Origin of the sequence: Polaribacter septentrionalilitoris, assembly GCF_009832745.1 — a bacterium.
Lineage (GTDB): Bacteria > Bacteroidota > Bacteroidia > Flavobacteriales > Flavobacteriaceae > Polaribacter > Polaribacter septentrionalilitoris.
Genome location: NZ_VRMJ01000036.1, coordinates 1 through 115343, shown reverse-complemented (window position 1 = coordinate 115343; position 115343 = coordinate 1). Strand labels below are relative to the sequence as shown.

At 30.1% G+C, this 115343-nt stretch carries 100 protein-coding genes (1 of these 100 running past the window's edge); 49 read left to right on the top strand and 51 right to left on the bottom strand.

Annotated elements, in window-relative coordinates:
- On the top strand, nucleotides 1–969 hold the 3' portion of the coding sequence (locus tag FP421_RS10085) for a DUF4270 family protein (protein ID WP_236548096.1). Its footprint begins 624 nt before the window's first position; only the last 969 of its 1593 coding nucleotides appear in the window; its start codon lies beyond the left edge, outside the window; it ends in the stop codon at nucleotides 967–969.
- Nucleotides 970–1005: 36 nt separating this feature from the next.
- Nucleotides 1006–2862 carry a glutamine--fructose-6-phosphate transaminase (isomerizing) gene (gene glmS / locus FP421_RS10080; RefSeq protein WP_159950212.1) on the top strand — a complete coding sequence of 619 codons (1857 nt, stop codon included), beginning with the start codon at nucleotides 1006–1008 and terminating at the stop codon, nucleotides 2860–2862.
- 67 nt (nucleotides 2863–2929) lie between these two features.
- Here glmS and FP421_RS10075 read toward each other — a convergent pair whose 3' ends face one another.
- From FP421_RS10075 to FP421_RS10065, 3 genes are all read right to left on the bottom strand, one after another.
- Nucleotides 2930–3676: an energy transducer TonB gene (locus FP421_RS10075; RefSeq protein ID WP_159950209.1), complete on the bottom strand. Its 747-nt coding sequence runs from the start codon at nucleotides 3674–3676 to the stop codon at nucleotides 2930–2932.
- Nucleotides 3677–3809: 133 nt separating this feature from the next.
- Nucleotides 3810–4415, bottom strand: coding sequence for an FAD-dependent oxidoreductase (locus FP421_RS10070; protein WP_159950206.1), 606 nt, complete (start codon nucleotides 4413–4415; stop codon nucleotides 3810–3812).
- Nucleotides 4416–5003, bottom strand: a complete 588-nt coding sequence (locus tag FP421_RS10065) for a MarC family protein (RefSeq protein WP_159950203.1) — start codon at nucleotides 5001–5003, stop codon at nucleotides 4416–4418. It abuts the gene before it with no gap.
- An 85-nt stretch (nucleotides 5004–5088) separates the two neighbouring features.
- On the opposite strand from FP421_RS10065, the gene FP421_RS10060 reads away from it, so the two are divergent.
- Together FP421_RS10060 and FP421_RS10055 are read left to right on the top strand one after the other, a co-directional pair.
- Nucleotides 5089–5661, top strand: a complete 573-nt coding sequence (locus tag FP421_RS10060; protein ID WP_159950258.1) for a DUF3109 family protein — start codon at nucleotides 5089–5091, stop codon at nucleotides 5659–5661.
- Nucleotides 5662–5740: 79 nt separating this feature from the next.
- On the top strand, nucleotides 5741–8440 hold the full coding sequence (locus tag FP421_RS10055) for a CHAT domain-containing protein (RefSeq protein ID WP_159950200.1): 2700 nt from the start codon (nucleotides 5741–5743) through the stop codon (nucleotides 8438–8440).
- Here FP421_RS10055 and FP421_RS10050 read toward each other — a convergent pair.
- Both FP421_RS10050 and FP421_RS10045 read right to left on the bottom strand, forming a co-directional pair.
- Nucleotides 8411–9049 (bottom strand): tetratricopeptide repeat protein, encoded by a 639-nt coding sequence (locus FP421_RS10050; protein WP_159950197.1) that lies wholly within the window; start codon nucleotides 9047–9049, stop codon nucleotides 8411–8413. The two genes, FP421_RS10055 and FP421_RS10050, sit on opposite strands and share 30 nt — an antisense overlap.
- The gene (locus FP421_RS10045) at nucleotides 9016–9561 is read right to left on the bottom strand and encodes an RNA polymerase sigma factor (protein WP_159950194.1); all 546 of its coding nucleotides are present in this window, start codon (nucleotides 9559–9561) and stop codon (nucleotides 9016–9018) included. The genes FP421_RS10050 and FP421_RS10045 overlap by 34 nt, the downstream gene beginning before the upstream one ends.
- Nucleotides 9562–9680: 119 nt before the next feature.
- Between FP421_RS10045 and FP421_RS10040 the strand changes: the two genes are divergently transcribed.
- Together FP421_RS10040 and FP421_RS10035 are read left to right on the top strand one after the other, a co-directional pair.
- Nucleotides 9681–10436 carry a hypothetical protein gene (locus FP421_RS10040; RefSeq protein WP_159950192.1) on the top strand — a complete coding sequence of 252 codons (756 nt, stop codon included), beginning with the start codon at nucleotides 9681–9683 and terminating at the stop codon, nucleotides 10434–10436.
- 40 nt (nucleotides 10437–10476) lie between these two features.
- Complete coding sequence (locus FP421_RS10035; protein ID WP_159950190.1) at nucleotides 10477–12654, top strand: T9SS type A sorting domain-containing protein; 2178 nt, start codon at nucleotides 10477–10479, stop codon at nucleotides 12652–12654.
- A gap of 3 nt (nucleotides 12655–12657) precedes the next feature.
- Here FP421_RS10035 and FP421_RS10030 read toward each other — a convergent pair whose 3' ends face one another.
- Genes FP421_RS10030 through FP421_RS10020 form a run of 3 tightly spaced genes read right to left on the bottom strand, consistent with a single transcriptional unit; the run spans nucleotide 12658 to nucleotide 16642 of the window.
- Nucleotides 12658–15450 carry a CHAT domain-containing protein gene (locus FP421_RS10030; RefSeq protein WP_159950188.1) on the bottom strand — a complete coding sequence of 931 codons (2793 nt, stop codon included), beginning with the start codon at nucleotides 15448–15450 and terminating at the stop codon, nucleotides 12658–12660.
- A gap of 28 nt (nucleotides 15451–15478) precedes the next feature.
- Nucleotides 15479–16093 (bottom strand): tetratricopeptide repeat protein, encoded by a 615-nt coding sequence (locus FP421_RS10025; protein ID WP_159950186.1) that lies wholly within the window; start codon nucleotides 16091–16093, stop codon nucleotides 15479–15481.
- A gap of 3 nt (nucleotides 16094–16096) precedes the next feature.
- Nucleotides 16097–16642, bottom strand: coding sequence for an RNA polymerase sigma factor (locus tag FP421_RS10020; RefSeq protein WP_159950184.1), 546 nt, complete (start codon nucleotides 16640–16642; stop codon nucleotides 16097–16099).
- 98 nt (nucleotides 16643–16740) lie between these two features.
- Here FP421_RS10020 and FP421_RS10015 point away from each other — a divergent pair, with 98 nt between their 5' ends.
- From FP421_RS10015 to tsaB, 17 genes are all read left to right on the top strand, one after another.
- Nucleotides 16741–18135, top strand: coding sequence for a hypothetical protein (locus tag FP421_RS10015; RefSeq protein WP_159950182.1), 1395 nt, complete (start codon nucleotides 16741–16743; stop codon nucleotides 18133–18135).
- A gap of 15 nt (nucleotides 18136–18150) precedes the next feature.
- Nucleotides 18151–21129, top strand: coding sequence for a BspA family leucine-rich repeat surface protein (locus tag FP421_RS10010; protein ID WP_159950180.1), 2979 nt, complete (start codon nucleotides 18151–18153; stop codon nucleotides 21127–21129).
- 10 nt (nucleotides 21130–21139) lie between these two features.
- Nucleotides 21140–21874: a hypothetical protein gene (locus tag FP421_RS10005; protein WP_159950178.1), complete on the top strand. Its 735-nt coding sequence runs from the start codon at nucleotides 21140–21142 to the stop codon at nucleotides 21872–21874.
- Between the two features lie 137 nt (nucleotides 21875–22011).
- Nucleotides 22012–22752 (top strand): energy transducer TonB, encoded by a 741-nt coding sequence (locus tag FP421_RS10000; protein WP_159950176.1) that lies wholly within the window; start codon nucleotides 22012–22014, stop codon nucleotides 22750–22752.
- 67 nt (nucleotides 22753–22819) lie between these two features.
- Nucleotides 22820–23566, top strand: coding sequence for a deoxyribose-phosphate aldolase (gene deoC, locus FP421_RS09995; protein ID WP_159950166.1), 747 nt, complete (start codon nucleotides 22820–22822; stop codon nucleotides 23564–23566).
- A gap of 2 nt (nucleotides 23567–23568) precedes the next feature.
- Nucleotides 23569–24141: an acyltransferase gene (locus tag FP421_RS09990; protein ID WP_159950164.1), complete on the top strand. Its 573-nt coding sequence runs from the start codon at nucleotides 23569–23571 to the stop codon at nucleotides 24139–24141.
- Between the two features lies 1 nt (nucleotide 24142).
- Nucleotides 24143–26209: a gliding motility protein RemB gene (locus tag FP421_RS09985; protein WP_159950162.1), complete on the top strand. Its 2067-nt coding sequence runs from the start codon at nucleotides 24143–24145 to the stop codon at nucleotides 26207–26209.
- Between the two features lie 196 nt (nucleotides 26210–26405).
- Nucleotides 26406–27308 carry a heme o synthase gene (cyoE, locus tag FP421_RS09980; protein WP_159950160.1) on the top strand — a complete coding sequence of 301 codons (903 nt, stop codon included), beginning with the start codon at nucleotides 26406–26408 and terminating at the stop codon, nucleotides 27306–27308.
- A 3-nt stretch (nucleotides 27309–27311) separates the two neighbouring features.
- Entirely contained in the window at nucleotides 27312–27899 is a 588-nt protein-coding gene (locus FP421_RS09975) for a cytochrome c oxidase subunit 3 (protein WP_159950158.1), read from the top strand.
- Nucleotides 27900–27956: 57 nt separating this feature from the next.
- Nucleotides 27957–28937 (top strand): cytochrome c oxidase subunit 3, encoded by a 981-nt coding sequence (locus FP421_RS09970; RefSeq protein WP_159950156.1) that lies wholly within the window; start codon nucleotides 27957–27959, stop codon nucleotides 28935–28937.
- A 21-nt stretch (nucleotides 28938–28958) separates the two neighbouring features.
- Nucleotides 28959–29297, top strand: a complete 339-nt coding sequence (locus tag FP421_RS09965; protein ID WP_159950154.1) for a cytochrome C oxidase subunit IV family protein — start codon at nucleotides 28959–28961, stop codon at nucleotides 29295–29297.
- Nucleotides 29298–29375: 78 nt separating this feature from the next.
- On the top strand, nucleotides 29376–30029 hold the full coding sequence (locus FP421_RS09960) for a hypothetical protein (protein WP_159950152.1): 654 nt from the start codon (nucleotides 29376–29378) through the stop codon (nucleotides 30027–30029).
- Between the two features lie 5 nt (nucleotides 30030–30034).
- Nucleotides 30035–30679 carry an SCO family protein gene (locus FP421_RS09955; RefSeq protein WP_159950150.1) on the top strand — a complete coding sequence of 215 codons (645 nt, stop codon included), beginning with the start codon at nucleotides 30035–30037 and terminating at the stop codon, nucleotides 30677–30679.
- Nucleotides 30672–31211, top strand: a complete 540-nt coding sequence (locus tag FP421_RS09950; RefSeq protein WP_159950148.1) for a DUF420 domain-containing protein — start codon at nucleotides 30672–30674, stop codon at nucleotides 31209–31211. Before FP421_RS09955 ends, FP421_RS09950 begins: the two co-directional genes overlap by 8 nt.
- A complete protein-coding gene (locus FP421_RS09945; RefSeq protein ID WP_159950146.1) occupies nucleotides 31204–31422 on the top strand; it encodes a hypothetical protein in 219 nt (72 codons plus the stop codon). Before FP421_RS09950 ends, FP421_RS09945 begins: the two co-directional genes overlap by 8 nt.
- 115 nt (nucleotides 31423–31537) lie before the next feature.
- Nucleotides 31538–32866 (top strand): TolC family protein, encoded by a 1329-nt coding sequence (locus tag FP421_RS09940; protein WP_159950144.1) that lies wholly within the window; start codon nucleotides 31538–31540, stop codon nucleotides 32864–32866.
- Between the two features lie 88 nt (nucleotides 32867–32954).
- The gene (gene tsaB / locus FP421_RS09935) at nucleotides 32955–33641 is read left to right on the top strand and encodes a tRNA (adenosine(37)-N6)-threonylcarbamoyltransferase complex dimerization subunit type 1 TsaB (RefSeq protein ID WP_159950142.1); all 687 of its coding nucleotides are present in this window, start codon (nucleotides 32955–32957) and stop codon (nucleotides 33639–33641) included.
- Between the two features lie 4 nt (nucleotides 33642–33645).
- On the opposite strand, the gene FP421_RS09930 is transcribed toward tsaB, so the two are convergent.
- Nucleotides 33646–34452 (bottom strand): mechanosensitive ion channel family protein, encoded by an 807-nt coding sequence (locus FP421_RS09930; protein ID WP_159950140.1) that lies wholly within the window; start codon nucleotides 34450–34452, stop codon nucleotides 33646–33648.
- A 62-nt stretch (nucleotides 34453–34514) separates the two neighbouring features.
- Nucleotides 34515–34871, bottom strand: coding sequence for a DUF1304 domain-containing protein (locus tag FP421_RS09925; RefSeq protein ID WP_159950138.1), 357 nt, complete (start codon nucleotides 34869–34871; stop codon nucleotides 34515–34517).
- Nucleotides 34872–35154: 283 nt separating this feature from the next.
- Between FP421_RS09925 and FP421_RS09920 the strand changes: the two genes are divergently transcribed.
- Nucleotides 35155–35505: a toxin-antitoxin system YwqK family antitoxin gene (locus FP421_RS09920; RefSeq protein WP_159950136.1), complete on the top strand. Its 351-nt coding sequence runs from the start codon at nucleotides 35155–35157 to the stop codon at nucleotides 35503–35505.
- A gap of 332 nt (nucleotides 35506–35837) precedes the next feature.
- Here the strand turns inward: FP421_RS09920 and FP421_RS09915 are convergent, their stop codons facing one another.
- The 11 genes from FP421_RS09915 to FP421_RS09865 form a co-directional block, all read right to left on the bottom strand.
- Nucleotides 35838–36557 carry an energy transducer TonB gene (locus FP421_RS09915; RefSeq protein ID WP_159950134.1) on the bottom strand — a complete coding sequence of 240 codons (720 nt, stop codon included), beginning with the start codon at nucleotides 36555–36557 and terminating at the stop codon, nucleotides 35838–35840.
- Between the two features lie 58 nt (nucleotides 36558–36615).
- On the bottom strand, nucleotides 36616–36921 hold the full coding sequence (locus FP421_RS09910; RefSeq protein ID WP_236548095.1) for a VanZ family protein: 306 nt from the start codon (nucleotides 36919–36921) through the stop codon (nucleotides 36616–36618).
- Nucleotides 36922–36973: 52 nt separating this feature from the next.
- Nucleotides 36974–37354 (bottom strand): glycine cleavage system protein GcvH, encoded by a 381-nt coding sequence (gene gcvH, locus FP421_RS09905; RefSeq protein WP_159950130.1) that lies wholly within the window; start codon nucleotides 37352–37354, stop codon nucleotides 36974–36976.
- 19 nt (nucleotides 37355–37373) lie between these two features.
- On the bottom strand, nucleotides 37374–44519 hold the full coding sequence (gene sov, locus FP421_RS09900; protein WP_159950128.1) for a T9SS outer membrane translocon Sov/SprA: 7146 nt from the start codon (nucleotides 44517–44519) through the stop codon (nucleotides 37374–37376).
- Nucleotides 44520–44523: 4 nt separating this feature from the next.
- Nucleotides 44524–45105: a Holliday junction branch migration protein RuvA gene (gene ruvA / locus FP421_RS09895; RefSeq protein WP_159950126.1), complete on the bottom strand. Its 582-nt coding sequence runs from the start codon at nucleotides 45103–45105 to the stop codon at nucleotides 44524–44526.
- 32 nt (nucleotides 45106–45137) lie between these two features.
- Nucleotides 45138–47417 carry an NADP-dependent malic enzyme gene (locus FP421_RS09890; protein WP_159950124.1) on the bottom strand — a complete coding sequence of 760 codons (2280 nt, stop codon included), beginning with the start codon at nucleotides 47415–47417 and terminating at the stop codon, nucleotides 45138–45140.
- Between the two features lie 95 nt (nucleotides 47418–47512).
- Complete coding sequence (locus tag FP421_RS09885) at nucleotides 47513–49237, bottom strand: alpha-amylase family glycosyl hydrolase (protein ID WP_236548094.1); 1725 nt, start codon at nucleotides 49235–49237, stop codon at nucleotides 47513–47515.
- Nucleotides 49238–49268: 31 nt separating this feature from the next.
- Entirely contained in the window at nucleotides 49269–50207 is a 939-nt protein-coding gene (locus FP421_RS09880) for a carbohydrate kinase family protein (protein ID WP_236548093.1), read from the bottom strand.
- A 52-nt stretch (nucleotides 50208–50259) separates the two neighbouring features.
- Nucleotides 50260–51576, bottom strand: a complete 1317-nt coding sequence (locus FP421_RS09875; RefSeq protein WP_159950120.1) for an MFS transporter — start codon at nucleotides 51574–51576, stop codon at nucleotides 50260–50262.
- The gene (locus FP421_RS09870) at nucleotides 51566–51931 is read right to left on the bottom strand and encodes a glutaredoxin family protein (RefSeq protein ID WP_159950118.1); all 366 of its coding nucleotides are present in this window, start codon (nucleotides 51929–51931) and stop codon (nucleotides 51566–51568) included. The genes FP421_RS09875 and FP421_RS09870 overlap by 11 nt, the downstream gene beginning before the upstream one ends.
- Nucleotides 51932–52047: 116 nt before the next feature.
- Nucleotides 52048–54672: a TonB-dependent receptor gene (locus tag FP421_RS09865; RefSeq protein WP_159950116.1), complete on the bottom strand. Its 2625-nt coding sequence runs from the start codon at nucleotides 54670–54672 to the stop codon at nucleotides 52048–52050.
- 182 nt (nucleotides 54673–54854) lie between these two features.
- Here FP421_RS09865 and FP421_RS09860 point away from each other — a divergent pair, with 182 nt between their 5' ends.
- The 3 genes from FP421_RS09860 (at nucleotide 54855) to FP421_RS09850 (ending at nucleotide 58696) form a co-directional block, all read left to right on the top strand.
- Nucleotides 54855–55874 carry a LacI family DNA-binding transcriptional regulator gene (locus FP421_RS09860; RefSeq protein WP_159950114.1) on the top strand — a complete coding sequence of 340 codons (1020 nt, stop codon included), beginning with the start codon at nucleotides 54855–54857 and terminating at the stop codon, nucleotides 55872–55874.
- Between the two features lie 94 nt (nucleotides 55875–55968).
- On the top strand, nucleotides 55969–58440 hold the full coding sequence (locus FP421_RS09855; protein WP_159950112.1) for a DUF5686 and carboxypeptidase regulatory-like domain-containing protein: 2472 nt from the start codon (nucleotides 55969–55971) through the stop codon (nucleotides 58438–58440).
- 13 nt (nucleotides 58441–58453) lie between these two features.
- Nucleotides 58454–58696, top strand: a complete 243-nt coding sequence (locus FP421_RS09850; RefSeq protein WP_159950110.1) for a MoaD/ThiS family protein — start codon at nucleotides 58454–58456, stop codon at nucleotides 58694–58696.
- Here FP421_RS09850 and FP421_RS09845 read toward each other — a convergent pair whose 3' ends face one another.
- Entirely contained in the window at nucleotides 58697–58969 is a 273-nt protein-coding gene (locus tag FP421_RS09845) for a DUF3817 domain-containing protein (protein WP_159950108.1), read from the bottom strand.
- 169 nt (nucleotides 58970–59138) lie between these two features.
- On the opposite strand from FP421_RS09845, the gene FP421_RS09840 reads away from it, so the two are divergent.
- The gene (locus FP421_RS09840; RefSeq protein ID WP_159950106.1) at nucleotides 59139–59561 is read left to right on the top strand and encodes a molybdenum cofactor biosynthesis protein MoaE; all 423 of its coding nucleotides are present in this window, start codon (nucleotides 59139–59141) and stop codon (nucleotides 59559–59561) included.
- 148 nt (nucleotides 59562–59709) lie between these two features.
- On the opposite strand, the gene FP421_RS09835 is transcribed toward FP421_RS09840, so the two are convergent.
- The 3 genes from FP421_RS09835 to FP421_RS09825 form a co-directional block, all read right to left on the bottom strand.
- Nucleotides 59710–61446, bottom strand: a complete 1737-nt coding sequence (locus FP421_RS09835; protein ID WP_159950104.1) for a DMP19 family protein — start codon at nucleotides 61444–61446, stop codon at nucleotides 59710–59712.
- Nucleotides 61447–61682: 236 nt separating this feature from the next.
- Nucleotides 61683–62702, bottom strand: coding sequence for a COX15/CtaA family protein (locus FP421_RS09830; RefSeq protein ID WP_159950102.1), 1020 nt, complete (start codon nucleotides 62700–62702; stop codon nucleotides 61683–61685).
- Nucleotides 62703–62799: 97 nt separating this feature from the next.
- Nucleotides 62800–62991, bottom strand: a complete 192-nt coding sequence (locus FP421_RS09825; RefSeq protein ID WP_159950100.1) for a cold-shock protein — start codon at nucleotides 62989–62991, stop codon at nucleotides 62800–62802.
- Nucleotides 62992–63384: 393 nt separating this feature from the next.
- On the opposite strand from FP421_RS09825, the gene FP421_RS09820 reads away from it, so the two are divergent.
- The 4 genes from FP421_RS09820 to FP421_RS09805 all read left to right on the top strand — a co-directional run bounded on the left by FP421_RS09820 (nucleotide 63385) and on the right by FP421_RS09805 (nucleotide 69683).
- Entirely contained in the window at nucleotides 63385–64659 is a 1275-nt protein-coding gene (locus FP421_RS09820) for a ribonucleotide-diphosphate reductase subunit beta (protein WP_159950098.1), read from the top strand.
- Nucleotides 64660–64662: 3 nt separating this feature from the next.
- Nucleotides 64663–66447, top strand: coding sequence for a ribonucleoside-diphosphate reductase subunit alpha (locus FP421_RS09815; protein ID WP_159950096.1), 1785 nt, complete (start codon nucleotides 64663–64665; stop codon nucleotides 66445–66447).
- Between the two features lie 132 nt (nucleotides 66448–66579).
- Nucleotides 66580–68340 (top strand): Na/Pi cotransporter family protein, encoded by a 1761-nt coding sequence (locus FP421_RS09810; RefSeq protein WP_159950094.1) that lies wholly within the window; start codon nucleotides 66580–66582, stop codon nucleotides 68338–68340.
- A 5-nt stretch (nucleotides 68341–68345) separates the two neighbouring features.
- Nucleotides 68346–69683 carry a deoxyguanosinetriphosphate triphosphohydrolase gene (locus tag FP421_RS09805; RefSeq protein ID WP_159950092.1) on the top strand — a complete coding sequence of 446 codons (1338 nt, stop codon included), beginning with the start codon at nucleotides 68346–68348 and terminating at the stop codon, nucleotides 69681–69683.
- 27 nt (nucleotides 69684–69710) lie between these two features.
- Here FP421_RS09805 and FP421_RS09800 read toward each other — a convergent pair whose 3' ends face one another.
- From FP421_RS09800 to dxs, 3 genes are all read right to left on the bottom strand, one after another.
- The gene (locus FP421_RS09800; RefSeq protein WP_159950090.1) at nucleotides 69711–70175 is read right to left on the bottom strand and encodes a hypothetical protein; all 465 of its coding nucleotides are present in this window, start codon (nucleotides 70173–70175) and stop codon (nucleotides 69711–69713) included.
- Between the two features lie 61 nt (nucleotides 70176–70236).
- The gene (locus FP421_RS09795; RefSeq protein WP_159950088.1) at nucleotides 70237–74952 is read right to left on the bottom strand and encodes an Ig-like domain-containing protein; all 4716 of its coding nucleotides are present in this window, start codon (nucleotides 74950–74952) and stop codon (nucleotides 70237–70239) included.
- A gap of 109 nt (nucleotides 74953–75061) precedes the next feature.
- Nucleotides 75062–76834, bottom strand: coding sequence for a 1-deoxy-D-xylulose-5-phosphate synthase (dxs, locus tag FP421_RS09790; RefSeq protein ID WP_159950086.1), 1773 nt, complete (start codon nucleotides 76832–76834; stop codon nucleotides 75062–75064).
- Between the two features lie 56 nt (nucleotides 76835–76890).
- Here dxs and FP421_RS09785 point away from each other — a divergent pair, with 56 nt between their 5' ends.
- The gene (locus FP421_RS09785; protein WP_159950084.1) at nucleotides 76891–77340 is read left to right on the top strand and encodes a nucleoside deaminase; all 450 of its coding nucleotides are present in this window, start codon (nucleotides 76891–76893) and stop codon (nucleotides 77338–77340) included.
- On the opposite strand, the gene FP421_RS09780 is transcribed toward FP421_RS09785, so the two are convergent.
- From FP421_RS09780 to FP421_RS09755, 6 genes are all read right to left on the bottom strand, one after another.
- Nucleotides 77337–77543 carry a helix-turn-helix domain-containing protein gene (locus FP421_RS09780; RefSeq protein ID WP_159950082.1) on the bottom strand — a complete coding sequence of 69 codons (207 nt, stop codon included), beginning with the start codon at nucleotides 77541–77543 and terminating at the stop codon, nucleotides 77337–77339. The two genes, FP421_RS09785 and FP421_RS09780, sit on opposite strands and share 4 nt — an antisense overlap.
- A gap of 2 nt (nucleotides 77544–77545) precedes the next feature.
- Nucleotides 77546–78157 carry a DUF2975 domain-containing protein gene (locus FP421_RS09775; protein WP_159950080.1) on the bottom strand — a complete coding sequence of 204 codons (612 nt, stop codon included), beginning with the start codon at nucleotides 78155–78157 and terminating at the stop codon, nucleotides 77546–77548.
- An 83-nt stretch (nucleotides 78158–78240) separates the two neighbouring features.
- Complete coding sequence (locus FP421_RS09770) at nucleotides 78241–79341, bottom strand: aspartyl protease family protein (protein ID WP_159950078.1); 1101 nt, start codon at nucleotides 79339–79341, stop codon at nucleotides 78241–78243.
- A 56-nt stretch (nucleotides 79342–79397) separates the two neighbouring features.
- Complete coding sequence (locus tag FP421_RS09765) at nucleotides 79398–79826, bottom strand: LexA family protein (RefSeq protein WP_159950076.1); 429 nt, start codon at nucleotides 79824–79826, stop codon at nucleotides 79398–79400.
- Nucleotides 79826–81085, bottom strand: coding sequence for a Y-family DNA polymerase (locus FP421_RS09760; protein WP_159950074.1), 1260 nt, complete (start codon nucleotides 81083–81085; stop codon nucleotides 79826–79828). The genes FP421_RS09765 and FP421_RS09760 overlap by 1 nt, the downstream gene beginning before the upstream one ends.
- A 71-nt stretch (nucleotides 81086–81156) precedes the next feature.
- Complete coding sequence (locus tag FP421_RS09755) at nucleotides 81157–82650, bottom strand: aminotransferase-like domain-containing protein (protein ID WP_159950072.1); 1494 nt, start codon at nucleotides 82648–82650, stop codon at nucleotides 81157–81159.
- 67 nt (nucleotides 82651–82717) lie between these two features.
- Between FP421_RS09755 and FP421_RS09750 the strand changes: the two genes are divergently transcribed.
- Nucleotides 82718–84538 carry a TonB-dependent receptor plug domain-containing protein gene (locus FP421_RS09750; RefSeq protein ID WP_159950070.1) on the top strand — a complete coding sequence of 607 codons (1821 nt, stop codon included), beginning with the start codon at nucleotides 82718–82720 and terminating at the stop codon, nucleotides 84536–84538.
- 344 nt (nucleotides 84539–84882) lie between these two features.
- Nucleotides 84883–85749 (top strand): cupin-like domain-containing protein, encoded by an 867-nt coding sequence (locus FP421_RS09745; RefSeq protein WP_159950068.1) that lies wholly within the window; start codon nucleotides 84883–84885, stop codon nucleotides 85747–85749.
- 642 nt (nucleotides 85750–86391) lie between these two features.
- Here FP421_RS09745 and lpdA read toward each other — a convergent pair.
- Nucleotides 86392–87792 (bottom strand): dihydrolipoyl dehydrogenase, encoded by a 1401-nt coding sequence (gene lpdA / locus FP421_RS09740; protein ID WP_159950066.1) that lies wholly within the window; start codon nucleotides 87790–87792, stop codon nucleotides 86392–86394.
- 135 nt (nucleotides 87793–87927) lie between these two features.
- On the opposite strand from lpdA, the gene FP421_RS09735 reads away from it, so the two are divergent.
- On the top strand, nucleotides 87928–88401 hold the full coding sequence (locus FP421_RS09735) for a heme-binding domain-containing protein (protein WP_159950064.1): 474 nt from the start codon (nucleotides 87928–87930) through the stop codon (nucleotides 88399–88401).
- Complete coding sequence (locus FP421_RS09730; protein WP_159950062.1) at nucleotides 88402–89643, top strand: glycosyltransferase; 1242 nt, start codon at nucleotides 88402–88404, stop codon at nucleotides 89641–89643.
- Here the strand turns inward: FP421_RS09730 and FP421_RS09725 are convergent.
- Both FP421_RS09725 and FP421_RS09720 read right to left on the bottom strand, forming a co-directional pair.
- Complete coding sequence (locus tag FP421_RS09725) at nucleotides 89640–90161, bottom strand: hypothetical protein (RefSeq protein ID WP_159950060.1); 522 nt, start codon at nucleotides 90159–90161, stop codon at nucleotides 89640–89642. The genes FP421_RS09730 and FP421_RS09725 overlap by 4 nt on opposite strands.
- Before the next feature lie 132 nt (nucleotides 90162–90293).
- Nucleotides 90294–92309 (bottom strand): M3 family metallopeptidase, encoded by a 2016-nt coding sequence (locus tag FP421_RS09720; RefSeq protein ID WP_159950058.1) that lies wholly within the window; start codon nucleotides 92307–92309, stop codon nucleotides 90294–90296.
- Nucleotides 92310–92491: 182 nt separating this feature from the next.
- Between FP421_RS09720 and FP421_RS09715 the strand changes: the two genes are divergently transcribed.
- Complete coding sequence (locus FP421_RS09715; RefSeq protein WP_159950056.1) at nucleotides 92492–95011, top strand: T9SS type A sorting domain-containing protein; 2520 nt, start codon at nucleotides 92492–92494, stop codon at nucleotides 95009–95011.
- Nucleotides 95012–95089: 78 nt separating this feature from the next.
- Here the strand turns inward: FP421_RS09715 and purE are convergent, their stop codons facing one another.
- The 3 genes from purE to FP421_RS09700 are packed head-to-tail and all read right to left on the bottom strand — an operon-like array spanning nucleotide 95090 to nucleotide 97211.
- The gene (gene purE, locus FP421_RS09710) at nucleotides 95090–95569 is read right to left on the bottom strand and encodes a 5-(carboxyamino)imidazole ribonucleotide mutase (RefSeq protein WP_159950054.1); all 480 of its coding nucleotides are present in this window, start codon (nucleotides 95567–95569) and stop codon (nucleotides 95090–95092) included.
- Between the two features lie 2 nt (nucleotides 95570–95571).
- Nucleotides 95572–96729 carry a 5-(carboxyamino)imidazole ribonucleotide synthase gene (locus FP421_RS09705; protein WP_159950052.1) on the bottom strand — a complete coding sequence of 386 codons (1158 nt, stop codon included), beginning with the start codon at nucleotides 96727–96729 and terminating at the stop codon, nucleotides 95572–95574.
- A gap of 53 nt (nucleotides 96730–96782) precedes the next feature.
- The gene (locus FP421_RS09700; protein WP_159950050.1) at nucleotides 96783–97211 is read right to left on the bottom strand and encodes a Rieske (2Fe-2S) protein; all 429 of its coding nucleotides are present in this window, start codon (nucleotides 97209–97211) and stop codon (nucleotides 96783–96785) included.
- A 113-nt stretch (nucleotides 97212–97324) separates the two neighbouring features.
- Here FP421_RS09700 and greA point away from each other — a divergent pair, with 113 nt between their 5' ends.
- From greA to FP421_RS09685, 3 genes are all read left to right on the top strand, one after another.
- Complete coding sequence (gene greA / locus FP421_RS09695; protein ID WP_159950048.1) at nucleotides 97325–97798, top strand: transcription elongation factor GreA; 474 nt, start codon at nucleotides 97325–97327, stop codon at nucleotides 97796–97798.
- Nucleotides 97799–97924: 126 nt separating this feature from the next.
- On the top strand, nucleotides 97925–98314 hold the full coding sequence (locus FP421_RS09690) for an HIT family protein (RefSeq protein ID WP_159950046.1): 390 nt from the start codon (nucleotides 97925–97927) through the stop codon (nucleotides 98312–98314).
- 1 nt (nucleotide 98315) lies between these two features.
- Nucleotides 98316–98525, top strand: coding sequence for a hypothetical protein (locus FP421_RS09685; RefSeq protein WP_159950044.1), 210 nt, complete (start codon nucleotides 98316–98318; stop codon nucleotides 98523–98525).
- Between the two features lie 212 nt (nucleotides 98526–98737).
- Here FP421_RS09685 and FP421_RS09680 read toward each other — a convergent pair whose 3' ends face one another.
- On the bottom strand, nucleotides 98738–99889 hold the full coding sequence (locus FP421_RS09680) for a sensor histidine kinase (RefSeq protein WP_159950042.1): 1152 nt from the start codon (nucleotides 99887–99889) through the stop codon (nucleotides 98738–98740).
- 78 nt (nucleotides 99890–99967) lie between these two features.
- Between FP421_RS09680 and FP421_RS09675 the strand changes: the two genes are divergently transcribed.
- Complete coding sequence (locus FP421_RS09675; protein ID WP_159950040.1) at nucleotides 99968–100828, top strand: flavin reductase family protein; 861 nt, start codon at nucleotides 99968–99970, stop codon at nucleotides 100826–100828.
- A 14-nt stretch (nucleotides 100829–100842) separates the two neighbouring features.
- Nucleotides 100843–101211 carry a DUF3127 domain-containing protein gene (locus tag FP421_RS09670; RefSeq protein WP_159950038.1) on the top strand — a complete coding sequence of 123 codons (369 nt, stop codon included), beginning with the start codon at nucleotides 100843–100845 and terminating at the stop codon, nucleotides 101209–101211.
- Nucleotides 101212–101331: 120 nt separating this feature from the next.
- Here the strand turns inward: FP421_RS09670 and FP421_RS09665 are convergent, their stop codons facing one another.
- On the bottom strand, nucleotides 101332–101565 hold the full coding sequence (locus FP421_RS09665) for a DUF1456 family protein (protein ID WP_159950036.1): 234 nt from the start codon (nucleotides 101563–101565) through the stop codon (nucleotides 101332–101334).
- 19 nt (nucleotides 101566–101584) lie between these two features.
- Nucleotides 101585–102208: a YqaA family protein gene (locus FP421_RS09660; RefSeq protein WP_159950034.1), complete on the bottom strand. Its 624-nt coding sequence runs from the start codon at nucleotides 102206–102208 to the stop codon at nucleotides 101585–101587.
- A gap of 123 nt (nucleotides 102209–102331) precedes the next feature.
- On the opposite strand from FP421_RS09660, the gene aat reads away from it, so the two are divergent.
- Entirely contained in the window at nucleotides 102332–102958 is a 627-nt protein-coding gene (gene aat / locus FP421_RS09655; RefSeq protein WP_159950032.1) for a leucyl/phenylalanyl-tRNA--protein transferase, read from the top strand.
- Nucleotides 102959–103016: 58 nt separating this feature from the next.
- Here the strand turns inward: aat and FP421_RS09650 are convergent, their stop codons facing one another.
- The 4 genes from FP421_RS09650 to FP421_RS09635 all read right to left on the bottom strand — a co-directional run bounded on the left by FP421_RS09650 (nucleotide 103017) and on the right by FP421_RS09635 (nucleotide 106496).
- Entirely contained in the window at nucleotides 103017–104003 is a 987-nt protein-coding gene (locus tag FP421_RS09650) for a PliI family lysozyme inhibitor of I-type lysozyme (protein ID WP_159950030.1), read from the bottom strand.
- 231 nt (nucleotides 104004–104234) lie between these two features.
- Complete coding sequence (mscL, locus tag FP421_RS09645; protein ID WP_159950254.1) at nucleotides 104235–104642, bottom strand: large conductance mechanosensitive channel protein MscL; 408 nt, start codon at nucleotides 104640–104642, stop codon at nucleotides 104235–104237.
- A 137-nt stretch (nucleotides 104643–104779) separates the two neighbouring features.
- Nucleotides 104780–105880 (bottom strand): alanine racemase, encoded by a 1101-nt coding sequence (gene alr / locus FP421_RS09640; RefSeq protein ID WP_159950027.1) that lies wholly within the window; start codon nucleotides 105878–105880, stop codon nucleotides 104780–104782.
- On the bottom strand, nucleotides 105873–106496 hold the full coding sequence (locus FP421_RS09635; RefSeq protein ID WP_159950025.1) for a thymidine kinase: 624 nt from the start codon (nucleotides 106494–106496) through the stop codon (nucleotides 105873–105875). The genes alr and FP421_RS09635 overlap by 8 nt, the downstream gene beginning before the upstream one ends.
- 100 nt (nucleotides 106497–106596) lie before the next feature.
- On the opposite strand from FP421_RS09635, the gene FP421_RS09630 reads away from it, so the two are divergent.
- The 3 genes from FP421_RS09630 (at nucleotide 106597) to FP421_RS09620 (ending at nucleotide 108958) form a co-directional block, all read left to right on the top strand.
- Nucleotides 106597–107412 carry a hypothetical protein gene (locus FP421_RS09630; RefSeq protein ID WP_159950023.1) on the top strand — a complete coding sequence of 272 codons (816 nt, stop codon included), beginning with the start codon at nucleotides 106597–106599 and terminating at the stop codon, nucleotides 107410–107412.
- 3 nt (nucleotides 107413–107415) lie between these two features.
- Complete coding sequence (locus tag FP421_RS09625) at nucleotides 107416–108396, top strand: glycosyltransferase family 4 protein (protein WP_159950021.1); 981 nt, start codon at nucleotides 107416–107418, stop codon at nucleotides 108394–108396.
- Between the two features lie 85 nt (nucleotides 108397–108481).
- The gene (locus FP421_RS09620) at nucleotides 108482–108958 is read left to right on the top strand and encodes a DUF4252 domain-containing protein (protein WP_159950019.1); all 477 of its coding nucleotides are present in this window, start codon (nucleotides 108482–108484) and stop codon (nucleotides 108956–108958) included.
- A 19-nt stretch (nucleotides 108959–108977) separates the two neighbouring features.
- Here the strand turns inward: FP421_RS09620 and FP421_RS09615 are convergent, their stop codons facing one another.
- Nucleotides 108978–109325 carry an arsenate reductase family protein gene (locus FP421_RS09615; protein ID WP_159950017.1) on the bottom strand — a complete coding sequence of 116 codons (348 nt, stop codon included), beginning with the start codon at nucleotides 109323–109325 and terminating at the stop codon, nucleotides 108978–108980.
- 41 nt (nucleotides 109326–109366) lie between these two features.
- Between FP421_RS09615 and FP421_RS09610 the strand changes: the two genes are divergently transcribed.
- Complete coding sequence (locus FP421_RS09610; protein ID WP_159950015.1) at nucleotides 109367–109822, top strand: DinB family protein; 456 nt, start codon at nucleotides 109367–109369, stop codon at nucleotides 109820–109822.
- A 328-nt stretch (nucleotides 109823–110150) separates the two neighbouring features.
- Here FP421_RS09610 and FP421_RS09605 read toward each other — a convergent pair whose 3' ends face one another.
- The 3 genes from FP421_RS09605 to FP421_RS09595 form a co-directional block, all read right to left on the bottom strand.
- Nucleotides 110151–110942: a THC0290_0291 family protein gene (locus FP421_RS09605; protein WP_159950013.1), complete on the bottom strand. Its 792-nt coding sequence runs from the start codon at nucleotides 110940–110942 to the stop codon at nucleotides 110151–110153.
- A 64-nt stretch (nucleotides 110943–111006) separates the two neighbouring features.
- Nucleotides 111007–112626, bottom strand: a complete 1620-nt coding sequence (locus tag FP421_RS09600) for an Ig-like domain-containing protein (protein ID WP_159950011.1) — start codon at nucleotides 112624–112626, stop codon at nucleotides 111007–111009.
- 57 nt (nucleotides 112627–112683) lie between these two features.
- Nucleotides 112684–113370 carry a ComF family protein gene (locus tag FP421_RS09595; protein WP_159950009.1) on the bottom strand — a complete coding sequence of 229 codons (687 nt, stop codon included), beginning with the start codon at nucleotides 113368–113370 and terminating at the stop codon, nucleotides 112684–112686.
- Between the two features lie 124 nt (nucleotides 113371–113494).
- Here FP421_RS09595 and FP421_RS09590 point away from each other — a divergent pair, with 124 nt between their 5' ends.
- Nucleotides 113495–115036 carry a glycine--tRNA ligase gene (locus FP421_RS09590; protein WP_159950007.1) on the top strand — a complete coding sequence of 514 codons (1542 nt, stop codon included), beginning with the start codon at nucleotides 113495–113497 and terminating at the stop codon, nucleotides 115034–115036.
- Nucleotides 115037–115343 lie beyond the last annotated feature (307 nt).

The window sequence follows — 115343 nt, the reverse complement described above, 5'->3', positions numbered from 1 at the left end:
ACTTTAATTATTGTTAAAAGAAAAGCGAGTGATGGTTCTTTATTTGATACAGATACCATTAGATACTCTACATCACCAACATCTGAGATAGCATATCCTATGGCTATTATACCTTTAAAAAAGAGTTTTGCTAAAGATGTTTTTATTGATAACTTTAACAATTCTAATTTCGATTCTCAAGCAAACTTTAATGATTATTTTAGAGGAATATTAATCGAAGCAAAAGAGAAAACAAACAATCCAACAAGAGGAGGGTCTTTAATATCATTTGATATGTCTAGTCCAACACAAAATTTAAATCCTTTTATAGATGTGTTTTATACCAATACATATTTTAAAGAGAATTCATCAGAGATAGATACTGTTATAAAACAAAACTATTCTTTTCAATTAGGAGGTATTGTTAATAATAAGTTTAAAATGTCAGATAGAACCTATCCTTCAAATAACGAGGTGAAAATTCAAGGTCTTGCAGGAAGTGAAGCTAAAGTAGAAATATTAAAGGGTACTCAATTAGATGACTTAAGAGCTAAGAATTGGTTGATAAACGATGCTTCTCTTACTTTTTACATTAATCAATCTGCAGATACAACTTTAGCTCCAAATAGGCTACACCTTTATAAACGAGGCTTAAATGCAAGTTCAAATGTAGTTATAAGTCAGATAAAAGATAAAAATACAGAGCCTAGTTTTTTTGGGGGTTTTTTACAAAATGATAATAACAAAAAAGATAGTTATACATTTAGGATTACAGATTACGTTTCTGATCTCTTAAGTGGAAATACATCTTATAATCCAGACTTAAGACTTAAAGTATATAATCCAACAGATGGAGCAGTTTCGGTTTCAGATACAATCTTTAGACCATATAATTGGAGTTTAAAAGCAATTACTATTCTAAATCATGATAAGAATGCGAATGGTGTGAGAAGGGCCAGATTAAAGATATCTTATACTGAGAAAAATTAAATTTATAGAATATTAAACACCTTAAAAATAATTGTTATGTGCGGTATTACAGGATATATAGGTAATAGAGAAGCTTACCCAATAGTTATCAATGGGTTAAAAAGATTAGAATATAGAGGATATGACAGTGCTGGAATTATGCTATATGATGGAAATGATATTCAGCTTTCTAAAACAAAAGGAAAAGTTGCCGATTTAGAAGAGATTACTGCTAATTCATCAGGTAAAAGAGTTGGAAAAATAGGAATTGGCCATACAAGATGGGCTACTCATGGTGTTCCTAATGATGTAAATTCTCATCCTCATTTTTCACAATCAGGAGATTTAGTTATTGTTCATAATGGGATTATAGAAAACTATGATTCGATAAGAAAAGAACTTATTTCAAGAGGATATTCTTTTAAAAGTGATACAGATACAGAAGTATTAGTTAACTTAATAGAAGAGGTTAAAAAACAAGAAGGTTGTAAGTTAGGAAAAGCAGTTCAATTGGCTTTAAATAATGTAATAGGTGCTTATGCTATTGCTGTTTTTGATAAAACCAAACCAAATGAAGTTGTTGTAGCTCGTTTAGGAAGTCCAATAGCTATTGGAGTTGGAAAAGACAACAGTGAGTTTTTTGTTGCATCTGATGCCTCACCTTTCTTAGAGTATACTAAAAATGTAGTTTATTTAGAAGATGAAGAGCTTGCTATTATAAAGTTAGGTAGAGATATAAAAGTTAGAAAAATTAAAGATGATTCTCTAGTAGACCCAACAATTCAAAAACTTAAATTAAATTTAGAAGAGATAGAAAAAGGAGGGTATGAGCATTTTATGCTTAAAGAAATTTATGAGCAACCTAAGGCTATAATAGACACCTATAGAGGTAGAATGCTACCTAAAGATGGTATTATTAAAATGTCTGGAATAGATGACAATTTAAATAAATTTCTTAATGCTGACAGAATTATCATAGTAGCATGTGGTACTTCTTGGCATGCAGGTTTAGTAGGTGAGTATTTGATAGAGGATATGACTAGAATTCCTGTTGAAGTAGAATATGCATCAGAATTTAGATATAGAAATCCTATAATTACCAATAAAGATGTTGTTATTGCAATTTCTCAATCTGGTGAAACAGCAGATACTTTAGCAGCTATTAAATTAGCAAAATCTAAAGGAGCATTTGTGTTTGGTATATGCAATGTAGTTGGTTCTTCTATTGCTAGAGAAACTCATGCAGGTGCTTATACACATGCTGGTCCAGAGATTGGGGTAGCATCAACAAAAGCGTTTACGACACAAATTACAGTGCTTTCTTTAATTGCTTTAAAATTAGCTAACGTAAAAGGAACAATGTCTGATTCTGCTTTTAGAATGTACCTCCAAAAACTTGAATTAGTACCCAAAAGTGTTGAAGATCTATTGAAGATTGATGAAAAGGTAAAAGAGATTGCCAACGTATATAAAAACGCAACAAACTGTTTATACTTAGGTAGAGGTTATAACTTTCCAGTAGCGTTAGAAGGAGCTTTAAAACTTAAAGAAATTTCCTATATTCATGCAGAAGGTTATCCTGCTGCAGAAATGAAACATGGACCAATTGCCTTAATTGATGAAAATATGCCAGTTTTTGTAATTGCTACAAACAAAGGGTACTATGAGAAAGTTGTAAGTAATATTCAAGAAATAAAATCTAGAGCAGGTAAAATTATTGCTGTTGTAACAGAAGGAGATGTAACAGTTAAAGAAATTGCAGATCATGTAATAGAAATACCTGAGACAGAAGAAGCGTTAACACCTTTGTTAACAACAATTCCTTTTCAGTTATTATCTTATCATATTGCTGTTCTTTTGGGTAAAAATGTAGATCAGCCAAGAAATTTAGCAAAATCGGTTACAGTTGAGTAATTCAACTTTTAAAATAAAAAAAATCCAGCTAAAAGCTGGATTTTTTTATTGAATAGGTTTACTTTATTTACTCTCTTACTTCAAATGTAATTGGTAAACCATAACTAACGCCTACAGGTATTCCTCTTTGTTTTCCTGGTGTCATTTTAGGTAAAGATTTAATTATTTTTGAAACTTCTTTTTCTAATAAAGGATGAGGTCCTCTTGCCTTAACATTGGTAATTTTTCCAGTTTTATCTATTCTAAAAATAACAAATAACCTTTTTTTACCTGCATTTAATCCTAATTCATTAGCCAAGTTAGTGTTAAATCTTTCTCCAAAGTATTTTGTTACACTAGCTGTAAAACAATCTTTTAATTGTTTGTTATTTCCTTTACAACCAGGATAAATAGGAACATCTTCAATTAATACAAAAGGTATATCTTCTACTACTTCTTCTGCTTCTTGTACTTCTATAATATCATCTGTAGTGATAACAACATCAGTAATTGCTTCTTTCTCATCTGTTTCTGTAGTTTCTACAATAGTTTCTTCAATTACTTGTTTATCGTCTACAATTTCTATTTTTTCTATAGAAGGAGGTGGGGGAGCAACTGTTTGAGTAGGTTCTATTTTTTGAATTTTAATGATAGGGATATCTTCTTTCATATCATCGGTCATATTTACCTCACCTAAGCTTTTTAACTCACCTCTATCATAAGTTTTATGCTCTATTAATGCGTAGGTTACAAATAAAGAAAGTACCAAACCTATTTGCATGAAAATTTTACTGAAATTTTCTAATTGTTGTCTTGGTTTTTTTTTAGTTTCCATTTTACGTGCCTTTTTAGTTTTATAATTTAATCAAGTTATTTACTATAAACTCTTATGAAATTATTAAATTAATAATATATCTCGTTTATATTGTAAAATTATAAATTAATAGGGCTTTAAAATATGATTTCTATCATATTTTATCATGGACCTTAGTTGGGTTATTTTGGTTCCAAAGCGTAAGAATATCTGTAGCTACACTTGCACCACTTCCTGCTGCAATAGAAAATTGACTTCGCCAACCCGCAATTGTACCACAACAATACAATCCTTTTTTAATAAAATGATGATTATTTTTAAGTTGTATTCTATCTTTTGTTGGATTAGCTCTTTGATGCGGAATAACAAACTCTTCGAGTCCTTTTATAGTAAGAGGTTTGGAGTAGTTGAGTGCAATAATGACAGTTTTAGAAAAGTAAGTATTTATATTTGTCTTTATTTCGTAACCTGTTTCATGAGCTAAAACAGCTAAAACTCTTTCTTTGTCAATTTGATGAATATGAGGATACAAGCTAGAAAGTTGCTCTTTACCTTCTGTAAGAATATTTTTTCCTAATGTTTTTGGTTGAAGACCTAATACATTATTAAATAAGGCATTTTGTAAGTGAGATGCCCTTTGATGTAAAACAATTCCAATTTTTTTGTTTTGTGCATAAGCTTTATGTTGAGCAGAACCTAGAACAAGTGCACATTGCATTCCAGAAACCCCTCCACCAATAATTAATACATCAAAATTCATTTAGACAAAAAGCATTTTAATATTTGCAGCAAACAACTTTACGGCAATTGCTAATAATATCACACCAAAAACTTTACGAATAATTTGAATACCATTAGGACCAATAATGCGTTCTATTTTCGATGATGTTTTGAGTACAATATAAATAAAAACTACGTTTAATAAGACAGCTACAATAATATTTTCTATATGAAACTCTGCTCTTAAAGATAATAACGTAGTTAAGCTACCAGGACCCGCAATTAAAGGAAAGGCTAGTGGAAAAACAGAAGCAGTAATAGCGTTAATATCTTCATCGCTATCTTTATAAAGCGTAATGCCTAAAATCATTTCTAGTGCAATAAAGAATAAAATAAATGCACCAGCTACTGCAAAAGAGTTTACATCAATACCTATTAATTTTAGTAAACTTTGTCCTAAGAATAAGAACAGAATCATGATAAAACCAGCTATTAAAGAAGCTTTTTCAGATTGAATATGACCAGCTTTCTTTCTCAAATCAATAATTATTGGAATATTACCAATGATATCTATTACTGCAAACAGAACCATAAATGCAGTAAAAATCTCTTTAAAGTTAAAATTCATTACCGTTTTTAATTTTTTGCAAAATTAGATAACTAATTTTATGAAAATAGAAAAAAAACAAAAAATATTGAGTTATTTTTGTGTAATGTTTCAGTTAGGAAAAACAATCGTTTCAGAAGATATTATAGAAAAAGATTTTGTGTGTAATTTATCTGCATGTAAAGGAGCTTGCTGTGTAGATGGTGAAGCTGGTGCGCCTTTAGATAAAGAGGAAACCAAAATTTTAGAAAAAATATATCCGAAGGTAAAACCCTTTTTGAGAAAAGAAGGTATTGCTGTAATAGAAAAAGAAGGTACTTGGGTAACCAGTGAATGGGGAGAGTTAGAAACCCCTTTAATAAAAGGTGCAGATTGTGCTTATGTTATTTTTGATGAAAAAAATACGGCACTTTGTGCTATTGAAGAAGCTTATAATCAAGGAGAGATTGATTGGAAAAAACCAGTTTCTTGTCATTTGTATCCTTTAAGAGTTAAAGAATATAGCGAGTTTGCTGCTGTAAATTACCACAAGTGGGAAATTTGTGATGATGCTTGTTCTTTAGGGAAAGAGCTACAAATACCCGTTTATAAGTTTGTAAAACAAGCTTTAATTAGAAAATTTGGAGAAAATTGGTATGCTGAATTAGAAAAAGTAGCAGAAAAGTATTTAGAAAAATAATTTTCTTGTAAATTTAAGAGCTACAATATCAAACATTTTGCTACAAAAAAGCTTTTTAATTTTACTGCTTTGTACTTCTATGGCAACTTTTTCTTTTCAAAAAGAAGAAAGTAAACTCGATTCTATACTACAAAAATTTGAGCATAGTTTTAAAAATCAACAATTTAAAGAACTCATTTCCTATCCGTTAGATTCACTCTCTCTAAAAAACACAAATGATAGTTTATTAGTATCAAAAATATACCATACAAAAGCAAATGCTTTTTACAACCTAGAAAACTACTTAAAAGCAGTTACTTACTATAATTTAGTAACAAAAATTGCACCTAATAATTCATCAGGAAAAAATATTTTAGGAACTGCATTATATGATAAGGCTTTTGCAGAATACGAGTTAAAAGAATATGTACTTTCTTATAAAACCGTAAAAAAAGCAGAAGAGGTATTAAGTAAAATTTCCAACCCAAATTATGATTATTTACTCTCAATTTATGCAGACTTAGGTAGTGAAGCCTCTTATTTAGGTTTTTATGAAGAAGCAGAATTTTACTTAAACAAAGGCTATGCAATTTTTAAAAATAAGTTGAATTTTAAGGATATTATCAACCCAAATCAAGCTTCTAAAAAAGTACTTTTTCAATACAAATACATTTATTTATATCACCTAAAAGGTGATGAAAAAAAGATGTTGCATCATTTTAAAAATTTAGAGAAACTAAAAAAAGCAATACCATTTAATACTACTGAAAAATTAATGTATGCTGCTTCCTTAAATTGTATTGGCGATTTTTATTTGAACTTTAGAGAAAATGTTTCAGATACCAACCCTTTACAAAAAGGTAACTATTATATCAATTTAGCACTTAAAAATATTGATAAGAAAGAGTATTTTGACAATTATCTTCAGTTTGAATTTAACAAAGCAAAACAATTACGTTATAGTAAAAAATATGCTGAAGCATTAAAACTCAATCAAAAAATAATAAACCTATCAGGAGAAAAAGACAGTCGTTTTCCTTTTTTTATTGCACAAAAAGGATTGATTTTTTTAGATCAAGGTAATCCACAAAAAGCTCTAATTGAATTCAACAAAATGGTTGCTTTCATACATTCAGATTCTTTAAAATTAGCTACAAATTATCAAAATTTTGGACCTAGTACAGTGTTAAATCATACTGGTTTGTTGGCAGAAATTGCTGATGAAATTTTGGAAAAGTATCCAAAGGACACCCTTGTTTTAAAAAATGTTGCGCAGTTTTATAAAATGGGTTTGCTGCAATTACAAAACTGTTATAAAGAAGCCAATTTTAATACAAAAATTAAAAATTACTATCATAAAACCATAGAAGGTATTATTAAAACCAAAAAATTAGGTTTTGGTAATTTAGAAAACAAAAAACTAATTAATGCTATAGAAAATTTAGAAAATAGATTTTCTTGGAAAGAATTTTTACAAAATAGAAAATTATTAACGTCTTCTATTCCTGATGCAGTTTTTTACAAAGAAGCCTATTTAAGAACTCAATTGGTTGCTGCCAGAAAGGATCATGACAAAAATTTAATTGCAGAATTAAACAATAAAATTGAAAAACATTTGAGTTTTCTTGAAGAGGAATACCCTTCTATCTCTAATTATATTTATAAAGATTTTAAGGTTGAAGATTTACAAAAACAGCTAAAAAATAATGCAACCGTATTTAGATTTAAAAGAATAGGTAACAATTTTCATGTATTTAAAATCGATAAAAAATCGGTTACTTTAAAATCAATATCCTATTCTAAAGAATTAAAAAATAACATTTATACTTATATAAAGCTTCTTAAAAATTCAACAGAAAATAAGCAATTGGCAAAAAGTATTTTAGGTGAAATTTTACCATTCAACATTCAAAATTATGAACACTTAATTATTATTCCAGATGATATTTTGCATCACCTTCCTTTTGAAACCTTAGTTACAAAAGATGATACTTACTTAGTAGAGAGTAAAACCATTAGTTACGCATCTTATCTTGTTTTTGTGAATAGCCAGAACACAGCTAAAAAACAATTTGATAAAATTCAAGTTTTTTCGCCAACATATACATCTGTAAAAAAAGAGAGTTTAAGAAATGAAAAAGAAACCTTAGAAGGTGCTTTAAAAGAAGCAGAATTTATTTCTACTATTTTTGATGTTACGCATTTTAGTGGACAAAAAGCAAGCAAGCAAAACTTTATGCAAAATGCTTTTAAAGCAGATATTATCCATTTGGCTTCACATGCAAAAATCAATCATAAAACACCAGAATTAAGTTATTTTTCTTTTTCTAATGATGATTCTGCAAACATGTATTTAGAAGAATTGTATGGGCTGAAATTAAACGCAAACTTAGCAGTTTTGAGTGCCTGTAATACAGGTACAGCCAAATTAAATGAAAATATTGGAGCAGTTTCTTTACAAAGAGCTTTTCGATTAGCAGGCGTTAATGCCACTATTTCTAGCCTGTGGGAAGTACCAGATGTTACCACAAAAGAAATTATGATTTCTTTTTATAAAAACCTAAAACTGGGAATGACCAAAGCAAAAGCTTTACAAAAAGCCAAACAAGAATATCTTGCAAACACTAATGATGTAGCGCTTTTAGCACCTTATTATTGGGCAGGTTTTGTGGTTTCTGGAGATACATCTGCCATTATAGAACCCCAAAATCATTCCTTGTTTAAAGTGATTGTTCCTGCAATATCAATAATACTGATTTTTGGAATTTGGTTATTCTTTAAGAAGTTTCAACAGCGTTAAGGTTGCTTTTTTCTTAAAGTTATATTCTTCTTTAGATAAATTTTCTAGTGTTTTATTCGCTTTTTCTGGTTGATTATTTTTTAAATAAGCTAAAGATAAATACCATAAATATTTGTCTTTCCATTTCTTATTAGCCTCTTTATTTTTTGCTAAAATACTGATTGCTTCTGAAGTATTATCAATACTTAAAAGGCTAATTGCTTTGTATAATTTTACAGCAGTTGTATCTGTATTTTTTAATGCTAAAAGTGTATTAAAACCATTAATAGCCTCTTTATAATTTTTAATTTCGTAATTATTAAATGCTATTTCTTTTAGCGTATTTGTGTTTTCGCTACGTGTTTTTGGGGTGATAAGATTTGGATAAACTTCAAAATTTTGTGCAAACAATTCTTTTGGAGTAACATCTTTTTGTAGAAGCCAAAAACTAAGCAAGCTAACAAACACAATAAAAGACGCAGCAACCAACCATTTTTTCTGAATAGAAAAACGGTTAGTTTCTAATTTTTGTAATTGCTTTTTTCCTTTTGTGTATTCTTCTTTAGCAATTACCGTTTTTAAATCATCATCATTTATCATTTTATTTTTTGTTTCAAGGTTTTTAGACATCTTGATTTTTGACTTTTTACAACATCTTTACTAGTGTAATCTAGTTCTTCTAAAACATCATCAAAACTATAATTATTGTAAAACAAAAGCGTTAACAACTGTTGGCATTTTTTACCCAATTTTTTAAAAGCAATTTGTAGTTTTTTTTGATTTTGTGTGAGCTCTTTTGCGAATAAAAAATCGTAATCTTGGTTAATTTCTGTATTTGTAAACTCATTAAACTCTTGCAAATGAACGTTGTTCTTCTTTCTCAGCTTGCTGTATATCATGTATTTTCCAATACTAAAAATATAGGTTTTTAAAGAGCTGTTTAAAGCTGTTAATTTTCCAGACACTACATTTTCTCTTAAAGCTAAAATGACATCTTGATATACATCAATAATATCATCTTTAGACAAATCGAACTTTTTTGCGTAAGCAATAAAATCAGACTTATAGATCAGATACACCTTAGAAAGCGTCTTTTCATTCCCGTTTTTTAATCCCTCTAATAAAAAGGTGTCTTTATGCATATTAATGATGAAAAATGTAAAGTGTAAACATTTTTAGTAAAAATAAAAAAAACAATGTTTACATGTTTACTTTTTTTAAAAGGAGGCATTAATTAGTAAACAACAAACTTAAAATTACCATGAAAAGCATTAAAAAAACCTTATTTCTTTTCTTTTTTATCACATTTTGTTTTCCTACTAACGCTCAGTTTTGGAAAAAAATAAAAGATAAAGCAGTTAAAAAAGTAGAGCAAAAAATAGAATCTACCATAGATAAACAAACAGATAAATTAATTGATAGCACTTTAAATACAAAAAACAAGACCTCTAAGACTAAAGAGATTTATCATTTTAAAGGAAAAATTACAGTTGAAATTTTATCTGAACAAGGAGACAAAGCTTCCTTTAATATTTTGTTTGATAAAACAAATAAAGAAACCATTTGCATGCAAATGAGTGCTGGTGATAATGATAATATTTACAATGTTATATCACCCAAAAAAGCGGTATCTTTTATTAATGCATCTGGTATGAAAATTAAAAGAGAATTAACCGAAGATGAATTTTCTGGCTTTGATAATACTGATAAAGTGCCTACAAAAGAACAGTTACAAAAAACTGGAAAAACGAAAACTATTTTAGGCTATTTGTGTTATGAGTATCAATACAAAAATGGTGGAGGTACAATTTCTACATGGATAACTACTCAAAATTTCCCTATAAAAGCAACCTATGCACCTTTATTAGGTATGACTAACAAAACGAATATTGAAGGTTTTGTTTTAGAACTAGATTCCACATCTAAAAACGGTGAAAAAGCCACTATTAAAGTAGTAAAAATAGAAAAAGACAAAACAGTTATTATCAATACTTCTAAATATAAATCGATGTTTTAAAACATCAGGTTACTCAATAAAAATATTAAACTAAAAAATTATGAAAACAAAATTACTTTTATTTACATTTTTTCTAACTTTTGTTACTACAAAAGCACAATTGGTTTTGCTTGATGAACCACAAAGTGAAGGTATAGGCACAGTTTATTCTTTGGCTGTTTATGATAATGATATTTTGTATACAATGGTAAAAAACAATACTACGTTATTACCAGGTGTTTTTCTTAGTAATGGGGTTCCTGGTGAAAAAATAGAATTATTACCAGGATCTACTGCAAGAGCTTATTTTAGCACAAATGTTTCTGGAGATGCTGTTAGATTGTATAAAGATGGAAACTACACAACAACAAAAGCTATTTATGCTGGGGTTGTAAATACTGGTGCTCTAAACCAAGTTTATAAATTAAACAATTCAAGAAGTTTATTAATACCAGAAAATACGTTTAAACCTACTGTTTCAAACTTTAATATGCAGTTAGTGACTAATGATGGTTTGGTTACAATAGACACAATTCAAGAAAATTTAATTAATAAATTGGTTGTTCGTCATTTTAAAAAAGATGGAAATCAAGTAAATTTTACATTACCAGAAAGTTTTTATGGAGAAAACTCGCCAAATTCTTTTTTTAAATGGAATGATAAACTCTTTTTTAGAGCTCAAGTATCTGGAGAATTAGACTTATATGAAGTTGATGCTTTAGGTACAAGGAGAGTAACTCAAAATAAGGTTTCTAAACCAACATCTTTTAAAGGTGTAAGTCCAAAAAGTTTTTTGCTTGACGATTATATTTATTTTATCGGGCGAGATGGTTTCTATACCAATGTTGTTCCTGGTCCAGTAGAGAGAAATTATCCTGTAAATATTTGTTTTTCTAATGGAGATATAGATTTTGGAAGTACTGAAACAGCCATTAATAATGGCGATGATGGTTCTTTAGGATATAAATCTTTTTCTGATGCTGATAGTCCAGATAATATTTTAGGAAAAATTAATGAAAAAATTATATACTTTAAACAAGATGGTTTTTCTAAAAAGTTTTATAGTATCCCTAATTTAGAAGATTTAGAGATAGATGCTCCTCAAATAGATGTATTTCAATATGTGCAATATCAAAAAAAACTGTATGTTTTTCCAAAAGTTGGTTTTGGTTTTTACGAAGATTTGTTTATTTCTGATGGTACAAAATCTGGAACTAGAAAAATGTTTATTCCTAGATACATTGCTACATCTACACCTGCTAAAAATATAGGAAAAATAGTACCAGTAGGAGATAGATTATATTTTTTAGCAGAATATAGCTTATCTGAAAAAAAACATTTATTATTAGCTTATGATATCAATGAAGACTCTATAAAGTTAGTATATCAGTTTCCTAACGATGTAAAACCAAATGTAAATTTTTTATATCCTTACAATAATGGGTTTATTGTTAGATCACGTGAAACTATAAATTCTGAAGAAAAAATTTATACATTAAATGCAGAAATTAGAGCAAAAATATTTAACAATTCAGGGTCAAAAACAACCCGTAAAAACAACACAACATTTACATACAACTCTAAAACTTATCATGTAGATGCAAACTCAATAACTTTTAACGAAAACGATCAATTAAAAGTTCAACTATTAGACACACTTTCCAATCAATTTAAAGGTAATATAATTAATTTACCTAATAACGAGAATAAAGCAAGAATATCTAGTTTATTTTATGCTGTAAATACCTTAAAAGAAAACAATACTTTTTCTGCAAGTTTAACTTTAGGGTTTGATGATGATATGATTGAAAACATAAATTTAACAGGAGATAATATAACGATTTTGGCTTATGACAATAATAATTGGACAGAGATTACTCCACAAAGTTTTAATAATAACAGTAAAACTGTAACCATAAACGTTTCTGATTTTACAAGTGAAGTATTCTTTTTTGTAAAATATAATGGAGTATTATCAACAGGAATTAGTGCAATTATTAAAGATAATTTTTCAATCTACCCAAACCCAGCAACATCTTTTATCAATATAAAATCAAAATCTATAGATCAAGAAATACAATCTGTAGAAGTTTTTAACTTATTAGGTAAGAAAGTTATACATCAAAAAAACAAGACATTTAATACTATTTTAAATACCAGTTCTCTTTCAAAAGGTATCTATTTTATCAAATTAAAAACTAAAAGTCAGCAGTTTACAAAAAAGATTATTATTGAATAATATTTATTTTTTTAATAACCCTTTTTGGTTGAGGTAAAAAACTATCAGAATCAAAACAAATACAAAACCTATAATGATGTAATAATTATATGAGGTTTCAAATACAGGCGCATCATTACCATACACCACAAAACCTGCCCAAAAATACGGAGCAGAAAGCTTGCTGTCTGCATATTTATTTTTATAGCTTAATTTAGCATTTCTTAAAGCTTCAGATTTGGTTTGTCCATTTTTTAAATTCTGATAAAAGAATAGCATTATTTGTTCTGTAGCCAAATCAGGAACTTGCCATAAACTTACTACAGTAGTAGGCACACCTGCAAAGGTAAATGCTCTTTGAAAAGATTCTAAATTTCCATTTTTCTCTAAGCCTGATCCAGTATTACAAGCACTTAAAATTGCCAATTCTGCATTTAAACTTAGACCATACAATTCTTCTAAGTACAAATGATCGTCTTCTTTTTCTAAGTTGTTGCTAAATAATAAACGACTTAGTTCTGGGTAATCTTCATTTACTTCAGCATGCATTGCCAAATGTAAAATTCTCCCTTTTGCTGCTGTTTTAATGAATGCTGATTTTGTCAAGTTCTCATCATTATAAAGTTTAGATGGAAACAATTTGTTAATATTTTTAGCTTCACTATTGGCGCCTTTTAAAAAAGAAGGTTTATTTCTACTGTTAGATGAGTATGTTGTGTTAGCATAAAGAGGCGCATAAATATGAATATCTTTTGAAGTAGCAGTATTGTTAACAGTATGGTTTATAAAACCTAAATTAGACGTATAGCTTATATGATAAGTTTCAGTTGTAAATTTTCCTTGGGTTTGTAAAACTTCAAATGGTAATTTAAACAATGCACCATCTGGATTTATAATTAAATGATGTATTTGATTGTCTAACTCAGGAATTAAAAGTTCTCCTAATTGATTCCCCAAGTCAATGTTATTTTTTCTGTTACGAGTTTTGTAGATAAAATCATTTAATATTTGTTTTTCAGTATTTGTCCACGGAACTAAATGAACTTTAAAATTAGATTTAGAAATTTGATAAATAGCAATTTCATTTTCTAACAAAATGTATTTTAAGATAACATCTTTATCGGTTAGTTCTTTCTGAAGGTTTTCGATAGAAAACTCAAAATTACTCAACAATTCTAATTGAGGAAACTGCTTTTTCTTATAAGTATTATGTTTTTGAATAAGCCTTTGTAAAGAGTCTTTTTGCGGAACATTCTTTGCAATTTTTGCTTTACTAAGCAAAGAAGCTAATGCTGCATTTCTTTGTTTTACAGAATCTAATTCTGGCAATACATTTGTATAACGACTCTCGTAAAACTTTTTCCAAGCCAATTGATTTTTAAAAATTTCAAACTTGTTTAAAATTGTTTTTTGAAGAATATTATCATCAATAGAACCTGTTTTTTTTGCATTTAAAATCCCTTTAATAATTTTTCGAAGTTGTTTGTTTTGTTTTTTATTAAAGTTGATGTTTAAATAACTATTTTCAAATTGATGTAGGGCTAAATAATAAAGTTTACCAATTTTCTTTTGAACAATTGTATCTGCAGAATAATAGTTGTTTAATTCTTCATTAATTCTAAGGAGTAAACGAGTATGGTTATAACTTTTACTAGGTTTAAAGTTGGAGTATTGGCTTACTAAAGAATCATTTCCACTATGAATCTTTTGAATAGACTTGTCAAAATATAGTAGGGCACTATCTTTTTGATTTTTTTTTGCTTTTATTAATGCCTTTTGAGCATAGAAAAAAGGACGTCTGCCATCGGTTTTAGAAATGCCTTTAAACAAAGCTAACATAGTACTATCTGCTTTTTCTAACAAATTTCCTTTGGTATACCCCTTTGCAATATTGTATTTTACAGCCCAAAGTGTACCTGGGTATTTTTTGTTTTTAATTAAATTATGAGACTTTAATAAAAACCTTAATCCTAATTCTATATCTTTTTTTGTTGTTAAAGAATCGGATTTATGAGAAACAAACCAATCACCTACATGATTCAAAGCAGTACTATAATAAATTCTTTCTTCTTTATGAAAATCAGCTTGGTTATGCATTTTTTCTAAATCATTCATCGTTTTTAGAATCAATAAACTATCCTTAGAGGTTTTAGACATTTTCCAAAGCATATATATTTTTCGGTACTTTAAAATAACTCCCATTCTATGGTGATTTCCATTCAGTTGCCAAGTATTGTTATCTATATAAGTTTTGTTTTTTTTATAAACTTCTTCAGCCAAACGTATATAATATTTAGCTTTTTGAAAATTACCATAATATGCATTTTCGGTTGATAATAACAAATAAGCACCCATTAGAGAACCTGAATTTGGGTTGGGTAGTTTATCTAAAAGTTTAAGTGATTTTAAAATATTTTTATAGGCTTTCATACTTGTGCCTATTTCACTTTCTAGATATGCTTTTGTATTATAAAAACTTGCTTTTAGGCTATCTCCAGTATGTGTATTGGGGCAATAAGATATTGCTTTATTTAATGAAGATAAATTATTAAGGCTTTTCTTTTTTTCATGAAGACCACTATATTTATTGAGGTATATTTTGGCAAACAGTAAACTATCTGAGGTTGTTTTTGCTTTTAAATTTTCTAACAATTTATTAGATAAAGAAATAATACTATCATATTTTTTTAAGAGATAGAATTTTTTTACTTGTTTATTGTAATTGTCTGTTTTTTCTGATTGAGCAAATAAAGAGTAAGAGTTAAAACCTAAATAAATGAATAGAATGCAAAAAAGTATTTTTGATTTTAAGTTCATTTCATTTGTTTTTATTTTCAAGTAAAAATTAGTTAAGCCAATTAATTAGCTCTTTAACTTCTTTATTTTTAAAGGTTTTTGTGCTTAGTATATGTAAGTTCTTTAAAGCAGCATCTGAATCATTTAATTTAATAGAAATTAATGCTAAATACCAAAGGCTTTCTTGATTCCATTCTTTATTATTTTTAGTTTCAGAAAAAATAGTTTTTGCTTTTTCAAACTGTTTTAACTGTAAATAGGTATTTGCTTTATAAAAATTTAGGGTACCAACATCAATAGCATCTTGAGGTGTTAATTTATTAAATTTTTCAAGTGCTTTTTCATATTTGCCTTTCTCATATAAACTAAAAACTTCAGCTATTTTAGTCAGTTTTACTTTATCGCGAACAATAGGCTTAACAACATTTTCATAAGGAGAAAAATAGTTCGCATACAATTCATCATTACTTAAAGATTGATTGAATAGTGCAAAATAACTAACTAAACCTAAAAGCATAATAATAGAGACTGCAATACGCCAATTAAACTTCTTTTTAGAAGTTTTTAAAGAATTTTCAACAGAATGTAGGTATGCTTTCTGAAGTTTACGTTCTTCAGCAGTAATTGCTTTTTTTAGATGTTTATCAAACTCTTGATTTTCCATGAGTTACTTATTAATCTTTTCTTTTAATTGTTTAATACATCTTGATTTTTGACTTTTTACCACATTTTTATCCTTGTAGCCTAATCTTTCAGAAATCTCATTAATGGTAAAACCTCTGTAATAAAAAAGTCTTAAAACTTCTTTACATTTTTTGCCAAGAGAAGCAAATCCCTTTTGTAATAAAGCTTCTAATTGGTTAGGTGTTTCTTCCAAAAAACCTTCAGCAATATTTTTGTAATTATAATCTTCTTTTTCTAACGGAAAATCTAACACTCTTTTTTGATTTTTTCTTGCTTTTTCAAACAACATATATTTGCCAATACCAAATAAATAAGTTTTAATAGAACATTTTAAATTGTCTAATTCTCCTTGTAAAGCTTTTTCAGACAAAGCTATAATTGCATCTTGATAAGCATCTACGATATCATTTTCAGAAACTTTAAAGTTCCTTGCAAAATTGATAAAATGATATCTGTTTTTTGTGTACAACATTTTAAGCGCTTTTTTATCTGCTTGTTTTAAAAGTAAGATAAGTTGATGTTCACTCATTAATGTTTTGAAAATGGTAAGGTTAACAAAAAATTAAAAATAAATAAAAAATGTTAACCTTTTGGTTTTAGAATCACTAAAAAGAAAAAACTTTAAAAATGAAGCTAAAAACTAACTACAAAACGCTAACCGCATTTCTTATTCTATCAATATGTTTTGCAAATACCTCTAATGCTCAATTTTGGAAAAAACTAAAGAAAAAAGTACAACAAAAAATTGAAAACAAAGTAGAAAAAGAAACCGATAAAAAAATAGATAGTTTATTAAAAGGTAAAAAGAAAACTAAGAAAAAAGAAAAGAAAACGTTTGTTCCTAAAAAATCTTATGGTAATGCTACTATAAATCATTCCAAATTATATGGTACAACTTCTATAAATCAACTAACTCAAACTAATGTAGAAAAAATAGGGGATAAAGTAAAAATTGTTGGTTACTGGGATACTTTTGGAGTGGATGTTCATGATGGTTATATTCTTAATTTAAAGAATATTACAGATATTAAAAACCTTAAAAATAAAACGTTTAAAATTCCAGAAGAAGCAACATTACAATTAGATTATGATGCTTTGGTAAAAGGAAAATATGATTTTGATCAAAAAGTAAGAGCAGGTCAGCAAGAAGTTAAATTTAGTAGTGGAACAGTAACTGTAATGTTTAATAAAGATCAAAATATTATGATTTCATTTAATGGAAAAGCTAATATAGACGATCATTCAACAACAACTGATAATTTAGGTATAGGAGGAACAACGATTGCTAATTTAACAGGTAGTATTTCTACAACATCTCCAAAATATAGTGTTACAAGAGAGTTTAAACAAGTAGAAAATAAAAACACTCAAAAAACAGAACTCACAGATGCAGATAAAAAATATATGAAAGAAAAACTTTCACCTACTGTAAATATACCTTCTACATTTGCTTTTAACAAAGCTATAGCAGTTGAGATTACTGATGAAAGAGGAGATAAATACCCTATAGAGTTTCTTTTAGGGAATTATCCTGATATCTGGGGAATGTCTGTAGCACCAAAAGAAATGCAAGGTCAAGGAACTATGCTTATGGTAATGACTCCAAAAGCATCTATAGGTTTTATGGATGTTGCAGGTATGAAAATGAAAAAAGCAACTTCATTAGAACAAATGGGAGGTCAATATGATATGGATGACAAAATACCTGATGGAGCAGATTTCGAATATAAAAAAACAGGAAATACAAAAACCATTTTAGGCTACACTTGCCAAGAGTATAAAGTAGATTACGATTATACCAATTCTAAAGGTTCTGTAAGTTTTTGGGTTTCTAAAGAATTCCCAATTCAAAATATAGAATTACCAATGTTAGGTATGAAAATGAATAACCCATATTTAAATGGATTTGTTTTAGAGTTAAATTCTACACATCAAGGTAAAAATTTTAAAATAAAAGTTACCAATGTTACTGATAAAAATGTAAAAATCAACAGTAATGAATACAGAAAAATGGGATTTTAAAAAAAAACAAAAACTATGAAAACAAAACTACAAACACTACTCTTTATTTTTTTTGTTCAAATTTCATTTGGACAATTTATCACAACTTGGGAAACTACTAAAGATAATCAAGAAATTACCATTCCTACAAATTGGGGTGAATATACTTACAACTACTCTGTAAATTGGGGAGATGGAACCACATCTAGTGGTCTAACACAAGACGCAAAACACACTTACGCAACAAAAGATACTTATACAGTAACAATTACAGGAACTTTCCCAGCTATTTATTTTGGTATAGGTGGTTCTAGACTTAGAATAAAAACGATAGAGCAATGGGGGAACAACCCGTGGTTAACTATGGCTCATGCTTTTGTACAATGCGACAATTTAAGTATTAATGCCACAGATAGCCCAAATTTAAGTAACGCAACCAACATGACCTATATGTTTTTTACTGCCGGTATTAACCAAAGCTTAGACAATTGGGACGTTAGCAACATTACAGATATGAGTTATATGTTTTCTAACTCAGACTTTAATCAAGATATTAGTAGTTGGGATGTAAGCAATGTTAGGAATATGGAGGGTATGTTTTTTGGAACGTATTTTAATCAAGATATTGGTGGTTGGGATGTTAGTAATGTTACTAATATGAAATCTATGTTTGGTGGTACAGATTACTTTGATCAGGATATTGGTAATTGGAATGTGAGTAAAGTTACCTCTATGAGCAGAATATTTTCAGGTTCTTTAAGATTTAACCAAGATATTGGCGGTTGGAATGTGATTAGTGTTACAGACATGGAAGAAATGTTTTATAATGCAGTTCTTTTTAATCAAAATATTGGTAGTTGGAATGTGATTAATGTAACCAATATGAGCACTATGTTTAGAAATGCAATAAGCTTTAACCAAGATATTGGCAATTGGAATGTAAGTAGTGTTACTAATATGAGAGGTATGTTTAACAGTGCAGATATTTTTAACCAAAATATTGGTGGTTGGAATGTGAGCAATGTTACAGATATGGAAGAAATGTTTAAAGATACAAATGCATTTAACCAAGATATTGGCAACTGGAATGTTAGTAATGTTACAACTATGGAGTCTATGTTTGATGGAGATAGAGTCGTTTTTAATCAAGATATTGGAAGTTGGGATGTAAGTAGCGTTACTGATATGGAAGATATGTTTCGAGATGCAAATTCTTTTAATCAAGATATAGGAAATTGGAATGTATCTAGTGTTACAAATATGGAGGGTATGTTTTATGGCGCAAGAGATTTTAATAAAGATATTAGTGGTTGGAATGTTTCTAATGTAACTGATATGGAAGGGGTGTTTGCTAACACGGGCAATTTTAACCAAGATATTAGTGATTGGGATGTAGGCAATGTTACCACAATGTCTGGTATGTTTTCTAATGCGCTTGCTTTTAATCAAAACTTGAGTAATTGGAATGTTAGTAAAGTTAAAAGAATGACAGGTATGTTAAATAACTCAGACTTATCAAGAAGTAATTACGATGCTTTATTAAAAGGTTGGGCAACACAAACGTTAAAATCAAATGTTTCATTAGGGGCATCAGGTTTACAATATTGTGTGGGAGAAACTGCTAGAACCATACTAACTTCTGCTCCAAATAACTGGAACATTTCAGGAGATACTAAAGATTGTATTGATATCACTGTGATTCCAGATGCAAATTTCGAGCAGTATTTAATTGACGAAAATATCGATTCTGATGGAACCATAAATGGACAAGTATTAACTACTGATATCGAAAATATTACTAAAGTTGTTGTCAAAGATAAAAACATTACAGATTTAACTGGAATAGAAGATTTTATAAATCTGATAGAATTAGATGCAGCAAACAATCAAATTTCATCCATATATTTAAGTAAAAATGTATTGTTAGAAAAACTGTTTCTAGCAAATAATCAGCTTACCTCTATAGATTTATCAAAAAATACAAAACTTAAAAATGTTGACGTAGGTGAGAATAATCTAACCAGTTTAGAAATTCATTTTTTAACAGATTTAGAGACTTTATCATGTTATAAAAATCAACTTACCTTAATCAACACAAATTCTAATACAAAGTTAACATCTCTTATTTCTAATGAGAATCAACTTAAACAAGTTGATCTAAGACAAAATACAAATTTATTTTGGTTAGATGTTGATGATAATAATTTAGAGAGTTTAGGAATAAAAAACGGAAACAATTCAATTATTACAATATTTAGTGCAACAGGAAATCCAAATTTAACATGTATTGAAGTTGATAATGCTTCTTACAGCAATGCAAATTGGCCAAACAAAGATGGTACAGCCTTTTATGCGACAGATTGTGCCCCTGCAAATGATGATTGTGCAAATGCAATTCCATTAGTTTTTGGTCAGCAAGTTTTAGGAGATGTAAATAGTGGTACAGCAAATAATAATCCTAGTTGTGCTACAGTTACTGTACTTACAGATGTTTGGTATTCTGTAACTGTGCCAGCAACTGGCGAGTTTAGTGTTCAAGGAACTCCAGGAGAAGGCGTACTTAAATTTGCCATTTATGCATCTTGTACAAGTATATCACCAATAGCTTGTGGTACAAGTATTTCTTTAAATAACTTAACAGTTGGCACAAAATTTTATTTAAAAATTTGGATAGAATCAGCTTCATCTAAAGGAACAAGTTCTAAATTAGAAGCAGGTACTTTTACCCTAAAAGTTGAAGATTCTAGTGTGTTGTCTGTAGATAACTTCTATGAATTAAAGAATAACTTGCTTCTTTATCCAAACCCAGCTTCATCAAGTTTTTCAGTTAAATTAGAGAATGAGAATACTATTGATAAAATTCAGATATTTAATAGCATTGGAGTAAAAATGTTTGAAGAAAAAAACATAAATTCCAAGCAAAAAATAAATACATCTAAATTTGCAAAAGGAATTTATATCGTAAAAGCAACCTCAGGAAATAGGTCAGTTTCCAAAAAACTAATTATTAAGTAAAAATTAAACTATGAAAATCACAAAAACTATGAAAATTACAAACAAATTATTTACAGTATTAGCCTTAGTAGCCGTATTAGTAGCAACTTCATGTAGCAGTAATGATAATGATGCTCTAGAAGGAGAACCGCTTTCAGAAAAAGTGATGCAAGATTTTGTAAAAGATATTCAAGCATTGTCTGTACCTGCAGCATTATCAGCCTCAAATAATCAGTATGCGCAACAAGCTAATGCTCAATTTGAAACATTAAAGCTTTTAGGATCGTCTTTTGCAACTTTATTTACTGTACCTGCAAATGCAACATCAGTTCCATCAGGTGCTAAATCAGCTTCAAAAGAAAGTATTTTGAATACACAAACATATACTTGGTCTGCAGACGGAGTTTCTGTAACTTATGTTATTTCTGAAACATCAAACAGATATAATTTTGAATATAGTATTGTTTCACTAGATTTTACAGGTAAATTTATGGACGGTTATCAATTAAAAGATGGTAGTTATGCAGAAGCAAGTTTATATATAGATAATGTAGCGTATACAACCATAAAATGGTGGGTAGAAACTGATACAACTAAAATTGAATTAGATACTGATGGTTATAAATTAGTTTTAGAATCTAACAGCAATAATTCTGGAAACATGAAAGTTTATGAAGGTACATTTTTAGCAAGCCTTTATGAGTGGACAGCTTCAGGTTCAGGATTGTATACAGACTATAATACAAATATGACTTACAGTTGGTAAGATCTATAGAAGAAGAGAAAGAAAAAAATTAAAACTTAATATTTTTAATTCTGTAACAGCATCGATATTTCGATGCTGTTTTTTTATGGCATGCTATTTGTTTTTAACAAGTCTTTAACATTTAAAACTTTCTAATTATGAAAAACTCAAAAAAACTACCAACCAAACAATTAGAAAAGTTCTCTAACATTTTTACCCAGTTAGGACTTGTATTAGTGCTCTTTATCGTTTATATCTCTTTAGAGCACCAAACCGAACAAAAATCAATACCTATCAGTAACGTTTATGAACCTAAGATTCTCTATCTAGAACCAGATAGAGTTGTCAAATTTGTAAAAGAAGTAAAACCTGAACCTAAGTTAGAGTTTCCTAAAAAGGTTCAAAAATTAATTCCTGATGAAATTAAAAAAGGAAACAATGATTTACCAGAAGTCAAAATATTTAATACTACAGATATTGACCCAGAATTAATTGATATTGATAAAGTAGATGAGGTAAAAATAAAAGAAGATATAAAAGAAGATGTTCCTTATGATTTTGTACAATATACACCCATTTTTAAAGGATGTGAAGACCTCTCAAAAGAAGCAAGCAAGGTTTGTTTTGATAAAAAGATGAAACAGTTTGTAACCCGTAATTTTAATGTAGAATTGGCAAATGAAATTGGTTTGCGCTCAGGCAAACATAAAATATTTACACAATTTGTTATTGATGATAAAGGTGAAGTTGTAAACATTAAAATAAGGGCTACTCACAAAGCATTAGAAAAAGAAGCCAATAGAATTATTAGAAAACTCCCCAAGTTTAAACCGGGAAAACAAAATATGCGAACAGTAAAGGTTAGATACAATTTACCAATTGCATTCAGTGTTGAATAAAATTAAAACCCAACCAAAAGGTTGGGTTTTTTAATGGCTGAGTTTTATTATTTCTTACTTTTGTAAAATGAAAATTAGTCAATATTTAGACGCAACATATTTAAAAACAGCAGATCAAGCTAATCTCTCTGAAGAAGAAAATCAGCAAAAAGTAGTTGATTTAGTAAATGAAGCAATTTTGTATGACTATAAATTGGTGATGATTCGTGCAAAATATATTCCGCTGGCAAAAAAAATGTTGCAAGAATCAAATAATAAGATTCTTATCGGAACTGTGATTGGTTTTTATGAAGGTACTTATACAACAGCACAAAAACTAGAAGAAGCTCAAAATGCAATTAATTTAGGGGCTGATGAGTTAGATTTTGTAGTGAATTATGAAGCTTTTAAAAAAGGAGAAATAGAATTTGTAAAAAACGAGATTATCAAATGCACAAAACTTTGTTTAGAAAACCAAAAAGTAGTCAAATGGATAATTGAGGTTGCTGCCCTTACAAACAAAGAAATAATTGTAATTTCGCAACTCATTAAAAGCATTGTTTTTAATGAATTTGGTGCAGAAAAAGCAGATTGGGTTTTTGTAAAATCATCTACCGGATTTTTCAAAACTAAAGACAATTTACCAAATGGAGCAACATTTGAAACCATGCAATTAATTGCAGAAAATGCAAAACCATTAAAAATAAAAGCTGCTGGTGGTGTAAGAGATTATGAAACTGCAGTAAAAATGATTAATTTAGGAGTTGATAGAATTGGTACATCATCTTCTAAACAAATTGTAAATAAAGAAGATAACTCGAGTATAGGATATTAATTTTGGAAGATTATTTTGCACATGAAACTGCTGTCATAGATAAAGGCTGCAGTATAGGTAAAGACACAAAAATATGGCATTTTAGCCATATTATGTCTAATGCCGTAATTGGTGCGCAATGTAATATCGGTCAAAATGTGGTGGTTTCTCCGCAAGTGGTTCTAGGTAAAAATGTAAAGGTTCAAAACAACGTTTCTATTTATACAGGAGTTATTTGTGAGGATGATGTTTTTCTTGGACCCTCAATGGTGTTTACAAACATCATAAATCCAAGAAGTGCTGTTGTAAGAAAAAATCAGTATCAAAAAACCCTAGTCAAAAAAGGAGCAAGTATTGGTGCCAATGCCACCATTATTTGTGGAAACACTATTGGAGAATTTGCCTTAATTGGTGCAGGAGCAGTGGTAACCAAAGAAGTATTGCCTTATGCTTTGGTGGTTGGTAATCCATCTAAACAGATAGGATGGGTAAGTGAATACGGACACAAATTAAATTTTGATGAAAATGGTGAAGCAGTTTGTAAAGAAAGTCATCAAAAATATCAATTAAAAAATAATACAGTTTTAAAAGTATAGAATGGTAAGAAAATATTTATTTCTAGTTTTATTATTTCCATCAGTATTTTTTTCACAGCAAGAAAGATATCCAATTTTTGATGTATGTAAAGGTGAAGAAATTCAATCAATACAAAAATGCTTTTTAGCAACCACCAAGAAACATTTCTTTTCAGAATTCAAAACACCCGCAATTGTAGAAAATGAAAAGTTTACAGGAACAGCCAATAGTATATTTGTTGTTACAGCCCAAGGTGATTTTAAATTGATTTATGTAAATACACCCTATGAGTCTATTAAAAAAGAAGTAAAAAGAGTTTTTGATAATTTTCCAAAGATTACTCCTGGTTGGTATAATAATCATGCAATAGAAATGCAGTTCGAATTACCAATCGCGTTTCCTATCAATAGAACACAAAGCAATGAAATAATTAGTCCTACAGAAAAGACAAAAAAAATAGATATTTTAGAGGTTGTAGAAAAAAACAGAATTGCAGATTCTACGTTTTTAGAACACAGTAGTAAATTAAATATACCGTTTACACACCGTAGATATGTAGAATTTGAATATGCAATGCATAAAGCAAAAGGAACGCATACTGCTTCAAAACCCTACACTTATTCAGAAGTTAGTGAGTATTATGATTTAACCAAAGAGAAAAAAGAGTTTTTAAAACCAAACAAAAAAACTTGGGTTGGTAATAAAATTTGGAATGAACATTTACTACAAATAAAAAAGAAAGACTATTGGTTTACAGTTGATTTTCTTTTAGATACACAATTAGGAAAAGACAATTCTAACTTAGCATATACTTTTAACAACTCAAGAATTGTACAAGTTAATGGTGAAATTTTAGATAAGATTTCGTTTTCTACAACATATTATGAAAGTCAAGGAAGATTTGCAGAATACATTAATAGGTTTATAGAAAATCCTGCTTTAAATGTCAGACCAAAAAATTCTGAAGGACTAGTTCCTGGAAGAGGAAAAACAAAAAGACATCGAACAGATTCTCACGATTATCCAGTAGCAGAAGCTTACTTAGCCTATACACCAAATAAATATTTACAATTTCAATTTGGTAACGGAAAGAATTTTCTAGGTGATGGGTATCGTTCTTTTATTTTGTCTGATGTTTCTGCACCAACAACTTATTTAAAACTAAAAGCCAACCTTTGGAAGTTTCAATATACAAACATCTGGATGTGGAATACAGAGCCTTCATTGTCGTCTGCTTTAGATCCAAAAGAACATGCAAGAAAATATATTGCTGCTCATTATTTATCCTTTAATGTAAATGATAGATTGAACTTAGGTTTCTTTGAAACAGCAATTTCTAGAGGCGGAAATGGTATTGATGCAGGTTTTTTAAATCCGATAATTTTTTACCGATCTTTAGAATTTAACAGAGGTGAAGATGCAGGTAATGCTATTTTAGGTTTAGCGGGTAAGTATAAATTAAGCAATCAAATTTCTCTGTATTCTCAGTTAGTAGTTGACGAGTTTTCTTTTAATAAACTAAATTCTCTTGGAAGATGGGAAAATAAATTTGCGTACCAAATAGGAGCAAAATATTTTGATGCTTTTCAAGTTGATAATCTTTTCTTGCAATTAGAATATAACTATGCAAGACCTTATACTTTTGCACACCAAACATCAGCTTTAAATTATGGTAATTATAGCCAACCCATGGGGCATCTATGGGGAGCTAATTTCTGGGAAGCAATCGCAATTGCACGTTATAAAAAAGATAGATGGAGTGGAAGTGCAAAGTTAATTTTAGGTAAAAAAGGATTTGATTTTGTAGATCAAGCAGTAAGTTATGGTGGTGATATTTATCAATCTTATGAAGATAGATTTGCTGATACAGGTAATGTTTTAGGGCAAGGAAATACCGCAAACATATTTATTGCAGACATACAAGCCAATTATTTAATTAACCCATCAAACAGAACCAATCTTTTTGCAGGTTTTTCATACAGAAATTTTGATATTGATACTGCTTTACCTGGTTTTCCATCAGGTACAACAGTTTGGTTTACTGCAGGAATACGATCAGATCTTTTTAATTGGTATTTCGACTTTTAAAATTTTACAAAATTTTGGGAAAAAATGTTATAAATAGTTTTATATTTGCAATGTGATTTTAATTAATCACACTTTTTCTTTTTCATAGCAATTTTCCCACTCATTTTTTTGAGTGGGTTTTTTTATCTTAAAATAGTACTAAAATTATGGTAAAGTCATAATTATCAAATATCTTTGCAAACCATTTTGCAGAAAGATGAATTCAGTGGTTATAACAGATACAAACCCTTCTATGAAGACTATTTTTTCCGACTTTAAGCAACTTACTAAAGTTGGTTTGTCTTTAAGTGTTGTTTTTTCTTCTGTAGCAGGATATTTACTTGCTGTAGAGGTAGTGAGTTATTTTACGTTGTTTTTACTTTCTTTAGGAGGTTTTTTTATGGTTGGTGCGTCTAATGCTTTTAATCAAGTAATTGAAAGAGATACAGATGCTATGATGAAAAGAACTCAGAATAGGCCATTACCAACTGGTAGAATGTCTAAGAACACAGCATTAACCATTGCAATTTTATTTACCATTTTAGGCATTGTAATTTTATATACCATCAACCCAAAAACTGCATTATTTGGTGCAATATCAATTTTTATTTATACAAGTGTCTATACACCTTTAAAGCCAGTTACACCATTATCTGTATTTGTAGGAGCAATTCCAGGAGCAATTCCGTTTATGTTAGGTTGGGTTGCTGCTACTAATCAATTTGGTATTGAAGCTGGTTTTTTATTCATGATTCAGTTTTTTTGGCAATTTCCACACTTTTGGGCTATTGGTTGGTTGCAGTTTGAAGAATACAAAAAAGCAGGATTTAATATGTTACCAATGAACACAAAGGATAAAGGAGCAGTTAAACAAATCATTTTTTACACTGTAATTATGATCTTGGTTTCCATTTCTCCTGTCTTAAAATTATCAGGTGCTTTTTATATTCATCCAATTACAGCAGTAATTGTAGCCATTTTAGGGTTGTATATGCTTTATTTTGGCATAAAACTTCATAAAAGCGAAGACAACATAGATGCAAGAAAATTAATGCTTTCTAGCGTTTTATATATCACAGTAGTACAAATTGTATATGTAGTAGATAAATTTTTACATTAAAATATGACACAAGAACAACTAGTACAAGAAGAATTAAATAAAGGTAAAAAGAAATCAGCAAAACCAATGTTGTGGGTTTCTATGATTAGTATGGTCATGTTTTTTGCAGGCTTAACTAGTGCTTATGTAATTAGTATGAAAAGAGAAGATTGGGTTTCTTTTGATTTACCTGAGGCATTCCATATCAGTACTTTTTTAATTATTGCGAGCAGTATTGCACTTATTTTATCACAAAGATTTTTAAAAAAAGACAAAAGACAAGCGTCAATTTTGTTGATTGTGATTACATTTTTTTTAGGAATTGCATTTATTTGGCAACAATATGTTGGTTTTAATCAACTAAAAAGTGTTGGATTATTTTTTACAGGGCCAGAGAGTACTGTATCAACATCTTTCATTATTGGCATCACTTTTATGCACGTTTTGCACCTAATAGCGGGGGTTGTCGTGCTTTTAGTTGTTATTTATAATCATTTTAAATACAAGTACAAATCAGACAATATGCTAGGGTTTGAACTAGGTGCAATCTTTTGGCATTTTGTAGATATACTATGGATTTATCTATTTTTCTTTTTCTATTTTATCAAGTGATAGAAAATGTTTAATTTTGGCAAACTATTTTAAGACTAAACAACAGAAATAACATTTATGGAAGCAAACATTGCTATACCTTCAGAAAGTAAAGAAACCTGGAATGGTGGTGGCGTAAAACCATTTGGTGCCAGTTATGGTAAAATGATGATGTGGTTTTTTATCGTCTCTGATGCATTAACCTTTTCAGGATTTTTAGCAGCTTACGGTTTAACACGATTTAAATTTATAGATTCTTGGCCAATTGCGGATGAAGTGTTTACACACATCCCATTTATACATGGAGAATACCCAATGTATTATGTGGCATTTATGACTTTTATCCTTATTTTCTCTTCTGTAACCATGGTATTGGCAGTTGATGCTGGTCACAAGATGCAAAAAAGTAAAGTAGCTTGGTATATGTTTGCTACAATTATTGGGGGTTTAATTTTCGTAGGTTCTCAAGCATGGGAGTGGAATACTTTCATTAAAGGTTCTTATGGAGCTGTAAAAACTACAGATGGTAAAATTTTACAATTTGTAAAAGATGGAAAACAAATTGCTTTATCAGATTTTGTTGTTGACGCAAGAGTGGATGGCAGAGAGCAGCATACAAGAAAAAACGGATTATGGTTTGAGAAAGAAGGCACAATTTCTGAATATTCTGTTGCACAAGTTGTAAATGCTTACAAAGCAAATTCTGATGTTCAAGTGAGAACAGAATTAATAGATTTAGATAAAAAACAAAAAACAATTTTATCAAGAGAAGAAGGCTTGGATCGTTTATTAAAAGGTAAAATGGTTGTAGAAGGAGCTAACTTAAAGGTTAATGAGTATGGTAATACCATTTTTGCAGATTTCTTTTTCTTTATTACTGGTTTTCACGGTTTCCACGTATTCTCTGGAATTGTAATTAATATCATCATTTTCTTTAATGTAATCTTAGGAACGTATGAAAAAAGAGGACATTATGAAATGGTAGAAAAAGTTGGTTTATATTGGCACTTTGTAGATTTAGTTTGGGTATTTGTATTTACTTTCTTCTACTTAGTTTAATTTAAAAAGAGAAAACAAAAGATGGCACACGCACACGAATCTAATGTGAAAAGAATATGGATGGTATTTGGTTTACTATCTGTAATAACAATCATAGAAGTTGCTTTGGGTATTATTAAACCAGAAGCATTACATTTACATGGACCTGGAACGAGTTGGTTAAATTGGATTTTTATCATTTTAACTTTAGCAAAAGCATACTATATTACTTGGACTTTCATGCACATGGAGGGAGAAAAAAAATGGTTTAGAAGATCTGTGGTTTGGACAGCAGTTTTCTTGATTGTATATTTAGTTACTCTATTACTAATAGAAGGAGGTTATTTATATGAAACCTTATCGCCACTAGTAAAATGGTAATTTAAGAAAATATTAAGGTGGTTTTAACCACCTTTTTTTTGCTCATAAAGTATCTTTGTAATCTAGATTTTATAAAAAATGACAAATAGAAATAAAAAAAGAATTGTTCTTTTTCTGTTATTTATTCTTCCGCTTTTTCTGTATTTATTTCTATCATCTGGAATAAACAACTTTGCGAAATTACCCATACTAACAAAAAATATAATTGATGTTTCTAATATAGATGATACTAAATCATCAACTTTAAAAAATAAAATTTCGGTGATATGTTTTTTAGGTAATGATATTGATAAGGCAAAAGGAGGACTTTTTAATTTGAATGAAAAGATATACAAACCTTTTTATGATTTTAAAGATTTCCAAATCTTAGCAATCTATCCAAAGACAAAAAAAGAAGAAGTTGCTAAACTAAAAGAAGAAATAGGTGCCTTTACTAATATGGTAAAATGGAAGTTTATAGAAAGTTCTGAAGCAGAAATTAATGCTTTTTATGAGAGTTTTAAAACCAACTCCACTTTAACTGATGGATATATTACTGAAGCATATTTAATAGATAAAGAAGCTGCATTAAGAGGTAGAACAGATGATGATGATGCAAAAGATGGAAAATTGTTTGGTTACAACATGACATCTGTTGCAGAATTAAATAATAAAATGAAAGATGATGTTAAGGTGGTGTTGGCAGAATACAGATTGGCATTAAAAAAGAACAACGCAGATAGAGAAATCTAAGATAAATGAACAAGAAGTATTCTTATATTGGTATCACTTTCATTATTTTATTATTTGGTATTTATACAGTACCTAAAGTGGTTCATCATTTTAGTACATCGAAACTACACACTTTTCATAAGATCCCTAACTTTGAGTTTACCAATCAAGATGGTAAAACCATATCAAATAAAGATTACTTAGGTAAAGTTTATGTGGTAGAGTTCTTCTTTACAACTTGCCCAACAATCTGTCCTTTAATGAATCAAAAAATGTTGACCATTCAGAAAGAGTTTTATGGAAATCCAGACTTTGGAATTGCCTCTTTTTCAATTACACCAGATATAGATACTCCAAAGATTTTAAAAGATTATGCTACTAACCAAGGAATAACCCATAAAAATTGGCATCTATTAACAGGTAAATCAGATAGTTATGTGTATGATTTATCTAATCAAGGATTCAAATTACCTTCTGGAAAAGGAGGAACAGATCATGGAGGTTTTTATCATTCAGGTAATTTTGCTTTAATTGATAAAAATGGAAATATTAGGTCTAGGTATGACGAATTTGGAAACCCAATTTTTGTTTACAGAGCTTTAGATGAGCAGGATTTAAAACATCAAATTCAAGAACTTAAAGAAGACATTAAAATTTTGTTAGATGAGTAATTTAGTACAAGAAAAAAAATACAAAAAGTTAATCACTGCATTATCAATTATTATACCAATTGCAGTAGCAGCATTATTTGGTGTAAACCTCAGAGAATTAGGTTTCGATGTAGCACCGCTAACTTTTTTGCCACCAATCTATGCTTTTATAAATGGACTAACAGCTGTTGTTTTAATTGCTGCAGTAGTTGCTATTAAACAAGGTAATAGAAAATTACACGAACAATTAAATACTTTTGCGATAGCTTGTTCTTTACTCTTTTTATTGATGTATATCGCTTATCATATGACATCAGATTCTACTAAATTTGGTGGAGAAGGAGTAATTAAATACATTTATTATTTTATTTTAATCACTCATATTGTATTATCAGTAATTGTAATTCCTTTTGTTTTGTTAACTTACATGAGAGCAAAGTTAGGTCAGTTTCCACAACATAAAAAAATAGCAAAAAAGACTTTTCCACTTTGGTTGTATGTGGCAATTACAGGTGTTGTAGTTTATATAATGATAGCTCCTTATTATGCTTAAAAAAATAATTTTATCTTCTCTTTTGCTATTATTTGGTATTAATCTTTTATCAGCTCAATGTGCTATGTGTAAGGCTGTAGTTGAAAATGGAGATGTTTCTATGGCAGAAGGAGTTAACAACGGAATTACATATTTAATGGTTTTTCCATACCTCTTAATAGCAGTTTTACTGTACGCTATTTACTCATATAAAAAGAAAGCCAAAAATTAACATTACTATAAGAGTGAAATGTTGTAACATATTTTACTTTTAGTCGTCTTATGAATACAATTACAAAAGTAATTTTAAAATTTATTAGGACTAAATCAACCAAAAGTTAAATATTTTGAAAACCAAACTTATTCTATCAGTTGCATTATTTACTTGTATTGCTACTTTTTCTCAGAAACAATGGACTTTAAAAGAATGTGTAGATCAAGCATTAGAAAAGAACATTACGATACAACAAAATAAATTAAGCTTAGAGTTAGCCAAAAAGGATGTAGATATTGCCAAAGGTAATTTTTTACCAAACTTAAATGGTAGTTCATCAGGAAGATTTGGTTTTGGTTCTATCATTGATAATATTAGTAACGCAAGAATCTCAACAAATAACTTTAATGCTTCATTTGATTTGAGTTCTAATGTTACTATTTTTAATGGTTTTAGAAATACAAATACATATAAACAAGCTCAATTAGGAGTTGAGTCTAGTTTAGAAGATTTAAAAGTTATTGAAAACGATATCTCTTTAAGAATTGTAAATGGGTATTTAAATATTTTATTTGCGAAAGAAAATTTAAACGCAGCCAAAGTTCAATATGAAATTAGTAAAAAACAGATTGATGCAGCTGAGAGCAGGTTTAAATCAGGAGTAATTCCAAAAGGAGATTTGTTAAATACGCAATCTACAGCAGCTACAGATCAACAAAACGTTATTGCACAAGAAAATGCTTTAGACTTAGCATTATTAAATTTATCTCAATTATTACAAGTACCATTAGAAGGTTTTGATGTAGCACCTATAGATGTTGGTACACCTTCTGCAAATTTGTTGTATAGAAATTCAAACACTGTTTACAGCAAATCTTTAGATAGAATGCCAGAAATTGCAAGAGCAAAATTAGGAGTTGAAAATGCAGACATTAATATAGAGTTATCTAGAGGATTTTTTCTTCCAACAGTATCGCTCTTTGCAGGAATGGGGACAGGTTATAGTCATAGATTTAACACAGCGATTTTCCAAAATGATTATTTCTTTCAACAGTTAAATGACAATCTTGGATATAATATTGGAGTATCTCTAAACATTCCAATTTTTAATCGTTTTCAAACAAAAAATAGACTCACTAAATCTATTATTAGCAAAGAGATTTCAGAGCTTAGACTCGAAAACGAAAAACTAACTTTAAAACAAACCATAGAACAAGCATTTTTAGATGTTAAAACTGCTTTAAAAACATTTGAAGCTGCAAAAGTATCTTTAGAGGCGCAACAAGAAGCATTTAAAAATGCACAAGAAAGATATAATTTTGGAGCAATGACGTTGTTTGATTTTGATTTGGTAAGAACAAGACTAGTAAATGCTCAAGCTGCTATGATTAGAGCAAAATACGATTATGTTTTTAAAACAAAAGTGTTGCAATTCTATTCTGGTGATTTAGTTTTAGAATAAGATTCAATAAAAAAAATATAAATTGAACCTCGCATTTATGTGAGGTTTTTCTTTTTTCAATCTCTTATCTTTGTAAAAAAAAACAGCATTGGCATTATTACTAAACATAGAAACAGCAACTAAAAATTGCTCTGTAAGTATTGCACGAGATGGAGTAGTCTTGGGTTGTAAAGAATTGAATAACGGACAATACTCACATGCAGAAGTATTGCACCCTTTTATTGATGCATTATTAAAGGATTTAAAGATAGATAAATCACAAATTGATGCAATTGCTGTAAGTAAAGGTCCTGGTTCATATACAGGTCTAAGAATTGGTGTGTCTGCAGCAAAAGGTTTATGTTTTGCACTGAATAAACCTTTAATTTCTATTGATACATTAACATCACTTTCTCATTCAATTCAAGTCGATGAAGGCATTATCATTCCTATGATTGATGCCAGAAGAATGGAAGTTTATGCATCTGTTTTTGATGATAAACATCAACAAATAAGAGAAATTAAAGCAGAAGTTATTGATCAGAATTCCTTTTCTAAATACTTAAATGATACTAAAGTCTTTTTTTTAGGTGATGGAGCTCAAAAGTGTAAAGACATTATAACACATAAAAATGCTGTTTTTATAGATGATAAGCATCCATCAGCAAAAGAAATGGCAGAATTATCATATATAAAGTACAAAAAAAACGACATCGAAGATGTCGCTTATTTTGAGCCTTTTTATTTAAAGGATTTTATTGTAATTCCAGAAAAGAAAAAGAAATCTATTTTTTAATTCTTTATTCAGACTTATTTATGTTTACTCTATGTGGGTAAGGAATTTCTATTCCTGCTTTGTCTAGAGCTAATTTTGCTGCTTCAGTTACATCAAAATAAACAGTCCAATAATCTGCTGTTTTACACCATGGTCTTACTGCAAAGTTTACAGAACTATCTGCTAACTCTAAAACAGTTACACTTGGAGCTGGGTCTTTTAATACTTTAGCATGCGAAGTTAAAACATCTGTAAGTACTTTTTTGGTTTCTTTAATATCGGCATCATAAGAAACACCAATTACTAAATCTACACGTCTTGTACCTTCTGTTGAATAGTTTACAATATTACCATTAGATAAGGTTCCATTAGGAATAATAATTTCTTTATTTGACAAACCTGTTAGCTTGGTTGTAAAGATTTCAATTTCTTTTACTGCTCCAATTTCACCTTGCGCTTCAATTACATCACCTATTTTAAAAGGTTTAAAAATCATGATTAAAACACCGCCTGCAAAGTTACCTAAAGAACCTTGAAGTGCTAAACCAACAGCTAAACCAGCTGCTGCTATTATTGCTGCAAATGAAGCAGTTTCAATCCCTAATTTTGCAATTACAGTAATAAACAATAATAACTTAAGAGCCCAACTAATTAGATCACCTAAAAACTTTTGTAAAGTAACATCTACATTACGTTTTTTCAAAATATTCTTTGTTGTTTTTACAACAATGTTTATAGCAAATAAACCGATAACTAAGATTGCTAGAGCGACCAAAATTTTTGGTGTATATTCTACCAATAAATTTTCTAATTTTTCAATGTATTCTCCCATTTTTTGTTTTTTAGTAATTAAATGTAAAAGTAATAGTTTCTATCTAGGAATAAAAAAGTTATCTAAAATATTAAAAAAGTTAATATTCCAACCAAAGCAGGTATAGTTTGAATGTATAAAATTTTAATTTTCTTGGTAGAATAAGCTCCATAAATACCAGCAATGCATATACACGCAAAGAAGAAAAGTGCAATATCTGATGATTTACTAATTAAAGCCCAAATAAGACCTGCTGCTAAAAAACCGTTATAAAGCCCTTGATTAGCTGCTAAAACTTTTGTTTCTTCAGCAAATTCTTTACTTTTTAAACCAAATGCTTTTATTCCTTTTTTGCTTGACCATAATACCATTTCTAAATACATGATGTAGATATGTATTAATGTAACAAGTAGAACGAGTATAATTTGTGGATAGTTCATAAATGTAAACGTTAAAATTAATTTGACAACAGTAATTGTTAAATACAATAGCGCCTTGTGAATCTAAAAAACAGATTTGATATTTTTATTAATTTTTCTACTTTTTGTAGCATTTCCTTAACCTATATTAGAATTTACTAAAAATTTCGACTCGATTTACAATAAATATACTCAAAATATCTTAACACACTTCAATGTTAATTTAATGTTACTAAAATGTTGTTTAAATGTAATTTATATATTATATTTGTAATGTAAATGTTAACTTATAAATGTAAGAGAGATGAAAAAATTAGCAATACTTATTATCCTTTGTGTAGCAACAATAGGGTATGCACAGAAAAAAGAACCAACTTATACAGCTGAAGGAGATTTAGTTAAAGCTACATATTATTATGAAGACGGAAGTGTTAAAACTCAAGGATATTTTAAAGAGAAAAAATTAACTGGGAAATGGGTTCGTTTTGACAAAGAAGGTAATAAAACACAAATGGCTTTTTATAAAGATGGTAAAAAAGTAGGAAGATGGTTTGTATGGACAGATTCTTCTTTAAAAGAAATAAATTATAGCAACAATGCAATTGTTGATGTTAATTTATGGAAACATGAAGCTAAAATAGCAGCAAACAAATAAAGTATCTTATTAGTTAACAAAAAACGCATTGAATTTTATTCAATGCGTTTTTTGTTGTTTTACATTTTAAAGATTACTCTATAAGTAGACAGAATGATCTATATTTTCTTTAATAATTTTATCATTGTTTGGAGAGTATTGTAAAAAAGGCCCCTAATTAAATAGTTATAATCCTTTTATAGGTTCTTTTTTTTATACTAAGAAAAAGAGTTTAGTGGTATTGCACTTAATATAGAAGAAGGTTATGTAATCCTATACTTAAGTGTTAAGTGTATAAAAAAAACTCAGAAGTATAACTTCTGAGTTTTTTTGAATTGTAAGTATTATAAAACCTATTCAACAATAAGTGTAAAAGGAATACTATATTTTACACCAACTGGTTTACCTCTTTGTCTACCAGGTTTCATTTTTGGTAATAGTTTCATTACCTTAATTACCTCACTCTTAATTTTTGGGTGTGGAGCTCTTGCATTTACATTTACAATGTTACCATTTTTGTCGATCTTAAATCCAATAAATACTCTTTTTCTACCAGCTGTTAAACCAAGTTCGTTTGGTAAATCCGCATCAAACTTTCTAGAAAAATGTTTTTGTACTTTTTTACTAAAACAAGCTTTTAATTGTGCTTTGTTTCCTTTACAACCAGGAAATACAGGAACGTCTTCAATAATCATAAAACTTACGTCTTCTACAACTTCTTCAACTTCTTCTACCTCTACGATTTCTTCTACCTCTACTGCTTCTGTTTCATCTGTTTCTGTAGATTCAATTACAGTTTCTTCAACTTCTTTCTCATCTTCTACAACTTCAATTTTTTCTGGAGTTGGTGGTGGTGGAGTTTTAGGTTTAACTGGTTCTACTCTTTCAGTAATTGGAATTTCCTCTTCCATTTCTGCGTTCATATTAACAGTTCCTAAATCACCAATAACTTTGTCATAAGTCTTCTTTTCGATTGCTGCATAAGTAACAAAAAGAGCTAAGACCAAACCTATTTGCATAAAGATTTTACTGTAATTCTCTAAGTTTGATTTTGGGTTTTTCTTGATTTCCATTGTAAAGAGTTTTTAATAGTTTGCTAATTTAATTAAATTATTGGTTTATATACAAGTCTTATAGAGAATTAACTTTAATTTTTTTTAAAATTTGATTAAAAACAATTAAAGCAAGCAGAATTCCTAACGAATTTGCCAAGATATCCATATAATCACCTGTTCTATAATCAGTTAATTTACTTTGTAGAACTTCAATAACTATGCCATAAATTACACAGCCTAAAACTATGTAATATTTTAAGTGCTTCTGTTTTTTCTTATAAAAAGAGAACAGCCAACATATTGTTAGTGTAAAATATGCAAATAAATGATATAGTTTATCTACATTGGTTGTAAAGTCGATATCTACTTTTGGCATCTTCATTAAACTAAGATATCCTATAAAAATAGTAATACCAATAGCAATAATGAAAAGATTATCCTTGAATAAGCTCTTTATAAGCCTCAGCATCTAATAAATCGTCTATTTGAGAAGCATCAGAAATTTCTAATTTTATCATCCAGCCTTTTCCATAAGGATCTGAATTTACTAATTCTGGGTCATCTTCTAATTCTTCGTTAAATTCAATAACTTCTCCTGTTAATGGCATAAACAGATCAGAAACTGTTTTTACAGCTTCAACAGATCCAAATACTTCACCTTCTTCTACAGTATCGTCCAAAGTATCTACATCTACATAAACAATATCACCCAATTCGCCTTGTGCAAAATCAGTAATACCTACAGTAGCTATATTGTCTTCAATTTTAATCCACTCGTGGTCTTTAGTGTATTTTAATTCTGATGGTAAGTTCATTTATATATTTTTTAAATTTTTAATTTCCTCCTAAGTTATAGATAATGTTAAATCCGCCATTAATAGCCTGTCTTGGGAACGTGGTAGAAATTGCATATCTTGATGTTTGATGATTGTAATAGAATGATGCTGTTAAACTATTGCTCAATCTATAATCGGCTGTAAATTTAATAGAAAATAATCTTTGTCCGCCGCTAATTTGGTTATTATCTTCATCTACTGCTCTAATTTGTGTTAAATTATCTCTTAAAGAAACATCTGCTCTTAAATTAATATCTCCTTTTAAGGTTTGTTTTTTTCCTGTAAACCTTGTATTAAATTTTACATTTTTAAACACATAACCTAATCCAAAAATATATTCAGTTCCTTTAATATCAGTTAGTGTGCTGTTATTAAAGTTCATGGTTAAGGTTCTGTCTCTTTTAACCTCACCTCTTAATGAGAATGAATTTCTCATTTTCATATCAACCTTCAATAAAGGAGAAAACTCATCAACTAAAGTTGCAGAAGAAACCAACAGCGCTGGTTCAAAATTATTAGCACTATTTAATTCTGGTGCGTTACCAGGCCCAATAGTATTTTGAGAATTCACTGAACCTACATAATTTAAATTATTGGTATATCCAGAAATAGTGTAAGATGACCTGTAACCATGGGAAACTACAAAATTGCTAAAGTTCTTTTTAAAGAATTTTAATTTCATTAACCCATTATATCTTAAAGTCCAGTTAGGTATAGGGATATTTCTAAATAATCCTGTATTTACTTTTTCTGGATCTTTACCAGAGTAAGCAGCCAAAAATGCAGGAAGTAATACTTGTTGGCCATTTTCATTAAAGTTGTTATTAGCAAAACCACTTTCTGTAAATAGTCTATTAGAAATGACACTTCTATAATCTCTTAGTTTTTGAAATAATACATCTCCATTGGTAAAAACAGTAGATATCATAGAATGACTTGTACTAAAGTTACCTGTTTCAAAAGTAGAAATATTTGTGTCTAAAGCTCCGAAAGTAGAACCATCATCAATAACATCTATTTGTTGAGAAATATCTCTTGTTTGAATTTTATTTCCTCTAATGTCAATATTTAAATCTTTTACTGGTTTTAATGTAAAGTTGTAATCTAATTTGTTATAATGAGTTCTACTATAGGTTTTATTATAGTATTCACTATTATTAGGATCTCTTGGAGCAACCAACCAACCGTTTAAAAGTGCTTGGTTTCTAATATCAACTTGACTACCAAAAGCAAAAGATGTAGAAGGTCCACCAAAGAAACTAACTTCTTCAGAAAAACCTTGTAATAATTGTCCGTTATTTTCTGAATAGCTAACCTTACCTTGCTTAACAGAGGTAAGCAAATCATATGTGCCTTTTAATATTTTCTTACCTAAAGACAATTTTTTTGATTGATTAATTCTTCTAGGTGTAGGAGGTAACCCTCCAGGACCTTTTAATCCCTTTGTTTTTTTACGTTGACTTTTAGTTAACAATAATTTTTCAAAACCAAGACTCTTGTAAAAACGATCGAAATTAACAGTTGTATTAATGTTATGTGTATTCGCATTTTGTATGTTATTTCCAATTTGTGAAACAATAGTTTGATCTTGAGAGGTTGCTTGCCAATCAAAGTCTGCTGTATAGGCATAATCTGCTTTGATAAAACTTAAGAAAGGTATTTTATCAATAGGTAAATTGTAGGTTGCATTTAATTTTTGATGATAATGATTTGGTCTACCAGTATTAAAGAAATCATCAAAGATTTGTAAATCATCATTGCTACCAAAAACATCATAAATATAACTGTTGGTTGCATTAAAGTTTAATTGTAAAGATTTTGTTAGATCAAATCCAATAGTGTAATCCCAATCAAACAAAAATCTACGTTGTTTTAATTCTGGTTGTGGAGATAACCCAGGAACTAAATTTCTTGATTGTTGTTCGTTATAACTTCTATTGATGCTAGAATTAATGGCTAAAGTTTTAGGAACAGGATTAAAGTTAAAATCTTTTAACAATTGCCAATACTTACCTGTAAACAAAGAATCGTTCTTTTTAAAAGGTTCAATAGGTTTAGAATTGAATGTAAAATTATAAGAAGCTGATGCTCTTACATTTTCATTAATTCTTTTTTGAATGTTGTAATTTCTTTGAAATTCTTTATTATGAGAGTAGGAAACTGCTAAGTTTTCTACATCGTAAAATTTAGGTTTTTTTGTAGAATTAGGATTCCTGTTTTTCTTTACATTGATAAAACTAATACTTGTTCTTTTGGTATAATCTCTAGAAAACTCACTATTTGGATTTTCCCCTAAGGCATCTTTGAGTTCTACATCTTGAAATTGTGGGTCAAATTTTGGATCGATAAAGCGTTCACCAATACTATAACTCATAGGTAATTGAATACCCCATTTTTGTGGAGTCAACACTTTTCCTAAATTAATAGTTGTGGCAATATCATATTGTTTGGTTTCGTCTAAACTTCTTTGATTTACTTTATCTTCAACATTTCCAAAACCGATGGTTTTCATACTTCCAGATAGTGAAACATTGGCTACATCAGCAAAATTTGCATCGGCATTTACAACTGCAGCCCAACCACCTTTGTTGTCAAAACCAGAAGCACGTAATTCATTAAACCAGACTTCACCACTTAAAGGTGTAGAAGTATCGTTTCTAAGTCCCAAAACAACTGTTCTAAGTTGCGCCAAAGTTGGGTTTCCTTTTACAGCTATTGTGTAAGGTATGTTGGGGTCTTGTTGCGATGAAACAAATAAATCTGTTATAGCTACTTGTGCGTTATCTCTTTCTAGTTTTACTTTTCCAAAGGTTTCTAAAAAGCCATTTAAGTTATTTTCTTCTGGCCAAATATCTAAAGCAGTTGCCTTATTTCTAGATACTTTTAGAGGCATCTCTATTTGATAAAAATTCTCATTTAAGTCTGTTCCTAATCTAATAATTGCTTTAAAATCTCCATCATTTACAGTACCTCCATTTTGATTTTCTTGCAAGTGTAAAAACATCTTTAGATTTTTAAAACGTCTTAAATCCATACTAATGTTTTTATAAATAGCTCTTGCACTATTAGCAGGTAACTGATTTACTTTTAAACTTACAGATTGTTCATTTTGTAATTGAACAGTGGTGCTACCTTGTAAACGCTCTCTTTCTATTCCTGGAGGTGTTAAATAATCACCCTCATTTTGTTCTATGTTTACAACACCAACTTCAAAATCATCTAACTCATTTTGAAAAAGTTCTCTATCAGGATTTATTGCAGGATTTAGTGTTCTTACATAACGTCTCCAATCTCCACGTACTAAATCTAATTCACCAAATCTAATAACCACAGGTATTTTAAAGTTGGTTAAGAACATTCTTACAAATCTAATACTGTTAAAATCGGTAATTCCATTCATAGGAGTTCCACTTCTAATAGGTACTCTAAATTGATACCAAGTAGTTCTTTGAGTTGCTCCATTTTCTAAGGTTACATCTGTAACTTTTTCATCAACAATAAAGTTCTTACCAACCACCAAGTCATTTCTGTTCATAGAAACTTTATACTCAAAAAAGCTTTCTACAGTATTCATGGTTTGGTCTCTGTTGATGTCTTCTACATCTGGATAGTTAGATGATGAAGTTGGAAAAGGTTCTGGAGATTGATTTAAAGTAGGCGAATTTCCTTGAGTATTGTTAAAATCTTTATATCTAGTGATGATAGAAGCATCTAAAGCATCTAATTGACTTCCTCTAAAAAACTGGAAGTTGTCTGCAGCAGGATCAGATAAGGTTGCAAAATTACCAATACCTGCTAAACCTTGTTCTTCAGTATCTCCTATCCCATCAAAACCTAAATCTTGATTTGTTCTAGCAGCGTCATCTTCACTAAATGCATAAATTATAGAAGGATTTGTAGGTACAAGTCCCCAGCGTGTTGGATCTGTATTTTGAGTTCCACCTAAATCTGGCAATCCGTTTTCATACATTTTACGACTATCTTTTAAGATGTCTTCAGAAATGTTTCCTAAGTTGATGTATAAATCTCCTACTTGATTAGTAATATCATTTGGATTGATTCCATTTGGTAAACCTTCAGCATTGGTTATTGAATAGTTTTCATAAGGATTCATCACCCAAAACTGAATGTATTCTACGTTGGCAACATCAAAGTTGTTAGTGTTTAACGGACGCATAATTCCACCCCAATTTGTTTGAGGATTTGGAAGTTTACCTTTACCATCAGATAAATCTGCATTTTGATTAAAGTTGTAAGAACCTCTTTCTTCTGGGAAATATGCCAAATCTAAGGTTCTAATTTGTGCGTTTTGAGTGATATCTAATTGTACGTTAGGAAACAACTCACTAAAATTAATTTGTCTGGTTTCTGCTCTAGACAATTGATCTGCATCGATACTTGCAGGAGTTTCGCCAACGCCAAAAAAGATCTGATCTATACTATACCAAGCTAATTTTGCTCTTTTATCATTGTAGGTTAAATCGTTATTTCTACCAAAAAAACGATCGTTTGTTTCATAACTTGGTGTACTGGCTTCATACCAATCTAATGGCGATAATAGACTTATAGGAACCTGAGATGCTTCAAAATCATCTAAATATGTAGCAGCTTGTCCAGTAACATCAATACCACTTGGAGTTCCTGGTAGCAAATAAGCCATGTCTGCTCTTACAGATAAGTTTGAAGGTGCATCTGTATCTACAAATGGTAATTTATTTGCCAGTTTTGTAAAATAGGGTACTTCAGTAGAATAATCTAGATTTAATCCAAACATGGTGTTGTTTATTGGATCAGAACCAAAATTTACTTTTGGCGTTAAAGGTCTTTCTAGTACATTTAAAACAGTTCCTCCAAGCACAAAATTTTCTGAGAATTTGTGTTCAACATCAATTCCCATAAAAGTTTTACGCTGTTGATTAAACACCGCATTATTTTCTGTTGACACGCTAATTGGTGTTCCAGAAGCTTGTAATCCAGGATCAATAATTTGTACACGCCCCAATTGATAATCAACTACATAATCTACTCCTTCTACCAATTGTCTTCCACCAGCAGTTACAGTTACAGAACCTCTAGGAACATTAAATGCACCTATAGGAATACCACCAGAACTTTCTGATTTGAAATACCCTTTTAAGAAGTATTTGTCTTTATTTTGAAAGTTGTTCTGAATGTTAATCTTAGTGTTTAAATACAGTTCTTTAAATAAAAATGATTCATCTACAGTTTCATCTAAACCAAAATTATCATTTGCGTTTTGTTTGATTAAATCATTACCAAAAGGTTCTGGCTCAGGGAAAAAGATATATCCATTTTGAGAGTTTACAGTTATACCTTCTACATAATCAAAAAATCCGTCTGCGCTTCTAAACTGACTTTGATCCAATTGATCTAAACGTAAAACTTGCAACAAAGGCAAGTTTGCAATACCAGCAGTTTGCGCATTTTGAAGCACATTAGAAGGAATACCTGTTTGGTCATCACGATATTGAATTTCAAAACGAAAACCTTCTCTTGTTAATGGAAAAGCGCCTAAAGCATATACGTTTTTCATCATCAAACGCCATATAGGAAAAGCTTCATTAGAGTTGTTAGTTCTTTTTGTTTGTAAAATTTCACTACGTAACATCTTTACCGCTAAAGTTTGCGGAGATTGAATTCCATCATTTGAAAATTCACCAACTTTAAATGATTTTTTTGAGCTTCCATTAACGCCACCAGCAACTGTATATTCATAAGCAACTGCTAAAACTTCACCATCATTTAATCTCCTATTTAAAGAAATAAATCCTAGTTGAGAATTTAATGTATACTCATTAGGGTCTAGTCTTCTAGCATTTTCTAAAATAGAATAATCTGTACCTTCACTCATTGCCATACTAAAACTTTGTATGGCAGAATTAACGGTAGAAATACTTCTAATGCCACTATTAGGCGTTAATAAACTAGATAAATTATTAGATTCATTTGTTGGAATATTTCCAGTATTTGTTGATGGAGGGTTGGTTGATTGAATGTCTCCACTTGTGTTTACAAGATTGTTATAACTGCTGTTAGGGTCATTGGTTTCACCTAAATCTGCAAAGGCAACAATGCTTCTAAAATCTTCTGTACTTGCATTTCTGTTTGTAATCCAAACTTCAATACGTGTAATATTAATTTGACTACTGATTAATGGATAGTTTTTAAGTGCATTTGCATAATTGTCAAAAAAGTATTGAGATAAAAAGAAGTGCCTATCTGTATCGTAATCTGTAGCTCTTAATTCAAATGGTTGAATAGATGCACCACCCTCTGCTATAACTGTATTGCTTTCAGAATTTTGCTGAGAAAAAACAGCAGTTACACTAGTTTTACCAAATTGTAACTTGGTTTTTACACCAAATAAACTTTGGGCTCCATTAATTAAAGAGTTTTTAATAGGCATGGTAACATTACCCGCTTCTATACCTTGAAGAATATCATCCTCTGTAGGAGTATAGTCTATTTTTACCATGTTTTGAAAATCGAACGTAGATTGCGTATCGTAATTTGCAGTAAATTCTAAGCGCTCACCAACTTTGGCTCTAAGACTCATATTGATTTGTTGATCAAAATCAAAATTAAAGTTACTTCTGTTTTCTTCTGATAGTTGTGGGTTTTCGGTATTTTGGTAATTAAAGCCTAATTTTAAATTTAGATTACCAGTTGGTGTAACTTTAATTGCATTTCCACCAAAAATATTTTCAAAGAAATCTGAATTTACATAATAAGTTGGTAACAAGTCTCTTTGAGCTCCTTTTGCTCCTTTTTTTCTACTGTTAGTTGCACTTACTTTATCTTTAAAGTATTGCATCATATCTCTTTTTAATCGATATTGTGCGTATTGTTTACGTGTTAAAAATATTGGAGTTCTTGTTTGATAATCGCCAATTTTTTCGATGATGACATATCTATTCAATTCTTTATCAAAAATGATTTCTTTTTTAGCGAGATAATCTAAAAATAAACCACCAGTTTGATCCTTTTTAAACTTATAGCGTAAGTCGATAGAATCTTTTTTAACAGTTGTAGAGTCTTTTTTTTGATTTTGTGCCTTGGTTGACCATGTTGCAAACAGCACAAAGGAAATTGTAATAAATATGTATTTTAAAAATTTATTCAATTGATTATAAATTTTTTAAGGCCAATTTTATAAGGTTTTCAACAGAAGCATCAGGATTTTCTGACATGATTTTAGAAACAACTTTATCAGCTTGTTTTTTATTAAATCCTAAAACTTCTAAAGCAGATAACGCTTCATCTTTATTAGTATTGCTTGCAGATGCAGAAACTTCATCTATATTAAATGTTTTTAAAATTTTATCTTTTAAATCTACAATAACGCGTTGTGCAGTTTTTGCACCAATTCCTTTTACAGACTGAATTACAGCTACATTTCCAGAGGCAATTGCATTCTGAATTTCATCTGAAGTCATAGAAGAACACATAGTTCTAGCTATACTTGGACCAACACCAGAAACTGAAATTAACAATTTAAAAACCTCTCTCTCTATTTTTGAAATAAAACCAAACAGTGTATGAGCATCTTCTTTTATAGACAAGTGTGTATAAAGTAAAACAGACTCATCTTCTGGTAATTTAGAAAAAGTATTTAGAGAAATATGTAATAAATAACCCACACCATTGCAATCTATAACTACATCTGTAGGGTTTTTCTCAACAAGTCTTCCTCTAATTTGCGTTATCATATGTTTTTTTTCAGGCTTCTAAAGTAACAATTTTATTTGTTTCTTCTCTCTTTTTCTTGAGCATCTACAGCAGCTAAAGCAGCCATATTTACCATTTCATCTACACTTGCTCCTAATTGTAAAATATGCACAGGTTTACTTAACCCTAAAATTACAGGTCCAATAGACTCAGCCTCATCTACTTGTTTTAATAATTTATAAGTAATATTTGCCGATTCTAAATTAGGAAATATCAATACGTTAACCTTTTTTCCGTTTAATTTTGAGAAAGGAAATTCTTTAGCTAACATCTCCGGATTTAAAGCAAAATCTGCTTGTAATTCACCATCAATAACTGTTTCTGGAAAATGACGATGCAAATAAGACACAGCTTCACTAATTTTTCTTGATGTTTCTGAGTTAGAAGACCCAAAGTTTGAAAAGGATAGCATTGCCATGTTCGGTTTCATACCGAACATTTTTACAAAGTTTGCAGTCATTTGTGAAATTTTCACCAAATCTTTTGCACTAGGATTCACATTAATAGTCGTGTCTGCTAAAAATAAGGGACCTTGTTTGGTAAGCATCAAATTGGCTGCCGCAATTTTTGTGATGCCTTTGTCTTTTTCAACTAATTCTAAGATTGGTCTTACTACTGTTGGGTAAGGTCTAGAATATCCTGTGATTAAAGCATCTGCTTCACCTTCATTAACCATCATTGCTGCAAAATAATTACGCTCTCGCATTAATTTTTTTGCTTCAGATAATGTTCTTCCTTTGCGTTGTCTGTTTTGCCAGTACACATCACCAAAACGATCTCTACGTTCTGATTCTTCATCAGTTTTTGGATCTATAATAGGTACATCACCATCAAAACCAATTTCTTCCATCAATTCTAAAATCACTTCTTTTCTTCCTAATAAAATGGGTTTTCCTAGTTTTTCTTCATGCACTCTTTGAGCTGCTTTTAGTACATCTAAGTGATCTGCTTCTGCAAAAACAATTCGTTTAGGGTTGTTTTTTGCTCTATTGTGTAGCAATCTAATTTCTTTACTTCCTGAGCCAGAACGTTCCATTAATGCATCTCTATATCTATCCCAATCTTCTATAGGTTCTAATGCTACACCAGAATCCATAGCCGCTTTTGCAATTGCTGGAGGAATTTCATAAATCAATCTTGGGTCAAATGGTTTGGGTATAATGTATTCTCTACCAAAGCTTAGACTTACTTCATCATAAACAATATTTACCTGTTCTGGCACTGTTTTTTTTGCTAAATCTGCTAAAGCATGAACAGCAGCCATTTTCATAGTTTCATTAATTTTTGTAGCTCTAACATCTAAAGCTCCTCTAAAAATAAAAGGAAAACCAAGTACATTATTCACCTGATTAGGATGGTCTGATCTACCAGTTGCCATTACCACATCTTTTCTTGTTTTTATGGCTAAATCATAATCTATTTCTGGAACAGGATTGGCCATTGCAAAAACAATAGGCTCTTTGGCCATAGATAACAACATTTTTGGTGTTACTACATTTCCTTTAGAAAGACCAATAAAAACATCTGCGTTTTTCATAGCATCTTCTAAAGTATTAACATTAAGTTCTGTGGCAAATTCTGCTTTTTGAGAAGTTAAATTACCTCTATCTTTTCTAATAACACCTTTGCTATCGCACATAATTACATTCTCTCTTTTTGCACCCAACTCTAAATACAAACGAGTACAAGAAATGGCTGCAGCACCAGCACCATTCACTACAATTTTTACAGTACTAATATCTTTTTTTGTAATCTCAACTGCATTTTTTAAAGCAGCAGCAGAAATAATTGCAGTTCCATGTTGATCATCGTGCATTACAGGAATATCCAACTCTTCTTTTAAACGTCTTTCTATTTCAAAAGCTTCTGGAGCTTTGATGTCTTCTAGATTAATTCCACCAAACGTAGGTGAAATTGCTTTTACAGTTTCTATAAATTTATCTACATCTGTAGCATCTACTTCTATATCAAAAACATCAATATCAGCAAAGATTTTAAACAACAAACCTTTTCCTTCCATCACTGGTTTTGAGGCTTCTGGCCCTATATCACCTAGACCTAAAACAGCAGTTCCGTTAGAAATTACAGCGACTAAGTTTCCTTTAGAAGTATATTTATAGACATTATTTCTGTCTTTTTCAATCTCTAAACAAGGTTCAGCTACCCCTGGAGAATAGGCTAAAGTTAAATCGTGCTGAGTTGCATATTTTTTTGTTGGTACAACAGCAATTTTACCTGGTTTTGGTTTTGCATGATAGAGTAAAGCTTCGTGTCTTTTTCTTGAATTGCTCATGAGTTGTTGGATTACACTAATTATAGTGAGCAAATATAGGATTTTCAACTCAAGAGTTAGTGAAATTACTCAAGAATAACACTCTCAAATAAAGTTTAGAAATTCATTTTTTTTATGATATTGTTGTCAGAATAATTAATTTTAAAGGAGAGTGTATTTAAATTTGCTCTTAAATGTGCAAACTCTTTATTATTAGTCCAAGTTATGTCTAATTCGTTTACTTTAGAATTATTGATTTCTATTGTACCTAAAAATGCTTTAGAAGTATTTCTTAATCGTATTATCTTAAGTTGATTCTTAACAATTTCTGTTTGTAAACCTTGTTCTATGTCTTGTAGAGAAAGTGTTGTTCTATTAATTTCTTTATGACCACCACTACCACCTTTATCTGCAGCTTTATAATTGTTTTTACCTGCAAATAGGTCTAAATACCAAACTTGCGGAATACCAGGTATAAATAGTTGAATGGCTCTGGCTAATAATAGTTTTTTTTCATCTTCGCCCAAAGCACTAAAAAAGGTAGCATTTACTTGGTAATAGGATATTTTTTTTCCTGATGGATCGTATAAGTTTTTTACTCTTCCACCACGTTCCATAATTGTATTCATTATAGATTCTATTTCATTATCTTCTAGTAACCCTTTGTTATAAATGCCATTAACTTCTTTTCCTTTTAAATCTAAAACAGGAATTCCATCATGGCACCCTAACATATTTACTGTTTTGTAGTTTTTTTCTACAATTTCATTTACCCAAGTAAGTAAAGCTTTGTTAGATGCTTTTTCTAAAGTGTGAATCATTAAACCAGGTAAGAAAAAATCATATATTTGATAACCTTCTTTGGCAACCTCATCATGTAACTTTAAACCATATTCAGCATGTATTTCTGGAAGTAGTATTAAATCATTTTTCTGAGCTATTTTATTAATTCTTTCTAAATAATTCCAAGTACCAGGTTTGTTAAAAAAGTTGGTTTGCCCAATTTCTTTATGCAAATAGGCAAAAGCATCTAATCTTAAAATAGAACAGCCAAAGCTTTTTACCTTGGCTAAAGTTTCTTCATAAAATTCCCAAACCAATTCCGATTTGGCATTGACATCCATTTGACCAAGGTAAGTTGCTTTACGGTTAACTAGAGCAAGTAAATCTTTTTTATATTCATGAAAACCTTCGAAATCTATTGATGATAGGTTTTTATTTTTGTCAATAACTGAATTGATTTTATGACAAACTAATTCAGCTTTTTCGGAAAGTTGGGGAATAATTTCAATAATATCTTTTATGGTGATTTTATTGTATTTAATATCTTGATAAAAAGTGTTCCAATATGGTTTTTCTGTACCATCAGGAAAAGGAACTTTTAATATTGGAAGCCCTGATTTTCTCATAAATAATTTATTGAGAAATGCTGCTTTTGGAATAATGATATCATCATCATTAACCTCTCCATTACCTTTCCAAAATTCATTCCAGTTGATAAAAAAATCTTTGAATTTAGAATTCTCTCCGTTTTTTAAAAGATCTTTAAATTGAGGAGAAGCTACAGAAAGATGATTTAAAACAATGTCAAATTTTAAATCGATATTCAATTCTTTTAAAGCTTTTAAATCGTCTTTAGAAACTAATTCTTTATTGATGTTATAATCAATAATAGAAAAACCTCTATCTAAATCACTATTAAAAAAAGTAGGTAGCACATAAAATAAAGAAAAAACATCTTTAAATTCTGGCTTTTGTAACATTTTAATCGTGTCACTTAATTTATGACCAATGCTATCTGGGTATGCATTTAACATTACACCATTTGAGAGACTCTTCATTTTTTCTTGATTCATAATTTGTTAAATAAAATTATAAGAGTTTTGATAAAATATTGATATTGTCTGGTAATCTACCTACATTTTGTAGTTTTAATGCTGCTAATTTTAATGCAATTTGTAAGCATTCTTCGATAGTTTTTTCTTTCATGTATGCAAATAAAAAACCCGACCAAAAAGCATCTCCAGCTCCTGTTGTATCCATTACCTTTTCTATTTTTATAGCGGGTAATTGAATCATGTTTTTTCCTTTTTGAGAAAGTTTTACACCTTCACTTCCAAGTGTAAGGCATACAGTTTCTACCCCTAAATTGTGAAAGAACTCAAAAATTTCTTCATGAGGAAGTTGTTTTTCGAAAAGACGTAACATATCATCTTCACTAATTTTAATTAAAGGGTTTAAACTGCAATAGGTTTTAATAACATCTAGTGCTTCTTGCTTGCTAGACCAAAGTTTTTTAGCATAATTAATATCAATACTTAATGTGCAACCATTTTTAACGGCTTCTTTTGCTTTTTTAAGAATTGTGGTTTGAGCTGGGTTTTTGCTTAATGCAAAGCAAGTTGTGTGAAATATTTTTGTTTGTGATAACATTTCAGAAGTAATTTGATCTTCTGAAATGTGATAATCTGCATTTCTGTAAGGCATAAAATCTGGTGTGCCATTAGAACGAGATACAAAAATTACGCTCGTAGAATTATTTTCTGATTTTTTTAAATGGTTTGTGTTTACTTTTACTTCGTTTAGTCTTTTAAAAATGTATTCTCCAAAACCATCATTGCCAACCGCAGAAATCATATAAGGATTTAATCCTAATCTTGCTGAATTCATGGCAACATTGGCAGGAGAACCTCCTAAATAGCGATGGTAATCTCTTGTTTCGTTGATGAGTACATTATTTTGATGGCCTATAAAATCGATTAAGACTTCGCCAACGCATAAAATATCTATGTTTTTAATAGTGTTTTTCAAAATTAATTTCTTTATCAGTTATTTCTTTTTGGATGCAAATTGTATCTTAAATTTAGTCTGCAATTGATTTTGGTTCTTTAAGTCTAAGTGCTAAAAAACCAGAAATTATAAAAAAGGCACCTCCTAGTAAAATGGCATTTATTGCACTATTATTTAAAAGGTTTTTTACAATTGGCCCAAAAGTTAAAGTTTGAATTCCCATTGGAATTACAATCATCATATTTAAAATACCCATATATACACCACGTCTTTCTTGAGGTACTATTTTAGATACCATAGAATATGGAATACCCATCATTGCTGCCCATCCAATACCAAATAAAACCATAGGTAAAATAACTAATGTTGGGTCTTGAATATTAGGTATGCTTAGCATAGCAATACCTGTTAAAAAGAGACTAATTACATACACCTTTTTACCACCCCATTTTAGAGCAAAAGGCACTAATGCTAAAGCAAAAACAATAGTAGAAATATTATATGTTGTGTTCATTTTTGCAGCCTGACTTAATGCTTCTGATTTATTAAAACCCATGCTTTCTTCGAACATTGGCGAAATAAATTGCCAATAAATAAATAGGGCATACCATTGAAAAAGGTAGACTCCTGCTAATTTCCACATAAATTTTGGCATGTCTTTTATAGCACCAACTATTTCATTAAAAGGCGTTTTTACTCTATCTATAAAAGATAGTTTATTGTGTTGTTCTATTTCTTTTAATTCTTTTTCTGATGGAGGTATTTCTGGAGTTTTTAATACCGACCAAAGTATGGTTGCAATAGATAAAATTGCGCCTATAAAAAAGGAGTAATACAACCATCTAGGAATTGCTTTTACAGTTTCATCAACATTTTCTGCACCACCAAATTGATCTTGAAAAATAAATATAGATGCGTTTGCCAAAACAATACCTGCACCAACAAATAAACTTTGCATTTGATAACCAAAACTTAATTGTTTGTTTGGTAATTTATCACCCACAAAAGCACGATAAGGCTCCATAGCCATATTGTTACCAACATCTAAGATCCATAGTAAACCTACAGCAAACCATAAAGATGGACTGTATGGAAATGCGAACAAACACAAACTACCTATTAATGCTCCTATTAAGAAAAATGGTTTTCTTCTTCCAAAACGTGGAGACCATGTTTTGTCTGAAATTGCACCAATAATTGGTTGAATAATTAAACCTGTAACTGGGCCAGCAAGATTTAATAAAGGTAAATCTTCATGACTTGCACCTAAAAATGAGAAGATTGGGTTTACAGCTGTTTGTTGTAAGCCAAAACTGAATTGAATGCCTAAAAAACCAACATTCATATTAAATATTTGCCAGAAACTTAGTGTAGGTTTTTTAATTTTCATCTTTTTCTATTTTTTTAGCTAAAACTTTTAAAAACTCTTGTAGGTTACCTTTGTTTAAAAAAACATCTCCTTTATTATCTACCACAGGTAAACTTAAAGTATGAATAGGAATATTATTTTTTTGAAGTTTTACTAACATTTCTTGTTCCTTTATTTTATTTACATCAATATCGTAATAGGTGAATTTAATATTTTTTTCATTCAAAAATGCTTTTGTATCTATACAACTATGGCAACTATCGCTACCATATACAATCATTTTTTGTTTTTTTGATTCTCTATTTTGATGAAAAACTTCTTGTGCATTGCTTTGAAGTGATGTAAATAAAAGAACAATAATTATGAAATGTTTCATTTTAAAATATTTTTAGAATTTGATGATGATTGTTTTTGTTTTTAAAAAGTAGAGCCAATACATTTATCATTGGCTCCACTTTTAATTCAAATCAATAAAAAATTAACAAACTTTATTTAAAAACTATATTGTAATGTCATTGTTGTTGAACGACCAGAAATTGTTCTTGCAGCAGCTAAACCAGCAGCAATGTTTCCATTTCCTTCTACTTCAGTAACACCAATGGTATCGAATAAATTGTTTGCGTTAACACTTATTGATAATCCTTTTGTTAAGCTAACTCTTGCCATTGCGTTTACATAGGCATAACCTGGCATTACAAGGTCATTGTCATCTTGTGCAAAAGATTTAGATGTACCTAACACTGTGATTCCGAAAAGATGTTGTTTTTCTGCTCCAAAAGAATATGTAGGTGCAAAGTTGTATACAAAATCTGCTTGTCTTCTAGGTTTGTTTCCTTTATTTACTCCACCATCAATTTCTGCTTTTGTATAGGTAACTGAACCATTAATACTAAAATCTCCAAATCTATACGCAGATTCTACTTCTAAACCTAAAGCTTTAAAAGGATTTCCTACAGTTCTGTTTAACTCGTTACTAATACCTTCATCTGTGTTACTTAAAAAACCTGTAACATTTAAAACACCATCAGTAAGTCTCTTTTTTAAACCAACTTCAAATTGAGAAATCTCATCAAACTGTACATCTCCTAAGCCATCTGCACCATACGTGTTTCTATCTGCTGCTCTACCAGAAGCACCTTTACTAAATCTACCAAAAACAGCAGCTCCATCATTAATTTTATAGTTTAAACCAGCAGAGTAAGAAACAAAATTATAATCATCGCTAATTGCTTGACCAGGGTTACCAGCTATAGTTGGTATGGTTTTTTCAAAAGGACTAATTACACCATCACTATTGTAATCGAAACCAATTAAATCTCCATTTGCATCTAAATTACTTAATTGCCCTGAATTGATTGTTCCATTAACATTTACATTTTCAAAACGAATACTACCATCAAAATTTAATTTTTCAGAAATTTCTGCATCTACGCCTACGTAAGGAGAATTTACATTGTGTACAGTGTTGTATTTTCTTTGACAACAGTTACCCCAAACTGGCTGACCAAAAGAGTAAGCACCACCTTGTGAAAATCCATCAAAAACACCTAATCTTGCTTTACCATCTCCTGCAACTTCAGAAATTGCGGAACTCCATTGCCATCCTATTTTTGTGTTTTGTGTTGCAGAGAACATCCCAACAGTAAGTCCTATATTGTCATTAAGTGATTTTGTAACTTTTATATCACTAAAAAAGTTGCTTAAATCTTCAATAGTTACATCAAAATATCTAATATCTTGCGCTAAGCCATTTGCAGGATTAAATGGTGATCCATCTTGATATGTTAAAGCACCAGTTGCACCTGAAGCACCTCTTGTTAAGGCTTCTATATCTGCTACTGTACCTACATTTGCTGTAAATGGAGCGTTCCATTGACCAGAATTGTTAGAATATCTTGCTTTACCGTTTACTTTCCAATCATCACCTAAATCAAAAGAAAACTCAGCACCAACAGAAGCACTTACTGGGTTGTTACCATTTCTCATATCATTTTGAGTTGGATTACCATCATACACACTATATGTATTTTGAATGTTTATAGAATGTGGAGTGTCTGAAGTAATATCAAAACCTGGTAAATTACCAAAAGTAGGGTTAGCATTTGTACCTGTTAAACTTACTGGCATTGGCATATACATTACAGATCTATCGTTTAAATACTTAAAATAAGTACGTACATACCCGTTTTTAAACTCTTTAGTAAGGTTTGCTTTTAATTGTCCTCCTTTATTACCTTGGTAGCCTATTTTTCTTGGGCCTTCTCCAACACGCATAAAACCACCAATATGATAAAATAGACCTTCTCCAATTGGAGTACCATATTCGAAGTCTAATCTACTAGTTTGAAAATCTAAACCATAAGTTGCTTCTATAGAACCACCTTCTGTTCTTCCTGTTTTACTAATCATATTAATAATTCCGGCAGGACCATTAGAGGTTTGTGTAGAAGCAGAACCTCCTCTAATCGCTTCAACTCTGCCAATATTAGAGTCTATACGTAAAAAGTTATCTGCATTTCCAAAAGAAGTATCTCCAAATAACATAATAGGTAAACCATCTTCTTGTAATTGTAAATATCTAGAACCACCTGAAGAGACAGGTACACCACGTACATTAAAGTTTGCGTTACCCTCACCACCTGAAGACTCTGCACGAATACCAGGGATACTTCTAAAAAGCTCACCTGAAGATCTTGGAGATGCTTGTTTTATTTGTTTGATACCTACAGTAGAAACAGAAATACTAGATTCTATTTTAGATTTAGGATTTACAACCCCAGTAACTATAATTTCATCTAACGATTGAGCATTTTCTTTAATAACAATGTCTAATTTTAGATTTCCATTTACCGTAATTTCTTTTGTAAAATTATCATAACCGATATAAGATGCTACAATTGTGTAAGTTCCGTTGGTAACGTTTGTAATTTTGTAGTTCCCGTCAAAGTCTGAACTAGCTCCTTTATCTGTTCCCTTTAAAAGGATGTTTACACCAGGTACTAAATTACCACTGTTGTCTTTAACAGTTCCAGAAATTGTTGACTGTGCAACAAAAGCTGTCGAAGATAGCATAAGTACTATCAAAAGCAAATTTTTAAAGTTGAATTGTTTCTTCATTTTAGTATTAATTTAATAAAAAAGTTAATTATTTTTTGTCAAATGTATTTTTATTGGTTTTTAAATTATCAAATAAATAAATCGAAAACGTTTTCGATTTTCCGAAAACGTTTTCGATTGAGATAATTTAGTATATTTACATGGTAAAATAGTAGAGTTTAATTTTATAACAATATGATTTTTTGGTCACACTTAAACAAATAGCGGAAGAATTGGGTATTTCCATAACTACGGTATCTAAAGCTCTTAAAGAATACCCTGATGTTAGTAAAAAAACCAGAAAGTTGGTTCGGGAAACTGCTGCTATGTTAAATTATAAACCAAATTCTTTTGCTGTAAATTTAAGAACAAAAGAATCTAAAACTATTGGTTTAATAATTCCTGAAATTGTACACCATTTTTTTTCAAGTGTTATTAAAGGGATTATTTCTCAAGCAGAAAAAAAGGGATATTTGGTAATTACACTTCAATCTAATGAGTCTTATGAGCTAGAAAAAAAACAGATAGATTTACTCATTAGCAAAAGAGTTGATGGTATTTTAATTTCTTTAGCAAATGGTACTGCAGATTATAAACATATATCAGAAATTATAGAACACGAAACACCTTTGGTAATGTTTGACAAAATTGCCAAAGTAGTAAAATGTTCTAAAGTTATTATAGACGACAGAAAAGCTGCCTATAAAGCCACACAATATTTAATTGATATTGGTTGTAAAAGAATTGCACATTTTAGAGGTCCGTTATTACCACAAAACTCAATAGATAGGTTTTTAGGCTACAAGCAAGCTTTAACCGATAACAATATAGTTTATGATCCCTCTTTGGTATATCTCCTAAATGATATGAGTTTTGAAGAAGGTAAATTTTATGCAAACCAATTATTAAAAGATCATACCAACGTTGATGGAATATTTATTAATACAGATTTAGTAGCCATTGGCGCCATATCAGAATTTAATAATAAAGGCATAAAAGTACCAGAACAAATAAATGTAATTGGTTTTAGTAATTGGTTTATGGCATCTGTAATTTCTCCTTCTTTAACAACTGTCAATCAACCAGGTTTTAAAATGGGAAAAGAGGCATTTAAATTGTTATATAAAGAAATAAAAAACAAAAAGAAAAACAAAAACATCCGTTATAATAAGGTTGTGTTAGAAACAGATTTAGTAATTAGAGAATCTACAAAAATCAAGTAGTCTTTTTTATGAAACCTTTAAGCTTGTTTAACAAAAAATAAGGGATTGATTGTAACATAAGTTCTATGTTTGCGTCTATCAACAAAAACCAACCATGAAAAAAATTACTTTTATTTTTTTGTTTCTAGTATCATTGTCAATTACCAGTCAAGTTGTAACAGGAAAAATAACAGATACAAATAATAATCCTTTGTCTTTTGTGAGTATTTACCTAGATAATACTGTTACAGGAACTACTTCTAATGATAATGGAGAGTATATTTTGCCTATCAGTAAAAAAGGAAAGTATATTATTGTCTTTCAGTTTTTGGGGTATAAAACATTGAAAAAAACAATAACAATTACTTCATTCCCTTATGAGTTAAATGTTTCTTTGGATGAAGAAAGTGTGCAATTGAGTGAGATATCTATTTCTACAAAAGATAATCCTGCTAATAGAATTATTAGAAATGTAATTGCCAATAAAGATAAAAATACAGATAAGTTTGCAAAATATACAGCCAAATTTTACAGTAGAGGTTTGTATAAAATAAAAAATGCACCCGAGAAGTTTTTAGGGCAAAATATGGGTGACTTTGGTGGAGGTTTAGATTCTACCAGAAGCGGAATTATCTATTTATCTGAAACTGTTTCTGAAATCAAATTTCAAAAGAAACCAAAGAGATTCAAAGAAAAAATCATAGCTTCTAAAGTTAGTGGTCAAGATAATGGCATCAGTTTTAACAGAGCAGAAGATGCGAATATTAATTTTTATGACAATAGTGTAGAATTTGGAAATGATTTGATTTCGCCAATATCAACAAATGCGTTTAGTTACTATAATTACAAATTAGAAGGAACGTTTTATGATAAAAACGGAAAACTAATCAATAAAATCAATTTAATTCCCAAACGTAAAAATGATCGTGTTTTTAATGGTTCTTTGTACATTGTAGAAAATGATTGGGCAATTTATGGGGCAGATGTTTCTGTAACTGGGGCGCAAGTTAATATACCTGTGGTAGATGTTTTGCATTTAAAACAAGATTATAATTATTCTAAAGAAAATGATGCTTGGGTATTAATTAGTCAAAGTATCGATTTTAAAGTAAATGCTTTCGGATTTAAATTTGACGGACGTTTTTCATCAGCTTATTCAGAATATGATTTCTCACCCAATTACACAGAAACAACTTTTACCAATGAAGTTTTAACTTTTGAAAAAGAAGCTACAGAAAAAGATTCTTTGTATTGGAATACTCTAAGACCTGTACCTTTAACTATAGAAGAGGTAAAAGATTATAAAATTAAGGATAGTATTAAAGTAGTTCGTAAATCTAAAACCTATTTAGACTCTGTAAATAAGGTGCAAAATAAGTTTAATGTATTATCGCCTATTACAGGGTATACCTATAGAAATTCTTATGAGAAATGGGCTTTAAATTTTAATGGGTTAATAGATGATTTTAGTTTTAATACAGTACAAGGATTCAATACATCATTAGGATTTACCTATTTTAAAAGACAAAATGACAAAGGAAAATGGATTAATTTCGGCGCAAAAGTTAATTATGGTTTATCAGACAAAACAATAAGACCAACGTTCTTTTTTAGTAAAAAATGGAATAACTTTTCTAGACCTAGAATGACAATTTCTGGAGGTATTACCACATCTCAGTTTAACGAAAGAGAACCTATTATGAAACTAAACAATACGTTTAGTTCTTTATTTGATAGACTTAATTTTTTAAAGATATATGAAAAATCTTTTGGTAGAATTGCTTATTCTGAAGAAATTAAAAATGGGATCTATTTCTCTTCTTCTTTAGAATATGCAAATAGAAAACCATTATTTAATACTACTAATTATTCTTTTGCAAGACAAAGTAAAACAGATCCTTATACTTCAAACAATCCTTTAAATACAACAGATTTTGTAAATGCTGCTTTTTACGAACATTCTATTGCTACTTTAAATATTGGCGCAAGATTTGTTTTTGGTCAGAAATATTTAAGTTATCCAGATAGTAAAGCAAATATTGGAAATGAAAAGTATCCGTCTTTGAGTGTACGTTATATAAAAAGGTTTGGCGCTTCTAATGCTGAGTTAAATTCAGATTTGTTTATAGCAGATTTAAGGCAAGATATTAGTGCAGGAAATTATGGGGACTTATCTTATCACATTAGAGGAGGAATGTTTTTAAAGCAAAAAAACATTGCTTTTATGGATTATTTACAGGCAAATGGAAACCAGTTAACTTTTCCATTAGACAATCAATTAAATAGTTTTGGACTTTTAGAATATTATAAATTCTACACCAATGACAAATATGCAGAAGCACATGTAGAGCATAATTTTAGAGGAGCTGTTTTAGGTAAAATTCCATTAATAAATAAGCTAAACTTTCATTTGGTGGGAGGAGCAAAAACTTTATTTATGGCTGATAAAAAACCTTACACAGAGTATTCTGTTGGTTTAGATAATATTGGTTTTGGTAAATGGCGTTTTTTAAGAGTAGATTATGTAAGGTCTAATTATGGAGGAATTAAAAATGATGGATTGTTATTTAGGTTAAGTTTGTTTTAACTAATTTTGAGTAATGAAAATTGAAACCCTTTTTTTTGGAATTACAACTGATTTGGTAAATACTTCAAGTATGGTTGTAGAGGTTGATAGAATTTTGAATATAGCCGAATTTAAGATTTTTCTAAAGGATAAATTTCCGCAGTTAGAAAACATCAATTCTTATGCTGTTGCTGTTAATGAAGCTTACGCAACTGATGATGTTGTTTTAAAAGAAAATGATACTGTAGCTATTATTCCACCTGTTAGTGGTGGATAATTATCTTAAATATTTTTTATCCACATAAAAAGTTCCAAAAGGAATTACAGAAGCTAATAATACAATACCAAAGGTTTTGCTATCCCAATTCATTTCTTTTTTAATTAAAAAAGCAAGAATAATGTATAGCATAAATAGTAATCCATGAGGCATACCAAATAGTTTTACAAAACTAGGGTCGTTTAATACGTATTTGTAATACAAACCTAAACTCATTAAAAGTAAGTAAGAGATTCCTTCTAAAAAACTAACAACTCTAAAGATATTCTTCATCAAAAAACGGATTTGTCATTGCGAGTTTACGAAACAATCTTTTGTGCTAGCAAGAGATAGTTTCATTAGAAAACCTTTATAATGACGTTTTATTTATAGAGTACAAAAATACAATATAGTTTACTTATTTTTGTCATAAGTGCTAAACTAGTTTTAGTATCTCAAAATCATGAAAAGAACCTCAATAAAAATAACCTCAGAAAAACTAAACCTGCAAGAATGCTACAGTTTTGTAGAAGATGAAGCTTGTGGTGGTATTTCAGCATTTATAGGTACTGTTAGAAATGATACTCAAGGAAAAGAAGTCACACAATTAGATTTTTCTACTTATAAACCTATGGCAATTAAAGAAATGCAGAAAATTGCTGATTTGGCACTAGAAAAATTTGAAATCAAAAAAATAGCCATTCATCATGCAGAAGGCATGTTGCAAATTAGAGATATTCCAGTGATTATTGTAGCATCTGCAAAACATAGAAAAGCCGCTTTTTTAGCTTGTGAGTTTGCCATTGATACCTTAAAAGAAACTGTTCCTATTTGGAAAAAAGAACACTTTTCTGACGGTGAAGTTTGGGTAAATGCGCATCCTTAATTAAACTTTTTTTAACGGTCTAGTATAAGAATAGTAGCGGATTTTACGCATGAACTTTTCGGCTAAACACAGACTTTTTTTAGATTTACTTTGTTTCGTTTTAACGATTAAACCGCTATTATTTTTATACATTGTTAGCTATAGTGTTTTATTCAGTCAGGTTTAATTTATATCGAACATAATGTATACTTTTTATCGGCTTTCCATCTTTTAAGGCAGGTTCAAATTTCAGTTCAACCATACTTGCTTTAACTTCTTTATCTAGCCACATATTGTCAGCAACAGCAAATTTTACATCCTCTACATTTCCTTTATTATCAACAAATAAATAGTAGCCATAAGACATTATATGGTCATCTCCATAAGCGTCAAAAATTGATTTTTCAGCCTTAAAGTTTTTGGCTATTATTTGGTCATTTATTGGTTCTGGTTGATTGTCAGCAAGTACATAATCCTCATAGTCTTTATAGCACCCATCGCATATTTTTGAAATAACATTTGTTTTGACTTTTGGATTTGTAAACTTTGTAAATTTTTTAGTTGAAATAGCTTTGCCATTTTCATAAACAGTTTCTTGTTCTAAATTTCCGTTATCATAGTAACTTCTTGTTATGCCGTGTTCTTTACCTTCTTTGAATTCTTGTTCTAAACTTACGATACCCTTTCGGATAGTCTTAGATTTCCCATCTCTAAGGTAATTTTTATATTCAGTTTCGTATATGGTTGTGCCATTAAATGAATTCCATTTGTTTATATAAAGGCCTGTTCCGTTTATTAAAGTTTGCTCTCCTTTTTCGTTCCAATAGTTTTCAAAATAAACTTGACCTTCTTTAAAATCTGCTTCTAGTTTTTTGCTTCCATCTTTCCAAAATTTCAGCCATTTTCCAGTTCTTGTAGTATTATCAATGAAATTTGATTGCTCTTTAAGTTGCCCATTATCATACCAATCTTTTGATTCGCCAAATTTTTGGTTGCCATCAACTTTTTTTGTTTCTAATTTTTTCTGGACTCCGTTTTCGTAGAACCATTTGTGTATTAGAGCTTCATTTGGTTTATCTTTTACAACCTTATATTTTAGTGTTCCGTTTTCGAAAAATTCTTCTCGCTCTCCAGTTTGTTCTCCTTTTTTGTAATCTATTTTTTCCTTTGGGTTACCGTTTTCAAAAAAAGATTTGAATTCTCCATTAATCACACCTTGTTCAAGCTGAAACTCTTCTTTAACTGTTTTGTCTGTATAAAAGGTTTTGCAAATTCCAGTAAAAGTTATATCAAATTCTTTTCCATCTTCATCAAGACAAATTTCGTTGGGGTTTTTACGAATGTATTTTTCAATTAAAGACATTGTCTTTTCATTCATTTCATAGTAATTGTCATCAAGTAAAGACATTTCATCAAGTCTATCATAAAGGTCGCTCCCAAACAAATCGCTTTCTTGTGCTTTGTCCATTAGCTTTTTATTTTTTTGATAGATTTTATCTGCCTTTTTAACCAGATTTGCCATTTCAGTATCTCCAATATGCTCCAATCCTTTAATTATTGTTGGAATATAAGGTCCATAGCCATTGTAGTAGAATTGAACAAATCCACCATTTGTAACTTGGGCATCTAAATACCACCAATAGTAAAGTGCTTTCTGTCCGTATGATAAAGATTTTCCACGTTCAATTTCTAACTCCTTGTCCTTTACAAATTTTGACATTGGTTCAAGTACAAACCATCCAAAATCAAAACCGCTTAATTTGAAGAATTCGCCTTTATTCAGTTCAGGACGAAAATGTTCGGTTTTATTAAATTCCCAATAAGGGTCATTTTCGTTTTGGGCTTTGCAACCAAACAGATTTAATAAGTTCATAATTATTATTGAAATGGTAAGTATTCTTTTCATTTGCGATGTTTCTTGAACATTATAGCTAACTAGTTATATCAAAACAATTAGTTCTTTTATCATGATTAATTGATGAGATGTACAATTTTTTTTAAAGTATTACAGGGTAAAATACATCTAAAAACAAAATATGTCAATCACTGAAAATGGGGTATTTTTTTCCTCACCGAAAATGGTGAGACGTCTCACGGTTTTCAGTTAATCGAAAATGGAAAGTTTAAGAAAATGCTAAAAAATTAAGTACTAATAGTCTTTCTACTCTGCAACCACAAATAAAATTGCAATCCAAATAAAATGGCACCAGACAATAAGTGTACAGCTTGTGTTCCCATAGGGAATTCAGCATAATACATTAAGATTCCCGTAATGGTTTCTAAAAAGATTAAGAACACAATCCAATTTACCAATTTATACCCTAATTTTTTTACTTGATTGATATAGAACATTCCTAAGTTTACTAAAACAATAGCAATGGTAAATGATCTGTGGAAGTAAAATTTAAAGTTGGGGTCTAATAAACTGTAATTTTTGTTCTCAAAACCCAATTGTTTTACTTGTTCGTCAATAAATTGTCTTACTTGAGTTCCCATTGCAATTTGTATCAACGAGAAAATAACAGAAACAATTAATAATTTGTTGAATAGCGAGTTGTAATTGTATTGTTTTTTATCAGAAACAATAAATTTGAGTTGTAATAAAAGTCCTATAATTAGTAAACCAACTACCATATGAATGGTAATAATTGTGGGTGTTAAGTTTGTATCTACCACTGTTTTTCCTAACCAAGCTTCAAATAAAATTAAAAAGAAGGCTGCAAAAGCCAATAATGGAATTCTCTTATCTGTTTTCCAAAATTTAGAAGCTCCATAAATTAGAAATAAGAAGACAAAACCAGCCAGTACAGAAACTAATCTGTTAATGTATTCTGTCCAAGTATGGTACTTGTTAAAAATGTTATAGTCGTGTTTGGTATATGTTTCCCAGTTGTTAGCATTAAATTGAGATGCAGTTTTGAAGTCTTTTTGAGCAACAAACAATTCTTCATCTTTTATAATAATGTAACCCTTTTTAAACTCGGTATTGGGTTTCCAAGTAATTTGTTCTTCTGATGTTGGAGGAATATAATATCCAAAGCATTTTGGCCAATCAGGACAACCCATTCCAGAACCTGTCATTCTTACAACTGAACCTGCTAAAAAAATTAAATACAAAGAAATAATTGCAATTTGAACAATCTTAGGAAACTTGCTTTTCATGGATTTGAAAGTTTTTACAAAAATAAGGCAAAAAAAAATCGCTTAAAATAAATTAAGCGATTTGTTACTATGTAAAAAAATTCTAAATAATATATTATTAGATAACTCTAACGTCTACTGCGTTTAAACCTTTTCTACCTTCTTTAAGATCAAATTCTACTGCATCACCTTCTCTAATCTCGTCTACTAATCCAGATACGTGCACAAAGTGCTCTGTTTTTGAATCATCTTCAACTATAAATCCAAATCCTTTAGATTCGTTGAAGAATTTTACTGTTCCGTTTTTCACTTTAAATATAAATAAATGTTAATAATATTGCAAATGTACGTTTATATATGCTAAGTTTTACAAAAGATGTGTTTTTAACAGTTTTGTTTAACCTTTTTTTTCTTATTGTGTATTTTTTTACCTAATTTTTTAGGGAAAAAACCCATCATAAAATAAAATTGAAAACCTTGTTTTAAGAATGTCAGTAAAAATAGTAGCTGTAGCGATTTTAATATTGTAAGTAATTGATATACAATTTATTGAAAATGTAATTTTATAGGTTAAAATTTAACAAAACTATAAATTTGTTAAAAACTTCAAGGGTTTTGTGAATAAGTATGACTTTCTTTTAAAAACAAAAATTACAATCTTTGTTAGGCTGTAAAATTAACATTAACTTAATACTTTATCATCGTGGAAATAACCCATATTATAAAAAGAGATTATCAAACAACACCTTTTGAGTTAGAAAAAATCACAAATGCGATAGAAAAAGCAATGAATACCGTAAATAACGGTACAAGAAAAGATGCTGTTGCAATTTCTAACATTGTTAACGGAGCTTTATTAGAAAGAAAGCTAAATGAACCATTGTACATACCAACTGTAGAACAAGTTCAAGATATTGTAGAGGTAAAATTGATGGATAGTCCTTTTCGTGATGTGGCAAAAGCTTACATCTTATATAGAGATGAGCAAGCGAGAAGTAGAAAAACAAATATTTTCGAAAAAAGAGTTAATTTAAAACCTTATGAGTATCCTAATTTGTATGAATATGTAGATGCAATTAGACATTCTTATTGGATACATACTGAGTTTAATTTTACAAGTGATATTCAAGATTTTAAAACACATCTTTCAGAAACCGAAAAACATGCCATAAAAAACACGATGTTGGCAATTTCTCAAATAGAAGTAGCCGTAAAATCTTTTTGGGGAGATATTTATAAAAAAATGCCAAAACCAGAAATAGGTTCTGTGGGTTCTACCTTTGCAGAAAGCGAAGTTCGTCATCATGATGCGTATTCTCATTTATTAGAGGTTCTAGGATTAAACAATGAGTTTAAAAATCTAAAAAAGAATCCTGTAATGATGCGTCGTGTCAACTATTTAGAATTGGCATTACAAAACTCAAAAAGCGAAGACAACAAACAATATTCAGAATCTATATTGTTATTTTCATTGTTTATAGAGCATGTTTCTTTGTTTTCTCAGTTTTTAATTATCATGGCGTTCAATAAATTTAAGAATGCTTTAAAAGGAATTTCTAATGTTGTTGAAGCAACTTCTAAAGAAGAACAAATTCATGGAGATTTTGGTATCGATGTTATCAAAATTATAAAAGATGAAAACCCAGAGTGGTTTGATGAAGATTATACATTGATGATTCAAGAAATGTGTAATGAAGCATTTTACGCAGAAAGCAAAATAGTAGATTGGATTTTCGAAAAAGGAGAATTAGACTTTTTACCTAAAAAGGTAATTAACGAATTTATAAAAAACAGATTTAACAAATCTTTAGAAAGTATTGACGTACCAAAAATATTTGACATTGACGAAGAATTACTCTCTGAAACAGAGTGGTTTGACGATGAGATTATTGGAACCAAACACGGAGACTTCTTCGTGAAGAGATCTATAAACTACAGTAAAAGAACAAAAAGTATAACTAGCGACGATTTATTTTAAACCATGAACCCAAACACTAAGCAAACAGCACAACAATCAAAAACAGACCACGAAAAATTAATTGAAGCAAGAAATTCTTCTAGAAAAGAAATTCTTGATAAAATGAAGACGCCAGAATACAAATGGTTGACAGAAAATAGTCGTAAATTCTTAGAATCTGGTTATTTAACTGAAGGTGCAACACCAGAAAGTAGAATAAGAGAGATTGCAGAGAATGCAGAAAAGATTTTAAACAAACCAGGTTTTGCAGATAAGTTTGAAAACTACATGGCAGAAGGATTTTATTCTTTAGCCTCTCCAGTTTGGTCTAACTTTGGTAAAAGAAGAGGTTTGCCAATTAGCTGTTTTGGTTCTCATGTTGCAGATGATATGGGAGATATTTTATTCTCTCAATCAGAAGTAGGAATGATGTCTAAATTAGGTGGAGGTACATCAGGTTACTTTGGTAAATTACGTCCAAGAGGAGCAGAAGTAAAAAATAATGGTTCGTCTTCTGGTTCTGTACACATTATGCAATTGTTCGAGAAAATGGTGGATGTAGTAAGTCAAGGTTCTGTAAGAAGAGGTCGTTTTTCTCCATACTTACCAATAGATCATCCAGATATTAAAGAATTCTTAGAAATTGGTACAGAAGGTAACCCAATTCAAGAGTTAACCCATGGTGTAACTGTTGGGAACCAATGGATGCAAGAAATGATTGATGGTGATGTAGAAAAAAGAAGTATTTGGGCAAAAGTATTGCAATGTAGAGGTGAAATAGGATATCCTTATATCTTATTTAGAGACAATGCCAACAATGGTACTGTAGATGTTTATAAAGACAAAAATTTAGAAATATATGCAAGTAACTTATGTACAGAAATCATGTTACCTTCTAATGATGATTGGTCTTTTGTATGTTGTTTGTCATCTATAAACGTGTTGCATTATGATAAATGGAAAGATACTGATGCTGTAGAAACATTAACGTATTTCTTAGATGCAGTGATGGAAGAGTTTATTACAAAGTTAGATGCTTATAAAGATTCTCCAAATAGAGATGATCAGTTTACGTTCCGTTTTATGGAAAAAGCATATAATTTTGCTAAAGACAATAGAGCATTAGGTTTAGGAGCATTAGGATGGCACTCATTATTACAATCTAAAATGTTACCTTTTGATAGTCAAGAAGCATATAATTTGAATAACGAAATCTTTAAGGTGATTAAAGAAAAGTCTTACAAAGCTTCAGAAGATATGGCTAAAGAATATGGTGAGCCAGCTATTTTAAAAGGATATGGTAGACGTAATGCAACTTTAAACGCAATTGCTCCAACAACATCATCAGCATTTATTTTAGGACAGGTTTCTCAAGGAATTGAGCCAATTTGGTCTAACGTATATGTAAAAGATATTGCAAAAATTAAAACAACAATCAAGAACCCAATTTTAGAAGCACTTCTAGAAGAGAAAGGAAGAAGTACACCAGATGTTTGGAGAAGTATTCGTGATAATGATGGTTCTGTACAACATTTAGATTTCTTATCTGAACATGAAAAAGATGTCTTTAAAACATACTCAGAAATTGATCAAAATGTAATTGTATATCAAGCTGCAAACCGTCAAAATCATATCGATCAAGGACAATCTATAAATATTATGGTACATCCAGATATGCCAATTAAAGACGTAAATAAAGTATACGTTAATGCTTGGCAATTAGGCGTAAAATCTATGTATTACCAGCACAGTATGAATGCTGCACAGAAATTCAAGCAAAAGAAAGAATGTGCTTCTTGTGAAGGGTAAGCATGTTTAAATTAAAAGGTGATAAAGAGAAGCAGAAATGCTTCTCTTTTTTTATTTTTTGAAATATAAAATGTAAGTTTACAAGATTCGCTTTATAAAGTAAAAAAAAGAAAACTTAAATAGTATTTTAAAATGATAAAGAAAATTTTATTTGTCACATTTTTATTGATTTTGGCAGTAATTTTATTCTTTAATCCTAATTTTAAAACAATTGCAACTGGTGTTGCCATTCTACTATTTGGAATGATCATGTTAGAAGAGGGATTTAAAGTTTTTACAAAAGGTCCTCTGCAAAACATCCTAAAAAAAGCAACAGATAAACTTTATAAAGGGATTACTGCAGGTGCTTTAGTAACAGCCTTAATACAATCTAGTTCTTTAGTTTCTGTAATTACAATATCATTTATAAGTGCTGGTTTAATAACGCTTTCTGGAGGTTTAGGGCTGATTTTTGGAGCCAATATTGGTACAACTGCTACAGCTTGGTTGGTTGCTGGTTTTGGTTTAAAAATTAAAATATCTGCATTGGCAATGCCAATGTTAATCTTTGGACTTATTTTTTCGTTTAAAAAGAATGCGAATTTAAAAGGAGTTGGAAATGTTTTAGCAGGTTTAGGTTTTTTCTTCTTGGGTATTCATTATATGAAAGAAGGCTTTGACTATTTTAAAGACTATATAGATTTAACTCAGTTTGCAGTTTCAGGTTATTTAGGAGCCATAATTTATGCTGGTTTAGGTATTGTTATTACAACAATACTGCAATCTAGTAGTGCAACATTAGCCTTAATTTTAACAGCTTTAGCTGCAGGACAAATAGAATATGAAAATGCATTGGCCTTAGCTATTGGAGCAAATGTAGGGACAACAATTACCGCAATTTTAGGTTCTTTAAGTTCTAATATTGCAGGTAAAAGATTGGCAATTGCCCATTTAATTTTTAATGTTTCAACAGGTTTAATTGCATTATTATTTATATTTCCGTTGGCTAACCTTGTCAATTCTGTATCAGAATTATTACATATTGGGAGTGAAGATTATACGTTAAAACTAGCCATATTTCATACTATTTTTAATGTTTTAGGGGTTGTGTTAATGATTCCGTTTATTAAAAGGTTAGAAAAATTCTTATTAAAACTATTTAGAGAAAGAGAAGACAAAGGTATAGATGAACCAAAGTTTTTAAACCCAGCTACCTTAGAGTTTCCTGGCGCTTTAATATCATCGGTTTTAAAAGAATCTAAATATTTATATAAAAACACCATTTTTAAAATAGTGGCACACGCATTAAGTATTCATAGAAATGATATTATATCTGATGAAAAAATAAAAGATATTATTAATAAGTCTGATGAAATCATACAAACCGATGTTGAAGATCTATATTACACTAAAGTAAAGAATATCTACGGACAAATAATACATTACACAACAAAAGGCCAACAAGATTTAAAACTTACCAATGCACAAAATAATAGGTTAGCAGAAATAAAACTGGCCAATAGAAGAATGGTTCAAATTATAAGAGATACAAGAGAATTAAGTAAAAATGTAACTAGGTTTTTAGAATCTGATAATGAGCATATTAAAAAAGAATATGATAAGTTTAGAAAAAAGGTTGTCAAAGTTTTAAGAGTTATTTATATGTTTAGGAAAAATGAAGAAAAAGAAATGTACTTTAACAAACTAATGAAATTAAAAAGTGAAGCAAAAAATGCAATTCATTCTGATAATAAATCATTAGATAAACTAATAAGAAAAGACTTAATTACTACAGATATGGCATCATCTTTAGTTAATGATAATGTAAATGTTAACGATTTGATTAAGAAATTAATTCAGGTAGCAGAATTATTATATTCAGAAAAAGATGTCATCTTAGAAAACGATAAATAAATAGAATGAACTGGCAACAACTCCTTTCTTTAAAACGCTTTGGTGATACCCAAAAAAGACCAAGAATTGCTCAAGATGAAACACGTTTGGGTTTTGATGTAGATTTTGATAGAATCATCTTTTCATCGGCATTTAGAAGTCTACAAGACAAAACACAAGTCATTCCACTTTCAGAAACCGATTTTGTTCACACACGCTTAACGCATAGTTTAGAAGTTTCTGTAGTTGGGAGAACTTTAGGGAGAAGAGTGGGTAAAGTGCTGTTAGAACAGCATCCAAATTTAAAAGAACTTGGATACACTTTTAACGATTTTGGTGCCATTGTAGCTGCAGCTTCTGTAATGCATGATATTGGAAATCCGCCTTTTGGGCATTCTGGTGAAAAGGCAATTGGAGAGTATTTTAAAACAGGAAAAGGATTACAATACAAAGACCAATTAACTCCAAAAGAGTATCAAGATTTAATCGATTTTGAAGGAAATGCAAACGGATTTAAAATCCTTACTGAAAGCAGAGAAGGAATTTCAGGAGGTTTGCGTTTAAGTTATGCTACACTTGGAGCGTTTTTAAAATATCCAAAGGAAAGTTTACCAAAACAACCCACCAAACATATTGTAGATAAAAAATACGGTTTTTTTCAGAATGATAAAAATGCTTTTTTAGATGTGGTTGAAGATTTAGGAATGCTGCAAAAATCAACCACAGATATATCGTTTTACAGACATCCATTAGCGTATTTGGTAGAAGCTGCAGATGACATTTGTTATACAATTATTGATTTTGAAGATGGTATCAACCTAGGTTTAATTGAAGAAGAGTTTGCTTTAGAATACATGATAAAATTGGTGAAAGATACCATTGATATTAAAAAATACCATTCATTACAACATAAAACAGATAGAGTAAGTTACTTACGAGCTTTGGCAATTGGAGTGCTAATTAATGAGGCTGTTGATATCTTTTTAGCCAATGAAGAATCCATTTTAAAAGGAACTTTTGAGAAATCTTTATTAGATCGATGTAAATATGAGGCGCAAATTAACGACATCATAAAAATTAGTATTGATAAAATTTACAAGAGTAAAGAAGTCATCGAAAAAGAAGTAGCAGGTTATAGAATTATAGCAGATTTATTAGATGTATTTGTTACTGCTTTAAATAATAAATTTGATGGCACACAATCTAATTTCGACAAATTAGTCCTGAATTTACTACCTAAAGAATATCAAGTAGAAACAGATAATTTGTACAATAGAATCATGCAGATTTGTAGTTATGTTTCTAGGATGTCAGATAGTTATGCCATAAGAATGCATAAAAAATTAACTGGTAATAGCATTTAAGAATAATTAGGATATTAGAAGTTTTACTTATATTTCAAATTCAACCACTAATTTTTCAAAATATTTTACATTTTGAGATTTACCATAATTAAAAATGACTCTATAGCGTCCAGATTCCATTTTTTGAGTTAACTTCTTTCCGTCATTACACGTTACCAAATCTTTATTCCATATAAAAGTGTGTTTTTGATTTGAAGAAATAGACATTGTTTCTGGTGGTGGTGGACAATTACCACATGGACAATAAGGAATCTTTATTTTTACCCAATTTTCACCATCAAATTTTTCTATTTTTTTAAGAAAAGGATCAAAAATTACTAAGTTATTTTTAGTGGTATTTACAATTTTAATAGCAACGGAATTAAAATCTTGATATTTTTTTTCAGATTCAACAGACCAATCCTGATTTTTTAAAGGCGTATTTTTCTTTACTTGTTGATTTGATTTACAACTAAAAAAAACAACGAATAGTAAAACAGAGAGATATTTCATTTTTTCTTTTTTTAAAAAAAGCGGATAATAATTATTATCCGCTTCTTTTATTTTTAAATATTTATTCTTTAATAATTTTAAAAGATTTTGATTTGTTTGAGCTAGAGATTCTCATCATATAAATTCCACTGGCTTCATTTCTTAAATCAATAGTAAAATCAAGTTGATTAAAACTAACAGATTGTTTTTTAACCATTCTTCCTCTTAAATCGTATACTTCTACCTTTAAATCTGAGCTAAACGTTGTACCTAATTGAACTTCAAATAATCCATCAGTAGGGTTTGCTAGAAGTCTTAACTCATTTTTATCAAAATCAGCAGTGCTTAATACATCCTTACTTTCACCAAATAAACTAAAAATTAATGCACCATCATTTCCGCTAGCTGTCCAAGAAGTTTCTACATCTGCTAAACCTGTAGGTGACTGTCTTACATAGTCACCATTTACAGAAGGAGTATAATATGCCCAAAGCCACTGATTACCACCTGGATTAAACGCTTGATAGGTTCGTACCGAAATCCAGTATGTACCAGAAGATAATGTTGTTGGTGAATTAAGCGTTAATCTAAAATCAGATGAATCAGTTGTAGGTTCTAGAGTTAAATTTCCCGAACTAAATACCTCAGTGCCAGGTAAACCATTATCATCTTCATAAATGTTAAACAGCGCTAATTGAGGAGACCCATTACTAATCCTTCCTTGAACGTCAACACTTAACAAATCCCAAGTTTTTCCATTTGGTATTGTAAAGTTATCAGCAGATTCTATGGTCCCGTCACTAAAATCAGGAAACACTTGAGAAGCTGTTCTTCCAGCTTCAGTTCCAGTTTGAATATACAAAGGAGAAAGTATAGAAACTGTAAAAGAATCTTCTACAGTAAGTGCATTGGATGTGGCCTTAATGGTAATTTCTGAAGTTCCAAAACCAATAAAGTTTAAAGACAGTTCTTTACCCGAAATTGAAGGCGTTACTATTGCTGTATTTGTATTTCCAATAACTTCTATAGTGATTAAATTATCATCATTATCTGTATCTGTAAAGGTTGATGATAAGTCTATAATCATTGGATTTGGAGTTGGAATCTCTGTTAACTCTATATCTGCAATTGGATTTGCTACTGTTGGTGTTGCATCTGTAATAATAGCAGTACCGTCTATGGTAAATAAAAGTTCTCGATTATCTGGAGTAAATACTCCAGGTGTATCTTCTGAATGGCTATTACCATCTGCAGCACTTCTAAACCATGCATAAAGACTTGTGCTAGAATCTGTACCAGCATCAACCCCAAATGTAGGGTGAATACTTATCCAATATGTACCGGAAGTTAAATTAATAATACTATTTAACCTTACAGTTAGAGAAGTGTTCTCAATAGTTCCACCTACAATTTGGCCTTGATTTGAAATAATTGTTTGTTGTTCTAACATGGTTCCTGGTGCTCCTGCATTATCATTATAAATTACTACATTAACACTTTGAAGATTTAAGTCTGCTGCACCTAATGAAAAGGCTTGTGTGGTAACTGTAGAAATACTCCAACTTTGACCTCCAGGTATAATAAAATCTTCTACATTTCTACTAGCTGTATTGTTATATGTCCCTTCTAACTGACCTGAACCAGATATAGGACCTGGCTGATCAAAAAGAGTATTGGCTAGACTTTTAACGGTAACGTTAAAAGTTTCGTCTACTGTTTTGCCATTTGAGGTAGCTCTTATCACAATTTCAGTAATACCAATTTTATTTGGTAAAAATGATAATGTTAAATTAGTTCCTGTTAAACTGGTTCCTACTGTTGAAGAATTACTATTACTAAAAACAGAATAAGTTATTGAGTTATTATCATTATCTGGATCATTGAAAACATTGGTTAAATCAATAACCTGATTTGTAGAATTCTCATCAACAGTTACATCAAGCACAGGAACATATACAACTGGAGGTTCATCTCCATCAAAGGTTGTAAAATTCCATGTTGTTGTGTCTGAAATTCCAGCAAAATTATTTCCAAAATTATCTGTAAATGCTCCTACATCAACTTTTACATAATACCCAGTTACTGCATTAAAATCTGCAGAAGGATTAATGATAACTCTAGAACCAGAAACGCTAACTTTATCACTTGTAGCTGATAAACTTTCTACTAGAGCATTGTTAGAAGCTAGATATATGTTTATGTTTCCAGAACCAACTTTTATTGGTTCGTTAAATTGTATTTCTAAATTGATATCTAAAGGAGAAACTGCAGTAACATCATCAGAAGGGTTTAAAGAAGTAATTGTTGGCGCAGTTGTATCATCAGTAGCAAAAATGTTAGACGTAAAAAAACCTCTACCATGAGTAGCTACAACTATCATTTGATCAGCTTCTCTATATTGAATCATATCACACCTAACATTGGATAGACCTTCATTACTTGGTTCCCAGCCAGGGTTGGTTGCTGTAATATCATTAGTAGACCAAACACCAAGTTCAGTAGCTAATAAAACTTGCTTTGTATTATTTGGATTAAAAAGAGCCCATCTAATTGGGATATTAGGCAAACCATGACCTGTATCGTCTTTATTAACCCAAGTAGTTCCTCCATCTGTTGAGTGCCAAACAGAAGTAACTCCAAAATTAGAAAAAGTAACGATAAGTTCCATATCACTAGAACCAACATCAATGGATGATACATTACCTATTGTAAGAATATTAGAAGTAATATCTGTAACTGAAGGTTCTGCTAGATTAGCACCATCTATTTTAAAAACTTGTCCACCTTCTGTACCTACAAATATTCTATTTTCTGTATTTGTATTTGCTCTTACAGCAGAAATTTGCCTATTACCAATCTTAACAGATATGGCAACTTCACTACTAGGGCTAGTTGTTTTTACATCTGTAATTTTCCCTAATTCATTGTCTCCTGCTGCGCTATATAAAATTCCACTAGAATAATCATAATCACTTTGGTTTATAAAATTACCAGTACCTAAATTCGTTACGCTTCTAAAAGAAGTTCCACCATTTGATGAGTGTGCTACACCTCCTCTTTGAGAAGAAACTAGTTGATATGTTCGATCAAGTTGATCTACGTGAGAGAAACCACCATCACCACCCCAAACTTCTCTAGCGGAAAAGTTTAAATCGCTTCTAAGTTGTTGGGTTCCGTTGTCTTGTGCACCACCAATATAATAATCTGAACCACTAACATTATCTGTAGCTACTGCATAGAATTGAGTAGTCGTATAGTTTTTATCTCTTGTTTCAAAAGTTGGTTTTGTAGCTAAACCTAAATTAGATGAATAATAAATACCACCATCATTTCCTAAGAGAGCTTCACTAGGGTAGCCAGGTCTAAATTCTATAGCATGCTGGTCTGCATGCACATCTTCGAGGCTACTACAATTTGCCCATTCAGAAATTTGAGTCCAAGTTTGTCCACCATCATCACTTCTACCTAAGTCTACACCACCTGCTATAACAACATCAGCATTTGTGGGGCTTACTGCTAAAATTAAATCATACCATGCTTGTCCACGTGTAATATCTGTTGCTTCAGCAACACATTGATCGTTATGTTGAGGAACAGGTAAATTTACCCAAGTAGCTCCACCATCGGTTGATTTTTGCATCCAATCAATTGTATTGTCTGATCTGTCTTGAGAAATTGCATAAACTACATTTGCGTTTGATGGTGCTGTAGCAATTTCTATTCTAGCAGGATTATTACCACCAGTAGGCGTCACATTTTTCCAAGTAACACCATCATCTGTAGATTTAAAAATAGTTCCAGTACTAAAAATTCCTCTAGAGGCATAAATATCTCCATTAGCAGCAATTTCTACATCTGCACCTCTTGTATTTAAAACTCTTGTAAAAGATGTTCCGTTATCTGTTGATCTAAAAATACCTCCATCTTGAGAATTAACTGCTCTAGTAGCTATTATAATGGTTCCTGTAGGCGTCATTTCAATTTTTTGTACATAGGCAAATTCATCACCAGATGTACTTGGTAGTAAGTTCCAGGTTTTACCAGCATCAATAGATTTAAAGATACCAACACCTTCTACTGCTCCGCCATTAAACCAACCTTCTCCAGTACCTGCATAGAAAATCTGAGGGTTATTAGGGTCTGCAACTATTGTATTTACTGCAATTGATGCTAAAAAGTCATTAACAACTCTCCAAGAAGAATTAGGGTCTAATACATTATCATTAACCCAAATACCACCAGAAACTCCTGCAGCAAAAACTCTCCTGCTTGATGAATCATTAGGATCCCAAAGTATGGCTCTTGTTCTACCACCCACATTATCAGGGCCTCTTTCTTTCCAAACTATAGGATTTCCACCTACAGTAATGGCTTCAGAAAAGTTGAATGTACCATCAGTTTTAGCAAAAAATTCTTTGTTATTACTTTTTACTGATTTCTTATTTTGTAAAACTGCATTTTTTAAAAGTTTTCTTTTTTTAAGTTTATCGGATGTTGTTTTAAAAGCTGAGAGTATTTCATCATACGGCACAGTTAACGAGTTTGGGTCAACCATCATGAGATAATTTTGTTCAGCAGCTAAATCAGGTCTATCTTGTTTAGGAATACTATTGTAATCTTTACTAATATTTCTATTATTATACGGATGTTCATCTAAAAAAGTATGAAACTTCTCTCTTTGTTTATCAATAGGTGTAATTTGAATTTCTGATTGATTAAAGTTTTGGTAACCAATAAGGGTTAGAAGAATAAGTAAAGTTGGGATTGCAATTTTTTTAAAAAGTAATTTTTTTTTCATCTTGAACTATTTTAACGTTAGCCAAGTTATTAAAAATAAATTTACATATTGTTTTTTTAACAATTTTATTGAGTTTTGATCATTGTCTCAAGTATATAAGATAAAATAATTAAGAATAAAACTGAAATATGTTTGCTAAACTTCTTGCATCTAAACCCAGTTTATGCTGAAGTTTTTGAATACTTCCATGCTGAATAAAATCATCAGGAATACCAATGGTTTTAATAATGTTTTTATAGTTATAAGCTGATGCAAATTCTAAAATAGCACTTCCAAATCCGCCTTTTACAGTGCCATCTTCAAGAGTAATAATTGTAGTATGCTCTTTAAAAACTGTATGCAATAACTTTTCATCTAGAGGATTGATAAAACGCATATCATAATGAGAAAAACAACATAGATTAGGCACTAAATCTAATGCTTCTGAGATGTTTGAAGCAATAGTTCCTACAGATAAAATTGCTGCTTTTTCACCTTTTTGTAAGCAGACTCCTTTACCTATTTCTATATCTTCGAAAGGTTTTTGCCAATCAATAATGTTACCATAACCTCTAGGATAACGAATTGCAATTGGATGTTGTAAACCTGTTTGAGCAGTGTATAAAATGTTACGTAGTTCAATTTCATTTCTTGGCGCGAAAATAATCAGGTTAGGAATGCACCTTAAGTAGGCCAAATCAAAAATTCCATGATGAGTAGCTCCATCCTCACCAACCAAACCTGCTCTGTCTAAACAAAAAATTACGGGTAAATTTTGTAAAGCAACATCATGAATTACTTGGTCGTAAGCACGCTGTAAAAAAGTAGAATAAATATTACAAAACGGAACCAATCCTTGAGTTGCCATACCAGCAGCTAATGTTACTGCATGTTGTTCAGCAATACCTACATCAAAAGTTCTTTTTGGAAATTTATTCATTAAAAACTTTAGAGAACTTCCTGTTAACATTGCAGGAGTAATGCCAACAATTTTATCATTTTTTTCTGCTAATTCAACGATGGTTTTTCCAAAAACATCTTGATATTTGGTGTAAGGATTTTCTTCTTTTTGCTTTCTTTCTCCAGAAATTTTATCAAACTTTCCAGGCGCATGATACGTAACTTGATCTTCTTCTGCTTTTTGTAAACCTTTTCCTTTTGTGGTAATTACATGTAAAAACTTAGGCCCTTGAACTGTTTTTAAACGTTCGATTTCTGATAATAATTTTGGAATATTATGTCCGTCAATTGGTCCAGAATAATCAAAATTTAATGCTTTTATAATGTTGTTTTGTGCTGCCAAACGTTTATCACTCTTAACTTTTGTCAAGTATTCTTTTACAGCACCCACAGAAGGATCAATTCCTATGGCATTATCATTTAAAATGATGAGTAAATTTGCTTTAGAAACTCCAGCATGATTTAACGCTTCGAAAGCCATTCCGCTTGCAATAGAAGCATCACCAATAACTGCAATATGATGTTTCTCTGTTTCATTTTTTAAATTAGAGGCAATTGCCATACCTAAAGCTGCAGATATAGAAGTTGATGAATGCCCAACACCAAAAGTATCATACTCACTTTCAGTTCTTGAAGGAAAACCAGCAATACCCCCAAATTGTCTGTTGGTATGAAAAATATTTTTTCTGTCTGTTAAAATTTTATGACCATACGCTTGATGACCAACATCCCAAACCAACAAATCGTTTGGTGTATCAAATAAATAATGCAAAGCAATAGTTAATTCAACAACACCTAAACTTGCTCCTAAATGCCCTTCTTTTGTAGCAACAATATCAATAATAAAATCCCTCAATTCTTTTGCCAATTTTGGTAATTGTTCAGGATTTAATTTTCGTAAATCACTAGGATTTGATATGTTATCTAACAAATTTTTCGACATTCAACAAAAATACAATAATCCTTTTTTGTAATATTGATTTTTATAATTCTTTACCAATGATACAACCTTTTGATGACACTTATTTTATGAGAAAAGCATTACAAGAAGCACAAATTGCTTTTGATAAAGGCGAAGTTCCTGTAGGTGCAATTATTGTTCATAATGATAAAATAATAGCAAGAGCACACAATTTAACGGAAACATTGAATGATGTTACTGCACACGCAGAAATGCAGGCTTTTACAGCAGCAGCCGATTTTTTAGGTGGAAAATATTTAAAAGATTGTGTATTGTATGTAACCTTAGAACCTTGTCAAATGTGTGCTGGCGCAAGTTATTGGGCACAACTTGATAAAATTGTCTACGGAGCTTCAGAACCAGACAGAGGTTTTGTCAATTTGAAAACTACTTTGCATCCTAAAACTAAAGTTATTAGTGGAATTTTAGAAAATGAATGCTCTCAACTCTTAAAGCGTTTTTTTATTGAGAAACGTAATTTGAATTAATCTTCTTGGTATTCTAAAATATCTGAGGGTTGACAATCTAACGCCTTACAAATAGCTTCTAAAGTAGAAAAACGAATTGCCTTTGCCTTACCCGATTTTAAGATCGATAAGTTTGCGGTTGTAATGCCAATAATTTCTGCCAATTCTTTACTCCGCATTTTACGTTTGGCAAGCATTACATCTAAGTTTACAATGATTGCCATATTTATATTGTTAAATCGTTTTCTGTTTTTAATTCTTGACCTCGTTTAAAAACTATTTTTAAGAGATAGATAAAAATAATATATAGAGGATAATAAAATAGAAAGTTTAAATCCATATGGCTTTTTGAAACATAATGAGGTAATCCATTCTTAAAAAACACCATTGTATATAAGTTAAAAGGGAGTAGTTTTAATAAAAATAAACCAAGAAGTATATATAAAATTTTATTTAAAATCTTAATATTAGATTCAAAGAAAAATTGCAGAGTAAGGGCGTTTTTTAAAAATTTATGGAATAAAAAAATTATAAAAAAGTAACCAACTACATTTGTAAATTTTGATAATAAGAATCTAACTTTTGTAAAATTCTCTAATAAGTTAAAGTGAATAAGCTGTTTCGTGTTTTTCCATTCATCATAGTTTTTAGGAATTTCTTTTATACTAGAATCAAATATTAAACCATTATTTTTTGAAATTATCAGGCTTGTATATTTTTCTGGAGAATTTAAAGAGTGAAAATAGATAACGACTAAACTTATGCCAGTAACAAATAGAATTGCCATTATAAATTTTAAAAAATGAGATGATAATATTATTTTTCTTTCTGTTTTCATAAGATAATAGTTTTTATTATTTGACAATGCAAATATATAAAAATTATCGAAAAACAATAATAAAATATTAAAAAAGAGTAATTTTAATCTTTTAATACAGAATTTTTGGTTATAGTAAATTGTTTGCCATCAGCTAAAGTTATTGTGAAAGATTGTGCAAGCTTAACTGTTTTTCTAAAATAGTTGTCTAAATCACAAAAATTATCAAACTGTTTTCCATTTACAGATACTACTTCATCTCCTTGTCTCACACCATTTTTCCATAAAGCGCTTTCTTCTTCTACTTTAATAATTCGCATTCTGTTTTTATAAAATAAAACAGAACATGGATATCCTTTAAATGTATTGTTGATATTAGCTTTAAAACTATATAATTTGTCTTTTTTTAATGACAAAAAAAGTTCATTATTTTGCCATAATCGATTTCCTATTTTAGAGGATTTTTGGTTATTGTACACTACAATTGGTGAAATAGCAGCATCACCAGAAAAAGCCTCTGCATACTTAACAATTTTAGCCAATGATGAGGTAAGCATTCCATTTACATCTATGCTAGCACTTTGTGTTGATAAATTTGGATAAAGATCAATTGTAGAAAAATTGTATTCGCGTTTAGAAATATTAGAAAAACCTCCAGCTCCAGTATCTAAAAGAAAGCGAATTTCTTTATTTTTTCGTTTTAGAAAAACATAAGGTCTTTTATTTTGATAATCAAAGTTTAAACGATGCATCGTTTTTACTTTATCTGGAAAATAATTTGATGGATACATCACTAAAATTTTTCGCTCAAAATCAATAGTCCAATTCAGTTCTTTTATAATGTCTACACCCAGAATTCCGTCGATATTATAGCAAGAAAACACATCATTTTTAGCAGTATTTAATATACTGTGTCTTCTAATTTTTCTACTTCCTAGTTCTATTAATCCACTTTTGTAAAACCGCATTTTACTTTTTAAACCACTAGAAGAAGTAATATTCATTGTTTTTCTAGTTGGTTTTAGTTCGTTTTTTGCCCAATCATAAGAAACAGAATGTGTAGCGCCAGTATCAAAAGCAAATTGTTTTTTAACGCCATTAAAAGTGATCGGAATAATTATTAAGCCTAAATCAGTTCTAAACGGAATGGTATCTTGAAATGCTGCACGGTTTTGAGCAAAGCCTGATGGTAATAAAACAATCAAAAGCAAAAACAATATTTGCTTTCTTAAAAATTTTAAGTAATATTTTAAGGCTAGTTTCAAACTTTCTTAATCACATTAGTTACAATACCCCAAATCATAAAATCGTTCTCTTCTGTGATTTTTATGATGGGATAATTAATATTTTCTGGTTGTAACCAAACTTCATTCTTTTCTACGCGCAAGCGTTTTACCGTAAATTCGCCATCTAAAAAACAAACTGCAATTTTATTGTTGGCAGGTTCTAAACTTCTATCAATTACCAACAAATCGTTATCATCTAAACCTGCGTCAATCATCGATTGTCCTTTTACTTTGGCAAAAAAGGTAGCGTCTTTATTTTGAATGAGTTCATCATCTAAAGAAATTCGGGTTTCTCTAAAATCGTCTGCAGGCGATGGAAACCCAGCAGAAATTCCTGTATCAACCAAAACTGCACCATTTCCTGATGAAGCTTTTGGGGTGAAAAAAACTAAATTTTTTGTCATTATTTTACAGTAATTACTTCGTTGATATTGGTGGTAAATTTAGGTGATAATCGTTCTTGTTTCATTTTCCAAGTGCGTTGTAAATCTTGATTGCCTAACTTTAATTTATCGGATTTAAATTTACCATTTAATTTGTCAATAGCAGCCATTAGTGGCTTATGTTTTGGATTTTCGTGTAAAAATAAATTAAGTTGATAATTGTCATTTGGCACCAAACCCGAAACAATAACACCTGCTTTTTTATATTGCACTCCTTTTTTAAAAATAGTTTTTACAGCTTCTGTAGCAGCTTTGGCAATGGTTAACGAGGAATCTGTAGGAAATGATAAAATAACCGTTTTGTTTTCTTTTTCGTAAGGCTGATGTTTGCTAAAACGATTACTTCTTAAAAACACAGTAATTACGTGGCAGCTAGATTTTTGCTCACGTAATTTTCTAGCGCAACTTGTAGCAAATGTAGAAATACGTTCTTTAATGTTATCAATATCTCCATAGGTGTTTTCAAAACTTCTAGTAGTTGCAATCATTTTTTTTGATGAAACAGCATCTTCTAAGGGAATTTTAGAAATTCCTTGCAAATCTTTTTGCAATCGCCATTCTACAATAGAAAAATTTTTTAAAACCCAATCGCTTGAAACTTGTGTAAAATCATAAGCAGTTACTATTCCTTTGGCTTGTAATCGTTTTTCTAAGCGATTTCCAATTCCCCAAACTTTTCCAATTTTTGTCCATTTTAGTGCTTTTATCCTGTTTTCATCAGAATTAATCACACAAATCCCTTTCGATTGTTTTAAGTTAGAACGGGCAATTTTATTGGCTACTTTGCTCAATGCTTTTGTTGGGGCAATTCCTACACAAGTGGGTATACCAGTCCATTTTAAAATTCGAGACCTAATTTTAGTTGCATATTCTTCAAAATCATAATTTTCAAAACCTTTAAATTCTAAAAAAGATTCATCAATAGAATAGACTTCGATGTCTGGAGAAAAATCTCGTAAAATATTCATTACTCGTGCGCTCATATCTCCGTACAAAGGATAATTGGAGGATAGAATTGTAATATTTTTTTCTTTACAAAATTGTTCCCATTTAAAAATTGGTGCTCCAAAAGGGAGTTGTAGTTTCTTAGCTTCATCGCTCATAGAAATTACGCAACCATCATTATTGCTTAAAATAGCAACAGGTTTATTTTGTAAATTCGGATTAAAAACCCGTTCACAAGAAGCATAAAAGTTATTACAATCTACAAGCGAAAACATCGTATAAAAGTATCAAAAAAAAAGATATTAAAAGAGGTTTGTTAATATCTTATTGTGTTAAAAAACTACGTTTATAAAGGTGTAATTTTATTGTAGGCATTTTTTAATTTCTGAATGATAGGCTCCATTTCATCTAAGTTTAGATGCCCAAACCCAAAACGAATGGCACAAGTTTTCTGGTTTTGATACAGTATTATTTTGGGTAAAAATAAATCGTTTTTTGCTGCTTCTTCAGCCAGTTTTAAGAGTGATATTTTTTGGGAAAATTCTATCCAAATAGCCAATCCACCAGAAGGTATTTTCCAATGGGCGATCTTAGTAAAATAGGTATTGAGTAGTTGGCATACATAATCGCGTCTTTGTTTGTAAATGATGATGTTTTTTTTCATCAAACGATATATCTCACCTTCATAAATCAATTCCGATAACATTTGCTCTTGTATTAAATCTCCTTGATTGTCTAACAATTGTAAATAGTTGTTTGCTTCGGAGATTAGATTTTTTGGAGCAACTATAAAACCAGTTTGAAAACTAGGAAATAAAGATTGCCCAAGTTTACCTAAATAAATGACCATTCCGTCTACATCTGCACTCGCCATAGGTAATATTGCAGAACCATCAAACTGAAAATCGTAATCGTAATCATCTTCAATAATAGCAAAACCGTATGTTTTGGCAAGTTCTACCAAAGCCAATCTACGTTTTATGCTTAGTGTTACCAATGTTGGATAATCTCTTTGTGCACATACATACACACATCGAATACTTCCTTTTGTAAAATTATTTTTGATGTAATTAATATCCAAACCTTCATCATCTATGGGAACAGTTAAAATTGTAGCACCTGCTTGCTGAAAAATCATATTTGAGGCATAATTACTCAACTCTCCAACTAATACAATATCATTAGATTGTATGAGCAACTGAGAAACAATATACAAACTCATTTCTGTACTTCTAGTACTCACTAAATTGTTGGGTCTTATGTTAAAACCTCTTGTGGCATTTAAATAATTACACAATTGTGTTTTAAAAAGCGATTGCGAAAACTCGGTAGGTCTATTCCATTTTTTGATTAAGTTTTTTCGTTTCATAGCAGCACTGTACCATCTTGTAAATTGATGTACAGGATGCAATCTTAAATCGGGTTTTCCATCATTTATAGTATAGGTTGCACTGGTTAATTGTGCAGTAGATGCTAAATGAAAGGATTGTTGAAAAGGAAAACCTGTTGCTTTTGCATACGTATAATTATAGTTTACTTTTTCTGAAATGATCTTGATAGGTTTTTTCTCAATTTCTAGAACATAAGTTCCTTTATTGGGGATGATTTCTACCCAACCTTGAGAAGCTAATTCCTCATAAATGGCAACAGCAGTATTTCTATGAATCTTTAAAAGAGTACTAAACTTTCGGGTTCCTGGTAAAACAGTACCTTTACGAATATACTTTAGCTGTATAGCATTAATAATCTGTTGAGAAACTTGAATGTATACAGGTTGTGATAACTTTTTATCAAAAGTTATGAATTGCTTCAAAAGATGTTCAACCGGACTATTAGACATTTTAAAACTGGACTATATTAATCGTCCGGAAAGTTACCACTTTTGCAGCGTTTTTAAATGATGAATTATGAGAATTAAATTTACCTTAGTATTACTATTGACGTTTTGTGTTTTTAAAACAAATGCGCAAACAGATACTATAAAAAGAGATACCTTAAAAGAAGTGGTAATTACTACAAATAGAATTGAAATTCCTTTTAAAGAGAATTCGAGAACTATACAAATTGTAACTGCAGATATTATTAAAAATAGTGCAGCAACAAATGTTGCAGATTTATTACAACAAGTTGCGGGTGTAGATATTAGAAGACGAGGTACCGCAGGTAGTCAATCAGATTTATACATTAGAGGTGGAGGTTTCGATCAAACATTGCTTTTAATTGATGGAATTAAAATGGATGATGCACAAACAGGACATCATACATTAAATGCAGCTTTACCTATAGAGGTTATTGAGCGTATAGAAATTATAAAAGGGCCTGCAGCAAGAGTTTTTGGACAAAATGCTTTTACAGGAGCAATTAATATTGTGACAAAGAAAAAACTAAACTGTACCGTTTCTGCAAATGTAGAAGCAGGTTCTTTTGGACAATTAAATGGCTCTGTCACTTTGGGTAAAGATTCAGAAAATACTACCATTATAGCGCATATTGGTGCATTAACTTCAGATGGGTATAGAGAAAATTCTGACTATAACAATTACAATTATTTTTTAAAGGGTGTTTTTAACAAACAAAAACAACCCATAAATGTAATTGCTACCTTTTTTGATAAAAAATTTGGAGCCCAAAATTTTTATACTCCTCAAAGCTTTGGATTGAATGAATACGAAGAAACACAAAATAGTTTAGTTGGAGTTTCTACTACTTTTAAAACAGAAAACCTTAAAATTACACCAAGAGTGTATTGGAGAAGAGGTCAAGATATCTTTTTGTTAAAAAGAGATGACCCATCTTTTTACAGAAACTTACACATTACAAACAAAGTAGGTGCAGAAGCAAATGCATCTTACAATTCTAATCTTGGAATTACTGGTTTTGGAGTAGATGTTTCTAGAGTTTCAATTAGCAGTAATAATTTGGGGCAAAGAGACAGAATGATGGCGAACTTATTTTTAGAACACCGTTTTAATTTTGGTGATTTTGATGTCACTCCAGGTGTTGCAGTTACTTATTTTTCTGATTTTAAATTTCACGCTTTTCCAGGATTAGATATTGGCTATAATTTCTCTGAGAATTTTAAAGTTTATGGTAACATAGGGAGTACTTTTAGAATTCCTACTTATACGGATTTGTACTATAACGATTCTAGTACAGCAGGAAACCCTAATTTGCAACCAGAAGAAGCTTTTGCTCAAGAAATTGGATTTAAATATACAAGAAATGCTTTCTTTATGAACGTATCTTTATTTAATAGAGATTCAGATAATTTAATCGATTTTATTAGACCAGATGCTAACACAAATACTTTTACAGCCACTAACATTGCTAATGTAAATACAAAAGGTTTTGAACTTGATACAAATTATGGTTTTAAAATCAACGATTTTAATCAAAATATAGCTGTAGGATATACTTTTTTAGAGGATGATATTATAGATCAAAATAGAGATTTGTCGCGTTATTCATTAAACACATTAAAGCACCATTTTACAACTCGTTTAAGAACACAATTGTTTAAAAATGTGAGTCAGAATATCATTTACAAACACGCAGAACGTGCAGACGGACAAAGTTATAATGTTTGGGATGCATCGATAATTGTTAGTCTTCAGGAATTTGAATTCACTTTTACAGCGAATAATATTTTTAATGCAGATTATATAGAAACTGGTTTTGTACCTATGCCACCAAGCAATGCTTTATTTGGTTTACGTTACAATTTTTAATAATTTAATTTCTCAAAATATTTAAAGAGACTGTCTTAAAAGTAATAATTAACTAAAAAAGTCAGTCTGAGCTTGTCGAAGACTATTTAATTTATCCATCAAGTTTAAAAAACTTCGACAAGCTCAGTTAGACTCTCTAAACTACTTTTTAGACAATATTTTTCTTTTTAGTGTAACAAAAGTTACTTTTCTACTACTTATAATTAGAAACAAGATTTGCTATGAAATAATTTGTTTTAATAGCTTAATTTTTTAAATCCATCACTTTTTAAGGTGATGGATTTCTTCTTAAATAAAAGATTTTCGTTACATTTTCTTAACTTTGTTTTTTTATTTTAAATAACATGAGTTTAAACTTAACTCAAATAGATCGTGTTGAAACGATTACCAAAGAAGATTTTATAAAAAACTACTTTAAACCTCAAAAACCAGTAATTATTGAGCGTTTTATTGAAGATTGGCCAGCGTATAAAAAATGGAGTTTAGCCTATATGAAAGAGGTTGCAGGAGATAAAACTGTACCACTTTATGATGATAGACCTGTAGATTACAAAGACGGTTTTAACGAACCTCACGCAACTATGAAAATGTCTGAATATGTAGATTTACTAAAACGTGAGCCTACTAAATTCAGAATTTTTTTGTGGAATATTTTAAAAGAAGTTCCTGTTTTACAAAAAGACTTTTCTTATCCAGATTTTGGTTTACGACTAATGAAAGGTTTACCCATGTTATTTTTTGGAGGAAGAGATTCCTACACGTTTATGCATTATGATATTGATTTGGCCAACATTTTTCATTTCCATTTTGAAGGAAAAAAGAAATGTATTCTGTTTGATCAAGATCAGAATGAGCATTTGTATAAAATTCCACATTCTTTAATCACTAGAGAAGATATTGATTTTAACAATCCAGATTTTAAAAAATGGCCAGCATTAAAAAACGCAAAAGGTTATGTTGCTGAGTTAGAACACGGAAATGTATTGTATATGCCAGAAGGTTTTTGGCATTACATGCGCTACATAACTCCAGGTTTTTCAATGAGTTTACGAGCTATTGCCAGAAAACCAAAAAACTTATCAAAAGCAATTTATAATGTTTTTATCATGCGAACATTGGATAATGTTATGAGAAGAATAAAAGGGCAAAAATGGATTGATTGGAAAAATGAACAAGCCATAATTAAAACAAACCGAAAACTAAACAAATAGTAATTTTATTATTTCATTAAAAAGTGTGTATTTTTTTATGATTTAAACAAAAGATCAACTTAATATCATATAATCAATAAATATCAGGTTTGGGTTAAGATAATTCAGTTGTAATTGATTGAATTTTAGTAGATTGCAAGTGTTAAGCCTAAATCCTCCTGCAAAATGAAAGCCTGTCCTAAATGTAAATCTGATTCTAGACATAGAATGAAAAGAAATGCTTTTGTAAAAATGATACCTGGTACAAAAGCGTATTCATGCGATAAATGTAATACTCAATATACTTGGTTTTCTTTTATCAACCGTTCTTTTAGAGTCTGACTAAATTACTTATTAATTTAATTTCTTGTTGTAGTAAATTTGTTTTTAGATGCCTCTATTATATTGGTTTTTAGTACCTTTACAGGGTTAAACAAATATGACTATTCTTATGAAAGCATGTCCAAGATGCAAATCTGTTTCTAGACACAGGATGAAAAGAAATACATTTACTAAATTAATACCAGGTACAAGAGCGTATTCTTGTGATAAGTGCAACACAAATTATACATGGTTTTCTTTTATCAATCGTTCTTTTAGAATTTAAATAAAAAGGTGCTGAATTCGTTCAGCACCTTTTTATTTTCTTGTATACAAATACTTTTAAGCATTCAATGGTTTTCCATCCCAAGCCGCTTTTGCAGCTTCTTTAACTGCTTCAGAATAAGTTGGATGACCATGACAAATTCTTGCCAAATCTTCTGCTGATGCTCTATATTCCATAGCAACTGCAGCTTCCATAATTAAATCGGCTACACGTGCGCCAACCATATGAACTCCTAAAATTTCATCCGTATTTTTATCCGCTAATACTTTTACAAATCCGTCTATATCTCCACTTGCACGAGATCTACCTAATGCCCTCATAGAAAACTTACCAGATTTATAATCTACACCAGCATCTTTTAATTCTTGTTCAGTTTTACCAACAGCAGCTACTTCTGGCCATGTGTAAACTATCCCAGGAATTAAGTTATAATCAATATGAGGTTTTTCTCCAGCTAAATATTCAGCAACTACAACACCTTCTTCTTCAGCTTTATGCGCTAACATTGCACCTTTAACTACATCACCAATTGCATAAATATTAGAAATATTAGTTTGTAAATGATCATTTACGGCAACTTGTCCGCGTTCATTTACTTCTACACCTACTTTTTCCAAACCTAATCCATCAGTATACGCTCTTCTTCCAACAGCAACTAGACAATAATCGCCTTTAAACTCAACTTCAACGCCTTTCTTATTGGTTGCTTTTACAACCACTTCATCTCCATTTCTTTCAACAGCTGTTACTCCATGACTAACGTTAAACTTAATACCTTGCTTTTTTAGTACCTTTTGTAGCTCTTTAGATACATCAGCATCCATAGTTGGAGTAATTTTTGGAGCATACTCTACCACAGAAACATCTGCACCTAAACGTTTGTAAACTGAACCTAACTCAAGACCTATTACACCACCACCAATAACAATTAAATGCTTTGGAACTTCTTTTAATTTTAAAGCTTCTGTAGAGGTAATAATTCTTTCTTTATCAATTTCAATAAAAGGTAAAGTTGATGGTTTAGAACCAGTTGCTATGATAATATTTGTACCCTCAATTACTTCTGATGAACCATCATTTTTAGTTACTTTAACATGAGTAGCATCTTCGAAAGAACCCAAACCTTCATAAACATCAATATCATTTTTATCCATTAGGTATTTGATTCCTCCAGTAGTAGTTTCTACTACTTTGGCTTTTCTTTCTACCATTTTACCAAAATCAAAAGATGGTGTTGAAACAGAAATTCCATGTTCTTCAAAATGATTTACAGCATCATAGTAATGATGAGAAGAATCTAGTAAAGCTTTAGAAGGAATACATCCAACGTTTAAACAAGTTCCACCTAATGTTGGATATTTTTCTATAATGGCCACTTTTTTACCTAATTGAGAAGCTCTAACTGCTGAGATATATCCTCCTGGTCCAGAACCTATAACAATGATATCGTATTTCATGAGTAAATGTAATTTTGCGTATTGTGTAACCTTTCGGTTTAATTTTTAATAATAGTTGACAAAAATACGGATATTTTTACAGAATATAGGGAGAATTCAGTAGATTTACTCTCTCGAATTCTTAAAATTTATTTCATGAAAATTCTTAAAAAAATAGGTTGGATTTTAGTAGTAGTTTTTGTCATTGCTCAGTTCTTTGGACCAGAAAAAAACGAAGGAGATTTAGCAAGTGTTAGTGCTTTTATAGCAGAAACAAATCCACCATCAGAAGTGCATAAAATTTTAAAAGAAAGTTGTTTTGATTGTCATTCAGACAAAACTAGATACCCTTGGTACAATTCAATAACACCAGTAAACTATTGGTTAGCAGAACACGTAGCAGATGGTAAAAAACATTTGAATTTTTCTAAATGGAGTTCTTATTCTTTAAAGAAGAAAGAACACAAAATGGATGAGTTATATGAAGAGGTAGAAAAAGGTGAAATGCCTTTAGATTCTTATACTTGGACACATTCTGAAGCAAATTTAACTCCTGAACAGATTGAAGCAATTGTATCTTGGGGTAAAAAAGTTCAAGGTGAATACAAACAACAAATGAACGCTAAGTAATTGACAAAAGAGTCAGTTTTAATAATTGGTTATGTTTGGGTAGAACCCAATTCTTCTGCTGCAGGAAGCAGAATGATGCAGTTGATAACACAATTTTTAGAACAAGATTATAAGATTGCATTTGCATCTCCTGCACAAAAAAACAAAAACGCTTTTGACTTAAAATCAATTGATGTTGATGAACATTCTATTCAATTAAATTCTAAAAGTTTTGATGATTTTATTCAAAAATTAGATCCTACTATTGTTTTGTTTGATCGTTTTATGATGGAAGAACAATTTGGTTGGAGAGTTGCAGAACATTGCCCCAAAGCTTTACGAATTTTAGATACAGAAGACCTACATTTTTTAAGAAAAGTTAGACATCAGCAATATAAAAAAGGTAAAAAGTTTACCACAGAAGCTTTACTAAAATCGGATGAGGCAAAGCGAGAAATTGCAGCGATTCTGCGTTGTGATTTATCGTTAATTATTTCTACTTACGAAATGGATTTGCTACAATCAGTTTTTAAAATTGATGAGAAAATACTTTTTTATTTGCCTTTTTTATTTGATAAGATTACTACTAATCAAACAGAAAATTGGAAATCTTTTGAAGAAAGAAATCATTTTGTATTTATTGGTAACTTTTTTCATAAACCTAATATTGATGCTGTTCTTACTCTAAAAAAACAGATTTGGAAATCTATTAGAAAGCAAATACCTAATGCAGAAATGCATATTTACGGAGCGTATGTAAATCAGCAAATTCAAGACTTAAACAATCCAAAAGACGGTTTTTTAATTCAAGGTTTTGCAGAAAATGCAAAAGAGGTCATTGAAAACGCAAAAGTACTGTTAGCACCTTTACATTTTGGAGCTGGTATAAAAGGAAAACTTACAGATGCAATGCTTTTTGGAACGCCAAGTGTAACCACAAAAATTGGTGCAGAAGGAATGCATGATACCCTACCTTGGAATGGTTTTATTACGGATGATTACGAAGAATTTTCAAAAAAAGCGATAAAACTATATACGAATAAAGATGTTTGGAAATCCGCTCAAAAAAACGGAAGAGCAATCATCAATAGCATTTATGATAAAGAAAAATTAGGAGTTTCACTCATCAAAAAAATGAATGAATTGCGTCAAAATATAGATGCGCATAGAGCTCATAATTTTTTAGGAAGTATGTTGCAGTATCAAACGCTACAAGCTAGCAAATATTTGAGTAAATGGATTGAGGCGAAAAACATGAATTAAAAATGTACTTTTATTCCTAAAAAACTACTGTTTTTCATCTCTGGTTTGATATTATACAATGTTTTAAAATCTGTTCTCTGCACTATTTGATGAAGATAACTTAATGAAAACCGTCTAGAAATTCTATAGAAAGCTTCTATGCTAAATCCAAAACTTCCAGTAGTATTTTGCATTCTGTTTATAAAACCATAATTTGTTTTGATACTAAAGTTTAAATTAGAAAAAAATACATCTTTTTGCACATAACCAACACCAACAAAATAACGCCTTAAAGGAGCATAATGTAAAGCTGCATACTCAAACGCAGGATAAGCAATAACATAACTATTCGCAAATTTAACAATGGGTATTTCAACTTTTGCAAGTAGATTTATGGTGCCTGCATGATTTCCTCTATCATCACCAAAAAGTAATAATTTGGTGTCATGATGAATAGATACATTAAAAGAATCCTGACTAAAAAATAAACTACTTTTTAGAAATAATAAAAATAATATGAAATATCTAAGCTTTCTCATTAAAATGGGGGTTAATGATTACTTAAATTTACGATTTTTTTATGATAAATCCTTATAGATTTTAGATTTTATGAGAAGTTAATTAGTACTTGCTTACAATCATCAATAAAAAGTGTTAATTAGTATCGATATTTAAATCAAACCAGCTCTTTTTAGCAAAGCATCAGGTTTTGGTTCCTTGCCTCTAAAACTTTTATACAATTCCATAGGTTGTATGGTTCCTCCTTTAGACAATACTGTTTCCTTAAATTTAATAGCCACTTCTTTGTTAAAAATTCCTTCTTCTAAGAAGTACTCAAATGCATCTGCATCTAAAACTTCTGCCCATTTGTAAGAATAGTAGCCTGCAGAATAACCTCCTTGAAAAATATGAGAAAAAGCAGTACTCATGCAATTTTCTGCAACATCAGGATATAGTTTAGTCTCAGAAAACGCATCATTTTCAAACGCTTTTACAGAAGTTATTTCTGATGGATTTTCACTGTGCCATTTCATATCTAATAATCCAAAACTCAATTGACGAAGTGTTTGCATACCTTCATGAAAACTTGCAGATTCTTTAATTTTTTCTACATATTTCATTGGAATCACTTCTCCAGTTTCATAATGTTTTGCAAACAACTCTAAGGCTTCTTTTTCATAACACCAATTCTCTAAAACCTGACTTGGTAATTCTACAAAATCCCAAGAAACAGAAGTACCAGATAAACTATTATAAGTGGTATTTGCTAACATGCCATGTAATGCATGCCCAAACTCGTGAAACAAAGTAGTTACCTCGTTAAAAGTTAATAATGATGGTTTGGTTGGTGTAGGTTTTGTAAAATTACACACGATAGAAACATGAGGTCTTTCGTTTACACCATTTTTAATTTGTTGTGATTTGTAAGATGTCATCCACGCTCCATTACGTTTACCAGATCTTGGATGAAAATCTGCATAAAAAACAGCAATAAAATTCCCTTGAGTATCTGTAACACTGTATGTTTTTACATCTTCGTGATATTTGTCTATTGTAGAAATCTCTTCGAAATGTAAATCGTACAATCTATTTGCAATTTCAAAAACTCCATCAATAACATTTTCTAGCTTAAAATAAGGTTTTAGCAATTCTTGATCTAAATCAAAAATTTCCTTTTTTAATTTTTCTGAATAGTAAGCACCATCCCATTTTTGCAATTGGTCAATTCCGTCTAATTTTTTGGCGTATTTCTCTAAATTTTCGAATTCCTTTTTTGCAGCAGGTTTTGCTTTTTCAAGTAATTCATTAGAAAAAGAAATTACTTTTTCTGGGTTTTCAGCCATTCTTTCTTCTAGAACAAAATGTGCATGGGTTTTGTAACCTAATAAATTTGCTCTTTGATGGCGCAAGTTAACAATGTCTAAAACAATTTTTTCATTGTTATTTTTATTATTTTGAAAACCTTTAGCACCAAAAGCTATTGCCATTTTTTTACGCAATTCTCTATGGTCAGCATAGGTTAAAAAAGGAATGTAACTTGGGTAATCTAACGTGAAAATCCAACCTTCTTTATTTTTTTCTTTAGCCAATTGATGAGCAGCTTCTTTAGCCGATTCTGGCAACCCAGATAAATCTTCTTCTTTAGTAATATGAAGTTCAAAAGCATTGGTTTCTGCTAAAACATTTTCACCAAACTGAAGCGAAAGTTTAGAGAGTTTCGTGTCTATTTCTCTTAGTCTACTTTTATCATTTTCATTCAAATTAGCACCGTTTCTTGCAAAACCTTTGTATTGTTTCTCCAATAACATCTCTTGTTCAGGAGTTAAATGAAGATTTTTTCTATTGTTATAAACTGTTTTTACTCTTTTAAATAAAGCTTCATTTAATGTGATATCATTTCTAAATTCACTCAACCAAGGAGAAACTTCTTGTGCTATTTTCTGAATTTCATCATTGGTTTCAGCAGAATTTAAATTAAAAAAAATACTTGTAATTCTGTTTAGTTTTTCACCAGTAAAATCTAAGTCAACAGTTGTGTTTTCAAAAGATGGTTTTGAAGAATTATTTATAATTTCATCAATTTCAGATTTTGCTATTTCAATGGCTTTTTTTATAGCAGGTTTGTAATCATCATTAGAAATTTTAGAAAAAGGAGCTGTGTTAAAATCTTGTAAAAGTGGGTTCATTTACGTTGCTTTTTTAGAGTTCAAATATAAAGAATTCATTAATCTTATTGTTTATTTTGTTGTAATATCATTTTAGCGACACTAAAGGTCCGTTTAACGAATTCTTCTAAGAGTTTAGAATATTTGAAATTATTTTTGTAAGGACTTTAATTGCAACATTAAAGTTGGTTAAAATTTTAATTATGAGAAATATATTATTATTAATTTTAAACTTAATGGTAAGTTTGAGTTTTGCTCAAACAGATAATGATGGTTTTTATTTTGACGGTGTAGATGATTTTATAAATGTAGGTGACGCTACTAATACTAGTATTAACAATATTAACAGAAGAACTACCAACAACAGAACTTACGAGACATGGTTTAAAGCAGCAGAAGTTACTACTAGACAATTTATTATGAAAGAAGGTGCAGGTACTAGAGCTGTTGTAGCATATATTGAAGGAGGGTATTTAGTTGTAGGAGGATATAATAGAGCAGACTACACTCCAAGATGGGAAGGAACCTATTTTAGAAAAGCAATTTCTGCTGATACATGGTATCATGTGGCACTTGTTTTAGATGATGCTCAGGCCGCGAATAATACCACAAATCCAATGGGAGCTAATCAAAATACAGCGTTAAAGTTTTATTTAGATGGGACATTAATTGGTGAAAATTCTGGTTATCAGTTTGGGGGTCATAATACTATGAGACTAGGATATAAAGATGCTAGTGTGAGATTTCCTAGTATAACTTCAACAGGATGGACAAATCAATTAGATTCTGATTATTTCTATAGTTCATCAGCTTTAACAAGTTTTTCAGGAACTAATTATTTTGAAGGATATTTATGGGGATTCAGGATTTGGAATAGGGTAAGAACGCCACAAGAAATAGATGATTACAAATCAGATATAATTACAACAGTTGGTACAGATGATTTGGTTGCTATTTTAGATGGAGATACTTTTACGTATTTAGCAAATGATAATACTAGCACAGAAGAGGCAACAGTATCTCCTGTAGATACAATTATTTGGAGTGATACAGCAGGATCTACAGATTGGAATACTGGTTCTAATTGGGTAGGTGGTGCTGTGCCAAATTTTTTAAAAAAAGAGGCAGCAGTTATTCAAGAGCAAACATCTGGTAGTAACTACCCAGTAATTACAGGTAGTGAACATATTATTACAGGAGACTTAGAAGTAGAAACAGGTGCAGAAATAACAATAGAGGCAGGAGGTACTTTAGAAATTGCCTACGATTTACTAAACAATGGTTCTATTACTGTGGAAGATTCAGCAAGTTTAATTCTAAGAGAAAAAGAATCGAGTATAAGTGCAGGTACTTTTGAAATACAAAGAACTACTCCTTCTTATGGAGGTAATGATTTTTATTCTTATTGGAGTTCACCTGTAAATAGTGCAGATTCTAATATTGCTACAGTTTTTCCAGATGCAGAACTTATTTATGCTTTTGGAGCAAGTACAAATAATTCAGATTGGATACTTCATGGAACATCAAATTTTGAACCAGGAGCTGGTTATGCAGTTCAAAATGAAGGTTCAGGTGGACAATTAAGAACCTTTACAGGAAATATAAATAAAGGAGATATTGCAGTTAATATTTACAATACAACAAACCTTGAAGGTTTAGATAATAATGGTGATGATTGGTCTGATAAAGGTGATAATTTAGTAGGTAATCCTTACCCTGCAGCCATAGATTGGGATTTAGTTGTTACAGATCCTGATAATACAGAAATAAATGGAGAGGTTTACTTTTGGAGTCAAGAAACATCTCAAATAGGAGAAAATAATGTGTCTGAGTATTTAGTTTATAATTTAACAGGCACTAGTGATGCCACATCTATTACAAACAGTTATATTGGAGCAGGACAAGGTTTTTTTATTAAAACAGAAAGCACAGATTCTGATTTAAAAATAACTTTTAAAACTACACATCAGGTTCCAGGTAAAAATGCAACGTTTTATAGAAGTTCCAATACAAATTCTAGCACTAAAAAAACTACAGGACGTTCTTGGTTTTCTTTAAATCATAATGATAAAATGAATACATTATTAGTAGGTTTTATTGAAGGAGCTACAAATGATTTTGATAGGTTGTATGATGCTCCTTTTGATACCAGTCAAAAATCATTAGGATTTTACACCATAGCAAACGAAACTAATAAAGCAACTATACAAGGTTTACCAGAATTAGTAGAAGATGAGGTTGTTGTTAAAATGGGATATGTTGTAGATGAAACAGGTGATTATTCAATAAAGATTCAAGAAGAATATATAGATGAAGATTACTATATATACCTTATAGATACAGAACAAGAAATTACTGTAGATTTAAGACAACAAGAATACGATTTTACAATTGAAACTACTGGAGAAAATAATACAAGATTTAAAGTTATCTATACTAAAGAAAAAAGAAGTAGATATCAAAAATCCTTAAATACAGATTCTTTGTCTACATACTCTAAAAACTTATCTGTTTATATTGATGAAGGTAAGAATTTAATAGTTAAATATGATTTAGAAACTGTAAAAAAAGTTTCACTTTATAATATTCAAGGTAGAAAAGTAGCTAGTTTTTTAGGAACACAAACTAAACATATTTCTAAATTGTCTAGAGGTGTTTATATTATAGCAGTTACTTTAGAAGATAATAGAGTTTTTAACAAAAAAATAATGATTACTAAGTAGTATATGGTTAATTACTAAAATAAAAAAAGCTCTGAAATAATTTATTTCTGAGCTTTTTTTATTAAGAATAGTATTAGTTTATTTCTTTACACGTTCAGAAGCTTTTTCAACTTTTAGTTTTAAGCCTTCTTTGTAAGCAATAATTTTATCTAAAACACATTTATCTGAAGCACCAATAATTTGCGCAGCCAAAATTCCTGCATTTTTTGCACCATCTAAAGCTACTGTTGCAACAGGTACGCCACCAGGCATTTGTAAAATTGATAGCACAGAATCCCAACCATCAATAGAGTTTCTGCTTTTTACAGGGACTCCAATAACTGGTAACGGACTCATACTCGCAACCATACCAGGTAAATGCGCTGCACCACCTGCACCAGCAATAATTACTTTTATACCTCTTGTATGTGCATTTTTAGAATAATCAAATAATTTTTCTGGAGTTCTATGCGCAGATACAATATCTACTTCAATTTGAATATCCATGCTTTCTAAAACATCAATTGCTTCTTGCATTATTGGAAGATCAGAATCACTTCCCATTATAATTCCTACCATAATTATTTGCTTATTACTTTAATCGTTTCTTTTACTTGTTGCGCTACTTTTCTTGCAGTATCAATATCAGAATTTACAATAGTAACATGTCCCATTTTTCTAAACGGACGTGTTTCTTTCTTACCATAAATATGAGGTGTAACTCCATCAATTTTTAAAATATCATTTAGGTTTTCATAAACAACATCACCAGAAAAACCTTCTGCACCTACTAAATTCACCATAATTCCTGCAACTTTACTATCTGTATTTCCTAAAGGAAGATTTAAAATAGAACGTAAATGTTGTTCAAATTGATTGGTATAACTCGCTTCTATAGAATAATGACCAGAATTATGAGGTCTTGGAGCTACTTCATTTACTAAGATTTTATCATCAACAGTTTGAAACATTTCTACAGCTAACAACCCAATAAAATCTAATTCTTTTACTACATTTAAAGCAACTGCTCTCGCTTTTTCAGCAACTTGACTATTTATTCTTGCAGGACAAATAACATATTCTACTTGGTTGGCTTCTGGATGAAATTCCATTTCTACAACAGGATACGTTGTAGTTTCTCCATCGTCATTTCTTGCTACAATTACCGCCAATTCGTTTTTAAACGGAATTAACTTTTCTGTAATGCATTCTACATTGGGTAAACTATTTAAATCATCAGTATTTCTAACAATTTTTACGCCATTTCCATCATAACCAAAACGTGCTGCTTTCCAAACAAATGGAAAATCAATAATATCATTTTCAACAGAATGTTTTAATTCTTCTTTGTAAGCATAATGTAAAAATTCTGCAGTAGGAATTTGATGATCTACATAAAAATTTTTCTGTCTTGCTTTACTTTGAATAATTCTTAAATCTTTTGGCTTTGGATAAATGGTCAGACCTTCGTCTTCTAATTTATCTAAGGCATCTAAGTTTACATTTTCAATTTCAATAGTTAACAAATCTACTGTTTTACCAAAGTTGTAAACAGCATCAAAATCTAATAAATCCCCAACAACAAACTTGTTGCAAATTTCTGCACAAGGTGCGTTTTTGTTACTGTCTAAAATTGAGGTGTGGATGTCAAATTTTTGAGTTTCAGCCAGCAACATTCTTCCTAATTGCCCACCACCTAAAACTCCTAATTTAAAATCTGAAGAAAAATAATTTTTCACGTTTAATAGAATTACGTTTTGACAAAAATACGCAACTTAAACTTTTTATGCTATTAAAAATTAGTGATTCGAAGTACAGTTCCGTTTTTAATTACCCTGTATTCTATCGCTGGACAAACAAAACCATTAGTTTGTGGTTGACCACCAATACCAAACCCAACACCATACTCGCTATTATCACATTGGCATTTTAAGACAATACCACGTTCAAAAGTCATAGGCTGATTGCAATCGCTTGCAGGACAACGTTTATCGTAAGCAACAAATTCATTTCCGTTAACGTTTATTAGTAGAATTCCTTTTTCTCCTCTATTGTTAAGTTCTACAAATCCGCCAGGAACAAGTGCACTGATTAACTCAGGATTGTTTAAATCAGCAGTAATACTTAATGGCAATGATTGAATACAATTTTGTAAGTTCTCATTATTAGAGCAACTTAAAATTGTTAAAAATGTAATAAAAAGAAGTGCTTTTTTAATCATAATTTGTGTTCATCACTATTAAAACGCTGGCAAGTTACAAATATTTTGTACATTTGTATTCTAATCTCATTCCTATTTTGGCGATGGGATTTTTATTTTAAATAGAACACATTATGAGCAACATATCGTATTATTCTGAAGAAGGATTAAAGAAATTGAAAGACGAGTTGGTGCAACTAGAACAAGTTGAAAGACCAAGAGTAACTCAAGAAATTGCAGACGCAAGAGATAAAGGTGATTTGAGTGAAAATGCAGAATATCATGCAGCAAAAGAAGAGCAATCGCATTTAGAAACTAAAATTGCAAAATTAAAAAATGTAGTAGCGAACGCTCGTATTTTAGATGAATCTCAATTGGATATTTCTAAGATATTAATTCACTCTAATGTAGTTATTAAAAATACAACAAACGGAATGGAGTTTAAGTACAGATTAGTAGCAGATTCTGAAACAGATGTTAGAAACGGAAAATTATCTGTAAACTCACCAATTGGTAAAGGTTTGTTAGGGAAAAAAGTAGGAGAAATTGCAGAAATTCAAGTTCCTAACGGAATTATGAAATTTGAAATTATAGAAATTTCTAGGTAAACTTGTCTGTCATTCTTGCCAAAGCAGGAATCTATAAATCACAAATTCGGGTTTTGGCATTGCCAAAACCCGAATTCTTTTTAATATATTTACTATTGTCTAAATACTAATATTTAAAGACTATTTATGAGCATATTTACCAAAATAATTAACGGAGAAATTCCTTGTTATAAAGTTGCAGAAAACGATGATTATATTGCTTTTTTAGATATTAATCCTAATGCAAAAGGGCATACATTAGTTGTGCCTAAAAAAGAAGAAAACAAAATATTTGACTTGTCTAAAGAAGAATATTTAGCGTTAATGGATTTTTCATACCAAGTTGCAGAAGCTTTAGAAAAAGCGGTTCCTTGTAATAGAGTTGGACTTAGTGTTATTGGTTTAGAAGTGCCTCATGTTCATGTGCATTTGATACCTATTAACAATATGGCAGATATGCAGTTTATGAAAAAAGAGAAACTAACTGATGATGAATTTACTGCTTTAGCAGAACGTATAGCTGAAAAATTTCAGTAAAATGAAAGAATGGGTAAAAGTTGGTTTAGCTTGGGGTATTTGGATGTTTGTAGCCATGGCATTTTTTTGGCCTTTAATAGATGGTGAAGAAATTACCCTTAAAATTACTTTGATTAAATTTATTTTTTGGATGTTTGGCGGTTTAGTTTTTGGATACATAATGGTAAAATTCAAAAAGTATAAACACGTAATAATTCCTAAAAAAAAATAACTCATGAAAAAAATAAATAAAAGAAAAACTTTGACAATTTTGTCTATTGGATTGTTACTAATTGCATTTTCACAAATAGTTAGTCATTTTATAACATTAAATGATGTTATAAAAGGTTTTCTAATGGGAATAGGAATAGGATTATTAATTACCTCTTTAATTATTAGAAATTATAAAAAATTGACTATCTAGTTTTTAGAAAGATTAAATAATTAGATTTTATTCAACAAAATCTCAAAAGTAGTTCCTTTTTCCAATTCAGATTTTTGTACAAAAATTTTGCCTTTGTGATAATCTTCAACAATTCTTTTAGATAAAGATAATCCTAGACCCCAACCACGTTTTTTTGTAGTAAAACCGGGTTTAAAAATCTGTTTAAATAATTTTTTAGACATTCCTTTACCAGTATCAGAAACCGTAATTTTTATTTTTTTAGAGGTACTCTCTAAATTTAATATCAATTCTCCTTTGCCTAACATCGCATCAATAGCGTTTTTAATGAGATTTTCTATAACCCAACCAAATAATTCTGTATTAATGTTGGTGTATATTTCATCATCAGTAGTTAAAAATAAAAATGAAATTTGTTTAGAACTGCGAGATTCTAAATAATCAAAAGCTTGCTTAGTAACCGTAACAATGTTTTCTTTTTTCAGTTCAGGTACAGAACCAATTTTAGAAAAACGATTGGCGATGGTATTTAGTCTATGCACATCTTTTTCAATTTCATCAATGTAAGTTTCATCAACTTTCTCCATTTTTAAAATCGAAACCCAACCTAATAAAGAAGACAAAGGTGTGCCTATTTGGTGCGCAGTTTCTTTTGCCATTCCTGTCCATAATCTATTGGTTTCTGCAGCTTTGTTAGAACTGTAGAAGAGATACACAACAGATAAAAATAAAATCAAAATTAAAACTAATGCTAACGGATAATAAGTAAGTCTGTTTAATAAATCAGAATCACTGTAATAAATATATTGTTTGTTATTGCCTGAAATACTTACCTCTATTGGAGTATTTTCAGATTTCATTTTAGCAAGTATTTTTTTGATGTATTTTGGATTTAAAACTTTTGTGGAGTCTAAGTTTTGAGATGTGATAAACTCTCCTTTATTATCCACTAAAATCATAGGAATATTTGTGTTACTTTCTATAATTTTTAAGGGCAAACTCACACTTGCATTGAGGTCAGTATTCGAGGCAATTTCTTTTTGTGCATCTGCTAAAATTTCCATCTTAATACGTTCATCTTCTTTAAATTTTTGAAAGAAAATATAGGTGTTCCAAAGAATCAAAGAGACAATTACCAATGAAATAAAAATGGATATTCGTCTAAAAAGAATGCTGTTTGTTAAAAAATTCATTAAAACAAATATAAAGGTTTCCAGTATATAACTCATTTAAAGATTTGATAGTATCTTTACTTATCTAAAAATTTACGAATGCTTTCTATCAATCCAAATAAGATTCCAACAGGAAAATTACACGGTTATTTATTAGGTGCAGTAGCTCCAAGACCCATTGCTTTTGCAAGTACTATTGATGTGTATGGAAATCCTAATTTATCACCATTTAGTTTCTTTAATGTGTTTGGCTCTAATCCGCCAATCATGATTTTTTCTCCAGCAAGAAGAGTAAGAAACAATACAACGAAACACACTTTAGATAATGCTTTAGCAACAAAAGAAGTAGTGATAAATGTAGTGAATTATGATATTGTACAACAAATGTCTTTGAGTTCTACAGAATATCCAGAAGGTGTCAATGAGTTTGAAAAGGCAGGATTTACGATGTTGCCATCAGATGAAATTAAACCTTTTAGAGTGGCAGAATCTCCTGTACAATTTGAGTGTAAAGTAAATGATGTTATTTTTACTGGTGATGAAGGTGGAGCAGGAAATTTAATTGTTTGTGAAGTAGTCAAAATTCATATTGCAGATGATGTTTTGGATGAAAACGGAGCCATAGATCAATATAAAATAGATTTGGTGGCTAGAGCTGGAGGTAGTTATTATTCGAGAGCAAGAGATGGGTTTTTTGAAATTCCGAAACCAATTGCTACCCTCGGAATTGGTGTTGACGCAATTCCGTCTGAAATTAGAAATAGTACAGTTTTAACAGGAAATAACTTAGGGATGTTGGGTAACGTAACTCAATTACCATCTAATGAAACTGTTGATAACTTTGCAAAAGAACATCCGCAATTTATTGGGTTAGAAACCTCAAAAAAACATACATTTGCGCAAGAGTTTTTAAATAAAAATGATGTAGAAAGTGCTTGGAAAGTGCTTTTAATTAAATAGTTAAGATTTATATTATGGAAGTTATTGGAAAAATAAAATTAATTGGTGAGGTACAAACTTTTGGTGCTAATGGTTTTAGAAAAAGAGATGTTGTGGTTACTACAGATGATCAATATCCGCAAATGATTAGTGTTGAATTTCATCAAGACAAAACAGATTTGTTAAACAATTATAAAGTTGGACAAGACGTAAAAATTTCAATAAATTTAAGAGGAAGAGAGTGGATTAATCCACAAGGAGAAGCAAAATATTTTAACTCAATAGTTGGTTGGAGAATTGAAAACTTATCACAACAAGACGCTCCAAGTAATTTACCACCAGTAGATCAATTTGAGCCAGCTTCTAAGGTTTCTGATGAAGAACCAGATGATTTACCATTCTAAAAATAGTCAGTTGTCTTTAGACGATAGTAAATAAAAAAGAGCATTAATGTTAAGGTTAATGCTCTTTTTTATTTTTGTCTACTGTCTACTGTCTACTGTCTACTGTCTACTGTCTACTGTCTATTTCTTTGGCATTGGCCCACGTAAATGTATAATTAAGCCATTTAAAAAATTGCGTAAAAACTGATCTCCACACTCCATATATTTTGGATGATCTTCTTTTCTAAAGATTGCACCTAATTCTCCTTTGGTTACTTTAAAATCTACCAAAGCGCAAATATCAATAATATCTGTGTCACGTAATTTATGTGCAACTCTTAACTTTTTAAAAACGTCGTTATTTGTTAATCCCATATTGGTAAATGTACTTAATTTATGTTACTACTTGAAATATAGCCCAAGCATAAGCTGCAAAACGAGCAAAACGAAACAACCCAAATAAAACTACATTTTTAAAAGGATATTTAATCATACCAGCTGCCATACAAGAAATTGAAAAAGGCACAGGCAATAATGCTCCAACCAAAATTAAAAAACCTCCCCATTTTTTAGAATTCTTGAGGTGTTTTGCCATTTTAACTTCTAAATAGATTTTTACAGTTTCAATTTTTAAGGCTAATTTTCCAATAAAATAAGATAATAATCCGCCTACATAAGACAATGTTGCCAAAATAGCTAGGTTTAAAATGGGCTCAGGAGTTTTTTTTGTCCAAGCAATAAATATTTCTGGTGGAATTAATCCTAAGAGTGTTTCTGAGGTAAAGAAAAACGAAAAAATACCAAGTCTAGAAAAAGTTTCTGTAATCGATTCTAAACCTTCGTTAATGTTGTAAACGTACCTGTTAATTAAGAAAAGACCTAGAACAACAGATAAAATTGGGATAAATGCTTTTTTTAAACTTACCCAAATAAACATATAAAAACCAGTTCTTGAATAGTAAAAGTGCATTAATTTAGCTCTTTCTTTTTTGGTTTTTATTCTTTTTTTCTTTGTCATTGTAATGTTTCTATTCCTATTGAAACGGGCTGCAAAAATAAGGACTTCTTGCGGATAAAACTTATAAAACTTTAAGATTAACCGTTTTTTAAGAATTCATTATTTTCGCTTAAAATAGTTGTGATGATTTGGCTTTCTAAAAATATCGTTTTTCCTCCTTATGAGTTAACGACTGACGACGGAATTATTGCCTTAGGTGGAGATTTGTCTGAAGAACGATTAATCTATGCTTACAAAAACGGAATTTTCCCATGGTATTCTGAAGGTGAACCTATTGTATGGTATTGTCCACATAAAAGAATGGTGTTGTTTCCTGATGATATAAAAGTGTCAAAATCAATGGGAAAAATTATCAATAAAAATGAGTTTACTATTACTGAAAATAAAGCTTTTGAAGAGGTGATTTTTCATTGTAAACATATTGAAAGAAATGATGGTTTTGGAACTTGGATTACAGATGATATGGAGCAAGCTTACATCAATTTGCATAAAAAAGGTTTTGCAAAATCTATAGAAGTTTGGAAAAACAAAGAATTGGTTGGTGGTTTATACGGCCTAGAAATGAATACTGTTTTTTGTGGAGAAAGTATGTTTAGTAAAGTGTCTAATGCTTCTAAATTAGCGTTTATCCATCTAGTTAAAAACAACAATTACAAGTTAATAGACTGTCAAGTTTATAATGATCATTTGTCAAGTTTAGGAGCTAAAGAAATTGAAAGAACAGAATTTTTACAGATTCTAAAGGAATAGTGTTTTTGAAATTTGACGAAATCAGATAATAATATAAAGCAATTCTTTACAGTAGCTTTTAATATTCAGTTATTTTATGAACTTCGAGTTTTCTCATAGCTTCTCCTTCAACTAATCTGTAAGAAACTTGTCTAGTTCCTCCTGTTGGTTTAGCATTTGTATCTCCTTCTTTATAAATTGGAAAGCGCTGACCTAAAGTGTTTTCAACGATTGAAAACTCATCATGCCCCATATATCCTTGATTTATCTTGCTGTTTTCTGCAGTTGGTTGAAAATAAACCTGACTCATTGATTTCTTATTGTTTACCGAAAAAGCATAAACATTTCCATAACTACCACTACCAACTGATTGGGTGTAGATAAAAAGTTCAGGCGAACCATCAGAATTAAGATCTTCAACTTCTGCATTTATTACTTCTTCGCCCTCGATATTGAAAGTTTCGTTGTATTCATGTTCTTTTAAACCAAATGTAAAAATTGTTAGCGTATTCTTTCCATCTTTTTCTATTGATAAAATATTGAAGCCAATGTCTTGTAGATTTAATACTTTACTAAACTTTGTTTTATCAATTTGACTTTGATCAAGGGGTTCATCTATTTTTGAGTATGTACCACTAATACTTGCGCCACCTGAACAATAAAAATAGAGTAAACTTTCGTCTTCTTGTTTTTTGGCAGTAATACTGATTTTAGAATCAGTAAATGCAAACAGAATAGTTTTTCCTTTAATTTGTGTTTGGTAGGTTTTGTCATCAACTTTTCTGGCAATGGCATCAAATGTACAGGTTGGTTTTTTATTATCTGCTCTCGAGCGAATTGAAATATTTAGTTGATTGTTTTTTGCTTTAGTAACTGATACAGAGACCCAATCATAACCTTCACTTCTTTTTAAATAGTCTTCAGAAACGTAGTTGGCAGTTATACTTAATTCTTTAGTAATCTTTTGTTCAGAATCTTTTTCAGTCTTTTCTGTATTGTTTTTACAGCCAATAAACAAAAAAAGAATTAACACCGATATATAATGTATTTTGATATAATTTTTCATTTCTAGTAGTAATTTAATTATCGTTAACTAAAACTTTGTTAATGACTTGTATTCTGCGTTAGCTAAGTTATATTTTTAAAAGTTGATAAACAAACTAAACTAAAACAATCAACTTCAAAAAAAATGAAATCGGTAGTCATGAAGAAGCTTATCTTTATTAGGTTTATCCTTATAAAGCATAAAAAAACCCAAGCATTTGCTTGGGTTTTTTATTTATACATAAGAGAATTCTTATTTTTTCTTAGCTAATAAATCTCTTATTTCTGCTAGTAGATCTTCTTGACTTGGACCTTTTGGAGCTGCTGGAGCTGGTTCTTCTTTCTTTTTAGTGGCGTTAACACCTTTTACAATTAAGAACATTACAAAAGCAACAATGATAAAGTCGATTACGTTAGTAATAAAGTCACCATATAATACAGCTACTTCACCAACCACTTTGCCAGCATCGTCTGTAACACCTTCTTTAACAATCCATCTTAGATCTTTAAAGTTTGCGTTAAATACTAATCCAATTAACGGAGAAACAATTCCTCCTGTAAAAGAAGTAACAACTTGTTTAAAAGCTGCACCCATAACAAAACCTACAGCAATGTCTACAAGGTTACCCTTCATTGCAAAGTCTTTAAATTCTTTAAGCATTCCCATTATTTATTGTTTTTTAATTAGTTTATCATGGCGAAGATAAAAAAAATGTTTTTTTAGATGTTTTTTATTCGATGAGAAGTATAATTTAGGCCTTTAAAGGTTCTTTTTTAAAATAATAAAGTTTAGTCTTTTTATTTTTTTAAAATTTTTGAAACTCGTTGAGAGATGGAAGTTAATATTTCATAAGAAATTGTTTCAGATACATCTGCATTATGCAGAATCATTTCTTGAGTATTAAAAATGATAACTTCATCACCTTCTCTACAATTAATTTTAGTGACATCTACCATAATCATATCCATACAAACATTACCAATAATTTCTGCTTTTTGATTATTGATGAGTACATACCCTTTTCTGTTTCCTAACTTTCTAGACAATCCGTCTGCATGACCAATAGGAATCGTTGCAGATTTGGTTGGTCTTTTTGCAACAAAAGCCCTATTGTAACCAACAGTTTCTCCTGGTTGTATCAAATGAATTTGAGAAATGATAGATTTTAAATTATGAGTGTTTTTTAGTTGAGATGTTTCTTTTTCATCGTTACCAAAACCATATAGACCTATTCCTACTCTAACCATGTCAAACTGTGCCTTAGAATAGTTGACAACTCCAGAAGTATTTAAGATATGTAGCATAGGTTCATAGCCCAAATGTTTATAAAACTGTTGAGCGATATAGGCAAAATTGTTAATCTGATTAACAGTAAAATCTTGCTCTTCTAAATCTTCACTAGCAGCCAAATGCGAAAATAAAGATGCCACTTTTATATGATTTGTTTCTTTTAAACTACTGATAATTTTAGGAATATCTGTATGCCAAAATCCTAATCTATTTAATCCAGTATTAAATTTAATATGTACAGAATAATTCATTAACAGAATTTTATCTGCCAATTTTAAAAAAGCATTAAAAATTTTAAAATTGTATAAATTCGGTTCTAGTCTATACTCAATAATAGATGGTAAGTTTGGTATTTGCGGATGCAAAACTAAGATAGGGGTTTTAATACCAGCTTCTCTAAGCGAAATTCCTTCATTGGTATACGCTACCGCAAAATAATCTACTTTGTCTTTTAAAAATTGAGCAATTTGCACACCATCACTTCCATACCCAAAAGCTTTTACTACCGCTAAAATTTTGGTTTTAGGTTGTAGTTTTTGTTTGAAATAATTTAGGTTATGTTTTAGGGCATTTCCATCAATTTCTAAAACTGTTACGTGGTTATTCATCAGCAGAATTTTCTTTTTGAGAAGATTTTTCTTCTTGCTGATTTTTAACAGCTTTATAATATGCAGCTCTACTTAAAGGTTCATATTCTTGAGTTTCGCCCAATAAAACCAAATCATCATTTTGTGCTTTGCGAAAACTATAATGGGCTAAATTACCTGTATGAGTGCAAACTGCGTGAACTTTAGTTACATATTCTGCAGTAGCCATTAAAGCAGGCATTGGTCCAAAAGGATTTCCTTTAAAGTCCATATCTAAACCAGCAACAATAACACGAATTCCTCTGTTTGCCAAATCATTACAAACAGCAACAATTTCATCGTCAAAAAATTGCGCTTCATCAATACCAACCACATCAACATCATTTGCCAATAATCTAATATTTGAAGAAACTGGCACAGGTGTAGAACGAATCCTGTTATCATTATGAGAAACCACTTCTTCGTCATCATATCTTACATCAACAGCAGGTTTAAAGATTTCTACCCGTTGTTTGGCAAATTGAGCACGTTTTAAGCGCCTAATGAGTTCTTCTGTTTTACCAGAAAACATTGAGCCACAAATTACTTCAATCCATCCAAATTGTTCTGTATGATTTACGGTATTTTCAAGAAACATTTTGTAATTTTAGGCGTTATATGATTAAATTTCCTGTTACTTTGAGTTTTAGCAAATTTATGAATATTTACGTGTAAAAAATAAATTCAACTTACAACTTATGCACAAAAGATTAGAAACCGATTTAATGTCTCTTGCTCACGAGATTTTACAAATGAAAGACAAAGAGGATGTATTTGCATTGAAAGAAAAATCTAGAGAGATTTATGAAAAATTATCGCTTTTGGCCTTTGTTGAAGAATATATGAATACCACTTCAAATCCAGAAGAAACTAAAGAGGAGTTACTTAACAAAGTAGATAAGGCACTTGAGTTAAAAGAAATTATTGATCAAGTTGTTGAAGAGAAAGAAGTATTACAAAAGAAAGAAGACGAAGAAAAAGTTGTACATCAATTAGAGGAAGAAATTCAAGAAGTAGCTGAAGAACCTAAAAAAGAAATTGAGGTAAAAACTGAACCAGAAACTGAAGTAGAAGTAGAAGAAATTGTTGAGCAACCCTTTGATGAGATAGAATCTTTGTTGTTTGAGCCAGCGCAACCCGAAGTTGAAGAAAATAATGATGCAAAAGATGTTGAAGAAAGAAAAACGAAGACTTTAGAAGAGGAACTAGAAGATACCATTCCTGTTGATGAAATAGCAACTCTGTTTGATTCTCCTGCACCTACAAAATCTTTGAACGATAAATTATCAACTCATATTCAAATTGGGTTGAACGATAGAATTGCATTTGTAAAAAATTTGTTTGATGGCAGTCAAGAGGACTTTAACAGAGTAGTTTCTCAATTAAATACTTTTAAAACAGAAAAGGAAGCGAAACAGTTTATCAATAAAATGATTAAACCAGATTATAATTGGTCTGAACAAGAAGAGTTAGAAGCTCGTTTTATGGAGATTGTAGAACGTAGATTTGCATAATTTTTGAAACCTATATTAATCCATACTCATTTTCATAGACGCAGAACTGGTGTTACCAGAAGTATTGAAAATGTGTTGCCTTTTTTTAATGAAAAATTCGAAACCTTTATTTACGGCTATAACATTAAGGGGCGCAAAATTTCAAAATCACAACTCAGAAAAATTCTTTTTTCTAATAGAGAAGTTGTAGTGCATTGTCATAGAAATAATGAGATATTAAAAATGCTATTTTGGCGTTTTTTTGGAGCAAAATTTAGTTTGATAGCAACTCGTCATGCAGAAACTACTCCTTCTGGATTAACGATAAAGCTGCTAAAAAAAGCCGATAAAGTTGTAACGCTCATCAAAAGTATGAGCAATAATTTAGGGATAGAAAATACTATAGTTGGTCACGGAATTGATATTGATTTATTTCAACCCAATCCTACAAAACGAATAGAAAATATCCCACAAAAAAACTTGATAGTTTGTGCTGGAAGAGTAAGAAAAGCCAAAGGACAAGTTACTTTGTTAGAAGCTTCTAAAGTTTTAAAAAATCATGCAAACTGGGGGTTAGTTATTGTTGGTAAAGTAGATAAACCACAGTTCTTAGACGAGCTAAAATCAATAGTTAAGAAACACAAAATTGAAGATCAAGTTTATTTTGTTGATGAAACTCAAGATATTGTATCCTATTATCAAGCAGCAAAAATTGCAGTTGTTCCTAGTTTTTCTGAAGGATTTTCTTTAGTTACTGCAGAAGCTATGGCTTGTGAATGTTCTGTAATTGCAACCAAAAATGTTGGTGTGCATTCAGAATTAATCACACCTCAAAAAAATGGATATTTATTTGAAGCCGGAAATGTTGATGAACTAGAGCAATTGTTAGAAAACTCAATCTCAAATCAAATTCCGTTGTTAGGAAAAGAAGGAAGAGCAGAAATTTTGGAGAATTGGAGTGCTCAAAAAGAAGCAGAAGGTTTGATAAAGGTTTACAAATCTTAGTTTTATCAACTATTGAAATCAATATTAAAAAAAAACATATGTAACAAAATAAAAACTAAGTCGTCTCAAAGTAAAACCAAATATTATGAAACGACTTACAACTATTTTATGTGCATTTTTTATGATAAGTGCAGTAGCACAAGAAACTACATTTAAAAAGTTTTACAAACAACATAAAGATCAATCTGCTTTTTCAATCAATTTAAATGCCTCTTTTGCAGGTTCTTTTTTAAGTGATGATGATAATGAAGATTTACAAATATTGTTAAAAAAATCTGGAGATTTTAAATTAATGGTCTTTAATAATGAAGATGCTTCAGTATCTAAAGATTTTAAAAAATACTTAAGAAAACACAAATTAAAAACGATGGCTCGTGTAAAAAGTGATGGTAGTAAAGCTGCTTTTTACATTTTAGAGAAAAAAGATAGAATCAAAGAAATTGTTTTAAAAGCAAGTGGAGATGACGATAAATTAGTCATTTTTGGTTTAAAAACCGACTTAACAAAAGAAGAGTTAGCAGATATTATGTCAAATTCAAACATGAATATCACAACTAAGTAAAAGTTTAAAAGAGAAGATATTAACCTATCTTCTCTTTTAGTTTTTCAATTACTTTTTTACTATTCCCAATAAAAATTTCATCTTCAACAATAAAAACAGGACGCTTTAAAAACGTGTATTCATCTAACAAATATTGTCTGTAATCAGCTTCAGACAAATCCTGATTTTTCAAATCCATAGCCGTATACAATTTTGCGCGTTTGTTAAACAAGGCTTCATAGCTACCAGAAAGTTGATACATTGCTTCTAATTGAGACACATTAATATGATTTGTTTTGATTTCTTGTCGTTCAAAACCATCCGTATTTACTTCCTTTAAAATTCTTCTACACGTATCACAAGTTTGCAAAAAATAGACTTTCTTCATTTTAATCAATTATATTTACACTTCAAAATTAACAATAAAAAATGAAGGAACAATTCGATGTTTTAAGAAAATCTAGAGAGCTAGTTATAAAAGAACTAGAAGGTTTAACTATGGAGCAAATTCATAAAACTCCAGAAGGCTTTAAAAATAATATTGCTTGGAATGTTGCGCATTTGGTAGTTACCCAACAGTTGTTGCATTATAAATTATCAGGTTTAAATCCTTTATGTCCAGACGATTTAATTGAGGCGCATAAAAAAGGTACCTCACCAACTAAAACTTTTACAAAAGAAGAATTTGAAGAGGTAAAAGAGTTGTTAGTTGGGTTGCCAAATACTTTAGAAGAAGATTTTGAAGCAGGTATTTTCGAGAATTACCAAGAATATCCAACAAGCACAGGTTTTGTATTGAGTTCTATAGAAAATGCAATTGCGTTTAACAATTTTCACGAAGGCATTCATTACGGAATTATACGATCTATAAAAAAGTTTTTGTAGTAGCTATTTCCAGCTTTCACTACTCGCTTTTTTTCGTAAGCTCAAAAAGAGCTCAAACATACCGTTCTATCTGGGCTAAACTTGTTTGCTAACTTTAAGTAAATAATTGGTTGTTTGCTTATTTAAAAACATAAGACAAAATTAAGTTACATAACCAGAACACCTAAAGGTAAGGATTACAGAGCTTTTATTTAGATTAAGTATCTGATACACAACACCTAATATTTTAAAAAGGTTTAAGTTTATGGAAAAAAAGACCGCCAATTGGCGGTCTTTTTTTGTATTTGAATAATTTAGGGGGCTTATTCAAATAAGCTTAGGGGTTTTTTTAATAGAATAGTGGGGTGTTAAAGTTCAAGTGATAAACAATACCAAATTGAATATTTACCAACCATTCATTATTTTTATTTTCGATGACTTTGGCTTGGAGACCATCTATCTTATCAGAAAAAAAGTATTGATAATTAAACTGTGCAACCAAATCAATTTTAGGAGCTAATTTAAACCTAGTTCCTAAGCCTAAAGCCAAGGAAAAAGCATTTCCAGATCCTACATCTAATGCTTTATTTGAAGTGTATTTTTTAGGAAGAACAGAAATATCCTGCGTCCAATCTCCTAAATTAGATTGTAAGCCATTTGTAAAGGAAGAGTATTTTATACCAAAAGTAAAGTATGGATTAAACCACATATGAGAATGTGGATAGACAAATTCTTCTAAAGGACGATAATAATATTCTAAATGCAGTCCTAAGTTTAGCATTCTTAAAGTACCATTCATTGCTCTTAGCTGTTCTGCTCCATAAGAACTTCCTTTAGCCCATTTACCATGATGTTCTAATTTAACATTGCTTAAATATTGTAACTCTGTTTTAACCATTAAATGGTTGTGAAGTACATTGTTGGGATCCCACCTCAAAGTTCTATTATAGAAACTAAGGTAGTGTGCAACAGAATAAGAAATTCCGTTGTTGTTCCATTCGCTTGCAAAGTTGCCTCTTTGTCCGTAATCTGCTTGTAAACTAGAGGTGCCAACAAAAACACCAATGTCATGGGTGAAATGTTGAGCCTTAAATTCTAGAATAAAAACAATTACAAAGATAATTGTTATTAGGGGTTTCAAGATTTAGGGGTCTTAAAGTAAGCACCAAATATATAGTAAAATATTTATAATTACAAAACTTAGTCTACTTTTTAACTGTAAAGACATTACCATCTAAATAGTAATTGGCTCTTAATTCCAGTTCAGTTTCATAAAAAATAATGGTTTCAGGCAGTGTTTTTTGCAAGTAATTTCCTGTATCCCACTTACCATTTTTATTGGTATCTATGATAGCCCTCACAAAATAAGATTTTGGTTCTAAAAGATCAAAAACTAAATTTTTTGAAGTACCCGAAATAAAGTTACGCTCAATAATTTCATCTTTATTTTTACCAGAGATAAGGTCTATGATTAGATTTTCGTTGGTTTCATTGACAATATTCATTGTAATTCTACCATAATCTTCAATTTCTTTAGTCGATAGGTTAAAAGTTAGTGTATCATTTTTTTGTTTGTAAATATCAGAAAAAGCCCCTGGAAGTATTTTTAATGAATATTTTTGTTCTTGTTTTTTATCAAATAATAAAGCTACTTTATTTTTGGTATCTATATTTAACTCTTTAAAAGAGATAGCAATAGTATCTTTATTTATGATGGAAATTTTGCTAGTATCAACTTTTACAATAGGATTGTTAGAATTAATAAAAAAGGTGTCTCTAAAATGAAGAGTTCCATTTATGGAAGATTTTAAAATAAGAGAATCAATTTTATTTTTTCTTAGTCTCACAGTAACTGTATCTAAGAAAACATCATTATAGACTAGGAAATTTAATGAATCTGATTCAAAAGGGGTAAACCAATAATTTAAAGTGTCTCTATCAATTTCAAATTTAGAGATACTCTTAAAATCAGTAGGCACATCAGAAGTTATTTTTACTCTAAAATCTTTAACCTTACCATCATATCCAAAAATAATTTTTCCTTTGTTAGTCTCTTTTGCACGCCTAAATCTATAAGGTTGAATTTCTTTAAAAACCTGAATTGGTGTATTTATAACGCTATCTCTAGGAAGCATAATTGTATCTGGATAAAAACCAATTTTATCTACTTTAGGGTTAAATAAGTAGTCACTTGAAGACTCTTTTAAAGCAATCATCAAGTATTTTCCTTTTCTAAGATTTGTAAACGTAAATTTTGTGGTATCTAACGTATTGGTAACATAATTGGGTTTTTTCTTAAACACAATTGAGTCTGTAAAAGAACTATCTATTTGATACAAAAGTACATTGGTACTTTTTAGGTTTTCTGTAGTATAAGCATCCTTAACACTTCCAGTTGTGGTTAATGAATCGATATAAGTTCCTGTGGAAAAAACATACTTAAAAGCTTCTAAAGTATTACCTTCATTATTATCTTCAACAGCATTCCCAAAATTAATAATATAGGTTGTATTTTGTTTTAGGGTATCTAAAATTTCTAACTGTAATTTTTTAGTTGCAGCACCTTGTGGGGTTACTAATAAAGGGTATTTTAGCGGTGGAGAAACAATTAATTGTTTGCTGAGGTCTTTTAGTTTGATAAACTCGTTAAATTCTAATTTAATTTCCTTTTTATCAAAATTAATAGTTTCATAGGGTGGGTTTGATGTTGTAAATAATGGAGCTTCCTCATCTTTTGGCCCACCTTCTGGTCTTCCTGTTCTAGCACAATTAGAAAGGATTATTACAGAAATACTAAAAAAAAGAAATCGAAAAAAAGTTTTCACTAGTAAGAGATTTTGATACAAATTAACAATATATTTTTCATTTAAAAATCATAAAATTTATTCTGTGTAAGCCATTGTTAAAATACTAACCTTTACTTTGTTTTCTTTTTTAATTTCTTCAATGCAAGCTTCTAAAGTTGCACCTGTAGTAATAACATCATCAATAAGTAAAACATGTTTGTTTTTAAATATTGATGGGTTTTTTACTTCAAACTTTGTATTTGTATTTTTAAATCGCTCAAAACGTGATTTATAGGTTTGTGTTTTTGTTGATGAAACTCGAACAAGTTCATGCTCTAAAAGCGGTTTTTGCATATGTAAACTTAATTGTTCTCCAAATTTAGTGACCTGATTATAACCTCTTTGTTTTAATTTTTTAACGTGTAAAGGAACAGGAATAATACAATCAATATCTATAAATTCTTTGTTCTCTTTTAGGATATCTCCTATCCAATTCCCAAAAAAAACTCCAATATCTTCATTTCCTTTATATTTTAATTCGTGAATCAACTTTTTTGTGATTCCTTTTTTTCGAAAGAGAAGTAGCGAAAAAGCCTTTTCTACTTCTGTTCTGCCATAAAATACTTGAGTAACCTTATTGTCTTGATAATTAGTAATATTTGTAAATGGTAAATCATGCCTGCAAAATGTGCACAAAATAGTTTCATTATTGATCAATTGATTTTCACAATTGACACACAATTCAGGATAAAATATCCTGAAAAAATCATTGAGAATTTTCATTTTTTTAGCAATTTATCAGAAAGATAAGTAAAATTATTAAAAATAATTTGCAGAAATCACATCAAAAAAACTTGAACCCTTTTTTATTGAAAAATTTACCTAAACGTGTATCTTTGCGCTCATTATGGCAAAACAAGAAGATCAGTTTAAAAAAGTCTTATCACACGCAAAAGAATATGGTTATGTGTTTCAATCTTCAGAAATTTATGACGGATTAAGTGCTGTGTATGATTATGCTCAAAATGGAGTTGAGTTAAAGAAAAATATTAGAGAATATTGGTGGAAAGCAATGGTGCAGTTGCATGAAAATATTGTAGGTATTGACGCTGCAATATTAATGCATCCAACAACCTGGAAAGCTTCTGGACACGTAGATGCATTTAATGACCCTTTAATAGATAATAAAGATTCTAAAAAACGTTACAGAGCTGATGTTTTGGTTGAAGATTTTAGAGAAAAAATAAATCAAAAAATAGAAAAAGATATTACCAAAGCTAAAAAACGATTTGGTGATGCTTTTAACGAAGAAGAATTTAGAGCTACAAATCAAAATGTAATTCGTCGTCAAAAACAAATTGATGAAATTTCTGCTGAATTAACTCGGGTACAAGAGGAAAGTGATTTAGTTGGCTTTAAACAATTAATTGTTGATTTAGGTATTGGATGTCCTGCTTCTGGTTCTAAAAATTGGACAGAAGTAAAGCAATTCAATCTTATGTTTGGTACTCAAATTGGTGCTTCTGCAGAAAATTCTACGCAAGTGTATTTAAGACCAGAAACTGCACAAGGTATTTTCGTAAACTTTTTAAATGTTCAGAAAACTGGGCGAATGAAAATTCCATTTGGTATTGCACAAACAGGTAAAGCATTTAGAAACGAGATAGTTGCAAGGCAATTTATTTTTAGAATGCGTGAGTTTGAACAAATGGAAATGCAATTTTTTGTAAAACCAGGAACTCAAAAACAATGGTATGAACAATGGAAAGAAACCCGTTTAAAATGGCATTTGAGTTTAGGAATGGGAGCAGAAAATTATCGTTTTCATGACCATGATAAGTTAGCACATTATGCAGATGCAGCAGCAGATATTGAGTTTAATTTTCCTTTTGGATTTAAAGAATTAGAAGGGATTCACTCTAGAACAGATTTCGATTTAAGTCAACATGAACAATATTCTGGTAAGAAATTACAATATTTCGATCACGAAGAGAATAAAAGTTATGTGCCTTATGTGGTTGAAACTTCTATTGGTTTAGACAGAATGTTTTTAGCGGTGTTTTCAAATTCTTTACAAGAGGAAGCATTAGATAATGGAACAACCAGAACAGTTTTAAAATTACCAGCAGTTTTAGCACCTTTTAAAGCAGCAGTTTTACCATTGGTTAAAAAGGATGGTTTACCAGAAGTTGCTAAAAAAATTATAGAAGATTTAAAATGGGATTTCAATGTGTTTTATGACGAAAAAGATGCTGTTGGAAAGCGCTACAGACGTCAAGATGCAGCAGGTACACCATTTTGTATTACAGTAGATCACGATTCTTTAGAAGACAATTCTGTTACGATTAGACATAGAGATACTATGGATCAAAAACGTGTAAAAATTTCTGATTTAAAAGAGATTATAAAACAAGAAGTTGATGTAAAAACTTGGTTACAGAAAATGTAATCCTTAATTATAGAACAAAAAAAAGGAGTCTAATTAGACTAGTCATGGTCGGAAGATTTTTCTTCCGACTTTTTTGTTTTATAAATTACTATTTAAGAAACTAAAAATCAACTATTTAGCTTGTTTATTTGATAATATTTACGTATCTTTTTATCTGATAATCAGCTATTTATGTCAGTTTTTAAAGATCATAAAATTTCAGTAAATCAATTATTGAGAGTTATACCAGAAGCTCTTTTATCCAACTTATCAGTAACTACTAAAGTAGATTATTATGCCAAAGTACTTCATGGTAAAAAGATGTTCT

Coding starts and splice junctions, on each gene's coding strand:
- greA (WP_159950048.1), top strand. CDS start 97,325: ATGAGCAACATATCGTATTATTCTGAAGAAGGATTAAAGAAATTGAAA.
- FP421_RS09630 (WP_159950023.1), top strand. CDS start 106,597: ATGCACAAAAGATTAGAAACCGATTTAATGTCTCTTGCTCACGAGATT.
- FP421_RS09745 (WP_159950068.1), top strand. CDS start 84,883: ATGAGTTTAAACTTAACTCAAATAGATCGTGTTGAAACGATTACCAAA.
- FP421_RS09715 (WP_159950056.1), top strand. CDS start 92,492: ATGAGAAATATATTATTATTAATTTTAAACTTAATGGTAAGTTTGAGT.
- FP421_RS09915 (WP_159950134.1), bottom strand. CDS start 36,557: ATGGAAATCAAGAAAAACCCAAAATCAAACTTAGAGAATTACAGTAAA.
- FP421_RS10010 (WP_159950180.1), top strand. CDS start 18,151: ATGAAAACAAAACTACAAACACTACTCTTTATTTTTTTTGTTCAAATT.
- FP421_RS09850 (WP_159950110.1), top strand. CDS start 58,454: ATGAAAATTGAAACCCTTTTTTTTGGAATTACAACTGATTTGGTAAAT.
- FP421_RS09800 (WP_159950090.1), bottom strand. CDS start 70,175: ATGAAATATCTCTCTGTTTTACTATTCGTTGTTTTTTTTAGTTGTAAA.
- ruvA (WP_159950126.1), bottom strand. CDS start 45,105: ATGATAACGCAAATTAGAGGAAGACTTGTTGAGAAAAACCCTACAGAT.
- aat (WP_159950032.1), top strand. CDS start 102,332: ATGATTTGGCTTTCTAAAAATATCGTTTTTCCTCCTTATGAGTTAACG.
- FP421_RS09690 (WP_159950046.1), top strand. CDS start 97,925: ATGAGCATATTTACCAAAATAATTAACGGAGAAATTCCTTGTTATAAA.
- FP421_RS09945 (WP_159950146.1), top strand. CDS start 31,204: ATGCTTAAAAAAATAATTTTATCTTCTCTTTTGCTATTATTTGGTATT.
- FP421_RS09720 (WP_159950058.1), bottom strand. CDS start 92,309: ATGAACCCACTTTTACAAGATTTTAACACAGCTCCTTTTTCTAAAATT.
- FP421_RS09840 (WP_159950106.1), top strand. CDS start 59,139: ATGAAAAGAACCTCAATAAAAATAACCTCAGAAAAACTAAACCTGCAA.
- FP421_RS09810 (WP_159950094.1), top strand. CDS start 66,580: ATGATAAAGAAAATTTTATTTGTCACATTTTTATTGATTTTGGCAGTA.
- glmS (WP_159950212.1), top strand. CDS start 1,006: ATGTGCGGTATTACAGGATATATAGGTAATAGAGAAGCTTACCCAATA.
- FP421_RS09735 (WP_159950064.1), top strand. CDS start 87,928: ATGAAAATTCTTAAAAAAATAGGTTGGATTTTAGTAGTAGTTTTTGTC.
- lpdA (WP_159950066.1), bottom strand. CDS start 87,792: ATGAAATACGATATCATTGTTATAGGTTCTGGACCAGGAGGATATATC.
- FP421_RS09845 (WP_159950108.1), bottom strand. CDS start 58,969: ATGAAGAATATCTTTAGAGTTGTTAGTTTTTTAGAAGGAATCTCTTAC.
- FP421_RS09595 (WP_159950009.1), bottom strand. CDS start 113,370: ATGAAAATTCTCAATGATTTTTTCAGGATATTTTATCCTGAATTGTGT.
- FP421_RS10055 (WP_159950200.1), top strand. CDS start 5,741: ATGGCAACTTTTTCTTTTCAAAAAGAAGAAAGTAAACTCGATTCTATA.
- FP421_RS09660 (WP_159950034.1), bottom strand. CDS start 102,208: ATGACAAAGAAAAAAAGAATAAAAACCAAAAAAGAAAGAGCTAAATTA.
- FP421_RS09865 (WP_159950116.1), bottom strand. CDS start 54,672: ATGAAGAAACAATTCAACTTTAAAAATTTGCTTTTGATAGTACTTATG.
- FP421_RS09615 (WP_159950017.1), bottom strand. CDS start 109,325: ATGAAGAAAGTCTATTTTTTGCAAACTTGTGATACGTGTAGAAGAATT.
- FP421_RS09970 (WP_159950156.1), top strand. CDS start 27,957: ATGGAAGCAAACATTGCTATACCTTCAGAAAGTAAAGAAACCTGGAAT.
- FP421_RS09920 (WP_159950136.1), top strand. CDS start 35,155: ATGAAAAAATTAGCAATACTTATTATCCTTTGTGTAGCAACAATAGGG.
- FP421_RS09635 (WP_159950025.1), bottom strand. CDS start 106,496: ATGTTTCTTGAAAATACCGTAAATCATACAGAACAATTTGGATGGATT.
- FP421_RS09960 (WP_159950152.1), top strand. CDS start 29,376: ATGACAAATAGAAATAAAAAAAGAATTGTTCTTTTTCTGTTATTTATT.
- FP421_RS09835 (WP_159950104.1), bottom strand. CDS start 61,446: ATGAAAAGAATACTTACCATTTCAATAATAATTATGAACTTATTAAAT.
- gcvH (WP_159950130.1), bottom strand. CDS start 37,354: ATGAACTTACCATCAGAATTAAAATACACTAAAGACCACGAGTGGATT.
- FP421_RS10045 (WP_159950194.1), bottom strand. CDS start 9,561: ATGCATAAAGACACCTTTTTATTAGAGGGATTAAAAAACGGGAATGAA.
- FP421_RS09930 (WP_159950140.1), bottom strand. CDS start 34,452: ATGGGAGAATACATTGAAAAATTAGAAAATTTATTGGTAGAATATACA.
- FP421_RS10040 (WP_159950192.1), top strand. CDS start 9,681: ATGAAAAGCATTAAAAAAACCTTATTTCTTTTCTTTTTTATCACATTT.
- FP421_RS10025 (WP_159950186.1), bottom strand. CDS start 16,093: ATGGAAAATCAAGAGTTTGATAAACATCTAAAAAAAGCAATTACTGCT.
- FP421_RS10000 (WP_159950176.1), top strand. CDS start 22,012: ATGAAAAACTCAAAAAAACTACCAACCAAACAATTAGAAAAGTTCTCT.
- dxs (WP_159950086.1), bottom strand. CDS start 76,834: ATGTCGAAAAATTTGTTAGATAACATATCAAATCCTAGTGATTTACGA.
- FP421_RS10015 (WP_159950182.1), top strand. CDS start 16,741: ATGAAGCTAAAAACTAACTACAAAACGCTAACCGCATTTCTTATTCTA.
- FP421_RS09830 (WP_159950102.1), bottom strand. CDS start 62,702: ATGAAAAGCAAGTTTCCTAAGATTGTTCAAATTGCAATTATTTCTTTG.
- FP421_RS10030 (WP_159950188.1), bottom strand. CDS start 15,450: ATGAACTTAAAATCAAAAATACTTTTTTGCATTCTATTCATTTATTTA.
- FP421_RS09680 (WP_159950042.1), bottom strand. CDS start 99,889: ATGAATTTTTTAACAAACAGCATTCTTTTTAGACGAATATCCATTTTT.
- purE (WP_159950054.1), bottom strand. CDS start 95,569: ATGGTAGGAATTATAATGGGAAGTGATTCTGATCTTCCAATAATGCAA.
- FP421_RS10065 (WP_159950203.1), bottom strand. CDS start 5,003: ATGAATTTTAACTTTAAAGAGATTTTTACTGCATTTATGGTTCTGTTT.
- FP421_RS09620 (WP_159950019.1), top strand. CDS start 108,482: ATGAAACGACTTACAACTATTTTATGTGCATTTTTTATGATAAGTGCA.
- FP421_RS10075 (WP_159950209.1), bottom strand. CDS start 3,676: ATGGAAACTAAAAAAAAACCAAGACAACAATTAGAAAATTTCAGTAAA.
- FP421_RS09685 (WP_159950044.1), top strand. CDS start 98,316: ATGAAAGAATGGGTAAAAGTTGGTTTAGCTTGGGGTATTTGGATGTTT.
- FP421_RS09925 (WP_159950138.1), bottom strand. CDS start 34,871: ATGAACTATCCACAAATTATACTCGTTCTACTTGTTACATTAATACAT.
- FP421_RS09700 (WP_159950050.1), bottom strand. CDS start 97,211: ATGATTAAAAAAGCACTTCTTTTTATTACATTTTTAACAATTTTAAGT.
- FP421_RS09975 (WP_159950158.1), top strand. CDS start 27,312: ATGACACAAGAACAACTAGTACAAGAAGAATTAAATAAAGGTAAAAAG.
- FP421_RS09985 (WP_159950162.1), top strand. CDS start 24,143: ATGGTAAGAAAATATTTATTTCTAGTTTTATTATTTCCATCAGTATTT.
- FP421_RS09855 (WP_159950112.1), top strand. CDS start 55,969: ATGAAAAAAATTACTTTTATTTTTTTGTTTCTAGTATCATTGTCAATT.
- FP421_RS09805 (WP_159950092.1), top strand. CDS start 68,346: ATGAACTGGCAACAACTCCTTTCTTTAAAACGCTTTGGTGATACCCAA.
- FP421_RS09725 (WP_159950060.1), bottom strand. CDS start 90,161: ATGAGAAAGCTTAGATATTTCATATTATTTTTATTATTTCTAAAAAGT.
- alr (WP_159950027.1), bottom strand. CDS start 105,880: ATGAATAACCACGTAACAGTTTTAGAAATTGATGGAAATGCCCTAAAA.
- FP421_RS09955 (WP_159950150.1), top strand. CDS start 30,035: ATGAACAAGAAGTATTCTTATATTGGTATCACTTTCATTATTTTATTA.
- FP421_RS09775 (WP_159950080.1), bottom strand. CDS start 78,157: ATGAAAACAGAAAGAAAAATAATATTATCATCTCATTTTTTAAAATTT.
- FP421_RS09665 (WP_159950036.1), bottom strand. CDS start 101,565: ATGGGATTAACAAATAACGACGTTTTTAAAAAGTTAAGAGTTGCACAT.
- FP421_RS09670 (WP_159950038.1), top strand. CDS start 100,843: ATGGAAGTTATTGGAAAAATAAAATTAATTGGTGAGGTACAAACTTTT.
- FP421_RS09785 (WP_159950084.1), top strand. CDS start 76,891: ATGATACAACCTTTTGATGACACTTATTTTATGAGAAAAGCATTACAA.
- FP421_RS09965 (WP_159950154.1), top strand. CDS start 28,959: ATGGCACACGCACACGAATCTAATGTGAAAAGAATATGGATGGTATTT.
- FP421_RS09910 (WP_236548095.1), bottom strand. CDS start 36,921: ATGAAGATGCCAAAAGTAGATATCGACTTTACAACCAATGTAGATAAA.
- FP421_RS10035 (WP_159950190.1), top strand. CDS start 10,477: ATGAAAACAAAATTACTTTTATTTACATTTTTTCTAACTTTTGTTACT.
- FP421_RS09750 (WP_159950070.1), top strand. CDS start 82,718: ATGAGAATTAAATTTACCTTAGTATTACTATTGACGTTTTGTGTTTTT.
- FP421_RS09610 (WP_159950015.1), top strand. CDS start 109,367: ATGAAGGAACAATTCGATGTTTTAAGAAAATCTAGAGAGCTAGTTATA.
- FP421_RS09675 (WP_159950040.1), top strand. CDS start 99,968: ATGCTTTCTATCAATCCAAATAAGATTCCAACAGGAAAATTACACGGT.
- FP421_RS09890 (WP_159950124.1), bottom strand. CDS start 47,417: ATGAGCAATTCAAGAAAAAGACACGAAGCTTTACTCTATCATGCAAAA.
- FP421_RS09870 (WP_159950118.1), bottom strand. CDS start 51,931: ATGAAACATTTCATAATTATTGTTCTTTTATTTACATCACTTCAAAGC.
- mscL (WP_159950254.1), bottom strand. CDS start 104,642: ATGCTTAAAGAATTTAAAGACTTTGCAATGAAGGGTAACCTTGTAGAC.
- FP421_RS09760 (WP_159950074.1), bottom strand. CDS start 81,085: ATGTTTTCGCTTGTAGATTGTAATAACTTTTATGCTTCTTGTGAACGG.
- deoC (WP_159950166.1), top strand. CDS start 22,820: ATGAAAATTAGTCAATATTTAGACGCAACATATTTAAAAACAGCAGAT.
- FP421_RS09795 (WP_159950088.1), bottom strand. CDS start 74,952: ATGAAAAAAAAATTACTTTTTAAAAAAATTGCAATCCCAACTTTACTT.
- FP421_RS09875 (WP_159950120.1), bottom strand. CDS start 51,576: ATGAAAATTAAAAAACCTACACTAAGTTTCTGGCAAATATTTAATATG.
- FP421_RS10060 (WP_159950258.1), top strand. CDS start 5,089: ATGTTTCAGTTAGGAAAAACAATCGTTTCAGAAGATATTATAGAAAAA.
- FP421_RS09755 (WP_159950072.1), bottom strand. CDS start 82,650: ATGTCTAATAGTCCGGTTGAACATCTTTTGAAGCAATTCATAACTTTT.
- FP421_RS10070 (WP_159950206.1), bottom strand. CDS start 4,415: ATGAATTTTGATGTATTAATTATTGGTGGAGGGGTTTCTGGAATGCAA.
- FP421_RS09765 (WP_159950076.1), bottom strand. CDS start 79,826: ATGACAAAAAATTTAGTTTTTTTCACCCCAAAAGCTTCATCAGGAAAT.
- FP421_RS09590 (WP_159950007.1), top strand. CDS start 113,495: ATGGCAAAACAAGAAGATCAGTTTAAAAAAGTCTTATCACACGCAAAA.
- FP421_RS10050 (WP_159950197.1), bottom strand. CDS start 9,049: ATGTCTAAAAACCTTGAAACAAAAAATAAAATGATAAATGATGATGAT.
- FP421_RS09885 (WP_236548094.1), bottom strand. CDS start 49,237: ATGAAGAGTCTCTCAAATGGTGTAATGTTAAATGCATACCCAGATAGC.
- FP421_RS09780 (WP_159950082.1), bottom strand. CDS start 77,543: ATGGCAATCATTGTAAACTTAGATGTAATGCTTGCCAAACGTAAAATG.
- FP421_RS10005 (WP_159950178.1), top strand. CDS start 21,140: ATGAAAATCACAAAAACTATGAAAATTACAAACAAATTATTTACAGTA.
- FP421_RS09650 (WP_159950030.1), bottom strand. CDS start 104,003: ATGAAAAATTATATCAAAATACATTATATATCGGTGTTAATTCTTTTT.
- FP421_RS10020 (WP_159950184.1), bottom strand. CDS start 16,642: ATGAGTGAACATCAACTTATCTTACTTTTAAAACAAGCAGATAAAAAA.
- FP421_RS09815 (WP_159950096.1), top strand. CDS start 64,663: ATGAACCCAAACACTAAGCAAACAGCACAACAATCAAAAACAGACCAC.
- FP421_RS09950 (WP_159950148.1), top strand. CDS start 30,672: ATGAGTAATTTAGTACAAGAAAAAAAATACAAAAAGTTAATCACTGCA.
- cyoE (WP_159950160.1), top strand. CDS start 26,406: ATGAATTCAGTGGTTATAACAGATACAAACCCTTCTATGAAGACTATT.